123 protein-coding genes, 1 tRNA gene and 1 CRISPR repeat array (1 of these 125 running past the window's edge) are annotated in these 107,489 nt (G+C 65.4%); of the genes, 63 read left to right on the top strand and 61 right to left on the bottom strand.

The features are described 5' to 3' along the window. Positions 1-2,255 carry the 3' portion of an oligosaccharyl transferase, archaeosortase A system-associated gene (locus tag EP007_RS00595; RefSeq protein WP_128475803.1) on the top strand. Its footprint begins 934 nt before the window's first position, so 2,255 of the gene's 3,189 nt are visible here — the last part of the coding sequence; its start codon lies off the left edge, out of view; the stop codon is at positions 2,253-2,255. 122 nt (positions 2,256-2,377) lie between these two features. Then, on the top strand, positions 2,378-3,337 hold the full coding sequence (locus tag EP007_RS00590; RefSeq protein ID WP_128475802.1) for a DUF368 domain-containing protein: 960 nt from the start codon (positions 2,378-2,380) through the stop codon (positions 3,335-3,337). Positions 3,338-3,361: 24 nt separating this feature from the next. Here EP007_RS00590 and EP007_RS00585 read toward each other — a convergent pair whose 3' ends face one another. The 3 genes from EP007_RS00585 to glpA are packed head-to-tail and all read right to left on the bottom strand — an operon-like array spanning position 3,362 to position 7,825. After that, positions 3,362-4,744 (bottom strand): anaerobic glycerol-3-phosphate dehydrogenase subunit C, encoded by a 1,383-nt coding sequence (locus tag EP007_RS00585; RefSeq protein WP_128475801.1) that lies wholly within the window; start codon positions 4,742-4,744, stop codon positions 3,362-3,364. Between the two features lie 2 nt (positions 4,745-4,746). Further along, complete coding sequence (gene glpB / locus EP007_RS00580) at positions 4,747-6,114, bottom strand: glycerol-3-phosphate dehydrogenase subunit GlpB (RefSeq protein WP_128475800.1); 1,368 nt, start codon at positions 6,112-6,114, stop codon at positions 4,747-4,749. Next, positions 6,104-7,825 carry an anaerobic glycerol-3-phosphate dehydrogenase subunit GlpA gene (gene glpA, locus EP007_RS00575; RefSeq protein ID WP_128475799.1) on the bottom strand — a complete coding sequence of 574 codons (1,722 nt, stop codon included), beginning with the start codon at positions 7,823-7,825 and terminating at the stop codon, positions 6,104-6,106. Before glpA ends, glpB begins: the two co-directional genes overlap by 11 nt. Before the next feature lie 260 nt (positions 7,826-8,085). On the opposite strand from glpA, the gene glpK reads away from it, so the two are divergent. Genes glpK through EP007_RS00560 form a run of 3 tightly spaced genes read left to right on the top strand, consistent with a single transcriptional unit; the run spans position 8,086 to position 11,556 of the window. Then, on the top strand, positions 8,086-9,630 hold the full coding sequence (gene glpK, locus EP007_RS00570) for a glycerol kinase GlpK (RefSeq protein WP_128475798.1): 1,545 nt from the start codon (positions 8,086-8,088) through the stop codon (positions 9,628-9,630). Then, positions 9,630-10,823, top strand: a complete 1,194-nt coding sequence (locus EP007_RS00565) for a hypothetical protein (protein ID WP_128475797.1) — start codon at positions 9,630-9,632, stop codon at positions 10,821-10,823. The genes glpK and EP007_RS00565 overlap by 1 nt, the downstream gene beginning before the upstream one ends. A 58-nt stretch (positions 10,824-10,881) precedes the next feature. Beyond that, positions 10,882-11,556 (top strand): HAD-IIB family hydrolase, encoded by a 675-nt coding sequence (locus EP007_RS00560; protein WP_128475796.1) that lies wholly within the window; start codon positions 10,882-10,884, stop codon positions 11,554-11,556. 73 nt (positions 11,557-11,629) lie between these two features. Next, positions 11,630-12,466: direct repeats of the CRISPR family, unit length 30 nt; unit sequence GCTTCAAACCCACAAGGGTTCTGCTGAAAC. Between the two features lie 186 nt (positions 12,467-12,652). Here the strand turns inward: EP007_RS00560 and EP007_RS17245 are convergent. Continuing rightward, positions 12,653-12,820 (bottom strand): hypothetical protein, encoded by a 168-nt coding sequence (locus EP007_RS17245; RefSeq protein WP_166035392.1) that lies wholly within the window; start codon positions 12,818-12,820, stop codon positions 12,653-12,655. A gap of 368 nt (positions 12,821-13,188) precedes the next feature. Between EP007_RS17245 and EP007_RS00555 the strand changes: the two genes are divergently transcribed. The 3 genes from EP007_RS00555 (at position 13,189) to EP007_RS00545 (ending at position 15,394) form a co-directional block, all read left to right on the top strand. Next, positions 13,189-13,659 carry a MaoC/PaaZ C-terminal domain-containing protein gene (locus EP007_RS00555; RefSeq protein ID WP_128475795.1) on the top strand — a complete coding sequence of 157 codons (471 nt, stop codon included), beginning with the start codon at positions 13,189-13,191 and terminating at the stop codon, positions 13,657-13,659. A gap of 66 nt (positions 13,660-13,725) precedes the next feature. Continuing rightward, positions 13,726-14,442, top strand: a complete 717-nt coding sequence (locus tag EP007_RS00550; protein WP_128475794.1) for a CPBP family intramembrane glutamic endopeptidase — start codon at positions 13,726-13,728, stop codon at positions 14,440-14,442. A 70-nt stretch (positions 14,443-14,512) separates the two neighbouring features. Next, positions 14,513-15,394: an amidohydrolase family protein gene (locus tag EP007_RS00545; RefSeq protein WP_128475793.1), complete on the top strand. Its 882-nt coding sequence runs from the start codon at positions 14,513-14,515 to the stop codon at positions 15,392-15,394. 216 nt (positions 15,395-15,610) lie between these two features. On the opposite strand, the gene EP007_RS00540 is transcribed toward EP007_RS00545, so the two are convergent. Further along, positions 15,611-15,967, bottom strand: coding sequence for a hypothetical protein (locus tag EP007_RS00540; protein WP_128475792.1), 357 nt, complete (start codon positions 15,965-15,967; stop codon positions 15,611-15,613). Positions 15,968-16,066: 99 nt separating this feature from the next. Between EP007_RS00540 and EP007_RS00535 the strand changes: the two genes are divergently transcribed. Further along, complete coding sequence (locus EP007_RS00535) at positions 16,067-16,432, top strand: phosphatidate cytidylyltransferase (RefSeq protein ID WP_128475791.1); 366 nt, start codon at positions 16,067-16,069, stop codon at positions 16,430-16,432. Positions 16,433-16,462: 30 nt separating this feature from the next. Here EP007_RS00535 and EP007_RS00530 read toward each other — a convergent pair whose 3' ends face one another. Further along, positions 16,463-17,227 (bottom strand): enoyl-CoA hydratase/isomerase family protein, encoded by a 765-nt coding sequence (locus EP007_RS00530; RefSeq protein WP_128475790.1) that lies wholly within the window; start codon positions 17,225-17,227, stop codon positions 16,463-16,465. 127 nt (positions 17,228-17,354) lie between these two features. On the opposite strand from EP007_RS00530, the gene EP007_RS00525 reads away from it, so the two are divergent. Beyond that, the gene (locus tag EP007_RS00525; protein ID WP_128475789.1) at positions 17,355-17,741 is read left to right on the top strand and encodes a PaaI family thioesterase; all 387 of its coding nucleotides are present in this window, start codon (positions 17,355-17,357) and stop codon (positions 17,739-17,741) included. A 106-nt stretch (positions 17,742-17,847) separates the two neighbouring features. Here EP007_RS00525 and EP007_RS17240 read toward each other — a convergent pair whose 3' ends face one another. Continuing rightward, complete coding sequence (locus tag EP007_RS17240) at positions 17,848-18,015, bottom strand: hypothetical protein (RefSeq protein WP_166035390.1); 168 nt, start codon at positions 18,013-18,015, stop codon at positions 17,848-17,850. Positions 18,016-18,117: 102 nt separating this feature from the next. Between EP007_RS17240 and EP007_RS00520 the strand changes: the two genes are divergently transcribed. Continuing rightward, the gene (locus tag EP007_RS00520) at positions 18,118-18,345 is read left to right on the top strand and encodes a hypothetical protein (protein ID WP_128475788.1); all 228 of its coding nucleotides are present in this window, start codon (positions 18,118-18,120) and stop codon (positions 18,343-18,345) included. 21 nt (positions 18,346-18,366) lie between these two features. Here the strand turns inward: EP007_RS00520 and EP007_RS00515 are convergent, their stop codons facing one another. Next, a complete protein-coding gene (locus tag EP007_RS00515) occupies positions 18,367-19,008 on the bottom strand; it encodes a helix-turn-helix domain-containing protein (RefSeq protein WP_128475787.1) in 642 nt (213 codons plus the stop codon). Positions 19,009-19,512: 504 nt separating this feature from the next. Here EP007_RS00515 and paaA point away from each other — a divergent pair. The 5 genes from paaA to paaE are packed head-to-tail and all read left to right on the top strand — an operon-like array spanning position 19,513 to position 22,383. Further along, positions 19,513-20,454: a 1,2-phenylacetyl-CoA epoxidase subunit PaaA gene (paaA, locus tag EP007_RS00510; RefSeq protein WP_128475786.1), complete on the top strand. Its 942-nt coding sequence runs from the start codon at positions 19,513-19,515 to the stop codon at positions 20,452-20,454. Positions 20,455-20,456: 2 nt separating this feature from the next. Then, positions 20,457-20,777 (top strand): 1,2-phenylacetyl-CoA epoxidase subunit PaaB, encoded by a 321-nt coding sequence (gene paaB, locus EP007_RS00505; RefSeq protein ID WP_128475785.1) that lies wholly within the window; start codon positions 20,457-20,459, stop codon positions 20,775-20,777. Next, positions 20,777-21,652: a 1,2-phenylacetyl-CoA epoxidase subunit PaaC gene (gene paaC / locus EP007_RS00500; RefSeq protein WP_128475784.1), complete on the top strand. Its 876-nt coding sequence runs from the start codon at positions 20,777-20,779 to the stop codon at positions 21,650-21,652. Before paaB ends, paaC begins: the two co-directional genes overlap by 1 nt. A 9-nt stretch (positions 21,653-21,661) precedes the next feature. Further along, positions 21,662-22,213 carry a 1,2-phenylacetyl-CoA epoxidase subunit PaaD gene (gene paaD / locus EP007_RS00495; protein ID WP_128475783.1) on the top strand — a complete coding sequence of 184 codons (552 nt, stop codon included), beginning with the start codon at positions 21,662-21,664 and terminating at the stop codon, positions 22,211-22,213. Positions 22,214-22,215: 2 nt separating this feature from the next. After that, entirely contained in the window at positions 22,216-22,383 is a 168-nt protein-coding gene (gene paaE / locus EP007_RS17235) for a 1,2-phenylacetyl-CoA epoxidase subunit PaaE (protein WP_166035388.1), read from the top strand. A 263-nt stretch (positions 22,384-22,646) separates the two neighbouring features. Here the strand turns inward: paaE and EP007_RS00490 are convergent, their stop codons facing one another. Beyond that, entirely contained in the window at positions 22,647-23,036 is a 390-nt protein-coding gene (locus EP007_RS00490; protein ID WP_128475782.1) for a methylated-DNA--[protein]-cysteine S-methyltransferase, read from the bottom strand. A gap of 85 nt (positions 23,037-23,121) precedes the next feature. Beyond that, on the bottom strand, positions 23,122-23,472 hold the full coding sequence (locus tag EP007_RS00485) for an Hsp20/alpha crystallin family protein (protein ID WP_128475781.1): 351 nt from the start codon (positions 23,470-23,472) through the stop codon (positions 23,122-23,124). Between the two features lie 402 nt (positions 23,473-23,874). Between EP007_RS00485 and EP007_RS00480 the strand changes: the two genes are divergently transcribed. The 5 genes from EP007_RS00480 to EP007_RS00460 all read left to right on the top strand — a co-directional run bounded on the left by EP007_RS00480 (position 23,875) and on the right by EP007_RS00460 (position 28,028). Continuing rightward, a complete protein-coding gene (locus EP007_RS00480) occupies positions 23,875-24,762 on the top strand; it encodes an NOP5/NOP56 family protein (RefSeq protein WP_128475780.1) in 888 nt (295 codons plus the stop codon). Next, positions 24,759-25,391 (top strand): fibrillarin-like rRNA/tRNA 2'-O-methyltransferase, encoded by a 633-nt coding sequence (locus EP007_RS00475; RefSeq protein ID WP_128475779.1) that lies wholly within the window; start codon positions 24,759-24,761, stop codon positions 25,389-25,391. Before EP007_RS00480 ends, EP007_RS00475 begins: the two co-directional genes overlap by 4 nt. 120 nt (positions 25,392-25,511) lie before the next feature. Beyond that, entirely contained in the window at positions 25,512-26,642 is a 1,131-nt protein-coding gene (locus EP007_RS00470) for a glutamate--cysteine ligase (RefSeq protein ID WP_128475778.1), read from the top strand. Positions 26,643-26,827: 185 nt separating this feature from the next. Further along, a complete protein-coding gene (locus EP007_RS00465) occupies positions 26,828-27,478 on the top strand; it encodes a helix-turn-helix domain-containing protein (protein ID WP_394346051.1) in 651 nt (216 codons plus the stop codon). A 61-nt stretch (positions 27,479-27,539) separates the two neighbouring features. Next, entirely contained in the window at positions 27,540-28,028 is a 489-nt protein-coding gene (locus EP007_RS00460; protein ID WP_128475776.1) for a phosphopantetheine adenylyltransferase, read from the top strand. Between the two features lie 12 nt (positions 28,029-28,040). Here the strand turns inward: EP007_RS00460 and EP007_RS00455 are convergent, their stop codons facing one another. Beyond that, the gene (locus EP007_RS00455) at positions 28,041-28,370 is read right to left on the bottom strand and encodes a transcription initiation factor IIB family protein (protein ID WP_128475775.1); all 330 of its coding nucleotides are present in this window, start codon (positions 28,368-28,370) and stop codon (positions 28,041-28,043) included. Between the two features lie 116 nt (positions 28,371-28,486). Here EP007_RS00455 and EP007_RS00450 point away from each other — a divergent pair. The 5 genes from EP007_RS00450 (at position 28,487) to EP007_RS00430 (ending at position 31,773) form a co-directional block, all read left to right on the top strand. Continuing rightward, positions 28,487-28,571: transfer RNA gene (locus EP007_RS00450), tRNA-Leu, on the top strand. A gap of 433 nt (positions 28,572-29,004) precedes the next feature. Then, entirely contained in the window at positions 29,005-29,526 is a 522-nt protein-coding gene (locus EP007_RS00445) for a DUF7139 domain-containing protein (RefSeq protein WP_128475774.1), read from the top strand. A 138-nt stretch (positions 29,527-29,664) separates the two neighbouring features. Further along, complete coding sequence (dacZ, locus tag EP007_RS00440; protein WP_128475773.1) at positions 29,665-30,480, top strand: diadenylate cyclase DacZ; 816 nt, start codon at positions 29,665-29,667, stop codon at positions 30,478-30,480. Continuing rightward, complete coding sequence (locus tag EP007_RS00435; RefSeq protein ID WP_128475772.1) at positions 30,480-31,265, top strand: mechanosensitive ion channel domain-containing protein; 786 nt, start codon at positions 30,480-30,482, stop codon at positions 31,263-31,265. Before dacZ ends, EP007_RS00435 begins: the two co-directional genes overlap by 1 nt. A gap of 4 nt (positions 31,266-31,269) precedes the next feature. Then, positions 31,270-31,773, top strand: a complete 504-nt coding sequence (locus EP007_RS00430) for a hypothetical protein (protein ID WP_128475771.1) — start codon at positions 31,270-31,272, stop codon at positions 31,771-31,773. Positions 31,774-31,776: 3 nt separating this feature from the next. On the opposite strand, the gene EP007_RS00425 is transcribed toward EP007_RS00430, so the two are convergent. The 3 genes from EP007_RS00425 to purD form a co-directional block, all read right to left on the bottom strand. After that, entirely contained in the window at positions 31,777-32,316 is a 540-nt protein-coding gene (locus EP007_RS00425) for an acyltransferase (RefSeq protein WP_128475770.1), read from the bottom strand. A 35-nt stretch (positions 32,317-32,351) separates the two neighbouring features. Continuing rightward, positions 32,352-32,717: a DUF7344 domain-containing protein gene (locus EP007_RS00420; protein ID WP_128475769.1), complete on the bottom strand. Its 366-nt coding sequence runs from the start codon at positions 32,715-32,717 to the stop codon at positions 32,352-32,354. A gap of 82 nt (positions 32,718-32,799) precedes the next feature. Further along, positions 32,800-34,092 (bottom strand): phosphoribosylamine--glycine ligase, encoded by a 1,293-nt coding sequence (gene purD, locus EP007_RS00415; RefSeq protein ID WP_128475768.1) that lies wholly within the window; start codon positions 34,090-34,092, stop codon positions 32,800-32,802. 216 nt (positions 34,093-34,308) lie between these two features. Between purD and EP007_RS00410 the strand changes: the two genes are divergently transcribed. Continuing rightward, positions 34,309-35,472 carry a thiolase C-terminal domain-containing protein gene (locus EP007_RS00410; protein ID WP_128475767.1) on the top strand — a complete coding sequence of 388 codons (1,164 nt, stop codon included), beginning with the start codon at positions 34,309-34,311 and terminating at the stop codon, positions 35,470-35,472. Then, positions 35,469-35,867 carry a Zn-ribbon domain-containing OB-fold protein gene (locus EP007_RS00405; RefSeq protein WP_128475766.1) on the top strand — a complete coding sequence of 133 codons (399 nt, stop codon included), beginning with the start codon at positions 35,469-35,471 and terminating at the stop codon, positions 35,865-35,867. Before EP007_RS00410 ends, EP007_RS00405 begins: the two co-directional genes overlap by 4 nt. A 39-nt stretch (positions 35,868-35,906) precedes the next feature. On the opposite strand, the gene EP007_RS00400 is transcribed toward EP007_RS00405, so the two are convergent. Further along, complete coding sequence (locus EP007_RS00400) at positions 35,907-36,869, bottom strand: alpha/beta fold hydrolase (protein ID WP_128475765.1); 963 nt, start codon at positions 36,867-36,869, stop codon at positions 35,907-35,909. A 149-nt stretch (positions 36,870-37,018) separates the two neighbouring features. Between EP007_RS00400 and mvk the strand changes: the two genes are divergently transcribed. Further along, a complete protein-coding gene (gene mvk, locus EP007_RS00395) occupies positions 37,019-38,008 on the top strand; it encodes a mevalonate kinase (RefSeq protein WP_128475764.1) in 990 nt (329 codons plus the stop codon). Further along, a complete protein-coding gene (locus EP007_RS00390; RefSeq protein ID WP_128475763.1) occupies positions 38,005-38,775 on the top strand; it encodes an isopentenyl phosphate kinase in 771 nt (256 codons plus the stop codon). Before mvk ends, EP007_RS00390 begins: the two co-directional genes overlap by 4 nt. Before the next feature lie 330 nt (positions 38,776-39,105). Here EP007_RS00390 and EP007_RS00385 read toward each other — a convergent pair whose 3' ends face one another. Both EP007_RS00385 and EP007_RS00380 read right to left on the bottom strand, forming a co-directional pair. Next, entirely contained in the window at positions 39,106-40,737 is a 1,632-nt protein-coding gene (locus EP007_RS00385; RefSeq protein ID WP_128475762.1) for a GMC family oxidoreductase, read from the bottom strand. Continuing rightward, positions 40,734-41,273, bottom strand: coding sequence for a gluconate 2-dehydrogenase subunit 3 family protein (locus EP007_RS00380; protein ID WP_128475761.1), 540 nt, complete (start codon positions 41,271-41,273; stop codon positions 40,734-40,736). Before EP007_RS00380 ends, EP007_RS00385 begins: the two co-directional genes overlap by 4 nt. Before the next feature lie 169 nt (positions 41,274-41,442). Here EP007_RS00380 and EP007_RS00375 point away from each other — a divergent pair, with 169 nt between their 5' ends. From EP007_RS00375 to EP007_RS00350, 6 genes are all read left to right on the top strand, one after another. Continuing rightward, positions 41,443-41,694: a hypothetical protein gene (locus EP007_RS00375; RefSeq protein WP_128475760.1), complete on the top strand. Its 252-nt coding sequence runs from the start codon at positions 41,443-41,445 to the stop codon at positions 41,692-41,694. Between the two features lie 50 nt (positions 41,695-41,744). Then, positions 41,745-42,479, top strand: a complete 735-nt coding sequence (locus EP007_RS00370) for a metal-dependent hydrolase (RefSeq protein WP_128475759.1) — start codon at positions 41,745-41,747, stop codon at positions 42,477-42,479. Between the two features lie 144 nt (positions 42,480-42,623). Further along, positions 42,624-42,809, top strand: coding sequence for a hypothetical protein (locus EP007_RS00365; protein ID WP_208023511.1), 186 nt, complete (start codon positions 42,624-42,626; stop codon positions 42,807-42,809). A 64-nt stretch (positions 42,810-42,873) separates the two neighbouring features. Next, a complete protein-coding gene (locus EP007_RS00360) occupies positions 42,874-43,269 on the top strand; it encodes an OsmC family protein (protein WP_128475758.1) in 396 nt (131 codons plus the stop codon). Between the two features lie 127 nt (positions 43,270-43,396). Further along, complete coding sequence (locus tag EP007_RS00355; RefSeq protein ID WP_128475757.1) at positions 43,397-43,846, top strand: DUF5799 family protein; 450 nt, start codon at positions 43,397-43,399, stop codon at positions 43,844-43,846. Then, positions 43,843-44,559, top strand: a complete 717-nt coding sequence (locus EP007_RS00350) for a protein sorting system archaetidylserine decarboxylase (protein ID WP_128475756.1) — start codon at positions 43,843-43,845, stop codon at positions 44,557-44,559. Before EP007_RS00355 ends, EP007_RS00350 begins: the two co-directional genes overlap by 4 nt. 22 nt (positions 44,560-44,581) lie before the next feature. Here EP007_RS00350 and EP007_RS17230 read toward each other — a convergent pair whose 3' ends face one another. After that, positions 44,582-44,737 carry a DUF7557 family protein gene (locus EP007_RS17230; RefSeq protein ID WP_166035386.1) on the bottom strand — a complete coding sequence of 52 codons (156 nt, stop codon included), beginning with the start codon at positions 44,735-44,737 and terminating at the stop codon, positions 44,582-44,584. Positions 44,738-44,959: 222 nt separating this feature from the next. Between EP007_RS17230 and EP007_RS00345 the strand changes: the two genes are divergently transcribed. Then, positions 44,960-45,193 carry a DUF7563 family protein gene (locus EP007_RS00345; protein ID WP_238398193.1) on the top strand — a complete coding sequence of 78 codons (234 nt, stop codon included), beginning with the start codon at positions 44,960-44,962 and terminating at the stop codon, positions 45,191-45,193. Positions 45,194-45,321: 128 nt separating this feature from the next. On the opposite strand, the gene EP007_RS00340 is transcribed toward EP007_RS00345, so the two are convergent. The 8 genes from EP007_RS00340 to EP007_RS00305 form a co-directional block, all read right to left on the bottom strand. Next, positions 45,322-46,335, bottom strand: a complete 1,014-nt coding sequence (locus tag EP007_RS00340) for an isocitrate/isopropylmalate dehydrogenase family protein (RefSeq protein ID WP_128475755.1) — start codon at positions 46,333-46,335, stop codon at positions 45,322-45,324. Further along, complete coding sequence (leuD, locus tag EP007_RS00335; protein ID WP_128475754.1) at positions 46,332-46,943, bottom strand: 3-isopropylmalate dehydratase small subunit; 612 nt, start codon at positions 46,941-46,943, stop codon at positions 46,332-46,334. Before leuD ends, EP007_RS00340 begins: the two co-directional genes overlap by 4 nt. Next, positions 46,940-48,373, bottom strand: a complete 1,434-nt coding sequence (gene leuC, locus EP007_RS00330; RefSeq protein ID WP_128475753.1) for a 3-isopropylmalate dehydratase large subunit — start codon at positions 48,371-48,373, stop codon at positions 46,940-46,942. The genes leuD and leuC overlap by 4 nt, the downstream gene beginning before the upstream one ends. 60 nt (positions 48,374-48,433) lie before the next feature. Further along, entirely contained in the window at positions 48,434-48,787 is a 354-nt protein-coding gene (locus EP007_RS00325) for a hypothetical protein (RefSeq protein ID WP_368408083.1), read from the bottom strand. Between the two features lie 2 nt (positions 48,788-48,789). Next, positions 48,790-49,845, bottom strand: a complete 1,056-nt coding sequence (ilvC, locus tag EP007_RS00320) for a ketol-acid reductoisomerase (protein WP_128475752.1) — start codon at positions 49,843-49,845, stop codon at positions 48,790-48,792. Then, complete coding sequence (gene ilvN, locus EP007_RS00315; protein ID WP_128475751.1) at positions 49,838-50,548, bottom strand: acetolactate synthase small subunit; 711 nt, start codon at positions 50,546-50,548, stop codon at positions 49,838-49,840. The genes ilvC and ilvN overlap by 8 nt, the downstream gene beginning before the upstream one ends. Then, positions 50,545-52,371, bottom strand: coding sequence for a biosynthetic-type acetolactate synthase large subunit (gene ilvB, locus EP007_RS00310; RefSeq protein WP_128475750.1), 1,827 nt, complete (start codon positions 52,369-52,371; stop codon positions 50,545-50,547). Before ilvB ends, ilvN begins: the two co-directional genes overlap by 4 nt. Positions 52,372-52,893: 522 nt before the next feature. Beyond that, positions 52,894-54,117: a LeuA family protein gene (locus tag EP007_RS00305; RefSeq protein WP_208023581.1), complete on the bottom strand. Its 1,224-nt coding sequence runs from the start codon at positions 54,115-54,117 to the stop codon at positions 52,894-52,896. Positions 54,118-54,552: 435 nt separating this feature from the next. On the opposite strand from EP007_RS00305, the gene EP007_RS00300 reads away from it, so the two are divergent. The 4 genes from EP007_RS00300 (at position 54,553) to EP007_RS00285 (ending at position 56,953) form a co-directional block, all read left to right on the top strand. Beyond that, positions 54,553-55,005: a ferritin-like domain-containing protein gene (locus EP007_RS00300; protein ID WP_128475748.1), complete on the top strand. Its 453-nt coding sequence runs from the start codon at positions 54,553-54,555 to the stop codon at positions 55,003-55,005. 141 nt (positions 55,006-55,146) lie between these two features. Next, entirely contained in the window at positions 55,147-55,845 is a 699-nt protein-coding gene (locus EP007_RS00295; protein ID WP_128475747.1) for a DUF7504 family protein, read from the top strand. Between the two features lie 199 nt (positions 55,846-56,044). Next, positions 56,045-56,350, top strand: coding sequence for a DUF5779 family protein (locus EP007_RS00290; protein WP_128475746.1), 306 nt, complete (start codon positions 56,045-56,047; stop codon positions 56,348-56,350). A gap of 153 nt (positions 56,351-56,503) precedes the next feature. Further along, positions 56,504-56,953, top strand: a complete 450-nt coding sequence (locus EP007_RS00285) for a universal stress protein (RefSeq protein ID WP_128475745.1) — start codon at positions 56,504-56,506, stop codon at positions 56,951-56,953. 71 nt (positions 56,954-57,024) lie between these two features. On the opposite strand, the gene EP007_RS00280 is transcribed toward EP007_RS00285, so the two are convergent. Further along, entirely contained in the window at positions 57,025-57,702 is a 678-nt protein-coding gene (locus EP007_RS00280; protein WP_128475744.1) for a VOC family protein, read from the bottom strand. A 116-nt stretch (positions 57,703-57,818) separates the two neighbouring features. Here EP007_RS00280 and EP007_RS00275 point away from each other — a divergent pair, with 116 nt between their 5' ends. Both EP007_RS00275 and EP007_RS00270 read left to right on the top strand, forming a co-directional pair. Continuing rightward, a complete protein-coding gene (locus tag EP007_RS00275; RefSeq protein WP_128475743.1) occupies positions 57,819-58,496 on the top strand; it encodes a hypothetical protein in 678 nt (225 codons plus the stop codon). Between the two features lie 119 nt (positions 58,497-58,615). Beyond that, the gene (locus EP007_RS00270; RefSeq protein ID WP_128475742.1) at positions 58,616-60,685 is read left to right on the top strand and encodes a hypothetical protein; all 2,070 of its coding nucleotides are present in this window, start codon (positions 58,616-58,618) and stop codon (positions 60,683-60,685) included. A gap of 1 nt (position 60,686) precedes the next feature. Here EP007_RS00270 and EP007_RS18075 read toward each other — a convergent pair whose 3' ends face one another. Beyond that, positions 60,687-60,821 (bottom strand): DUF7503 family protein, encoded by a 135-nt coding sequence (locus EP007_RS18075; protein WP_281062927.1) that lies wholly within the window; start codon positions 60,819-60,821, stop codon positions 60,687-60,689. Positions 60,822-61,000: 179 nt separating this feature from the next. On the opposite strand from EP007_RS18075, the gene EP007_RS00265 reads away from it, so the two are divergent. Next, entirely contained in the window at positions 61,001-61,414 is a 414-nt protein-coding gene (locus tag EP007_RS00265) for an MPN domain-containing protein (RefSeq protein WP_128475741.1), read from the top strand. On the opposite strand, the gene EP007_RS00260 is transcribed toward EP007_RS00265, so the two are convergent. Next, positions 61,415-61,624 carry a ribbon-helix-helix domain-containing protein gene (locus EP007_RS00260; RefSeq protein WP_128475740.1) on the bottom strand — a complete coding sequence of 70 codons (210 nt, stop codon included), beginning with the start codon at positions 61,622-61,624 and terminating at the stop codon, positions 61,415-61,417. Positions 61,625-61,755: 131 nt separating this feature from the next. Beyond that, complete coding sequence (locus tag EP007_RS00255; RefSeq protein WP_243700409.1) at positions 61,756-62,085, bottom strand: DUF7111 family protein; 330 nt, start codon at positions 62,083-62,085, stop codon at positions 61,756-61,758. Between the two features lie 184 nt (positions 62,086-62,269). Between EP007_RS00255 and EP007_RS00250 the strand changes: the two genes are divergently transcribed. Both EP007_RS00250 and EP007_RS00245 read left to right on the top strand, forming a co-directional pair. Next, complete coding sequence (locus EP007_RS00250) at positions 62,270-62,401, top strand: DUF1059 domain-containing protein (RefSeq protein ID WP_208023510.1); 132 nt, start codon at positions 62,270-62,272, stop codon at positions 62,399-62,401. A gap of 80 nt (positions 62,402-62,481) precedes the next feature. After that, positions 62,482-62,760: a PadR family transcriptional regulator gene (locus EP007_RS00245; RefSeq protein ID WP_128475738.1), complete on the top strand. Its 279-nt coding sequence runs from the start codon at positions 62,482-62,484 to the stop codon at positions 62,758-62,760. Here EP007_RS00245 and EP007_RS00240 read toward each other — a convergent pair whose 3' ends face one another. Together EP007_RS00240 and EP007_RS00235 are read right to left on the bottom strand one after the other, a co-directional pair. Continuing rightward, positions 62,761-63,909, bottom strand: a complete 1,149-nt coding sequence (locus EP007_RS00240; RefSeq protein ID WP_128475737.1) for an acyl-CoA dehydrogenase — start codon at positions 63,907-63,909, stop codon at positions 62,761-62,763. A gap of 72 nt (positions 63,910-63,981) precedes the next feature. Then, positions 63,982-64,221, bottom strand: coding sequence for a hypothetical protein (locus EP007_RS00235; protein WP_128475736.1), 240 nt, complete (start codon positions 64,219-64,221; stop codon positions 63,982-63,984). A 151-nt stretch (positions 64,222-64,372) separates the two neighbouring features. On the opposite strand from EP007_RS00235, the gene EP007_RS00230 reads away from it, so the two are divergent. Continuing rightward, entirely contained in the window at positions 64,373-65,458 is a 1,086-nt protein-coding gene (locus EP007_RS00230; RefSeq protein ID WP_128475735.1) for a phytoene/squalene synthase family protein, read from the top strand. 378 nt (positions 65,459-65,836) lie between these two features. Here the strand turns inward: EP007_RS00230 and EP007_RS00225 are convergent, their stop codons facing one another. After that, entirely contained in the window at positions 65,837-66,049 is a 213-nt protein-coding gene (locus EP007_RS00225) for a hypothetical protein (RefSeq protein WP_128475734.1), read from the bottom strand. Positions 66,050-66,161: 112 nt separating this feature from the next. Between EP007_RS00225 and EP007_RS00220 the strand changes: the two genes are divergently transcribed. After that, complete coding sequence (locus EP007_RS00220) at positions 66,162-66,698, top strand: LamG domain-containing protein (RefSeq protein WP_128475733.1); 537 nt, start codon at positions 66,162-66,164, stop codon at positions 66,696-66,698. An 81-nt stretch (positions 66,699-66,779) separates the two neighbouring features. Here the strand turns inward: EP007_RS00220 and EP007_RS00215 are convergent, their stop codons facing one another. After that, the gene (locus EP007_RS00215; RefSeq protein ID WP_128475732.1) at positions 66,780-67,640 is read right to left on the bottom strand and encodes a 3-hydroxyacyl-CoA dehydrogenase family protein; all 861 of its coding nucleotides are present in this window, start codon (positions 67,638-67,640) and stop codon (positions 66,780-66,782) included. A gap of 185 nt (positions 67,641-67,825) precedes the next feature. Here EP007_RS00215 and EP007_RS00210 point away from each other — a divergent pair, with 185 nt between their 5' ends. Beyond that, positions 67,826-69,904 carry a PAS domain S-box protein gene (locus EP007_RS00210; protein WP_128475731.1) on the top strand — a complete coding sequence of 693 codons (2,079 nt, stop codon included), beginning with the start codon at positions 67,826-67,828 and terminating at the stop codon, positions 69,902-69,904. Here EP007_RS00210 and EP007_RS00205 read toward each other — a convergent pair. Together EP007_RS00205 and EP007_RS00200 are read right to left on the bottom strand one after the other, a co-directional pair. Then, the gene (locus EP007_RS00205) at positions 69,901-70,473 is read right to left on the bottom strand and encodes a cysteine hydrolase family protein (protein ID WP_128475730.1); all 573 of its coding nucleotides are present in this window, start codon (positions 70,471-70,473) and stop codon (positions 69,901-69,903) included. The genes EP007_RS00210 and EP007_RS00205 overlap by 4 nt on opposite strands. Next, positions 70,470-71,270 (bottom strand): YqcI/YcgG family protein, encoded by an 801-nt coding sequence (locus tag EP007_RS00200; protein WP_128475729.1) that lies wholly within the window; start codon positions 71,268-71,270, stop codon positions 70,470-70,472. Before EP007_RS00200 ends, EP007_RS00205 begins: the two co-directional genes overlap by 4 nt. 148 nt (positions 71,271-71,418) lie before the next feature. On the opposite strand from EP007_RS00200, the gene EP007_RS00195 reads away from it, so the two are divergent. The 3 genes from EP007_RS00195 (at position 71,419) to EP007_RS00185 (ending at position 73,900) form a co-directional block, all read left to right on the top strand. Continuing rightward, positions 71,419-72,069, top strand: a complete 651-nt coding sequence (locus EP007_RS00195; protein ID WP_128475728.1) for a helix-hairpin-helix domain-containing protein — start codon at positions 71,419-71,421, stop codon at positions 72,067-72,069. Positions 72,070-72,215: 146 nt separating this feature from the next. Next, positions 72,216-73,010: a class I fructose-bisphosphate aldolase gene (locus EP007_RS00190; RefSeq protein ID WP_128475727.1), complete on the top strand. Its 795-nt coding sequence runs from the start codon at positions 72,216-72,218 to the stop codon at positions 73,008-73,010. Positions 73,011-73,033: 23 nt separating this feature from the next. Next, positions 73,034-73,900 (top strand): class 1 fructose-bisphosphatase, encoded by an 867-nt coding sequence (locus EP007_RS00185; protein ID WP_128478458.1) that lies wholly within the window; start codon positions 73,034-73,036, stop codon positions 73,898-73,900. On the opposite strand, the gene EP007_RS00180 is transcribed toward EP007_RS00185, so the two are convergent. Beyond that, a complete protein-coding gene (locus EP007_RS00180) occupies positions 73,872-74,147 on the bottom strand; it encodes a hypothetical protein (protein WP_128475726.1) in 276 nt (91 codons plus the stop codon). The two genes, EP007_RS00185 and EP007_RS00180, sit on opposite strands and share 29 nt — an antisense overlap. A gap of 154 nt (positions 74,148-74,301) precedes the next feature. Here EP007_RS00180 and EP007_RS00175 point away from each other — a divergent pair, with 154 nt between their 5' ends. After that, positions 74,302-76,080 (top strand): acyl-CoA carboxylase subunit beta, encoded by a 1,779-nt coding sequence (locus tag EP007_RS00175; RefSeq protein WP_128475725.1) that lies wholly within the window; start codon positions 74,302-74,304, stop codon positions 76,078-76,080. Positions 76,081-76,132: 52 nt separating this feature from the next. Here the strand turns inward: EP007_RS00175 and EP007_RS00170 are convergent, their stop codons facing one another. Together EP007_RS00170 and EP007_RS00165 are read right to left on the bottom strand one after the other, a co-directional pair. Further along, positions 76,133-76,513 carry a hypothetical protein gene (locus EP007_RS00170; protein WP_128475724.1) on the bottom strand — a complete coding sequence of 127 codons (381 nt, stop codon included), beginning with the start codon at positions 76,511-76,513 and terminating at the stop codon, positions 76,133-76,135. 130 nt (positions 76,514-76,643) lie between these two features. Beyond that, complete coding sequence (locus EP007_RS00165; RefSeq protein WP_128475723.1) at positions 76,644-77,975, bottom strand: phospholipase C/P1 nuclease family protein; 1,332 nt, start codon at positions 77,973-77,975, stop codon at positions 76,644-76,646. Positions 77,976-78,079: 104 nt separating this feature from the next. Between EP007_RS00165 and EP007_RS00160 the strand changes: the two genes are divergently transcribed. Then, positions 78,080-79,093, top strand: a complete 1,014-nt coding sequence (locus EP007_RS00160) for a hypothetical protein (protein WP_128475722.1) — start codon at positions 78,080-78,082, stop codon at positions 79,091-79,093. Positions 79,094-79,103: 10 nt separating this feature from the next. On the opposite strand, the gene EP007_RS00155 is transcribed toward EP007_RS00160, so the two are convergent. Continuing rightward, positions 79,104-79,550, bottom strand: coding sequence for a DoxX family membrane protein (locus EP007_RS00155; RefSeq protein WP_243700408.1), 447 nt, complete (start codon positions 79,548-79,550; stop codon positions 79,104-79,106). Between the two features lie 302 nt (positions 79,551-79,852). Here EP007_RS00155 and EP007_RS00150 point away from each other — a divergent pair, with 302 nt between their 5' ends. Continuing rightward, positions 79,853-80,230: a DUF5658 family protein gene (locus EP007_RS00150; RefSeq protein WP_243700407.1), complete on the top strand. Its 378-nt coding sequence runs from the start codon at positions 79,853-79,855 to the stop codon at positions 80,228-80,230. Between the two features lie 66 nt (positions 80,231-80,296). Here EP007_RS00150 and EP007_RS00145 read toward each other — a convergent pair whose 3' ends face one another. The 3 genes from EP007_RS00145 to EP007_RS00135 all read right to left on the bottom strand — a co-directional run bounded on the left by EP007_RS00145 (position 80,297) and on the right by EP007_RS00135 (position 82,180). Beyond that, positions 80,297-80,605, bottom strand: a complete 309-nt coding sequence (locus EP007_RS00145; protein ID WP_128475720.1) for a twin-arginine translocation signal domain-containing protein — start codon at positions 80,603-80,605, stop codon at positions 80,297-80,299. A 79-nt stretch (positions 80,606-80,684) separates the two neighbouring features. Further along, positions 80,685-81,158: a MaoC family dehydratase gene (locus EP007_RS00140; protein WP_128475719.1), complete on the bottom strand. Its 474-nt coding sequence runs from the start codon at positions 81,156-81,158 to the stop codon at positions 80,685-80,687. Positions 81,159-81,922: 764 nt separating this feature from the next. Continuing rightward, positions 81,923-82,180, bottom strand: coding sequence for a hypothetical protein (locus tag EP007_RS00135; RefSeq protein ID WP_128475718.1), 258 nt, complete (start codon positions 82,178-82,180; stop codon positions 81,923-81,925). A 140-nt stretch (positions 82,181-82,320) separates the two neighbouring features. Between EP007_RS00135 and EP007_RS00130 the strand changes: the two genes are divergently transcribed. After that, the gene (locus EP007_RS00130) at positions 82,321-83,217 is read left to right on the top strand and encodes an HpcH/HpaI aldolase/citrate lyase family protein (protein ID WP_128475717.1); all 897 of its coding nucleotides are present in this window, start codon (positions 82,321-82,323) and stop codon (positions 83,215-83,217) included. A gap of 48 nt (positions 83,218-83,265) precedes the next feature. Here EP007_RS00130 and gdhB read toward each other — a convergent pair whose 3' ends face one another. After that, complete coding sequence (gene gdhB, locus EP007_RS00125; RefSeq protein ID WP_128475716.1) at positions 83,266-84,567, bottom strand: glutamate dehydrogenase GdhB; 1,302 nt, start codon at positions 84,565-84,567, stop codon at positions 83,266-83,268. A 292-nt stretch (positions 84,568-84,859) separates the two neighbouring features. Here gdhB and EP007_RS00120 point away from each other — a divergent pair, with 292 nt between their 5' ends. Together EP007_RS00120 and EP007_RS00115 are read left to right on the top strand one after the other, a co-directional pair. Beyond that, positions 84,860-86,116 carry a Glu/Leu/Phe/Val family dehydrogenase gene (locus tag EP007_RS00120; protein WP_128475715.1) on the top strand — a complete coding sequence of 419 codons (1,257 nt, stop codon included), beginning with the start codon at positions 84,860-84,862 and terminating at the stop codon, positions 86,114-86,116. Positions 86,117-86,316: 200 nt separating this feature from the next. Next, a complete protein-coding gene (locus EP007_RS00115) occupies positions 86,317-86,904 on the top strand; it encodes an archaellin/type IV pilin N-terminal domain-containing protein (protein WP_128475714.1) in 588 nt (195 codons plus the stop codon). Positions 86,905-87,036: 132 nt separating this feature from the next. On the opposite strand, the gene EP007_RS00110 is transcribed toward EP007_RS00115, so the two are convergent. Further along, complete coding sequence (locus EP007_RS00110) at positions 87,037-88,179, bottom strand: acyl-CoA dehydrogenase family protein (protein WP_128475713.1); 1,143 nt, start codon at positions 88,177-88,179, stop codon at positions 87,037-87,039. 150 nt (positions 88,180-88,329) lie between these two features. Here EP007_RS00110 and EP007_RS00105 point away from each other — a divergent pair, with 150 nt between their 5' ends. From EP007_RS00105 to EP007_RS00095, 3 genes are all read left to right on the top strand, one after another. Further along, entirely contained in the window at positions 88,330-89,790 is a 1,461-nt protein-coding gene (locus EP007_RS00105) for an arylsulfotransferase family protein (protein WP_243700406.1), read from the top strand. Positions 89,791-89,879: 89 nt separating this feature from the next. Continuing rightward, positions 89,880-90,677: an RIO1 family regulatory kinase/ATPase domain-containing protein gene (locus EP007_RS00100; RefSeq protein ID WP_128475712.1), complete on the top strand. Its 798-nt coding sequence runs from the start codon at positions 89,880-89,882 to the stop codon at positions 90,675-90,677. 190 nt (positions 90,678-90,867) lie between these two features. Then, a complete protein-coding gene (locus EP007_RS00095) occupies positions 90,868-92,406 on the top strand; it encodes an aldehyde dehydrogenase family protein (protein ID WP_128475711.1) in 1,539 nt (512 codons plus the stop codon). A 450-nt stretch (positions 92,407-92,856) separates the two neighbouring features. On the opposite strand, the gene EP007_RS00090 is transcribed toward EP007_RS00095, so the two are convergent. From EP007_RS00090 to EP007_RS00070, 5 genes are all read right to left on the bottom strand, one after another. Then, positions 92,857-93,363 carry a DUF7344 domain-containing protein gene (locus EP007_RS00090; RefSeq protein WP_128475710.1) on the bottom strand — a complete coding sequence of 169 codons (507 nt, stop codon included), beginning with the start codon at positions 93,361-93,363 and terminating at the stop codon, positions 92,857-92,859. Positions 93,364-93,792: 429 nt separating this feature from the next. After that, positions 93,793-94,596: a nitrilase-related carbon-nitrogen hydrolase gene (locus EP007_RS00085; RefSeq protein ID WP_128475709.1), complete on the bottom strand. Its 804-nt coding sequence runs from the start codon at positions 94,594-94,596 to the stop codon at positions 93,793-93,795. Further along, on the bottom strand, positions 94,593-95,015 hold the full coding sequence (locus EP007_RS00080; RefSeq protein WP_128475708.1) for a CoxG family protein: 423 nt from the start codon (positions 95,013-95,015) through the stop codon (positions 94,593-94,595). The genes EP007_RS00085 and EP007_RS00080 overlap by 4 nt, the downstream gene beginning before the upstream one ends. Positions 95,016-95,092: 77 nt before the next feature. Then, positions 95,093-95,317 carry a DUF7123 family protein gene (locus EP007_RS00075; RefSeq protein ID WP_128475707.1) on the bottom strand — a complete coding sequence of 75 codons (225 nt, stop codon included), beginning with the start codon at positions 95,315-95,317 and terminating at the stop codon, positions 95,093-95,095. 70 nt (positions 95,318-95,387) lie between these two features. Then, a complete protein-coding gene (locus EP007_RS00070; RefSeq protein ID WP_128475706.1) occupies positions 95,388-95,573 on the bottom strand; it encodes a DUF7525 family protein in 186 nt (61 codons plus the stop codon). A gap of 296 nt (positions 95,574-95,869) precedes the next feature. Here EP007_RS00070 and EP007_RS00065 point away from each other — a divergent pair, with 296 nt between their 5' ends. Continuing rightward, positions 95,870-96,295 carry a DUF7528 family protein gene (locus tag EP007_RS00065; RefSeq protein ID WP_394346050.1) on the top strand — a complete coding sequence of 142 codons (426 nt, stop codon included), beginning with the start codon at positions 95,870-95,872 and terminating at the stop codon, positions 96,293-96,295. Positions 96,296-96,319: 24 nt separating this feature from the next. Here EP007_RS00065 and EP007_RS00060 read toward each other — a convergent pair whose 3' ends face one another. From EP007_RS00060 to EP007_RS00030, 7 genes are all read right to left on the bottom strand, one after another. Further along, positions 96,320-97,348, bottom strand: a complete 1,029-nt coding sequence (locus EP007_RS00060) for a phosphate uptake regulator PhoU (protein ID WP_128475705.1) — start codon at positions 97,346-97,348, stop codon at positions 96,320-96,322. An 88-nt stretch (positions 97,349-97,436) separates the two neighbouring features. Beyond that, on the bottom strand, positions 97,437-98,534 hold the full coding sequence (locus tag EP007_RS00055; protein WP_128475704.1) for an ATP-NAD kinase family protein: 1,098 nt from the start codon (positions 98,532-98,534) through the stop codon (positions 97,437-97,439). Positions 98,535-98,661: 127 nt separating this feature from the next. Then, positions 98,662-99,342: a hypothetical protein gene (locus EP007_RS00050; RefSeq protein WP_128475703.1), complete on the bottom strand. Its 681-nt coding sequence runs from the start codon at positions 99,340-99,342 to the stop codon at positions 98,662-98,664. Between the two features lie 398 nt (positions 99,343-99,740). Next, positions 99,741-100,433 carry a competence/damage-inducible protein A gene (locus EP007_RS00045; RefSeq protein WP_128475702.1) on the bottom strand — a complete coding sequence of 231 codons (693 nt, stop codon included), beginning with the start codon at positions 100,431-100,433 and terminating at the stop codon, positions 99,741-99,743. A 52-nt stretch (positions 100,434-100,485) separates the two neighbouring features. Then, positions 100,486-101,256 carry a DUF5803 family protein gene (locus EP007_RS00040; protein WP_128475701.1) on the bottom strand — a complete coding sequence of 257 codons (771 nt, stop codon included), beginning with the start codon at positions 101,254-101,256 and terminating at the stop codon, positions 100,486-100,488. 6 nt (positions 101,257-101,262) lie between these two features. Then, positions 101,263-101,940: a DUF2110 family protein gene (locus EP007_RS00035; RefSeq protein WP_128475700.1), complete on the bottom strand. Its 678-nt coding sequence runs from the start codon at positions 101,938-101,940 to the stop codon at positions 101,263-101,265. After that, positions 101,941-102,477 carry a transcription factor gene (locus tag EP007_RS00030; protein ID WP_128475699.1) on the bottom strand — a complete coding sequence of 179 codons (537 nt, stop codon included), beginning with the start codon at positions 102,475-102,477 and terminating at the stop codon, positions 101,941-101,943. Positions 102,478-102,586: 109 nt separating this feature from the next. Between EP007_RS00030 and EP007_RS00025 the strand changes: the two genes are divergently transcribed. Further along, positions 102,587-103,930, top strand: coding sequence for a bifunctional metallophosphatase/5'-nucleotidase (locus EP007_RS00025; protein ID WP_128475698.1), 1,344 nt, complete (start codon positions 102,587-102,589; stop codon positions 103,928-103,930). Between the two features lie 236 nt (positions 103,931-104,166). On the opposite strand, the gene EP007_RS00020 is transcribed toward EP007_RS00025, so the two are convergent. The 4 genes from EP007_RS00020 to EP007_RS00005 all read right to left on the bottom strand — a co-directional run bounded on the left by EP007_RS00020 (position 104,167) and on the right by EP007_RS00005 (position 107,426). Continuing rightward, complete coding sequence (locus EP007_RS00020) at positions 104,167-104,712, bottom strand: tRNA (cytidine(56)-2'-O)-methyltransferase (protein ID WP_128475697.1); 546 nt, start codon at positions 104,710-104,712, stop codon at positions 104,167-104,169. 57 nt (positions 104,713-104,769) lie between these two features. Further along, complete coding sequence (locus EP007_RS00015) at positions 104,770-105,102, bottom strand: BsuPI-related putative proteinase inhibitor (RefSeq protein WP_128475696.1); 333 nt, start codon at positions 105,100-105,102, stop codon at positions 104,770-104,772. 48 nt (positions 105,103-105,150) lie between these two features. Then, on the bottom strand, positions 105,151-106,287 hold the full coding sequence (locus EP007_RS00010) for a S8 family peptidase (RefSeq protein ID WP_243700404.1): 1,137 nt from the start codon (positions 106,285-106,287) through the stop codon (positions 105,151-105,153). 302 nt (positions 106,288-106,589) lie between these two features. Continuing rightward, positions 106,590-107,426, bottom strand: a complete 837-nt coding sequence (locus EP007_RS00005) for a S8 family peptidase (RefSeq protein WP_243700403.1) — start codon at positions 107,424-107,426, stop codon at positions 106,590-106,592. Positions 107,427-107,489 lie beyond the last annotated feature (63 nt).

The following is a 107,489-nucleotide window of genomic DNA, read 5'->3' as shown; positions in this document are numbered from 1 at the left end:
CAGTCGGCTGCGTCTTCATGGCGTGGCTCGCCCGCGAGTGGGACGCTCGTGATCTCTCAACCGCGCTGTACCCCGCGACGGTCGGCGGTCTCATTCTCGGAATCGTCGGGTTCGTCTACGTCGCGCTCCCGTCGGTGTTCAGTCTCGTCAGGACCAACCTCATCCGGGTCGTCGGGTTCAGCACGAACGCCGAGACTGGGACCATCGGTGAGGCCCAACCCTACCTCTCGAACGTCCAACCACGACTCGGTATCGAGTGGTACGACCTCATCCTCCGAGATTACGGCCTGATGCTGTTTACGGCCGTCATCGCCGCGGTCTGGATGGTCTGGCGAACGTATCGGACCGACGACCACCGCGCCGAGTATCTCCTCGTGCTCGTTTGGGCCGCGTTCATCACCGCTGCGGCGTTCACGCAGATTCGGTTCAACTACTATCTGGCGGTGCCGGTCGCCGTGCTGAACGCCTACCTTGTCAAGCAGGTCCTCTCGCTGGCGAACGTCACGAGCCGCGAGTCGCTGACCGACATCGAGGGATACCAGGTTCTCGCGCTCGTGTTCGTTGTCCTGCTCATCGTGCCCGTGCTGGTCACACCGGCCAGCATCGGGTCGTCGGGATACGCGAGCGTCGATAACACCCAGACCGCGGTGCAGGCCGGAGAGACCCAGCCCGGCGACATCAGCAAGTGGGACGGGTCGCTCGACTGGATGGCCAACAGCACGCCCGCCGAGGGCGATTACGGCGACGCGAACAACGAAGACCAACTGGACTACTACGGCACCTTCGACCAGAGCAACAGCGACTACGACTACCCCGAAGGGGCCTACGGTGTGATGTCGTGGTGGGACTACGGCCACTGGATTACGGTCGAAGGCGAGCGCATTCCGAACGCCAACCCCTTCCAAGAGGGTGCGAAAACAGCGGCCAACTACCTACTCGCGCCGAACGAGTCCGAGGCCAACGAGGTCATCGAGGCCCTTGGCGGGCCGACCGAGGAGACTCGGTACGTGATGGTCGACTGGAAGATGGCCTCGGTGTACGACAACGCTGGCGGGAAGTTCTTCGCACCGGCGACGTTCAAGGAGAACGTCTCCCGGTCGGACTACTACGAACGTGTCTACCGACAGGGCCAGAACGGTCTCCAGACCGCGTTCAACCTGCGCTCACAGGACTACTACGAGAGCCAGATGGCTCGGCTCTACCTCTATCACGGTAGTCGGATGGAGTCCCAACCCATCGTCGTGGACTGGCGCGCCCGGCAGTACGAGACGCCGAGCGGACAGGTCGCCTCGCTCAAGATGAACGAACAGGGACCGAACGCGACGCTTGTCCGCCGGTTCCAGACGATGGAGCAGGCCCGCTCGTTCGTCGCTAACGACTCGACCGCGCAGGTCGGGGGCATCAGCCAGTTCCCGAGCGAAACCGTCGAGGCGCTGAACCACTACCGCGTCGTCAACCAGAGCCAAGCCTCGGGCACGAATAACGCCCGGTGGGCACAGCAACTCCGCGCAGAGATGCAACTGCTTCAGCAGGGCGGAGCGATTCGGAGTCCCAACCAGATGTTCCAGACCCAGCCCTCGTGGGTCAAGACGTTCGAGCGCGTGCCCGGCGCGACGGTGACGGGCAGCGGCCCGGCCAACACCACGGTCACGGCGGCGGTTCGGATGTCGCCGGTCGGCCAGAACGGCACGTTCACCTACAGCCAGCAGGCCGAAACTGGTCCGAACGGCGAGTTCACGATGACGCTGCCGTACTCCTCGACCGGGTACCAGAACTGGGGACCGGAGAACGGCTACACCAACGTCAGCGTCCGCGCGACTGGTCAGTACCAGTTCTACACGCCCCAGAACTTCGAGAACGGAAACGTTAGCTTCCACAACGCTTCCGCGGACGTGACCGAGGCGCAGGTCATCGGCGAGAGCGACGAGACCACCTCGGTCGAACTGACCGAGGAGTCGGTCTCGCTCCAGCAGAACGACCAGTCGGGTAACAACACGGCGGCGTCCGGCAATCAGACCGCCGACGGCAACCAGACCGCGCCCGCCAACGGCACCGACGGCGGCGACGAGACGGCCGCGAACGGGACGACCGGCGACTCCTCGTCGCTGGCCGCCCCGGCCGACGCCGCGAGCGCGGACAGTCAATCGCAGATGACGCCCGAGGACGCGCTCCCTGAGCGTGAGGACACCGCTCCTGCGCGCGCCGGACTCGTCGGCGCGTGGGGCGGTGCGCTCGTGATTGCGGGTCGGGACTGAACCGCGGCCTCTATTTTCGGAACCGGAGTTGCATTTTCGAGTCGGCGGCGTTCAGTTGCTTCACGCGACCGAGTCCCGAGAAAGCAAACCGTTTTCCGGCCGGTCGTCGTATCTCACTCCTAATGCGACAGTGGCTCTCCATCTACCTGAAAGGTCTCTTCATGGGTGCTGCCGACGCCGTACCGGGTGTCTCGGGCGGCACCATCGCGCTGATAACCGGCATCTACGAGCGACTGGTCGGAGGCATCGCCGCCTTCCACCCGTCCGTGCTGGCCGACCTGCCGAGAGCGTACGAACCGGACGCTCGCGGGCGAATCGCGGAGATGCTCCGGGAGATGGACGTGGCGTTCCTGTTGGTCCTCGGCGCGGGTATCGCCACTGCCGTCGTCGCGGTCACGGGGCTTATCGAGACTGCACTGGAGGTCGCGCCCGGTCTGGTGTTCGCGTTCTTTGGCGGTCTCATCGCCGCCTCCGCGGTGGTTCTCTGGAGCGAGGTCGGTCTCGACACGCGCGGCGAAGTAGCGGCCGCCGTCGTCGGGTTCGCCGTCGCGTTTCTCGTCGCGGGCATCTCCGCCGAAGGCGGATTGCCCCACGCGGTACCCCTGCTGTTCGTCGCCGGTGCGGTCGCCATCTGTGCGATGATACTCCCCGGCGTCTCGGGGTCGTTTCTGCTCATCCTGCTGGGTCAGTACGAATTCATGGTGAACCAACTGCAAGGGTTCATCGACGCCCTCCTGGCGGGGAACATCGACACCGCGCTTGACCTGCTGGTGAACATCGTCTCGTTCGTCGCTGGCGGGGCGGTCGGTATCCTCACGTTCGCCCGCGTCGTGAAATGGGCGCTCTCGAACTACCGCCAGATTACGCTAACCTTCCTCGTCGCACTGATGGTTGGGGCGCTCCGCTACCCAGTCGTCAAGGTGTTCGAGGAGACGACGGCGTGGACGCCCGCCAGCGCCGCCGCCGTTCTCACCGCCGCGCTGGTGGGCGTGTTCGCGGTCCTACTCGCGGATTACTACACAGACGATTTGGAGTACGTCGAGGACGACCCGGCGGCGACGCCGACGCCTCGGAACGACTAAGCGTCGCGCGTCAATCGAGGCCGTTCAGCGTTCGCGCTCGACCAGCGCCTCGTCTAACACTTCCAGCGGGTGGCGAATCTCGTAGCCCGTGCCGTGTTCCATCTGCATCGCGCAGGTCGGACACTCGGTCATCCCGGTCTCGGCGTCGGTGTCTTCCATGTGGTCGAACATCTCCGCGCCGATTTCCATCGAGGTGTCGTACTTCTCCTCTTTCCACCCGTAGGTGCCCGAAATGCCCGAACACGAGTCGCCCACGTCCTCGGCGTTCGCCCCCGTGAGGTTGTCGAGGACTTCGACCGCCTGTCCGGCGAGACCCTGATTCCGGGCGTGACAGGGCGCGTGATACGCGAACTCCGCGTCTTCGACCTTGGCGTCCGCCAGTTCGGCGTCGAGGTCCTCATGGAGTCGCAGGTATTCGAGGGCCTCGTAGGTCCGGGCCGCGACGCTGGCGGTCCCCTCGAAACTGAACAGTTCGGGGTACTCTTGGCGGAGCGACATCGAACAGGAGGTACAGGAGGCGATGATGTCCGCGCCGTCCTCGATTGCGGCGGCGAGTTCCCGGACGTTCGTCTCGGCCGCGCGCTCGGCGTCGGCCAGCATTCCGTTTGCGAACATCGGCGTGCCCGAACACTGCTGGGGCGGCACCATGACCTCGTAGCCGAAGTGCTCGAAGGTACGGACCATCGACTTGCCGACCTCCGGGGTGTTGTAGTTAGAGTAACAGCCGTGGAAGTAGGCGACGCGCTTGTCGTCGGCGTCGGCGCTCGCGTCGTCTCGCTTCGCTCGCGCCTCTCGCGCTCGCTTTTCCGAGGTGGCGTTGCCGCCTCGCTCGTGCCACCACTCTCGGAACGTCTGGTCGGCGAACTCGGGGAACTCGCGCTCGCTGGTGATGCCCAGCAGTTTCTCGTTGATCGACTGAACGAACGAGTTGCCCATCACGAAGTTGGCGAGGCGGGGCACCTTGCTGGCGAACCCGGCGAGGGTGCCGTAGTTGGCCAGAATCCGGTTCCGGACGTACTCCCGCGAGAGCTTCTCCATCTGCTCTTCGACGAACTGCCCGCGAGCGGTGTTGTGCATCTGGCTGAGGGGCACGTCGGAGGGACACGCCGAGTCACAGCGCATGCAGTTCGAGCACGACATCACCGAGTCGTCGATGTCGTGGTCGTCCTTGCGCTTGACCCGCCACTGCTCGGGACCCTGAAACTTCGGGCCGGGGAACTCGTCGTCCACCTCCGCGACCGGACAGGCCGAGTCGCAGGTCGAACACTTATAACAGTCGTCGCTCCCCGGCCGGAGGTCCATCTCCTCGCTCTCGGGGAACACTTGGACCGGTTCGAACTCCTCGTCCGAAACCGCCTGTTCGTCTCGCGCGTCGCTCGGGTCGGTTGGGGTTTCTGCGTCACTCATGGTTACCTCGTTACCTCCCGCGCCGCACTCCGTCCGGCCGCGACTCCGGTGGCGAGCGAGACGCCGGACCCGGACTTCTCGGCCGCGAAGTCCGACCCGCCGAGGACCGCCCCGGCGGCGCGCAGGTTCGAAAACGCCGGTTCGCCCTCCCGGTCGAGGGGTCGCAGGTCGTCGTCGGTCTCCACGCCGAACCGCGCGAAGGGGTGGTCGCCGAACGCCTCGTCGGCGAACCAGTCGTAGCGGTCGCTCGGCGCGGGGACGTGGCAGTCGAAAATCGGCTCGCGGACGCCCTCGCGGTCCGAATCGACGCCCTTCCCGACCAGTCCGCCGGTCGCCAGCACGAACTGGTCGGCGTGGAACGGAATCGCCGCGCCGTTGCGGTTGACGCGGACCGCCGCGACGCCCCCGTCGTGGCGGTCCGCGTCACGCTCCTCGTAGCCGACCACGGGGTTCCCGGTGGTGAACCGGACGCCAGCGTCCCGGCAGGCGCGCTGGAACGCGCCTTCGAGTCGCATGCCGGGGAGACTCGGCGACCCCATCGGCACCTCGAAGACGGCCGCGCCGAGTTCGGCTTCGAGGTCGGCCCGAATCTCGTCGGTCTCGTGCTGGCCCAGTAGCGCCGGGAAGCCGACGCGCTCGGTCCCGTCGAGGTGGTCTTTCACGGTCTCGGCGAGTGCTTTTCGGGCCGGGAGCGACGTGGTGTAGCCGCTCTCGCCTCCACCAGCTCCGCCGCCACTTCTCCCGCTCCTGCCACTGCCTCCGCTTCCGGCCGCCCCGACTTCGAGGCGCTCGTTCGCGTCGAGCGCGTCCGCGAGACGCGTTCGGGCGGCATCGGCCCGGAAGTCGCCGGGGAACTGGACCGTCGCGCCCTCGACTTCGAAGGGGACGCCCGCGGCCCGGAGATGGTCGGCCGCCAGCGGCGCGTCGAAGTCCGTGACGGTCTCGAAGCCGACCAGCAGGACCGAGCGCTCGTCGCTGGCGAGGCCGGGCGCGGCGCTCGCCGGGTATCTCGCGGTCGGCTTGACGCTCCCGCCGTGGGTCGCAACGAGCGCGTTCCGGTCGGTGTGGTCGCCCCGGTAGCGGTCGCCGACAACCGCGTCGAAGAGCGCGAGACCCTCTCGAACTCCCTCGACGCCGACCGTGCGGTAGGGGTGAGAGTCGGGCAGGTCCGCGATTGCCTCGAAGGGGTCGGCCAGCAGGGTTCCGTCGGCGTCGTAGCCGAGTACGTCCACCAGTCCGCTCGCGCTCCGGAGCGTCGAGTCCTTGTGCGAGAGCAGGCGCACGTCCGCGCCCTCGCGGGCGGCCGCCAGCGCCGCGGTCATGCCCGCGAGACCGCCGCCGACGACTGTCACGTCGTCCTCAATCGCCATGGTGGGCCTCCTCGGTCGCTCCGGCGTCGAACTCCGCGAACGCGATTTCGCACTCCCGGTCGGCGGGGTCGCGGTCCCGGTTCATCGTCGTCGCGTGGAGCGCATACGTCAGCGCGGCCTGCGAGAGCTGTTCGCCCCAGAGGGCGTGGCGCTCGCCCTTCCAGCGCTCCTGAAACAGTTCGTCGAGCGCGGCGCGGGCCTGCGGTTCGTCGTACTCGGGGTGGAGTTCGGCGGCCATCCGGTGACAGCAGAACCCGCCCTGACAGTTGCCCATCGAGGCGCGGGTCCGGAGGCGGACCGCGTTGAGGTCGGTGCCCGACTGCTCGATGGCGTCCTGCACCTCCGCGCGCGTGACCGCCTCGCAGTCACAGAGGACCGGGTTCGGCCCGTCGGTCGTCAGTACGTCGTCGGCGCGAGAGCCGAGTCGCTGGACGCTTCGCCGACCGATGGGCGAGCGCAGGCCGAACTCGTCCATGTACTCGCGGAGGACCGAGAAGTCCTCGCTCCCCGGCAGGGGCACGTCGGCGGTCCGACAGTCGGCCGAGACGCCGAGGCGGTCGCAGACGTGGTCGGAAATCTCCTCCGCCATCATCCGGTAAGTCGTGAACTTCCCGCCGACGATGCTGGTGAACCCCGCGAGTCCGTCGCGGTCGGCGTGGTCGAGCAGGAAGTAGTCGCGGGTGATGTCAGTCGAGTCGGTCGTTCCCGTTCCGGGCGGTTCGTAGAGCGGGCGGACGCCCCAGAACGACCGGACGGTCCGGGCCTCCTGCAGAATCGGGACGAGGCGCGAGAGTTCGTCTATCATCAGGTCCACCTCCCACTGCTCTTCGGGATAGTCCTCGGGGTCCTCGACCTCTTCGTCGGTCGTGCCAAGAATCGCGGTCGTCTCGTGGGGCACCACGATGTCGGCGTCGCCCTTGGGCCGACAACGGTTGATGACGGTGTCTACCTGCCGACAGTTCATCACGACCATCGCGCCCTTCGACGGGCGGACTTCCACGTCAACGCCCGCGAAATCGCCGATTTGTCCGGCCCACGCGCCCGTGGCGTTGACGACGTGGTCGGCGGTAATCTCCTCGACTTCGCCCGATTTTCCGTGTTGGCGCGTCCCCGGCCCGGAGTCGTGGCGGACCTCGACGCCCCGTACTCGCCCGCCTTCGCTTCCGTCACCGTCCGCGCTTTCACCCTCGACCAGCACGTCCGTGACTTCGGCGTGGGTCTCGATACGCGCGCCGTGGTTTTGCGCGCTCGCGGCGTTCGCCACGCAGAGTCGGAAGGGGTCGATTGCGCCGTCGGGCACCCGAATCGCGCGCTTCACGTCCTCGGTCAGATACGGTTCCTCCTCGCGGGCCTCCTCCCCGGTCAGCACCTCGGCCGGGATACCGCACTCGCGGCATCCGTCTAGTTTCTCCTTGAAATACTCGTCGGGGTCGCCCTCCAACTGGACGAACTGGCCGCCGGTCATCTCGACGCAGTGACCGGCGATATCCCGGAGAACGCGGTTCTCCTCGATACACTCTTTCGCGCTCGCTTGGTCGGAGACGGCGTAGCGACCCCCGCTGTGGAGCAGGCCGTGCATTCGGCCGGTGGTTCCGTTCGTCAGGTTCCCCTTCTCGACGAGGGTCACGTCCACCCCGCGCATGGCGAGGTCGCGGGCCACGCCACACCCGGTCGAACCGCCCCCGACGACAAGGACCTCGGTGTCGGTCATCTGGTCGCAAGTTGGTCGGAAACTACTTGAGAGCATCGCTGTTTCGGGTCTTTCGGATTTGACTGGTCTCCCGTTCGCTCGTAGTTACTCGTCGTTGAGCTACTCTCGCCGCCGTTTCTACCACCCATTTACCAGTAACTCGGTGAAAACTTATGACGCTGTGGCCCGTGTTCGTTAGCAACACGCCTTCCCGGAGGAGCGACGCCGTGACGGTGGCAGGAGCGAAACCGGCGGAGCGAAGCGACAATATACTCAACACAATGTCAGGAAACACCTACGTCGGAGCCATCGACCAAGGGACCACGGGAACCCGATTCATGGTCTTCGACCACGACGGAACGGTCGTAACGGACGCCTACGAAACGCACGAACAGATTTACCCGGAACCCGGTTGGGTCGAACACGACCCGCTCGAAATCTGGGACAACACCAAACTGGTCGTCCGCCGGGCGCTCGACGACGCCGGTCTCTCAGCCGACCAACTCGCCGCCATCGGCGTCACAAACCAGCGCGAGACGACCCTGCTCTGGGACCGCGACACCGGCAAACCGGTCCACAACGCCATCGTCTGGCAGGACCGACGAACGACCGACCGTGTCGAGCGGTTGGAGACCGAAGACAAGGTCGAGGATATCCGGTCCAAGACCGGTCTGGAAGCCGACGCCTACTTCTCGGCGACCAAGGCCGAGTGGTTGCTGGACAACGCCGACCCCATCAAGACCCAGCGCGCCCGCCCCGCGGACCTGAAAGAGCGGGCCGCCGACGGGGAAATCCTCTTCGGGACCATCGACTCGTGGCTCGTCTACAACCTGACCGGGAACCACGTCACCGACGTGACCAACGCCTCCCGGACGATGCTGTTCGACATCCACGAGATGGCGTGGGACGACGACCTCCTCGACGAGTTCGGCGTTCCGGCGGCCTGCCTCCCCGAGGTTCGACCCTCCAGCGACGAGGACTACTACGGCACGACCGACCCCGAGGGGTTCCTCAACGCCGAGGTTCCGGTCGCGGGCGCGCTGGGCGACCAGCAGGCCGCGCTCTTCGGCCAGACCTGCTTCGACGCGGGCGACGCGAAGAATACCTACGGAACGGGGAGCTTCTTCCTGATGAACACGGGCAACGAGGCGGTGGACAGCGACCACGGTCTGCTGACGACGGTCGGGTTCCAGCGCTCGGGCGAACCCGTCCAGTACGCCCTCGAAGGGTCCATCTTCGTCACCGGCGCGGCTATCGAGTGGCTCGAAGACATGACGCTCATCGAGGACGCCGCCGAAACCGAGACGCTGGCCCGGAGCGTCGATTCGACCGACGGCGTCTACGTCGTCCCGGCGTTCACGGGTCTCGGGGCACCCCACTGGGACCAGCGCGCTCGGGGGACCATCGTCGGGATGACCCGCGGCACGCGCCGCGAACACGTCGTGCGCGCGACGCTCGAATCCATCGCCTACCAGACCCGTGACGTGGCCGAGGCGATGGTCGCCGACAGCGGCATCGAGATGGAGAGCCTGAAAGTTGACGGCGGCGCGGTCAAGAACAACTTCCTCTGTCAGCTACAGGCCGACATTATCGGCTCCGAAATCGCCCGCCCCGAAGTGGACGAGACGACCGCGCTCGGGTCCGCCTACGCGGCGGGTCTCGCGGTCGGCTACTGGGACGGTCCCGAAGAACTCCGGGACAACTGGCGGGTTGACCGCGAGTTCGAACCGGAGATGAACCGCGAGGCGGCCGACGAGATGTACGACCGGTGGGCCGACGCTGTCGAGCGTTCGACCGACTGGGCGCGCGACGGCGGTGAGACCTGATGGCTTGGGCCGACTTGTGGGCGGTCGAGATGTTACTGGCGGCGTTCGCGGGCGGCGCGTTCGGCGCGGCGCTCGGGGCGCTCCCAGCGTTCATCTTCACCGGCTTCATGGTCATCGCGGGCGAGGCGGCCAACGTCATCGGCAAAACCATCGCTGGCGCGTCCGAGGCGGGCGCGGCGGGCGAACTCGCGGCGGTCGGTATCACCGGTTCCATCGCGTTCGGTCCGGTGTTCTCTCCGGCCATCAGCTTCGCTGGCGGCGCGGCCGCGGCCGCCTACGCCGCCAAAAGGGGGTACATGGAGTCGGGCTTCGACTTTCACAACGCCAAGCACATCGCGTTCGCGCAGGGCACCAAGCCCGACGTACTCGCGGTCGGCGGCGCGTTCGGTATTCTGGGCTACTGGCTGACCACCGTCTCTTCGACCATCGGGATGCCCTACGACCCCATCGCAATGGGTGTCGTGCTGTCGGCAGTCGCCCACCGACTCGTTTTCGGCTACGACCTCATCGGCGACACCAGCGGCGGCATCCTCGACATGTCGCCGTTCGAGGACGGTGACCGACGCATCATCGGCGAGGCTGCGACGGCCGACGACGGGAGCGGCGAACCGGCCGCGGACGGCGGCGCGCCCGGCGACGACGGTGACGCTCGTGCCGACAGCGACGAACCGCGCTCTGACGGCGGAACCGCCGAAGGCCGGTTCGTCGTCGAACCGTGGCTTCCTCACCAGTACAAGTGGGCCAACGTGGCGATGCTCGGTCTCGTCGTGGGCATCCTTGCGGCGTTCACCGCGTACAAGACCGGCAGTCCGTTCCTCGCGTTCGGCATCAGCGCCGCGAGTCTGGTCTTCCTCAACTGCGGCGTCGAGAAGATTCCGGTGACTCACCACATCAGCCTGCCCTCCAGCACCGCGGCGCTGGCGCTTGCTCCGGCCGGGATGCCGGTTACGACGGTCTCGCCCGCGGAGGTCGCGGCCGCGATTCCGCTCTCCTCGGCGCTCGTGGTCGGCGGCGTCTTTGGCGTCATCTGCGCGCTCGCTGGCGAACTCGTCCAGCGCGTCTTCTACGCGCACGCCGACACGCACTTCGACCCGCCCGCCGCGGCCATCGTCGTCGGCACGTTCCTCGTCACGGTGCTGGCCGCCGTCGGCGTCTTCTCCCAGAGCGTCTGGGTGCCGTCGCTCGGCCTCTGAATCGGCGTCCGCGGCTTCGAACGACCACTTTTTGTGCCTCACGCTCCGACGCTACCGCATGGTTCCGCCGCTCGTCCTCGATATCGACGGCACGATGACCCGCCCCGACGACTCCGTAGACCCGCGATTCTTCGACGTGCTTCCCCAGTGGGACGCGCCGGTCGTCATCGCCACCGGGAAGTCGTTCCCCTATCCGGTCTCGCTCTGTCACTTCATGCACATCGAACAGAACGTCATCGCCGAGAACGGCGGCGTCGTCCTCTCGGGCGAGCAAGTGACGACGAACGGCGACGGCGAGGCCGCGCGTCGCGTCGCCGAGGAGTACGTCGCGGCGGGACACGACATCGGGTGGGGTCAGACCGACCTCACGAACCGCTGGCGCGAGACCGAAATCGCGGTCGCTCGGGACCAACCGCTCGGCCCGCTCGAAGAACTCGCGGCCGAACACGGACTGGAGGTCGTAGACACCGGATTCGCCTACCACGTCAAATCGCCCCGCATCGAGAAGGGACTCGGCCTGAAGTCGCTCGCGCCGCTCCTCGACCGCACTCCCGAGGAGTTCGCCGCCGTCGGCGACTCGGAGAACGACGTGTCAACGTTCGGCGTCGCTGGCGAGTCCTACGCGGTCGCCAACGCCGACGCCAAGGCCCAACGCGCCGCCGACGTGGTGCTAGAGGAGTCGTACTCCGAGGGCACGCTCTCGGTGCTGGAAGACCTCCGCGAGCGTGCGTGAGGCGTCGCTTTCGGTGCGTTCGAGTGAGTGTTGTGAAACGTTCCGCCATGCTGGGCGAGTGGTCCCGCGACGTGTTTCAAACGCATCGGGGTTCTGCTGGAACAACTCCGGTTGGCGGTTGACACCCCCGTTGTTCCAGTGCTTTCGGGCAGCTTCAAACCCACAAGGGTTCTGCTGAAACTTTGAGCGTCCGCAGCTTGTTGCTCGGGCGACGAGAGCTTCAAACCCACAAGGGTTCTGCTGAAACGTGGACGCCGTAGGACGTGTTGCGTTGCTGGCGAATGCTTCAAACCCACAAGGGTTCTGCTGAAACCGTCCTCTAGCTCTCGCAAGTCTTCTATCGCGTCGGTGCTTCAAACCCACAAGGGTTCTGCTGAAACAGTTCTGCGATGTCGTCTTCGCAGTATCGGTTGTAGCTTCAAACCCACAAGGGTTCTGCTGAAACATAGTCGGATAGGCCTACATACTACAATACTCAGCTTCAAACCCACAAGGGTTCTGCTGAAACCACTCCGTGTCCCGTATCTCCTCGTCTATCTTCTCGTAGCTTCAAACCCACAAGGGTTCTGCTGAAACGCTCGCGCCGAAGGGTCTCTCGGACCGCGTAGCGCATGCTTCAAACCCACAAGGGTTCTGCTGAAACAAGGGCCATCCGCCAGGTCTGTCGCTTCCGAGGTCGTGCTTCAAACCCACAAGGGTTCTGCTGAAACGGGTCAACGTGCCCGTCCTCTTCGAGAGCGTCTTTCGGCTTCAAACCCACAAGGGTTCTGCTGAAACCAGGTCGAGGTGCCGGAGGACCGAGAGTGTGCCCGCGAGCTTCAAACCCACAAGGGTTCTGCTGAAACCATAGCGAATACCGGCCCGCTCCCCGGCTACGAGGGCTTCAAACCCACAAGGGTTCTGCTGAAACCATGCCGGATTTCCCGGCCATACGCCCACTGGCGGCCGAACCCACATCAACATTTCCGTCGACCCGCAATAGGCCTCGAACCCCACGGGGGTCGACGAAAACTACGGAAATCGACCGCCGGGGTCCTCGGCGTCCGATACGTCGTCTGTTCCGCTCGCCGCGTGGACACCGACGATGTTCGGGCGACTACGACGGCGGCGTCCCCGACCGAGGGTCGAACCGCTGGCGCTCGTTCGACTGCCCGGTGAACAGCGCCAGTACCTTCTGGATGGCGACGTACGCCAGCAGGAACGGAAGAATTGGCAACAGCAATAGGAGGTAGGACGCCGCCATCAGTTCTCCGATTCGTGCCATGACCAGTTCCGCCTTGGACTTACCGAGAACTGCTCTCCTGTCCATGCTAACACCCGTGTGCGGTCGGTCGTAAGGTCGGAAAGGACAAATAAATTACTTCCCGTCGGGGAGATACACCCGGCCACGGAACGCCGCGATTTCGTCGTCGCACTCGTCGGGGATGTCAGTCACGGGCGTAGTTCGGAGGAGAGACACTTAGTTCTCGGTTCGCCTCGACTCATCCTCGGCGTCGAACTCTCCCGGAATCGGACTCTCTCGGTGTCCAACTCTCGGCATCAAACCTTCTCGGCGGCGGACACTCCCGACGCCGCGCTCATCTTCACGGAAAATACCATAGAATTTTGTCGCCACCGTGCGAACCCGGAGGTATGCCTTACAGCTACACGCCCCACCACTTCGGGGACTTCGAGGAGGGCCAGACCTTCGAGAGCGTCGGCCGGACAGTCACCGAGTACGACTTCGTGATGCACTCGGCGTTCGCGGGCGACTGGACGGAACTGCACACCAACAAGGAGTACGCCGAAGACGAAAACTTCGGCGAGCGCGTGGCCCACGGCCCGATGACGTTCGTGCTGGCGACCGGGTTCGTCTACCGGACCGGAATCTTGGAGCGGACCGTCCTCGCGTTCCTCGGGATGAACTACATGGATATCCCGAATCCGGTCCACATGGACGACACCATCAGCCTCGACATGGAGGTCGTCGAGACCAAGGACATTTCGAGTCGGGACGACGCCGGGTTGGTCGTCATCGACACGACGATGACGAACCAAGAGGACACCGTGGTCTTCGAGGGCGACATGAAGTTCCTGATCAAGAAAGAAGCGGAAGGCGAGTAGGGCGATTCGGTTCGCTCCGTAGAGACGAGTAGCAATATTTTTGTAACGTATCTGTTACTGTTGCCCATGAGCCACTCGTCTGCACGGCGCGGCGACCCTCCCGACGCGGCGGCACTTGAAGATCGGTCGTTGTTCGCGGTCGGGACTGCCGTCGCGGCGATGCCCGTCGCGCTCGTCGCGTTCGCTGTCGTCGGCGGACTCACCGGCACCGGACCGAGCGAGTTCGACCTGCCGACCGCGTTCCTGCTCTACGGTCTCGCCAACGCGGTCGTCCTCGGCGGCGCGTACGCGGTCCTCTCGTCTGCCGAGCGCCGAGCGGCGTTCCCGTTCCGGCGACCGACCGGTCGGGAATTGCTTGTCGTCGCCGCGGCGTTCGTTCTCGGTCTCGGCGTCTACGAGGCGACAACGGCCGTCACGTCGGCGTTCGGCTACGAGATGGGCGGTCTCGCGTACTCGCTGTCGGACCCCGCGACCCTCGCAGTCGTCCTCGCCGGTCCGGTCCTGCTCGGGCCGTGGGCCGAGGAGATGCTGTACCGCGGTCTCCTGCTCGGCGGGCTGCTCGCTCGCGGGTGGTCACCGCTCGCGGCCGCCGCGGGGATGATTCTGGTCTTCGGCGCGATTCACGTTCCCTTTTTCGGCGTGGCGGGCGGTGTCTTCGTTACGGTCTGGAGCGTCTTCCCGACCGCGCTCCGACTCCGGCAGGGCGACCTCACCGGCGCGAGTCTGTTGCACGCCGCCAACAACGCCTTCTCGTATTTGGTCGTCGTCGCGCTCGGGACGTAGCGTCCTCGCGTCACGCGACTGAACAGTTCGATTCGCACTATTTTTCACCACACTCCCCGAACACTGTCGCATGCCCAAACTTGACGTAGTGGCCGACCACCCCGACGACAACCCCATCATCGACACGCACTGCCACCAACCGACCGAGGAGTTCCTGCACGACGCTGGCGGCCTGATGATGGAGGACGCCGCGAACAAGTTCGGCACCTCCATCGAGACCGACACCTACGACTCGCTCATCGAGGAGTACCACGAGGTCGGCATCGGGCGGACCGTCCTGTTGGGGTGGGACGCCGAGACCAACACCGGCAACCCGCCGGTGCCCAACGACTACGTCGCGGAGGTGCGCGACGAATACGACGACTTCTTCGTCGGGTTCGCCAGCGTAGACCCGCTGAAAGACGACTGCGTGCAGGAGGCCGAGCGCGCGGTGAAGGACCTCGACCTCTCGGGGTTCAAGTTCCAACAGATAGCGCAGGGCTTCGACCCGAGCGACCCCGAACACGAGGAGCTGTTCGCCACCATCGAAGACCTCGGTGTCCCCGTCGTGTTCCACGGCGGCAACTCCACGCTCGGCGCTGGCGCTCCCGGCGGCCGCGGCCTGAAGATAAAACACGGGAACCCGATGTTGATAGACGACGTGGCCGCCGAGCATCCCGACCTGCAAATCCTCATCGCTCATCCCGCGTTCCCGTGGGAGAAAGAGCAGTTGGCCATCTGCCAGCAGAAGGGCAACGTCTACATGGACCTCTCGGGGTGGATGCCACGGTACATCGACGACCAAGTGCTACACTACGCGAAGAGCCTCCTGAAGGACAAGGTGATGTTCGGGACGGACTACCCGATGATAGAACCAGCGCCGTGGCTAGAGCAGTTCGACGAACTCGACTTCCCTGAGGAAGTCCAACGCAAGATTCTCTGGGAGAACGCCGAGCAGTTCCTCGGCCTGTAGCCCGCGACCGCACTTCGAAGGTCGTTTGCGAGCGATACGACTCCTCGACGGGACTCAACAGTCCAGCGTCGGGAACTCTTTGCACGTACAGAACGGCACCGCGCTAATGTCGAACATCATCTTTGTCACCTCCTACCACATGTTGGCCTGCCCCACGGTTAAATTATTTTCTATTATAATTAATTAGATTGTTTTTAACATGGCGGCTAAAGAGATTCATTCGGCGTCGTCCGCTTCGACCAGCGTCGTCTCGTCGCTCCTCGCGTGGCGAATCTCGACCGCGTGGCGGGTGTGCCGGGCATGGGTCTCGGCCCACCGCGTCGCGGCATCGCTGGCGAGTCGTTCGGTCTCCTCCGGGCAGTGGCGACACACCGCGCGCCACGTCGCAATCTCGTCGGGGAAGTGGCCGGTGTGTCGCCGGTGGTCGAGCGCGAACTGCTCGACGGCGTGGTTGCCGACGCCCAAGTCCGCGAACTCCTCGGCGAGGTCCCACTCGCGGTCACAGCGCTCGCAGGTTACGATTGGTGCGTCGAAGTCTTCGCCGGTCGGCCCGTCGCTGTTTCGCTCTGTCACGTCCCACCGTAGCGAGGCCAGCCATTTCAGTGTCGCCCCCGAGACAAATCGGACGGAGAGAACGAAAGCACATTTGTTCTCCGACAAACACGTTCCGGTATGGTAATCGACGCGTTCCGCTCTCGGGGCCTCTCTGTCGGTCGCTTGTCGGTGACGGTCATCCTGCTGGCACTGGTAGTGGCCGCCGCGGTGTACGACGACCCCGGACTGCCATCGCTGGTACTCGTCGGCACGGGAATCGCCTTCTTCGCCGCGAGCGCCGTCCGTCGCGTCCGAGAACACGCCGCGTGGAACGTCGCCTCGAACGCCGCCCTCGTCGTCTGGGGTCTCGCACTCTTTGTCGCCGGTAGCGACCCGACCGCCCTCGCGTCACTCCTCGTCGTCGTCGGACTGGTCGGCGTCGTCATCGAGTCGTACAACTACCGCCACGGGACCTCCTACGGTCGGATTTCGTGGTCGGAGTGACGAGGTTCGGTCCCGACCGTCGCCCCCGTCTCACTCGAACTCGGGGTCCCGACCCTCCAAGAACGCCGCGACGCCTTCCTCGTGTTCGGGCGTGTCGTACGCCAGCGACTGGACGTGATTCTCGTAGTCGATGGCGTCCTGCCAGCCCCGACCCAGATTCTCGTGGATGGCGCGCTTGGCGAGTCCGATAGTCTTCGTCGGGCGCTCGCAGAGCGTGTCCAACAGGCCCGCGACCGCCTCGTCTAGTTCGTCGTCGGGGACCGCCTCGTTGATTAGTCCCAGCTGTGCGGCCTCCGCCGCGTCGAAGAACTCCCCGGTGAACGCGAGGCGCTTGGCGGTCCGGAGTCCGACGAGGCGCGGCAGGAGGAACGACCCGCCGGTGTCCGGAATCAGGCCGACGCGGACGAACGCGCAACTGAACGTCGCCGACTCGGCGGCGTAGGCGAAGTCGCTGACCGCGGTCATCGCCAGTCCCGCGCCCACGGCGTCGCCGTTGACCTTCGCCACGATGGGTACCTTCGCGGAGAGAGCTTCCTCGACCACGCGGCCGAACGTCTCCGTGACGCGCTCGTAGGCCTCCTCGGTGGTCTCCTCGCGCTCGGCCATCGACTGGATATCCCCGCCCGCGCTGAACGCGCCGCCCTCGCCGGTCAGCACCAGCGCGTCGTACTCCTCGGGGTCGGTGTCGGCGATGACCTCGGCCAACTCCTCGGCGGTCTCGGTGGTGAAGGCGTTCATGACTTCGGGGCGGTCGAACGTGACGGTGCGGACGCCGTCGTTCTCAGTGATTTCCATACGCCACCGTCCGGCGCGACCGAAATAAGGCTATCTCACTGCTCGGAGGTCTCGGGCCGCGCTCCGGGACGCGTCCGAACTCGGACGACGAGTATTTTTAAGCGTCTCGCCGGTGAAACGGATTCGCATGGACGTAGAGAGTTTCTTCGAGGAGATGCTGTTCGCCGACCTGCTCGGCGTCGAAGTGACCGAAGTCGAGGAGGGCCACGCCGAGGGCCGCATCGAGATGCGCGAAGAGTTGTCGTGGAACGCCGACCGCCAGATGGCCCACGGCGGCGTCACCTTCACGCTCGCGGACACGGTGGGCGGCGCGGCGCTGGTCTCGCTGGTGGACCAGCCAGTGCCGACCATCGACATGCGCATCGACTACCTCGAAGCGGGGACCGGCGACCTGCGCGCCGAGGCCGACGTGGTGCGCTGTGGAAGCGACGTGGGCGTCGTAGATGTCGAGGTGTACGCAGTCGAGAGCGGCGCGCAAGTCGCCGACGCGCGCGGAGTTTATAAGACCGGATAACTTCGGAGCCGAGGATTCGCTCGAACCGACGAAAACGTTCGAATCGCGGTCGCGGTGTCGTTGCTCGCGGGCAGGCCCGCGAGCGACGACTGCGTTTCGAGAGGTGTCAGAGCGCCCGAGAAACGGTATTCCCGACCAACAGGAGTATTGCGGTGCCCCCAACGACGAAGCCGACGGTCCCTTGTCCGAGCGCGATTACCGCCAGTAGGAACGCTATCAGTTCGAGCGTCTGGTGGATGTCCGTGAGTCGATGGGCGATTTCGGCGTCGGTCACGGTCGATACGTTTCGGCCGACTCACAAATTCGGTGCGGTTCGACGCGACGCGCTGAGACCGGTTCCGAAATCTACTTTCCATCGCTCCGACAGGACTCGCGCATGGACGACGCCCTCCGGAAGCGCCTCGACGCCATCATCGGACTGCTCGCGGTGATCGCGTGTCTCCTCGTGGTCGTCGTCGCCGCCGTCGGCGGTGGCCCGTTGCTGGCCAAGACGTTGCTGTTCGGGTCCGTGTTCGCGCTGTTCGGATGGATAGCGTGGGAGGACTACGAGGACCGAAACGGCGAGAACGAGTCGGTAAGTAACGAACCGGCGAGCGACGAGTAGGCGGACGAAAACCGCGGCGGCTCACCCGAACACCTGCGCGAACAGCGTCGCCTGCCCTCGTCGCAGTCGCTCCAGAAACGCCGACTTACTGATTGCCAACTCGTCGGCGACCTCCGTCGCGGTCGCGCCCCGCGGCACGGTGAAATAGCCCATCTCCATCGCGGCCCGGAGCGCGGCCTCTTGGGCGGGCGTCACGTCCCACCGCTGGGCGACCGCCTCGTCGTCCGCGCTCCCGAGGGGAAAGACCCGTTCGAGCGAGACGCCGACCGTCTCGGCGGCCGCCGCGAGGACGCCCTGTAGCACGTCGTGGCCCACGACCGCGCCGGTGTAGCGTTCGGTGCCCTCCCGGTACTGCAACGTCTCGGCCATGAATCCGGCGTCGGTCAACTCGTGGACGGCGCAGGGGTGTTTCGACAGACACCGGAAGTTCGTCCGACTGTCGGTCCGGGAGGCGTGGAGATAGCGAATCCGGTCGTCGGCATCGAGCGTCGCGGCGAGTTCGTCGGTCTCCTCGCCCGCCGAGAACCGCAAGAGCGCGTTCTCGTCGCGGCGGAGTTGCGGCGGCCGAGCGTCGATGGTCGTTCCCGTCTCGCGGGTGGCCTCCGCCAGCGGGCAGTCGTCGCCCGTGACCGAGAACTCGACGACGAGACATTCGTCTATCAATTTCGGACGCCTCCTGAATCGACGCTTCGCCAAGAGACGAGAGAACTCCGGTAACGAAGGTCCAGAAAGCCCCCGGTCGCTCGCCGCCGGAAGACGGTCCTGCTCGCTGCGCTGTCTCCAAAAATCGGAGATTTTTGGGATGACGAGAGCGACGCTCTCGAACCACGCGGGCTGCGACTTCCGAGGTCACGCTCGCTTCGCTCGCGTGACGGTCGCTGGCCGACATATCGGCGCTCTCGGCACTGCCCGCGCCGATAGGGGTCGGCCAGACGACCACGGCCTTCGGCCGCGAGCGACCGGCCCCTTTCAGTCCACCCAAACGGGGTTGTCGTTCGGCAGGGCTTCTGCGGTGGTCCGGTCGGTACTCGCGCTACTGCTCGACGGTCGGCCGGGCGTCGGCGTGTCGGCCGGTCGGTCATGCCGAAAACGTGTTCGGCGTCGTATTTAAACCCGCCACATGGACGGGTGAATCGGTATGTCGGTCGGGTTCGTAGATGATTATATATGGATATCGAACAGCTCAAGGAGCGCGCCGGGCCGCGCGAGTTCAGTCCGAAAGACGACCTCCCGGAGAAGTACCGGAAGGCCGCGACACGGATGATTCAGTTCCACGCGAACAGCGAGATAATGGGGGCGTACCTCGAACGACCCTTCATCCGGGAGGCTCCGAGCCTCGACCGAAAGCTGGCGTGTAGCGCGAAGGTGCAGGACGAAATCGGCCACGGGCAACTGCTCTACCGGGCCGCCGAGTCGTTGGGTATCAAGTCCCGCGAGCAGATGCTCGACGAGTTGGCCGAGGGCGAAGGGAAGTTCCTCAACTGCTTCCACTACCCGATGGAGTCGTGGGTCGAGACGCCGATGATCGCCTTCTTCGTGGACGGCGCGGCGATGCGCCGACAGGCGACGCTCAAGCAGTCCAGTTGGGAACCCTACGCCCACGCGATGGACAAGGTGTGCTTCGAGGAGGGGTTCCACGTCAAGCACGGCGAGGCCATCCTCTACGAACTCATGACCGGGTCGAAGGCCGAACAGGAGAAGACTCAGGAGGCCTTCGAGACGTGGTGGCCCCGCATCATCCAGTTCTTCGGACCGACCGACGACAAGTCCACTCACCACGACTTCTCGGCCGACGTGGGCCTGAAGACGATGAGCAACGACGAACTGCGCAACGCCTTCCTCAACGCCTACATCCCGAAGGCCAAGAAGTACGGTCTCGAAATTCCCGAGGAACCGCGCATCCGCGAGAACGGCGACGGCACCTACGAAGTCGAGGAGGACGACCTCGACTGGGAGGAGTTTTTCACCATCGCCAAGAACGATTCGCCGGGAAGCCACGAGCAGATTGGCAAGCGCAGTCGGACCCAAGAGGCCGTCGAGTGGGTCCGCAATAGCTTGGACGACTGGGAGACCAAGGGCGCGGGCCAGACCCCGCAGGCGGCCGACTAACCATGATTTGGGAAGTGTTCCGACAGGACCAAGCGGGCGAGTATCACACCCACTGCGGAAACGTCCACGCGCCCGACCGCGAGATGGCGCTCATGTTTGCCGAGGTCCAGCACGGGCGGCGCAAGCCGACCAACAGCCTCTGGGTTGTCCCCCAGAAGGAAATCGGCGAGGTAGACACCGAGGACGCGAAGTTCGGCGGCACGACCGACAAGTCCTACCGGTGGGCACAGTCCTATAGCTTCGAGGCCGCCGCCTCGGAGGTCGCCGAGTCCGAGAGCGAGCAGGTGCAGGCCGAGACCGAGCGAAAGCGAGGTGACGACTGATGGCGAGCGCCGAGCAACTGCCCGGTCCCGACGACCTCTCCGCGGAAGAGCGCGAAGCGGTCGAGACGCTACTCTTCCGCCTCGCGGACGACGAGTTCGTCACCGCCGAGCGATACACCGAGTGGCAGGTCCGCGCGCCGACGCTCGAATCCGACCTCGCGCTGGCCAACATCACGCAGGACGAACTCGGGCACGCGCGTCTCTGGTTCGACCTGCTACAGGATTTCGGCCCGGACGAACCCGACCTCATCTGGGAGCGACCCGCCGACGAGTGGCACCACGCCACCCTTGCGGAACTCCCCTACGAGGAGGGCGACTGGGCCGACCCGATTCTGCGGTCGTACCTCTACGACGTGGCCGAGGAACTTCGTCTCGAAGCCCTCGTGGACTCGTCGTACGCTCGCATCCGCGACCGCGTGGGCAAGATTCGGGGCGAAGAGGACTACCACCGCGAACACGCCGAGAACTGGCTCGAACGACTCACCGACGACGACGAAGGGAGACGACGCGTCCAGCAGGCGCTCGACCGCCTCCTGCCCTATGCCCTCACGCTCTTCGCGCCCGTAGACGACGAGATAGAGACCCGCATCGACGAGTTGGGTCTCCGGACCGAGACGCTGGCCGACATGCGCGAGGAGTGGCTCGACACCGTGGTCCCGTACCTCGAAGGTCTCGGTCTCACCGTGGACGAGGTCGAACTGCCAGAGCAGTACGACACCCACCACGAGGATTTGGACCTGCCCGAAGATATCGGGCGCGACACGTCCCACACCGACGACTGGGACGACCTCTGGAGCGAGTTCACCAACACGTACCGCGAACTCGACCGCCACGAGGCGACCCGCATCATGAACGACCCCGACGACGAGGAGTGATTCACCCCCATGTCCAGTGACCTACCGTACGACCCCGAGATTCCGGACCTCCGTGAGGAGGACCCCGCGGACCTCGACGCCGACGAGATTCCCGGCACGGGCGGCGTCTCCGGTTCCGGAGACGCCGCCGTGCCGGGTCTGGGCGACGACTGCACTGACCCCGCGCTCTGTGCCTACACCGAGTACGTCGAGGGCGAGGAAGTCGAGGACCTGCCCGCGACGGGCGAGGGCGCGGCGGGAATCGAGGCCGAGGTGTGGGACGCGCTCTACGGCGTCGAGGACCCCGAGATGCCCGTCTCCATCGTGGACCTCGGACTCGTCTACGGTCTCGACGTGATGGAGCGCGAAGACGAGGGCCACCACGCCGAGGTCCTGATGACCTTGACCTACTCGGGGTGTCCGGCCCGCGACATGCTGACCGACGAGGTCGAACGCGCCGTCGCGGGCGTCTCCAGTATCGAGTCGGTGGACCTGCGACTCGTTTGGAGTCCCGAGTGGTCCATCGAGATGGTGACCGAACGCGGGAAGGCCGACCTCAACGAGTTCGGCCTGAGCGTCTGACCATGCGACGACCCGACCCCAGCGTCGAGACCTCCGGCGAGGACAGCGGCGCGGAGTGCCCCTACTGCCAATCGACCGACACCGAGCGCGAGCATCCGAAAGGCCCGTCGCTGTGTCGGTCGATGCACTACTGCAACGACTGCGAACAGCCCTTCGAGAAGTTCGAGTAGTTCGATTCACTCGACTAAGCGAGTATCCGGATTCGGCACGAAAGTGGAGGGCGGGAACTCACGACAGCGGGACCGGCGGACGGCGAGTGCGCGGGTTGGATGACAGACCGGACCGCTGGACAGCATGACCGTGGCGTCGCGGCGCAACCGGGACGCAACTGCAGTTTACTCATTCGGGAGTACCCGCTTAGTTGTTACGGCCAAAATTGTTGGAATATAAACCTAACTTCGAGACCGTTCTTTGCTGTCCGAATCGGGTGAAACTACTCGCGGGCACCTTCGAGTTCGAGCAGTCGCCGCTTGAGCGCGGGACCGTCGCCCGCCGAGTAACCGCCCAGCGAGTCCACACCGACGACGCGGTGGCAGGGCACCACCAGCGGTACCGGATTCGCTCCGCAGGCCCGGCCCACCGCGACCGGCGCGGAGTCGAGCGCGTCGGCGATCTCGCCGTAGGTCCGAGTCTCGCCGTACGGAATCGCGCGCATCTTGGCCATGACTTCGCCCGCGAATCCGTCTGCGAGCGCCACCGACAGGTCGAACTCCCGGCGCTCGCCCGCGGCGTACTCGGCGACCTGCGCCCGGATTTCGTCTTCGGAGGCCGCGACACTGTCGGCGTCGAGTTCGACGGTTCGACCGAACAGTTCGGCGTGCATCGGTCGGAGAACGGAGCGCGAGGGCTTTGGGATTTCGGTTCACGGCTCTCTTTCTTTTGCTCGCTTGGCCTCGGGACCGGACGACCTACTCCACGTCCACTGACTGCTGCCGTTCGCGCTTCGGGAGCGTAATCGTGAGGCGGCCATTCAGGTACTCGGCGGTCGTTCGCTTCTCGCTCACTCGCTCGGACAGGCGAATCGTCCGACTGACTTGCCCCTGTTCGCGCGCCCGGTCGGCGAACGCGCCGCCGCCCTCGTCGTCGGTTTCGGGGTCGGCGAGTATCTGGACGCGGTCGTTCCGGACGCGCACGTCGATGTTCTGCTTGCGAATGCCCGGCAGGTCGGCGGTCACGACGAACTCGTCGCCGCGTTCGGCTACGTCCACGGCGATTTCTGGGTCCGGGTCACTCGGTCGGCGTCGGTTGCTGCGTGACATCTCTCTGGGTTCTGTTTGCGACCGCTCGGGGCTTAACGTTGGTGCGGCGAGGTGTTGGAAGTGTGTTCGTTCGTCGTCAGAAGTTCGACCGATTCGTCGGAGCTAGCTTCAGGCTTGAGCCAATCATACCGCCACCGCTCCGCATCAGCCTCATGCCTCCCCAACCGCTTGCGTTGTCTGCGAACCACGTTCGCAGATCAGCGAGACGCGTCACGTCTCGCAAGCCTCACTCCGTTGCGCTACTCAGCCCTCGCGCGGATGGGCGCGACGCCTGCAGGCGTCGCGCCCCCACGCGCCGACCGCAAGGTGGAACGCGAATCGTGCTCAAACTTTCTAAAAATCCATTGCGCGTCACGCTCCGAGTAACGTAGGTTTAAACCCGAAGACGCGCAAGCCTCGGGCATGACCGAAGATGGAACTCGCCCCGAGACCGACGGCGGCGGGTGGTTCGAGGGGGTCGCGCCGGACGACACCGCGGCGGGCGCGGCCCGGATACGCGAGGGTCGGGCCGACGCGCCCGCCGACTGGCCCGCGCGGGCCGTCGAGTCCGGGTTCGCCGACACCGAGGAGGACTACTACGACGCGCTCCGAGAGGCGACGCTCCGGGCCGCCCGCGAGGGGGCGGCAGAGCGCGAGCGCGCCGACGACCAACAACTGGTCCACGCGGTCCGCGCGATGGACGACGCCGCGGCCGAGGCCAACGAACTCGCCGAGCGCGTCGCCGAGTGGGCGGGCAGTCGCTACCCCGACGCCGGGACCGGCGTCGAGTACGCCCGCGAGTTGGCCGACCGGGACCCCGAGTCGGCGACCGACGAGCGCCTGATTTCGCTTGCCCGCAGAGTCGCCGAGTTGGACGACGAATCCGACGAACTGCGCGAATTCATCGAACGCGAGACGCCCGAGGTGTCGCCGAACCTCGCCGCGCTGGCCGGGCCGGTGCTGGCCGCGCGACTCATCTCGCTCGCTGGCGGACTGGAATCGCTGGCCAAGAAACCCTCCGGGACCGTGCAGGTCCTCGGCGCGGAGGACTCGCTGTTCGCGCATCTCCGGGGCCACGCGCCCTCGCCCAAGCACGGCGTCATCTTCACCCACGAGTTCGTCCGCGGGACCCGTCCGGACAAGCGCGGGTCGGCCGCGCGGACGCTGGCCGGAAAACTCACCATCGCGGCCCGCATCGACCACTACTCCGGCGAGCGCAAGCCGGAACTCGACGCGGAGCTACAGCGCCGGATGGACCAGATTCGCGGCGAGAACGACGGCGAACCCGAACAGCAGGGAGGCGACGCATGACCGACCTCCCCGAGGGCGTCGAACGCCGCGCGTTCGACGGCCGACAGCGACTGGCGACCCGCGGCGAACCGGTCTACGGCGAACCGACCGACGAGGGGTGGCGCTGTTGGGACGCCGGGCGCTCGAAACTCGCGGCGATGTTCGAATCGGGGATGGACATCGGTCTCGCGGGCGGCGAGACGGTCCTCTATCTCGGCGCGGCCAGCGGGACGACGGTGAGCCACGTCGCGGACTTTGCGGGACCGACCTACGCCGTCGAGTTCGCGCCCCGGCCCGTCCGGGACTTGGTGGGCGTCGCCGAGGACCGCCGGAACCTCTTTCCCCTGCTGAAAGACGCGCGAAAGCCAGAGAGCTACGCCCACGTCGTGGAGACCGACGTAGACGCCATCGTGCAGGACGTGGCAACCCGCGGGCAGGCCCGCGTCGCGGTCGAGAATCGCCGATTCCTCAGCGAGGACGGCCGCCTGCTGGCGGCCATCAAGGCCCGGAGCGAGGACGTTGCCAGCGACCCTGAAGACGTGTTCGACGAGGCGCTAGCCGACCTCCGTAAGGGCTACGAGGTGCTGGAGACGGCTCGACTCGAACCGTACCACGACGACCACCTCGGCGTCGTCGCCCGGCCGAGGTAGCGCGCAGGGGGTTCTCAGCGAGGGTTGGGCGGCCAGCATCCGCCCGTCCGACCTCGCTATCTCCGCCCGACCCTGCCGGGTTCGGAACTATTTACACCTCGGATTACGAAACTCCGAGAAATGGACTCGGGTTCGGCTGAGAGTTTTGCAGAGATGGGGACGCTGGGTATCGAGGAGGAGTTCTACGTCGTCGATGAGCGCGGACGCCCGACCTCGGGCACCGACGAACTCGTCTACCAGCGCGACCCGCCCGAACTGCTCGACGGACGACTCGACCACGAACTATTCAAGTGCGTCATCGAGACCCAGACGCCGAAGATAGAGCGACTGGCGAACGCCCGCGAACATCTCATCTCGGTCCGGAACGCGCTCGTGGACCACGCCGAGGCTGGCGGATTCCGAATCGCGGCGGCGGGTCTCCACCCCGGCGCGAAGTGGCGCGAACTCGAACACGCAGAGAAGGAACGCTACCGCGCCCAACTCGACAGGATTCGGTATCCCCAACACCGGAACACGACCGCGGGCCTGCACGTCCACGTCGGCGTGGACGACGCGGACAAGGCGGTCTGGATAGCCAACGAGATTCGGTGGTACATCCCGGTGATGCTCGCGCTGTCGGCGAACTCGCCGTACTGGAACGGCTTCGACACCGGTCTCCGGTCGGCCCGCGCGAAGATTTTCGAGGCGCTCCCGAACACCGGAATGCCGACCTGTTTCGACTCCTACGAGGATTTCGCCGCCTTCGAGAAGACGATGTTGCGCTCGGAGTCCATCGCCGACCGGGGCGAACTCTGGTACGACGTGCGACCTCACACCGGTCTCGGCACCGTCGAGGTCCGGACGCCCGACGGGCAGGCCGACCCCGACCGCGTGATGGCCTTCGTGGAGTACACCCACGCGCTCGTCGAGGACTTGGCGGCGCGCTACGAGGACAGCGCGGACCCGTGGTCGGCCCACCGGAGCGGGCGACGCCCCGAAGATGGCGACCCGGCGTATCGCCATCGGCGGGAACTGCTGGACGAGAACAAGTGGCGCGCGATGCGCTACGGTCACGACGCGGAGTTCATCCGGCGGGACCGCGACGGCGTCGTCTCCCTCGGCGAAGTGGTTGACCGGGAGTGTGAGCGATTGGGCGTCTCGGGCATTCGGGACATCTACGACGGCGAGAGCGGCGCGACCCGCCAGCGCCGGATTCACGACGAGGAGGGCGTCGCCGCCCTCTACGAGTCGCTGGTTCTCCGGCGAGAGTGACGACGGCGTCCGGACCGAGACCGCCGAAGACGGAAGCGCCGCCGCTCTAAGCAAGGTTTTTACTCGCCCGCGGCTTGTGTCCTCGTAGAGAGGACATGTCCGGAGAAAATACAGACGACGATATCGACGTGAACGTCGAGGACGACACCGTCGAAGAGACAGAAACCGACGACGTGGACGACGACGTGTCTGCCGAGGAAGAACTCGACGTGGACGAGGAGGGCGACCTCACCGAGGAGGTCAACGTCGAGGTCGCGGATGAGGAAGAGCTATCGGTCGAGACCGACCAGGACCGACTCTCGAAGGGCCGCGAGCGCCTCGAAGAGGAGGCCGACCGCGCGGTTGACCAGTTCGACCAAGGTATCGTGGACCTGCTCTCGTGGGTGCTGGACACCGAGACGCGGGCGCGAATCTACGTCTACCTCCGACAGCACCCCCACAGCACCAGCGAAGAAATCGCCGAGGGGACCGGTCTCTACCCCTCGACGGTCCGCGAATCGCTGGCCGAACTCCACGACGAGGAGAAAGTCGAGCGCCGCAAGCGCGAGAGCGAGGGCGCGGGCAACAACCCCTACGAGTACACCGCCATCGCGCCGAGCGACCTCGTGGGCGGCATCGCCGGACAGATTCAGGACGAACTGAACACGGTGTTCAACCTTGACGACCACCTCGACACCGAGTCCGAGACCCGCGTGGAGACCGAGCCGAGCGAACCGGTAAGCATCCGCGTCGAGGACGAAGAGAGCGCAGACGGCGACGACGAGGCCGAACACGGGCGAGAAGCGGATAGCAACGAAACGAGCGACGACGAATCGGACGACACCAACGACGAGTGAGAACCCACCGTCCGGTCGCTATTCCGAAGGCACTAAGCCGCGGGGTGCCCTTCGCGGGGGTATGAGGGTTGCCTTGGGCGGGACCTTCGACCCGGTCCACGACGGCCACCGCGCGCTGTTCGAGCGCGCGTTCGAACTCGGCGACGTGACGGTCGGTCTGACTACCGACCATCTCGCGCCGAAGACGCGCCACGAAGACCGGTACGTCCGCCCGTTCGACGAGCGGAAGGCCGACTTGGAGACCGTGCTGGCCGAGTTCGCCGACGAACACGACCGAGAGTTCGAGGTCCGCGAACTGACCGAACCGACGGGTATCGCCACCGAGGAGCAGTTCGACGCGCTGGTGGTCTCGCCCGAGACGACCGACGGCGCGGAGCGAATCAACGAGATTCGCCGAGAGCGTGGGTTCGACCCGCTGGAAGTCGAAGTCGTCCCGCACGTCACGGCCGCGGACGGCGACATCATCTCCAGCACCCGCATCGTGAAGGGCGAAATCGACGCGGAAGGGAATCTCACGCCCGAGCGCGAGGGGCGCAACGCGGAGCGATAAGCAGTTTCTCACCTACCACGACGGCGGTTGCAGACCGGCCTCCTCCAACAATGCCTTCCAACGTTGCTGAATCGTCAGTCGCGCGACACCCACGGCATCGGCCACCTCGCCCTGCGAACGCTGGTCGCCCTCGATGAGCGACCCGGCGTAGAGGCTGGCGGCGACGACGGCGCGCCGCGAGTCGGCGTCTCGCTCGTCGGGTGCGTCCCACTCCGAGACCGTCGAGAGAAAGAGGTCGGTCGCCCGCGAGCGCGCGTCGGTGTCGAGGTCGAGTCGGTCGGCGCACTGCTCGATTTCGGCGAGCCAGCGCTCGTTTTCGACGTGGTCGCGTGCCCGATACACGACCGCTGATTGCGACCGAGTTCACATAAGCGTCTCGCAGTCGGAGTCGTCGCGCGACGAATCGCGCTCCGCGAGAACGACAGGTTCTTGTCGCCCTCGCGGAAACGTGGAACTGCGCGCGGGTTGCCAAGCCTGGCCAACGGCGTAGCGCTTAGGACGCTATCCCGTAGGGGTCCGCCGGTTCGAATCCGGTCCCGCGCATGAGCGAACGAAGTGAGCAGAGCAGAACCGATTCGAACCCTGCGAGTCGCACGCCCGGACCGGCCCGCAGGGCCGCACGCCCGGAACGTCTCGCTCCGGTTCGAATCCGGTCCCGCATATTTTCAGAAACCACCGTACCGCGAGCAGTTCGTCTGCTCGCATCGTACTGACTGCTGAGAATCGCTTCGGTGAGGATTCGAGCCTTGCAAGTCGCACGCCCGCGCAGCGAAGCGAGCAGGAACGTCTTGCTCCGGTTCGAATCCGCTCCCGCGCATTTTCACCAGTAATCGACGTTCGTGAGAGAGCCGACCGACCTCGGTCCACGACGACCTGAGCTTGATAACCGTAACCAATACCCACTCATCACGACGAAAATATCAGTAGTGAGACTCCCCGACATTCTTTTGCCGCATCTATACGTATAGAGCCACACATGTCTGATACCGGGAACGACCGGGCGGCCCGCTGGCGAGCGGTCGGTCGGGCCACGCTCTTGCTCGCCGGGAGTCTGGTGGCCGTCGTCGGGTTCGTCGCGGCGACCGCTAGCCTCGTCGCGGGGTTCGGCGTCGGGAAGGCGAGCGCGCTCAGACTCGGCGTCCTCTTCGGTTCCGTCTCCCTGCTCGCTGGCTTTCTCGCGCTGTTCGGTCGGACGCCCGACGCCGACAGGTCTCGGTCGCTCGCGGGCGCTGGCACCGCGACCGCGGTGGCGGGTGTCACACTCTTCTGGACGGCGGGGTGGAACGGTCGCCTCGGCGAACTCCCGGCAGTCGCCGCGGGAGCGTACGCACTCGGACTGCTCGCGGTGTTCGGCGCGGGGGCACCGACCAACTCGGGCGACGGGTCCGACCGCCGGGAGACCGACACGTTCGGCGGCGTCGAGTCAGTCGTGACCGGTGTGGACGGCAAGCAGGAGTTCGACGCCGACCGCGCGGACGACGGCAAAGGGCAGTCGTAGTGCGGTCGTCCGTCGAGGTTTCCGGGGTCGGCCGCGCCGACTCCGAGTGCCAGTCGGGTCGCGCTGAGACGAGACGTTACAACTCTGCTACGTATCTCCCCATAAACCTTTTCTCCGGTCGCTGAGTCGTTTCGGGTAATGGCTGACCTGACCGAACTCTTGGGGGATGTAACGGAGGACGCCGACGCCGTCTTCCTCTTCTCGCCGAGCGGTTCTTACTACGACCGGTACGCTGACCTCGGCGACGATGTGGAACTGGTGGTCGTCGCTTCCGAGAACTCCGTCGGTGCAGACTCGTTCGTGGAACTGCCACTGGAGTTCGACGACGTGCGCGACCGCATCCGGTTCGGCATCGAGGGCGGGATGGAACAAGGACTGGTCGAGGACGGCGACGTCGTCGTCTGCGCGGTCAGCATGTTCGAGGAGGGGAGCGACAGCGTCGTCCGAGCGCGGGCCAGCGACTCGATTCACTCGGGCGTCTACGACCTGTTCGCCAACTCGCGGGGCGACCCCGGCGTCATCCGCGACGTGTTCGAAGTCGCCATCGAACTCGGGAATAAAGGTCAGAAGGGCAAGCCCGTCGGCGCGCTGTTCGTCGTCGGCGACGCCGGGAAGGTGATGAACAAGTCCCGGCCGCTCAGCTACAACCCCTTCGAGAAGTCCCACGTCCACGTCGGCGACCCCATCGTGAACGTGATGCTCAAGGAGTTCTCCCGGCTCGACGGCGCATTCGTCATCAGCGACGCGGGCAAAATCGTCTCCGCCTACCGCTATCTCGAACCCTCGGCAGAGGGGGTCGATATCCCCAAGGGTCTCGGCGCGCGCCACATGGCGGCCGGTGCCGTCACCCGCGAAACCAACGCGACGGCCATCGTTCTCTCGGAAAGCGACGGATTGGTCCGGGCGTTCAAGGGTGGTGAACTGGTCCTCGAACTCGACCCGGAGGAGTATTGATGCCGGTCTTGCAGGTCCAGTGGGACGCGCTCCTCCGAAATGACTTTCAGTACGTCTTGGCCCTGCTCATCCTCGTGGTCGGTCTCGCGGCGGGCAACCTTATCGGCCGACTCAACCAGCGTCTACTGACTGCCGCGGGGGTCCCCGAAGCGGTCGAACGAACGCCCTTCGAGCGCACCGCCCAGAGCCTCGGGACCGACACCGTCGCGCTGGTCTCGCGGCTGAGTTCGTGGTTCATCTACGGCGTGGTCGTGCTCATCGCGCTGAACGTCGCCGACCTCCTGAGCGCCCAGTTGTTCTGGAGCGGCGTCCTCTCGTTCATCCCTGACCTGTTCATCGCCATCCTCGTGTTCATCGTCGGGTTCGTCGTGGCCGACAAGGCCGAACTCGTCGTCGGCGAGCGCCTGCGGTCGGTCAAACTCCCGGAGGTCGGCGTCATCCCGCGACTGGTCAAATACACCATCGTCTATCTGGCCGCCCTCATCGCGCTCGGACAGGTCGGGGTCGCAATCGAGGCCCTATACATCCTGTTGGCGGCCTACGTCTTCGCGGTCATTCTCCTCGGCGCGGTCGCGTTCTGGGACCTCCTGCGGTCGTCGGCGGCGGGCGTCTACCTCCTGCTCAATCAACCGTACGGCATCGGCGACGAGGTGCAAGTCGGCGACGACCGAGGGATAGTACAGGAGGTAGACGTGTTCGTCACGCGCATCGAGAACGACGGCGAGGAGTACATCGTCCCGAACAGTCGCGTCTTCGAGCAGGGCGTCGTCCGGATACGGGACTGATTCGATGCCCGGCACGCCCGACCCCGTGTTGGGAAGCGACGCGCTGACGTTCGCGGTCGCGTGCGCCGTCGGTGCGCTCGTCGCCGCCGCGCCCTACGGCTTTCGGGAGTTGCTTCCCCGGTCCCGCGTCGTCGCAGTCGGCGGCGGACTCGCCTACGCCGTCGTCTGTCTCGGGGCGTGGGTCGGCGCTCGACTGGCGACCGACGCCTTCGTCGCCGGAATGACCGCGGACCCGCTGACCGCCCTCGGGTGGGTGCTGGCCGGAGCCATCATCCTCGGCGCGCAGGCCGCGATTCCGTACTACGGCTACGCTCGCTGGCGACTCGTCGTCCCGCTCGCGGCGCTGTTCGCCGTCACCGCGTTGATTCTCCCGCCGTTTCTCAGCGTCCGGGGCGAGTCCGACCCGCTCAGTCTCTACGTGATTCTGTTCGGACCGCTGTCGGTCGCGGCGACGGCGCTGGTCGGAGTCACGGAGTTGGCCGTCCGGCGGTTCGTCTTTTCGAGGTGAGAATCAGTCGGGCGACTCGTCGCTTCCCATCCGTTCGGCGGGGACTCCGGCAACGGTTTCGCCGGGCGGCACGTCCTCGGTCACCAGCGAGTTCGCCGCGACGCTCGCGCCCGCGCCGATTTCGACGCCGGGCAAGATGACGGCCCCCGCGCCGACCATGGCGCGCTCGCCGATTCGGACCTCGCCGGTCCGGTACTCGTCTTGGAGGAACTCGTGGCAGAGAATCGTCGCGTCGTAGCCGATTATGGCGTCGTCCTCGACCGTGACGAGTTCGGGCCAGAACACGTCCGGCGTCGATTCCAGCCCCCACGAGACGCCCTCGCCCACGGTTACGCCGATGGAGCGCAGGAGGTAGCTCTTGAGTTTGAGACTCGGCGAGATGCGCGCGAGGACGATGACGACGTAGTTCAGCGCGACCCGGAGCGGACTCTTGGCGCGGGTCCACGACCGGAGGGAGTTGCCCGGTCCCGGCGTGGCGTGGCGGGCGATTCGGTCGTGGCGGCGCGTCGCGTCGGCGTCTCGCTCGTCGGTGTCGTCGGGCACGGACTGGATTTGGTGGGGTTCGGTCTTGAAAGTAGCTAGTCGAACCGGTCGGAGTCCCGGTAGTTCTCCAACACTCCAAAATACGGCTCTAACGCCTCGGCAGTCTCGGTCAGTTCGACCTCGCCAGCCATCGGGTCGTAGGACACCACGTCGGCGTCTTCCAGTTTCGGGAGGTGGGCGTGGTGGAGCATCGCCGCGGTTCGCTCGCGCCGGTCGGCCGTCACGTCCTCGGGGGCCGCGTCTTCGAGTCGGGCCGCGGTTGCCCCCGCGAGTCGGTCGAGACTCACCGCGTCCTCGAACTCCCGGAGAGCCGCCAGCGCGCGCCGTCGCTTCCCGTCGGCGAGCAGGTCGAACGCTTGGTCGGGCGTCAGTCGGGGGTCGCCGTCGCTGGATGGAGGCATGGTCACCGAGACGGCCAGAAGGGCGTTTGTTATGGGTCGCCTGTCGGGAATCAAGCGGGAGTTGACCGAGCGAACTCGGCGTCTACTCGCCGCGCAGGTCTGCTACGTGGTCGATACGCCGTTGCACGAGGTCGGATTTCCCGATGTCGTGGCGCACGTCGAGACCCTCCTCGCCAGCGACACCGAGGGCGTCCTCGGCGATTTCCTCCGCCTCGGCGATGGTGTCGGCCACGCCGACGACGGCGAATGCTCGGGAGGTCGTCGTGTAGATGCCGTCCTCGCGCTCGTCCACGCTGGCGTAGAAGAGCAGGGCGTCTCCTGCGCTCTCTTCGTCCACCGCGACTTTCGCGCCCGCTTTCGGGTCTTCGGGGTATCCTTCCGGCACGGCGTACTTGCAGACCGTCGCCTTCGGCGCGAACGAGAGTTCGGGCAGGTCCTCGCCCTCGCGGGCGGCGACCAGCACGTCGAGGAAGTCGGTGTTGAGGACGGGCAGGGTGTTCATCGCCTCGGGGTCGCCGAAGCGCGCGTTGAACTCCACGACCTTCACGCCCTCCGCGGTGAGCATGAACTGACCGTAGAGGACGCCCTTGTAGTCGTCCAGCGCCTCGACGGTGGCTTCCAACACCGCGACGGCCTCGCGGTAGTCCTCTTCGTCCATGAAGGGGAGTTCGAGTCCCGCGTCGCTGTAGCTTCCCATCCCGCCGGTGTTCGGTCCCTCGTCGCCCTCGTAGGCGCGCTTGTGGTCCTGTACGGCGGGGGTCACGCGAAGGTCGCCGTTGGCTACGAACGCTTGGACGGTGAACTCCTCGCCGACCAGTCGCTCTTCGAGGACCACGCGGTCGTAGTCGGCGCTCCGCAGGTACTCTTTGGCCTCCTCGGCGGTCACTTGGTCGCCGATGACGCGGACGCCCTTCCCGCCGGTGAGTCCCGCCGGTTTCACGGCGAGGTCGCCGTCGTACTCGTCGATGTACTCACAAGCCGCCTCCATGTCGTCGAACGTCTCGAAGTCCGGACAGCCCGGTACGTCGCGTTCGCGCATGAACCGGCGCTGATAGGCCTTGTCGGTCTCGATGCGGGCCTCGGTCTCGTTCGGGCCGAAGGCGTACACTCCGGCGTCGTCCAGCGCGTCGGCCACGCCCGCCGCGAGCGGTCCCTCGGGACCGACGACAGCGAGCGTCGCGCCGACTTCCTCAGCGTAGGCGACGACCGCGCTCGGGTTGGTCGTCTCCAGCGTCTCGAACTCCTCGGCGAGCGCCGCGATGCCGGGGTTGCGGTTGCCAGCGCAGGCGTAGAGGTCTGTGTCACTGTCGCCGAGCGCGCGGGCGATTGCGTGCTCGCGCCCGCCGCCACCGACCAGCAGGACTGTTTCGCTCATACCCGGAAGATGTAGACAAGGGAGTGTAAAGGTTGCTCTTAGAGGTGGCTAAATTATGCACGAATGTGGGATTCAACTCGCGGGTGCGTCGGCCGCTTCGTCCCGCGGCCCACCGCTCGAAATCGGGGCGCTCGGCGTCGTCGGGGTTTTCTTTCGACGGACGCACGAGACGCAAGACCGAAGCCTTTCTTAACAGTCCATCACGAAGATAGATGTATGACAGGCGTACGAGTCGCAGGGGTCGGTCTCACCCACTTCGGCAAGCATCCCGAGCGGACCGGCCGGGACCTCTTCGCCGAGGCGAGCGAGCGCGCGCTCGCCGACGCGGGCGTGGACCGGACCGACGTGGCGCAGCTGAACTACGGCAACTTCATGGGGGAGTTAAGCGAGCATCAGGGCCACCAAGGCCCGCTGATGGCCGAGGCCGCGGGACTGACCGCTCCGGCGACCCGCTACGAGAGCGCGTGTGCTTCTTCTGGCGTGGCGGTCCGAGAAGCCGTCAAGGACGTGCGCAACGGCGAGGTAGACGTACTGCTCGTCGGCGGGACCGAGCGCATGAACAACCTCGGGACCGCGGGGACGACCGAAGCACTCGCAATCGCCGCCGACGACCTCTACGAGGTTCGGGCGGGGATGACGTTCCCGGCGGCCTACGCGCTGATGGCGCAGGCCTACTTCGAGCAGTACGGCGGAAGCAAAGAGGACCTCGCGGAGATTGCGGTGAAGAACCACGATAACGCGCTGGACAACGAGTACGCGCAGTTCCAGAGCGCCATTTCCGTCGAGGACGCGCTGGACGCGCCGCGGATAGCCGACCCTCTCGGTCTCTACGACGCCTGCCCCATCACCGACGGGGCGAGCGCGGTGGTCCTCGTCAGCGACGAGTACGCCGACGAACACGACCTCGACGCGCCGGTCTCGATTACGGGCACCGGACAGGGCGGCGACAAGATGGCGCTACAGGACCGCCAGTTCCTCGCCCGGACCCCTGCGGCCGAGCGCGCCGCCGAGGAGGCCTACGACGACGCCGGAATCGGGCCACAGGACGTGTCGGTCGCCGAGGTTCACGACTGTTTCACCATCGCGGAAGTGCTGGCGCTCGAAGCCTTGGACTTCTACGCGCCCGGCGAGGGAATCGGCGCGGCGGCCCGCGGGGAGACGACCCGCGACGGCGACCGACCGGTCAACCTCTCGGGCGGCCTGAAGGCCAAGGGCCACCCGGTCGGCGCGACGGGGACCAGCCAAGTGGTCGAGATGACCCGACTGCTCCGGGGCGACCACCCCAACAGCGACGCCGTGCCCGGCGACGTGGGCGTGACCCACAACGCGGGCGGCACGGTGGCGAGTACCACGGTTCACGTTTTGGAGGTGGACCGATGAGCGAGAACGAGAGCGAACCGGTCCGCGACGAGGGCTTCGACGACTTCCTCGACGCTATCGAGGCGGGCGAGGGGTTCTATCTGGAGTGCCCCGAGGGTCACGGCTCGCTTCCGCCCCGCCGGGTCTGCCCGCACTGCGGGGCGACCGACCTCGAAGAGACGCCGCTCCCCGAGACCGGCGAAATTGAGACGTACACCGAGGTCCACGTTCCCGCGCCGTCGTTCGCCGACGACGCGCCCTACGTCACCGCGGTTGTCGATTTCGGCGCGGTTCGGTTGACGGGTCAACTTCGCGGTGGCGAGACCGCGGAAATCGAGGTCGGCACCGAGGTTTCGGTCGGAATCGGCGAGAACGAGACGGCGGGCGAGCGCGTGGTCGTCTTCCGAGTCGCCTGAATCGCGTATTGGCTCGGTCGAATCCTGTTTTCTGGCGCGCTACTGCGTCGTGACGCTACTTCCGGTTTCGCGCTCTTCTTCGGTCAGTTCGTCCAACAGCACTTCGAGGAAGGGACCGGGATGCTCGGCGTGGGGCAGAAGTTTCGCGGCGTCGAAGACGACGAGTTTCGCGTCGGCCTGCTCGGCCAACTCTTCGCCTTTCTCCAGCGGCGAGACCGTCGCATTGCGGCCCCAAACGATGGTGACCGGCACGTCCACTGCGGCCAACTCCTCGCCCAGTTCCACGTCGGGGTCGAGATAGCCCGAGACGAACGAGGCGGGCGCGAAGCGCGCGCCGGGTTGGTGGGCGGTCTGCCACTGGTAGTTCACGTCGCGCTCGGTGTAGGACGCCTCCGTCGAGTACGCCTCACGGTTGTCGAAGAAGTCGAGCGAGCGCTTGCTCGTCAGGAGGTTGAACAGCCCCTGTCCGACCAGCGGCGACCGGAACAGCGACCGGAGCCACGTCCGGCGCGGGCTGGTGTCGCCGGTCGGCGCGACCAGCACGAGCCGCGAGAACGGTCGGGACTGGTGCTGTGCCAAGGTCGCGTAGGCTCCCGACAGCGAGGTGGCCACGCAGGCGGCGTCCTCGGTCAGGTCCTCGGCGAAGTCCGTGACGAAGGCGGTGTAGAGCGCCGCGGAGTAGGTCAGCGGCGGGCGGTCCGAGCGCCCGAATCCGGGCAGGTCGGGCGCGACGACGTGGTGAGTCTTGGCGAGTTGGTCGCATATCTGGTCGAACTCCTTGTTCGAGGCCGCGGCGTGGACCCCGTGCAGGAGGAGTACGTCGGGGTTCTCGGGGTCTCCGGCCTCGGTGTAGGCCACGTCGAACCCGCGCCAGCGGTAGGTGCGCTGGTCGCCCTCCAGCGCGGGGTCGAGGTCGCCGGACTTCCACGAGAGCAATCGGTTGCCGAGCGCGGTGGCTCCGAGACCACCGACGATTCCGGCCGCGAGGTTTCGTAGCTTCATACCCGAATGTTTGCCACCCGGTAAGTTAGCCGTTGTGCCGAGAGTCGCAGGGGTGCGACGGGTTCTCACTCGTCTTCCAAGCGTTCGATTTCGTTTCTCGACCGGCCGCCTTCGCAAACGAATTAACCTCCCGTCCGAAACTGCCCGACATGGTCGTTTCGAGCGCTCCGGGCAAGGTCTACCTGTTCGGAGAACACGCGGTCGTCTACGGCGAACCGGCGGTTCCCTGCGCCATCGAGCGCCGAGCGCGGGTGTCCGTCCAAGCGCGCGACGACGACCGCATCCGAGTTCACGCCGAGGACCTGAGTCTCAACGGGTTCACGGTCGAGTACAGCGACGGAACCGAGGGCGGTCCCGACGTGGACGTAGCGCAGTCGCTGGTGCAGGCCGGAATCGGCTACATCGACGCCGCGGTCGAGCAGGCCCGCGACGCCGCGGGCGAACCCGACGCCGGATTCGACATCACCGTCGAGAGCGAGATTCCGCTCGGCGCGGGGTTGGGGTCCTCCGCCGCGGTCACGACGGCGGGCATCGACGCCGGGGCGCGCGAGTTGGGCGTCGAACTCTCCACCGAAGAAATCGCCGAGCGCGCCTATCGCGCGGAACTCGAAGTGCAGGACGGCGAGGCGTCGCGCGCCGACACCTTCTGCTCGGCGACGGGCGGCGCGGTCCGCGTGGAGGGCGACGACTGCCGGGCCATCGAGGCCCCGGACCTGCCGTTCGTCATCGGGTTCGACGGCGGCGCGGGCGACACCGGACAGCTCGTCGCGGGCGTCCGGGCGCTCCGCGAGGAGTACGACTTCGCGGCCGACACCGTCGAGAGCATCGGCGACATCGTGCGCCGCGGCGAGGAGGCCCTCGTCGCGGGCGACATAGCGGAACTCGGCGAACTCATGAACTTCAACCACGGCCTGCTGGAGGCGCTGGGGGTCTCCTCGCGGTCGCTCGACCAGATGGTCTGGGCCGCGAGGGACGCTGGCGCGCACGGAGCCAAACTGACCGGCGCGGGCGGCGGCGGGTGTATCGTTGCGCTTGACCCCACGGACAGCACCGAGACCGCGCTCCGGTACACGCCCGGTTGCGAGGACGCCTTTCGGGCGGAACTGGACACCGACGGCGTTCGCGCGGAGGAACCATGACGGCGAGCGACTCCCCGACGACCGTCCTCAAACTCGGCGGGAGCGTCATCACGGATAAGGACCGCCGGGAGGCGCTGGACGGTCCGGCGCTGGACCGCGCGGCCGACGCCGTCGCCGACGCGCTCGCGTCGGGCGAGATTTCGGACCTCGTCGTCGTTCACGGCGGCGGAAGCTTCGGCCACCACCACGCCAGCGAACACGGCGTCTCGAAGACCGAGGGGTCGGGCGACGCTCGGGCGGCGGTCGAAATCCACGGCGCGATGAAGACGCTCGACGACTTCGTGCTGGCGCGCCTCCACGACCGCGACGTGCCCGCGGTGCCGGTCCATCCGTTCTCGGCGGCCCGCCGCGACGAGTCGGCCGCCCTCTCGCTGATGACCGAGCAGGTCGAGACGATGCTCGGCGAGGGGTTCGTGCCGGTTCTCCACGGCGACGTGGTAGCCCACGCGTGCGAGGGCGTGACGATTCTCAGCGGCGACGAGGTGGTCACGGCCGTCGCCGAGGGAATCGCGGCCGACTGCGTGGGGTTCTGCTCGACGGTCCCCGGCGTGTTGGACGACGAGGACGCCGTAATTCCGGAAATCGCCTCCTACGACGAGGTGGCCCGGTTCCTCGGTGAGAGCGACGCGACCGACGTGACCGGCGGGATGGCCGGGAAGGTTCGGGCCTTGCTGGACCTCGGCGCGCCCGCGACGATTTTCGGTCCCGACGACCTCCGGGCGTTCCTCGCAGGCGAGACCCCCGGCACGCGAATCGACGGGCGCTGAAGCGGCGAAAGGTCTGCAAGAGCGATAGTTCGATTTCTGACCGGCGCGTGCGGGCGCGGCGCGAACGCGCCGCGCCGTTCCGCGCGAGGGATGAGTAGCGCAACGTAGTGAGGCTTGCGAGACGTGACGCGTCTCGCTGATCTGTGAACGTGGTTCGCAGACAACGCAATCGGTTGGGGAGGTGTGAGGTCGTTGCGGTGGCTCCTCGGCGTCGGCAGTAGCTAGCTTCTCTCGAACGTTCAGTCCGTATCGCTCGGCGTCGGCAACTGCTAACTTTGACGGCTTGCCTACAACTCCATCACCGAATCGAACACGACACCAAACCCCGTCTCACAGTCGTTCGTCGATGTGGTCCGCCGCCTTCAGCGAGAGCGCCGCGATGGTCAGCGTCGGGTTCAGCGCCCCGCTGGTCCGGAAGACGCTCGAAGACGCCACCGACAGATTCCGCAGGTCGTGGGTCCGCAGTTGCGGGTTCACCACGCTCTCGCTGGCGTCTTCACCCATCCGGGTCGTACCCATGTGGTGGAACGCCGGGCCGGTGTCCGCCGGGCCGACCGTCCACGAGATATCGACGCCCAACTCGTCCAGAATCGCGCGCTGAATCCGGTTGGCGCGCCGGAGACTCGCCTCCGTCCGGTCGTCCACGCGCCAGTGGATTTTCGGCACCGGGTTCCCGTGGTCGTCGGTGGTCGAGGGGTCGAGTTCGATGCGGTTCTCCTTCTGGGGGCGCTGGCCGACAAGTCCGCCCATAGCGATGGAGTTGCCGTACCCCTCCCGCAGAGTTTCGAGCAGGTCGTCGCCCCACTCCTCGCCCGAGAGGGCCATCTCGACCGGCGACGGTCCGGCGTAGTTCAAAAACTCCAGTTTGATGCTGTCTGGCTTCGGTTCACCGCGTTCTCTCGACCACTCGGGCACGCCGCCCGCTCTCCCCTCCGTCCCGCGGGTCGGGGCGTCGTAGAACTGGTGGCACTCGCTGGTGATGAACCCGACGTGGTTCTGGCGAGTCTCGCGGTCCAGCGTGCCGCCCATCCCGGCGAACAGGTGGTCCATGAAGTACCGGCCGACCGCGCCCGAGGAGTTGGCTAGTCCGTCAGGGTACTGCTCGGAGTTCGACAGCAACAGCAGGCGCGGGATCTCGACGCCGCCCGCCGCGAGAACGAACTCGCGGGCCTCCTGTCGGTGGGTCTCGCCGTCCGGCGTGGCGTAGACGGCCGCGGTCACGCGCTCGCCCGCATCGTCGTGTTCTAGTCGCTGGACCGGCGCACGAGTGACGACCCGGACGCCTTCCTCCTCGGCTTTCTCGACGTGGTGGTCCGCCGAATACTTCGCCCCGGAGGGACAGACCGGCTTGCAGGTGCCGTATCCGACGCACGCGCTCCGGCCGTCGTAGCCCTCGGAGTTGCGCGCGTTGGGCACCGAGTGCATCGTCACTCCCAGTCGCTCGCAGGCCTCCGCGAAGATGGAGTCGCTGTGGGAGGGCGCGAACGCAGGCAGGGGAAACGGCTCCTCGCGGGGCGGCGCGTAGGGGTTATCGTCCGCGCCCGCGACGCCGAGCGCTTGCTCGGCCTCGGCGTAGTAGGGCCGGAGGTCGTCGTAGTCGATAGGCCACGCCTCGAAGTCCGACTCGTGAAAGCGCATGACCATCCCCTGCCAGTGGAGCGTCGTGCCGCCGACGCCCTTTACGCGGGCGGCGTTCAGCGGGTAGAACCGCCCGTCGCCAGCGGTGAATCGGTCGCGCTCGCCGCCCATCTCCCAGACCGACAGCGGACCGTGACCGGGCCGAATCGCGCGCTCCATCCGGCGCTGGCGGTCCTCGAAGTCGAAGCGCTCGCCCGCCTCCAGCATAACTACGTCGCGGCCGCGCTCGGCGAGGCGGTGGGCCGCGAGCGCGCCCGCGGGACCCGCGCCGACGACGCAAACGTCGGCGCGCTCCGACGGAGCGCGTCGCTCGCGCTCGGTCATTTCCGGGACCCTCGCTGGTAGCTCGCGGTGCCGCCGGGGTGGCCCTGCGGGTTCTCGGTGCCGACCAACTCCCCGCCGGTCGGCGAGGTGTAGAGCGCGTACAGCAGTTCGTTGACGAGGTAGTAACGCACCCGGTCGGGGTCCGAGCCATCGGGGTTCGGTCTCGCGGTGTCCACGCCCATCTGGTCGAGCAGCGTCTCGCGCGTCTCGGCGTCGAGTCCGAGGAAGTCGTCGCCGAACCACGACTCGGCGTACTCGTCGAGCGTCGAAAGCGCCTCGACCATCCCCTCGCGGTAGTCGGGGCGGTCCTCGACTCGGCCGAGCGCGTAGGTCCGGACGAACTCCTCGACGCCCGAGAGTTCGGCCGGGTAGACGATATCGGCGACCGCGAGGAGGGCGTCCATCCGGTCTTCCGGCGCGGGGTCGTCGGCGAAGGGGGTCGCGCCCTCGAACTCTCCGGAAAGGACCGCGCCCGTGCCGACCGCCGCCCCGCCGCCAGCGAGCGCGACCAGCGCATCCCGACGAGTCAGTTCCATTCGGGCTGAGTTAGGTCGGCCTAAAACTTAGGGGTTGCCATGTCCAAGTGTCGGGGGAAACGGTGGCGACTCAAGGACTCGCGTCGGAGACTGGCGGTTCCGCGAGCTAACTGTGAGAGTGAATCCATTTACAACGCGCGACGACGAAATATCAATCTAGTGAAAACTCATGAGTGACCTACTCCGTCGCGCGAGTTGCTATCTGGACGACCACTGGGTCGTCAAGTGGTTCGTCCTCCCGATTCTGTTCATGGCCTCGATGCTGTTCGCTCTCGGGTTCGTGTTGACCCCGACCGCTGGCGAGAACGCGCAGTTGGTCGGCCTGTTCGTCGTCTTTTCGATGGCCGTCGTCGCGGTCGGACTCACCCTCGACTGGTTGCTCCGGAACGCGGTCGGGTGGGAACTGCTCGAATCGTCGTAGCGACTCCTCACCACTCTTTAAGTGCCAACCGGGTGTAGATTCGCCCGCACATGAAGCTCACTTGGTACGGCCATTCGACGTGGCACGTCGAGGTAGGCGACACGGAGTTGCTCATCGACCCGTTCTTCGACAACCCGAAGACGAACGCCGACCCCGAGGAACTCGACCCCGACTACCTGCTTCTCACCCACGGCCACGCCGACCATATCGGCGACGTGGACCGCTACGAGGGCACGGAACTGGTCGCTACCCCCGAAGTCGTGAGCTACTGCCGCGACGAGTTCGGCGACTTCGAGGCCGTCGGCGGGATGGGGATGAACCTCGGCGGGACCGTCGAGTGCGACGACGCCTTCGTCACGATGGTTCGGGCCGACCACACCAACGGCATGGATACCAGCTACGGCGCGACCGGCGGGATGCCCGCTGGCTTCGTCGTCAGCGACACCAAGCCGACCCAAGTCAGCGACGCCGAGAGCCAGACGTTCTACCACGCGGGCGACACCTCGCTCCAGACCGAGATGCGCGAGGTCATCGGCCCGTATCTCGAACCGGACGCCGCCGCGGTGCCCATCGGCGACCACTTCACGATGGGACCGATGCAGGCCGCCATCGCGGTCGATTGGGTAGACGCCGACTACGCCTTCCCGATGCACTACGACACCTTCCCGCCCATCGAGCAGGACCCCGAGGACTTCCGCAAGGAGGTCACGGGCACCGGGAGCGACGCCGACGTGAAGAATCTCGACGGCGAGGAGACGTTCGACCTCGGCGAAGAACTCTACTGACGACTGTAGGGTCTGCGGTGCGGAACCGCCGCCGCTCTCGTCCGACCGCGATTCGTTTCCGCTCCGAGAGTATATGTAGGAGTATATAGAAATCATAGAAACCGTAAACCGGCCGTCGCGTTGCCTCTCGGGCATGAAACAACGATGCGTCGAGTAGCCAGGTTTCTCGTTGGGAGCGCGCTCGGCGGCGCGGTCGCCGTGGTCACTGGTGCGCCTGCCGCGGCGACCGCCGCCGCCGTGCTGGTCGTCCGAACCGTCAGCATCCCCTTCGGTCTCTCGGTCGGCGGGCTTTCGGTCGCATTCCTGCGTGGCTGGCGACCCCGAGCGTGAGCGACGTACGGACTCCTCGCCCATGAGCAAACCTTAGGAGTCTGGCGGCCGAACGTCCGGCCGCATGACGAAAGAAGTCACAACTGTCTCCGAAGAGGGGTACACCGCCGAGAACCAGATTCGAGATTTCGAGGTCACTCTCGACGCGACGGGCGAGTCGGCACCCGACACGCTCGAATCTCTGCTTGCGGCCTACGGTTCCTGCTACGTCCCCGCGCTCCGCGTCGGCGGCGAACAGCGCGACGTTGGCGACCTCGGCCGCATCGAAATCGACGTATCCGGAGACCTCAACGACGACGATAAACTCTCGGCGGTCCAGTTCACGGTCCGGACCGAGACCGAGATGGACGACGACGAGGCCGAACAGGTCGTCGAACGCGCCGACGAACTCTGTAAGGTCCACGACGCGCTGAAGGCCGACCTCGCGGCGGACGTGACCGTCGAGAGCGGCGCGTTCTGAGGCCGGGCGTCGAAGCGCGAACTCGGCGTTTTTCTTGAAAAGGACCGCTCGCGGAGCCGCGGATTTTCGCTCGAACCAACGCCGAGTAGGAAAACCCTCATACTTCCTGCAACCTAACTGCTCGGACATGACCGAACGCGCGTGGCAGGACCTCATCGTCGGCGACCGGATGGCCGTCGATCAGGAGTTCGCACAGCAAGTCACGGACTCGCAGTTTTCTCGCCAGGAGTGGGGTCTCATCATGACCGCCGTCGAGTTCGAGATAGAGAACCCCGGCGACGACGACCGGGCGCGCCTCGTCGCCGACAGTTCGAAAGTCGAGCAGGTGATGCCCGAACTCGACAACATCCGCGACCAGATGAACTCCGTCGCGGGCGGCGGCGGTGGCGGTGGTGGCACCGGAGGCGGCGTCTTCGACTCCGTGAAGGACGCGCTGGGTCTCGGGGGCGACGACGGCGTGGACCAAGAACGCCTCGAAGCGGCCGACCGACTCACACAGGAGTACGCGAGCGAACTGCAAGAGCGCCTCGAAGCGCAGGGCAAGTGGAAACGCGTCCGAGAGGCGGCCGCCGAATGACGGGCGGAGAAGAGATCGAGGAGTCCGGCGACTCCGGCGGCCAGCGACCGCCGAACGCCTCGAACCGGTTCGCGCCGGGCGCGTGGCGCTACGCCTTGTTGGCGCTCGCGCTAGCGATTCCGGCCGCGCTCCGCTCGCGGTCGAAGCGGTGGACGCGCCGGTGGACGCTCGCGGGACCGCTCCTGAGTGCGGGTGCCCTGCTGTTCCACCGGGACCCCGACCGGACCTCGCCCGAATCCGGCGTCCTCGCGCCCGCGGACGGCCGGGTGTCGGTGATTCGGGACGAAGAACACGAGTCGGAGGACGGAAACGGAGAAGACGGGAGCGAAACCGACACCCGCGTCCGGGTCGGCGTCTTCATGAACGTCACCGACGTTCACGTCAATCGAGCGCCCCTCGGCGGCCGCGTCGAGTCGGTCGAACACGAACCCGGCAAGCACCGGCCCGCGTTCTCGAAGGAGTCGGACAACAACGAGAAACTGCACGTCCGGTTCGCCGACCACGACGTGACGCTTATCGCGGGCGCGTTCGCCCGGCGCATCCACCCCTACGTCGAACCCGGCGACGAACTCGAACGCGGCGAGCGACTCGGCCATATCTCGTTCGGCAGTCGCGTAGACCTTCTCCTGCCGCCCGAGGTGGACCTCGCGGACGTGGCCGTCGAGCGCGGCCAGACGGTCCGAGCGGGCGAGACGAAACTGGTCGAGCGGTAGGCGCGCGCGACGCCGGACGAGGTCAGTCGCCGCTGTAGTCGCCGCCGTGGAACAGCGTGCGCTCCTCGGCCTCGTAGATGTTGACGAGTTCGACGATGATCTCGTCGTAGGACTCGTCTTCCACCTGAAGACTGTCCAGACGCTCGATGGTCTCCTCGTCGAGTTCGATTGTGGGCATCACCACGAGGTATGTCACCAATCCTCTTAAGCCACCGGGCAGGGTCGGTGTGTCTCGGGGGCTTCGACGCGCCGACGACTTAAACCAGCGGTACGTTTTCCGAATCACCTGGATTCGATACCCCGCGTAACAGCCGGTTACCGGGGGCGCTAAGCGTTGGTTACGGGGGTGTAGGTACTGGATAACAAAGTGGATAGGATTGTGTGTATCTATCGCGCAATCATGACCACCACCGACAACAGACTCACCAACGGCGACGACACGATGGCCGAGAACCGCTGCCAGTCCTGTGGCTCGTTCGTCACGCGGGACTTCGCTCGCGTCTTCGGAAACAACCACAACGAGGTCTTTGGCTGTCTAGAGTGCATGACTGCGACAGAGGTCAAGAAAGGCGGCGCACGAGCGGACGAGGTAGATACGACGAACCTCATCGGCGGGCGTGACCCGCTCCGGTAACCGTTCGGGACAAATCCTGAATCATTGAGTGCTGCGAACACAGTACCGCCACAGCACCGCCACAGCACCGTCACAGCACCGTTACAGCGCCGCGTCGGTTCGATTCTCGATAGGTCGAAAGCCGCCAGCTAGAGCCTCGACAGCACCGCGTCGGTCACGTCTCTCGTCGTCGCGTCGCCGCCGAGGTCGGGCGTGTGTGGACCGGACGCCAACGTCCCCGTGACCGCGGCGCGCACGCGCTCGCCCGACTCGTCGTAGCCAAGATACTCCAACAGCATCGCGGCCGACAGCATCGTCGCGCTCGGGTTGGCGACGCCCTCGCCAGCGATGTCGGGCGCGGTGCCGTGGACCGGTTCGAAGAGCGCGCGCTCGTCGCCGACGTTCGCGCTCGGGAGGAGACCGAGACCGCCGACCAGTCCGGCCGCGAGGTCCGACAGCACGTCGCCAGCGAGATTCGGGCAGACGACCACGTCGTACTCCTCGGGGCGGGCGACGAGGTGCATCGCCAGCGCGTCCATCAGCGCGTCGTCGTAGGCCACGTCGAACTCCTCGGCGACCGACCGGGCAGTCTCCAAGAAGAGACCGTCTGTGGTCCGCATCACGTTCGCTTTGTGGGCGATAGTCACCGAGAGGTCGCGCTCGGCGGCGTACTCGAAGCCGTAACGGGCGATTTCTGCGGAAGCATCCTCGGTAACGACCCGTGTCAGAGTGGTCACGCCGGGCGCGATTTCGGACTCGTGGCCCGCGTAGACGCCTTCGGTGTTCTCGCGGACGAACACGAGGTCGGTCTCGGGATTCGGCGCGTCCACGCCGGGGTAGGCCCGGACCGGCCGGACGTTGGCGAACGAGTCCACCGCGCGCCGGAGTGGAATGATAACGTCGGCCGCGGTCTCGCCCGCCGCGCCGAACAGCGTCGCGTCGGCGGTCGCCGCGAGTTGCCGAGTCTCCTCGGGGAGCGCCGCGCCGGTTTTGTCTTTCACCGCGTCACCGGCCTCGGCTTCCACGAACTCGAAGTCGGGTTCGACGGCGTCCAGCACTTCGCGGGCCGCCGGAACGACTTCTCGACCGATGCCGTCGCCGGGAATCACGACGATTCGCTCGGGGTCGGCGGCGGTCGCGTCCGCCGAGTCGTTGTCGGTCATTCCGCACCCTCCACGTAGGGCAGGTCGCTCGCGGTCCGAGCGACCGCCTCGGCGTTCGATTTGAGGAGCGCCGTGGTGTCCCAGACGCCCTCGACCAGCGCCTTGCGCTGGGCGTCGTCGACCGTGGCGTCGATTTCCGTCTCGCCGTACCGGACAGTCTCGGCCGCCACGTCCACCTCGATTTCGGCGTCAGGATTCTCCTCGGCGTAGTTCTGAAGCGCCTCTATATCGTCCGCACTCGCGGTGACGGTCGGCACGCCGAGCGCGAGGCAGTTCCCCGCGAAGATTTCGGCGAAGCTCTCGCCGACGATGGCGTCGATGCCCCAGCGCACGAGCGCCTGCGGGGCGTGTTCGCGCGAGGAGCCACAGCCGAAGTTCGCGTTGACGACCATGACCGAGGCGTCCCGGAACCGGTCCTCGTTGAACGGGTGGTCCTTCGGTTCGTCTTTGTCGGTGAATCGCTGGTCGTGGAACGCGAACTGGCCGAGACCGTCGAAGGTCACGACCTTCATGAACCGGGCGGGGATTATCTGGTCGGTGTCGATGTCGTTGCCCCGGACCGGAATCCCGGTGCCAGAGGCGCGCTCGACCGTCTCGATGTCGGTCACGCTCGCACCTCCTCGGCCACGGCGGTCTCGTCGAGTTGCCGTGCGTCGGTCACTTCGCCGCGAATCGCGGCGGCCGCGACCATCCGGGGGTTCATCAGCACGGTCTTGCCGTCCTTGCTCCCCTGTCTCCCGACGAAGTTCCGATTCGAGGAGGAGGCGCTGGCCTCGTCGCCCTCCAGTTGGTCGTCGTTCATCCCGAGACACATCGAGCATCCGGCCCCGCGCCAGTCGAAACCCGCGTCCTCGAAGATTTCGTCCAGTCCTTCCGCCTCGGCGGCGGCCTTGACGCGCTGACTTCCCGGAACGACCAACGCCTTCACGTCGTCGTGGACCTCCCGACCCGCGACGAGACGGGCCGCGCGCCGGAGGTCCGGCAGGCGCGCGTTGGTGCAGGACCCGAGGAAGGCAACGTCGATGGGGTAGCCGTCCATCGTCTCGCCCGGTTCGACGCCCATGTGTTCTTGGGCGCGCCGGGCGGTGTCGCGCTTGTCCGCGGGCAGGTCCTCTGGTTCGGGAATCGGTTCGGTGACGCCGACGCCCTGTCCGGGCGTGGTGCCCCACGTCACCATCGGTTCGAGGTCGTCGCCGTCGATGACGACCTCGTCGTCGTACTCGGCGTCGTCGTCCGACGCGATAGACTCCCAGTAGGGTTTCAACTCCTCGAACGTCTCGGGGTCGTCCGCGAACGCGTCGGTCTCGGCCAACCACTCGAAGGTGGTCTCGTCGGGGTTGACGTAGCCCGCGCGAGCGCCGCCCTCGATGGACATGTTACAGATGCTCATTCGACCCTCCACGTCGAGGTTTTCGATGGCCTCGCCAGCGTACTCGTAGACGTAGCCGACGCCGCCGTCGGTGCCGAGTCGCCGGATTATCTGGAGAATCACGTCTTTGGCCTCGACGCAGTCGCCGAGTTCGCCCGTGACCCGAATCCGGCGCACGTCCTTCTTCTCCATCGCCACGGTGCCGGTCGCCAGCACGTCCCGAATCTGGGAGGTGCCGATGCCGAACGCCAGCGCGCCGAAGGCTCCGTGCGTCGAGGTGTGGCTGTCGCCACAGACCACGGTCATGCCGGGTTGGGTGAGTCCCTGCTCCGGGCCGATGACGTGCACGATGCCCTGATTTCCGGTGTCGGGGCTGGAGAACTCGATGCCCGCCTCGCGGACGTTCTCCTCCAGTTCGGCCATCATTTCCTCGGCCGCGCCCTCGTACGGTCGGTCGCGTCCCTCTGTCGGGACGATGTGGTCCACGGTGGCGTGGGTGCGCTCCGGATAGGCGACTTCGAGGTCTCGCTCGCGGAGCATCCCGAACGCCTGCGGACTCGTCACCTCGTGGATGAGGTGAAGACCCACGAACAACTGGTCCTGCCCGGTCGGGAGTTCCGTCACCTTGTGGCGCTCCCATACCTTGTCGTACAGGGTGGCGTCGCTCACGCGGACCACCCGCTCTGCGTCGTCGCGTCGGAAAAATCGGTTCCTACGTGCATCGATGGGTTACTCTTCGGATTCGACGGCTTCGGTCTCGCTGCCGCGCTCGAACACTCGGTCCACGCCCTCGCCGTGGGGCGGCGTGTGTTCCACGTCCTTCATCCGGTCGTCTCCGCTCGCCTCGCGGGACTCGTCGTCCTCCTCGCGGGCGTCCGCCTCGGAAGCGTCGTCGCGCGCTTCCCGGCGTCCGCCGTCGGCGGCCACTATCGGCCCGCGCTGAAACGGTCGGTTGACGGTGCCGCGGTCGGCGTGGGGATGAGTGTGGCTCACCGCGCCCATCGGGGTCGATTCGTCGTTGGTTCGGCTTTCGGCGTTCGAGTCGTCGGTTCGGGTCTGGGTGTGTCGGTCGTATCGGGTCATGGTCAGTCGTCTGCTGGGACTTTCTCGGAGTCGTTCTCGCTCGATTCTTCCTGCGCGTCCTCGGCCCACGCGAAGAGGTCACGCAGGCGCTCACCCACGTCCTCGATGTCGTGGTTCTTCTCGGCGATGCGGCGCTGGCGGTAGGACGGGCGTCCGGCCTGATTCTCGGTTATCCACTCGCGGGCGAACTCGCCGTTCTGGACCTCTTCGAGGACTTCCTCCATGTTCTCGCGGGCGCTCTCGTCAACGACTCGCTCGCCGCGAGTCAGACCGCCGTACTCGGCGGTGTCCGAGACCGAATCCCACATCTCGCCCATCCCGCCCTCGTACATGAGGTCCACGATGAGTTTCATCTCGTTCAGGCACTCGAAGTAGGCCATCTCGGGGCTGTATCCCGCGTCCACGAGCGTCTCGTAGCCCATCTTGATGAGTTCGGTGACGCCGCCACAGAGGACCGCCTGCTCGCCGAACAGGTCGGTCTCGGTCTCCTCGCGGAACGTGGTCTCGACCACGCCCGCGCGCGTACAGCCGATTGCCTTCCCGTAGGCGAGCGCCTGCTCCTTGGCATCGCCCGTGGCGTCCTGGTACACCGCCAGCAGGCCGGGCGTCCCCTCGCCGCTCTCGTAGTTGCGCCGGACGAGGTGGCCCGGCGACTTGGGCGCGATCATCGTCACGTCCACGTCGTCGGCCGGTTCGATTTGGCCGTAGTGGACGTTGAACCCGTGGGCGAACTGGAGGGTGTCGCCCGCGTCGAGTTCGTCCTCGATGTCGGCGTACACCGCTGGCTGAACCGTGTCGGGGACGAGGACCGAGACGACGGAGGCCTCACTTGCGGCCTCCGTCGGGGTCGCTACTCGCAGGCCGTCGGCCTCGGCGGCGCTCCGCGACGCCGAATCCTCGCGCAGGCCCACGATTACGTCCACCCCGCTGTCCGCGAGGTTCTGGGCGTGAGCGTGGCCCTGACTCCCGTAGCCGAGGACCGCGACGGTCTCGTCGTCGATGTGCGAACTGTCCGCGTCGTCGTCGTAGTAAACCGTGGTGTCGAATTCGTCAGTCATCGTTGGTGTCGGTAGGTGCGTTGGTCGTATCGTCTGCTGTACTCTCGGCGGACGCCGCGGGCGACTCGCCCGGCGTCGTCGGCGTGTCGCCCCGTGCCAAGGCGGTCTGGCCCGTCCGGGCGATTTCGATGATGCCGAACTGCCGGAAGGCGTCCACCGCGTCGTCTATCTTCTGTTGGTCGCCGGTGATCTGGACCGTGATGGTCCGGGGTCCGGCGTCGAGCGTCTGGCCCTCGTACATTTGGGTGATGGCGTGGACCTTGTCGGGTTCCTCGCCGCGGACCTTCAGCAGGACCAGTTCGGCGCGGACCGCGTCGTCGTCCAGTTCGCCCACCGCGATGACGGGCACCAGCTTCTCGACCTGTTTTTTGACCTGCTCGATGCCTGCGTCGGTCTCCTCGACGACCAGCGTGATGCGGGCGTGGCCCTCGACGGTCGTCGGCCCGACGGTCAGACTCTCGATGTTGAACTGCCGCCGGGAGAACAGCCCCGAAACCTTGGCCAGCACGCCGGGTTCGTGTTCGACCAGCGCGGAGACCACCGCGGTCCGAGGCTCCTGCTCGGCGTCGGTCGCGGTGTCGATGCGCTCGCCGTGGCGATTCCGCTGGCCGTCCGGCCGGGGTCGCTCCTCGGGATTCGGTCCTCGCAGTCCGGCGGTCTCGCTCTCGTTGCCCGTCTCGCTGGCGTTCTCGCTGTCGCTCATAGCTGGTCCTCCGAGAGCGCGAACTGTCCGTTTGCGCCGCCCGAGGGAACCATCGGATAGACGTTCTCCGCCGGGTCGATGCGGAAGTCCACGACCGAGGGACCGTCGTACTCCATCGCGGTCTCGACGGTGTCGGCCACCTCGTCGTACTCCGAGACGGCGAACCCGCGCGCGCCGAACGCCTCGGCCAGTTTGTCGAACTCGGGGCACCACGAATACTCGGAGGCCGCCCGCCGCCCGTCGAAGAAAGCGTCCTGCCACTGGCGGACCATCCCGATGTACTCGTTGTTCAGGACCGCGACCGTAATGTCTAGATTCTCGCGGACCGCGACGGCCAACTCCTGAATCGTCATCAACAACGAGCCGTCGCCCTCGAAGCTGACGACTTCCGTGTCCGGGGCGGCCATCTTCGCGCCGATTGCGGCGGGCAGGCCGTAGCCCATCGTGCCGAGTCCGTGACTCGACACCCACGTCCGTGGTTCGCGGTAGGTCCAATACTGGACGGCCCACATCTGGTGCTGGCCGACGCCGGTGGTGACGATGGCGTCGTCGTCGGTGGCCTCGTCCAGCGCCTCCACGACGAACTGGGGCTTGAGCGGTTCGTCCTCGGGGGTGGCGTAGTCCATCGGATAGTCGTCTGTCCACCGCTGGCACTGGTCGCGCCACTCCGCGCAGTCGGGCGCGCGCTCCATCTCGGCGTCCAACTGCGAGAGAACCGTCGCGGCGTCGCCGACGAGGGGCACGTCCGCGTAGACGTTCTTCGAGACCTCCGCCGGGTCGATGTCCACATGCAGGACCTCGGCCTCGGGTGCGAACGTCTCGACGCCGCCGGTCAGCCTGTCGTCGAATCGACAGCCGACCGCGAGCAACACGTCGCAGTGGGTCGTCGCCATGTTGGCGTAGCCCGTGCCGTGCATCCCGACCATCTCCATCGCCAGTTCGTCGTCCTCGGGGAACGCGCCGACCGCGGGCATCGAGGTGGCGACCGGAATCTCGTAATTGCGGGCGAACTCGCGGAGTTCGTCGCTGGCTTCGCCCTTGATCACGCCGCCGCCAGCGAGGATGACGGGTTTCTCGGCGCGTTCGAGCGTTCGCGCCCCCTCGCGCACGGCCGCGCCGTCGGCGACCGTCTGGGGATTGTACGTCTCGGGCGTCGTCGCTTCGCCCGGCTCGGCGTCGGTCTCGGCCTGTGTCACGTCCTTCGGGAGGTCAACCACGGTCGGGCCGGGTCGGCCTGCCCCGGCCAGCGCGAACGCCTCGCCGACCGTGTTGCCCACGTCGTCGGCGCGCTGGGCGAAGTAGTTCGTCTTCGTGATGGGGGCGGTCAGACCGGTGGTGTCGGTCTCCTGAAAGGCGTCGTTGCCCACGAAGTCGGTCGGGACCTGTCCGGTTAGCGCGACCATCGGGTCCGAGTCCATGTCGGCGTCCGCGATGCCGGTGGTCAGGTTGGTCGCGCCCGGCCCGGAAGTCGCCAGACAGACGCCCGGCGTGCCCGAGACGATGCCGTAGGCGTCGGCGGCGTGGGCCGCGGCCTGTTCGTGGGCCATCGTGACGTGGCGGAGGTCCGAATCGTACAGCGCGTCGTAGACGGGCATGATGGCCCCGCCCTGCACGCCGAACAGCGTCTCGGCCCCGGCGCGTTCGAGCGCGGTGACGACCGCGTTTGCCCCAGTCCGTGGCTTTTCGTCGCTCTGCTCGACTCCATCCGACTCGACGCTCGGTTCGGCCGCGTCGGCTTTCCGCTCGGTGTCGGTTTCCCTCCCGGTGTCGGTCTCCTCCTCGGCGTCGCCCTCGGAGAAGGCGGGGCGGGCGCGTTCACTCACGCCAACCGACCTCCGGCGCGGTTCGTCTGGAGCGGTTCGCTGGCGGTGCCTCTCGTGTTCTCGGTGTCGTTGGATTTGTCGTCACTGGTGGTCGAGCGCGTGCTAGTCGGTCGGAAAACGATTCGGAGTGCCGGGTCGGAGAAATGGTATTGTAGGGGCTCAAGCCCCTACGATAATCACGCGCTCGACAGTCTCGCCGCTGGTGGCCGGTGCGCTCGCGGCGGACGCCGCGAGCGCGCGTCGGGACGCGAAGCGTCCCGTGGCGCACGCAGTTGGTGACTGTCGCATCGTTACTGGAAACATACCGACCCGGACGCTGATAACCCTTTCCCGTGGCGCAACCATTGCGCGAACTTCGAGGTCCTGTCACACCGGGGGTTCGAGGTCGTCGCGCACGCGACGACCTCGACGCTCGCGGGCGTCTCGCACCGCGAGACGCCCGTTTCATCTGTGGCTCACGAGACGCCCGCATCGAACCCGCCGGGCGCGGCTGGCGAGGCGGAGCGAATCCGGAGGGAGTCATCAGGCGCGGACCTCCGGTTCTTCCTCGGCGACGCCGACCTCGCGGGCGAACCGTTCGAGGTCGGCGACCGTGACGCGGTTCTTTTCCGCGCCGTAGTCTTTGACCCGGCGGGTCACCTGTCGGACCTCGGCGTCGGTCGGCGCGAAGCCGCGGTCCGCCAGTCGCTTGCGGACCGAGTTCGCGCCGGTGTGTTTGCCGAGTACGAACTCGCGCTCGGCACCTACCATCTCGGGCGTCATGACTCCCGGCTCGAAAGTGTCGGAGTTCTCGATGACGCCCGCGGCGTGGATGCCCGACTCGTGGGCGAAGGCGTTGTCGCCCGTGACGGGCTTGTTCGCAGGAACCGGGACCTCGCTGAACTCCTCGACCATCCGGGAAATCTCCGTGATACCGGTCGTGTCGATGCCGGTATCGACCCCGTAGACCGACTCGACGGACATCACGACCTCCTCGTAGGCCGCGTTTCCGGCGCGCTCGCCGATACCGTTGATGGAAACCTGCGCTTGGTCCGCGCCCGCCTCGAATCCCGCGACTGCGTTGGCCGAGGCCATCCCGAAGTCGTCGTGGGTGTGAACGTCGATGCGCGCGTCGGTCCAGCTATCGACCTTGCCCACGAGGTCCGCGAACCGAGTGGGGGTCGCAACCCCGCAGGTGTCCGGGATGTTTATCCAATCGACGCCGACCGCCGAGACCGCTTCGACTACCTCCCGCAGGTAGTCCTCGTCGGTCCGGGTGGCGTCCATCGGGGAGAACATCGCCGTCGCGCCCGCCTCGGTCACGCGTTCGACCGCGTTCACCGAGCGCTCGACGACTTCCTCGCGGGTGGCGTGCATCGAATCCTCTATCTGCACGTCGCTGGTCGAGGCGAAGACGTGGACCATCTCGACGCCGGAGTCGAGCGCGGCCTCCACGTCCTTCTCGACCACGCGGGCCAACCCGCAGGTCGTCGCCGAGGTGTTCGCGGCGATGTCGCTGACCGCCTCGAACTCGGCGTCGGAGTTGACCGGGAACCCCGCCTCGATGACGTGGGTGCCCATCTCGTCCAAGGCGGCCGCGATGGTTCGTTTCTCGTCCCCGGAGAACGACGTTCGGGGGGCCTGTTCGCCGTCGCGCAGGGTCGTGTCGAAGACCCGCGCGGACTCGAACTCGCCGTTAGTTTTCAACGTGCCGTCGAAGAACTCGACCCGCCCGACTGGTATCGGACGAGTGCATGTCGTTGTCAGACATCGTACTCGGTGATGGAGCCGCTCTCCTATTTAAACGTACCGCTGTAACAGATTATTCACTCCGACTGACACACCGTCTCGGAGGGGTTGTTCACCGAAATCGCCCGACTAAAACGTCCTGTAATCGTCGGGTATTCCTTAGTTATCCTTATACTCGTCTCGTCAACCATATTTTTATCCCGGCTCTAAAACAGTTGATTTTCCAAATTTAACCTCAAATAGCTCTCGGGCGCGTCGAGACGACGCGCCCGTTGCTCTCGGTGAATCGTTCGAGACCACGGACCACGTTGGAGAATACTGTCGGAAGAATGACTTATTGTTGTCATCGGTGAACGACGCCGAAGGACGCTGACGGGGACGAGCCGCGAGACGGGTTCGCACGGACTGTCACCGCCGGAACAGTAAGAAGGCTGGCGGACGTAGTTCCGGTCGATGACGAACCAAGAGGTCACGGACCTGCTCAAGAAGGCGTACAGCGACGAAATCGAGACCGTAATGAACTACCTCACTAACTCCATCGTCCTCGAGGGCGTGAGCGCCGAAGAGGTCAAGGAGAGCCTCGAAACCGACATTCAGGAGGAACTCAACCACGCCGAGATGCTCGGCCAGCGACTCAAGCAACTCGACGAGCGACCGCCAGCCTCCTACGACTTCGAGGCCCGACAGGAGAGCCTCCAACCGCCCGAGAGCAGCACCGACGTACTGTCGGTCATCGAGGGCGTCCTCGACGCCGAGGAGGACGCCATCGAGACCTACCGGTCGCTCATCGCTGCCGCTGGCGACGAGGACCCCGTGACCGAAGACATCGCGGTCACCATCCTCGCCGACGAGGAGGCCCACCGGACCGAGTTCCGCGGCTTCAAGCGCGAGTACGACGAGAACTGATACTGTGCCGTCGCGGGTGATTCTGTTCCTCACTCGGCAAACCCTCGATAATATTTCGCGTACGGAACCCGGAAGAGACATCTATTCTCGCCCGACCGAATACAAAATTTTATTTTGACCCCGTTTGTGGTATGAGATGAGATGTCACTCCAGCGGGCACGCTTTCGCGGGGACTGTTCGACCAACGAGTTTCAGGAGGTGTTGAAACGGCTCAAACGCGACGGCTGTAACCTTCTCGTCACGGGTGCCGTATCTGAAGACGTGACCATCGAGGCGACGCGGACGCTGCTCGGCGCGCCGACCGCCGAGCGCAAGCGCATCCTCGCGCTGGCCGACTCCCAATCGGAGAACGTCCGCGAACGACTCCCGTCAGGCGTCGAGTCCGAGGACCCCGACGTGTGGCTCGTCGATCAGGAGACCTGCCAGCGGTCGGTGCCGAAAGCCGCCGAGAGTGCCGCCACGCACCTTCCGGCCGACGAGTCGGACCGGAGTCCGCTCGGGCGTCTGCGCGAGGAGATCATCCTCGCTATCGACTTCTTTGCCGACGCCGGACTGGACCCCTCTGAACTCCGGCTTTCGGTCTCGTCGCTCGGTCGCTTGACCCACGAACACGGTCCCGACCGCGTCGCCCGGTTCGTGCGCTCGGTCTCGGCGATGGTTCGCGGCGTCCACGGCATGGCCCACTACCACCTGCCGACGCCGGACGACGACGAGATGGTCGAACGACTCTCGGGGTTGTTCGACGCGCGCGTCGAACTCCGGAAGCGCGACGGCGTTCCCACCGAACAGCGCTGGCACGTCCCCGAACACGACCAGACGACCGAGTGGTTGCGTCTGTAGCCGATTTCCCGTCTCGAACGGTCTCGGACGGTCGTGGGACGGACCTCCTGTAACGGCGTCGATACCGGTCTCAACCGAGAACGCCCGCGTCGATTTCTACGCCTCGTCGGCCGAGCCTTCTGCCACCTTGGTAAAATATCCGATTAGCGAACGGACTCCGGGGGCAAGGATTTTGCCGGGGGAGTGCGAGCGAGGGCGTATGACCAGTGGGTTCGAGCTCGACCTCCAGATGGTCGAGCAGGAGATAACGAACGACGACGACGAGTCCGAGGACGCCGACCGGCGCATCGTCCTCGGGGAACTGGACGGGACGACCGACGAGCGCGAGTGGTTCGAGGTCATCGACCGCGGCAACGTCCTCGTGCTGGCGGTCGAGGGCGACCTGCCGGAACTGGCGGCCGACCTCGCGCCGCGAGTCAAAGAGCGGGGTGGGAACCTGATTCACTTCCGGAAGTTCCTCATCGTGACGCCCGACGACGTGAGCGTGGACACCGGGCGACTGTAGAACCGAGCGAGTTCCCGAACGGATTCGAGTGGTCCGGCACGACGAAGATACCGCCCGGTCCCGTAGCCCCAAAGGTATCAAGAATCTTTCTGTCGTTCTCCGCGTGGGGGAATCAGAATCAGTTCTTTGTCCGTCCTCTCGGAATGACTAGGTATGTACGACAAGATTTTGCTACCGACAGACATGAGCGCCGGTGTCGATTCGGCAATAGAACACGCGGTCGATGCGGCCGAGCGTTACGACGCCGAACTCCACATTCTCTACGTCGTGGATGCCGAGGCGTACAGTTCCTACCCCAGCGACGAGTACGTCCACGAGTTCGAGGGTCTCGAAAGCGCCCTCGAAAAAGCCGGTCGGGACGCTATCGAAGATATCGCGGAAAGCGCCACCGAGGGCGGCGTCGAAACGCGGACCGTCGTCCGCCACGGCGTCCCCCACGAGGAGATTCTGGCGTACATGGACGAGGCCGCCGTCGGCCTTGCAATTCTCGGGTCGAAGAACCGCTCGGGCGAGTACCGTCGGTTACTCGGAAGCGTCGCCGAGCGAGTCGCCCGCATGGCCGAACGACCAGTGACTATCGTCAAAACGCCGGTTGACGAGTAGGATTCTCTAAAGACGGCCGCCATCTGACTCACGGAACCCTCGACCCGGCGAAATCCCCGACCGCCTTCGAATTATAGAACAGTCAGGTAGTGGCCGTCAGGGTCGCGGACGCGCACGCCGTCGTCTACCGCAGTGACAGCGCAGGCCTCGTCGCGGACCGCCTCGGCCGCGGCCGCCGGGTCCTCGGCCGCGAACCCCACATCGACGTGGAGTCCGCCGCGAGCGTCGGCGATGCCGAGGTGGGGTTCCCAGAGTTCGAGGTCCACCGGGCCGCCGAGTCGGAGGCGACGGCGCTGGTCGCCGCGGTCCACGACCTCGAAGCCGAGCGACCGGTAGAACGACTCGGCGCGCGCGAGGTCTTCGACCTCCAGCACGATTTCGAAGACATCGGTGATGGCCGACTCGCCCTCGCCGACGCCGCCGATTTCGACGCAGTTGCCGTCCGGGTCGTAGAAGTACAGCGACTTCGCGCCGCCGAAGTCGAACTCCGTGAGGTCGAACGACCGCGCGAGGCGGTCGTACCACTCGTCGTACCGGTCCGGCGGCGCGGCGAAGGCGAAGTGGGTGTGGACCCCGCCGCGGAGCACCGCGCCGGGTTCTCGGAGGACGAGATTCGCCCCGCCAGCGTCGAAGACGACTTCGTCGTCGCCCTCCCGGACCACCGAGAGGTCAAGATGGGTCGCGTAGAACTCGCGGGCGCGGTCGAGATATTTCGCTTCGAGCGCCAGCCAGCGTAACCCCGAGAGCATGGGTGCGTGGTACGCGCGCCCGCCGCTTAAACCCCTGCAGGCGAGGCGCGCGAGGGAACACAGCATATACGACCGGGTACAGGAGGGTTTTGTGGGTTCGGTCCGTACATCCGTACATGCCGATAAAGAAATCAGAGCCTGCGAGGGAGTACGAGGAGATAGACCGGTGGGACGAGGGCGTCGGGTGGATAGCCTACCCCAACGAGACGATGCTGCGCGCCAGCCACGCACTCGCCACCGACGCGGGCGTCTGGGTCGTTGACCCCGTGGACGCCTCCGGCGTGGACGACCTGCTCGCGGAGTTCGGCGACGTGGCGGGCGTCGTCGTCCTTCTGAACCGCCACTACCGGGACGCCGACGAAATCGCGCGCCGTCACGACGTGCCGGTCTACGTCCCCGAGTGGTTCGACCGCGTGCCCGAGATGGAGGCTACGCTCCGGCGGTTCGACGGAGGGCTTCCGGGCACCGACTACCGGCTATTCTCGGTGGCCGACGCCTTGGGGTGGGAGGAGGCGGCGCTCTACGACGAGTCCAGCGGCACGCTCATGGTCTCCGAGAGCGTCGGCAACGCGCCGTATTTCACCACGCCCGGCGAGCGGATCGGCGTCCATCCGATGATGCGACTCACGCCGCCGTCGGCCCTGCGCGGTCTCCGACCCGAGCGCGTGCTGGTCGGTCACGGACGAGGCGCACTCGACGACGCCGCACGCGCGCTCGAAGACGCACTCGACGGCGCGCGACGCCACACGCCGAAACTCCTCGCCGAAAACCTCCGCATGCTGTTACAGGGATAATCAATAGGTCGGTCGAATAGCGCCCCTGCCGGTAATTTTTTGCGCATCAACTTCTAATATGAAGATATGCGTTCTCTCCGAGGGGTACAAAGACGCGGGAAGAGACAGGGGGTGTGGCCGTGACGCTGTCGTTCAAGGCCACGTCGGAGCTATCCGGGTTCGAAGTCCGGGACCGAATCGAGCGCCGCAGATACGCCATCGAAACGTCCGCGCCGGTATCGCCGACACCGGCCGACGCCGACGAGTTCCGGTTTCCGGTGGACGCGGCGTTCGCCGTCACGACCGAGAGCGTTGCGCTCCCGACGCTCGTGGCGGCGTACGTTCGAGACGAGGACGGGCGGATGCGACTCGAAGTCGGCGACGAGACCGACCGGCGACTCCCGCCGGGACGCTACAGCATCGAACTGTGCGCGCCGATGAAGGTGTATCTCGCCGTCGAGGGACCAGTGAAGGTGACCGCGACCGGCGACGGGATTCGGTTCGCGTTCGAGTCGGCGACGACGGTGCGGGTCGGCGCGCGGTCCCACCACGAGCGCCCGGCCGCGACCGTCACGACGACCGAGGACCCCTGCGATGTGATGGCCGCGCTCTCGACGCTCGGGTCGGCGCTCAAGACGACGAGTCCCGAGCGGAGTTTCCCGACGCTTCGGGGCCATCCGCCGCTCGTCGAACTCGGCGACGAGTTGGCGATTCCCGACGAACTCGACACCCCGGAGACGGGCGTCCGAATCGAGTTGCCGCCCGACCGAGACCACGCCTACGTCGCCGCACCGCTGGCGTTCTACCTCGGGGCGCAACTCGTGGTCGGCGACGCGAGCGCGCCCCGACTCGTCACCGACGAGGGGTTCGCGTACGACCTTGACGGCCCGAAGGGATTCGAGGAGGAGGTCGCCCGAACGCTAAAACAGACGTTTTTCCTCGACTGCGTCACCAGAACGGAGGGCTACTACCCGGTGACGCTCCACGAACGCGAGATGGTCGAACCGCTCGTGGACCTCGACTTCGCGGCCCTCTACGAGCGGTCGCTGGCCGAGCGACTGGAGGCGTACCTCTCGGTTCCCTTCGAGGTAATCGAAGAGCAGATTCCGACGTGGAAGCTCTCGACTCGCGTCGATCCCGCGCCCGAGAACGTCGCATCGGTGCCGTTTCTGGTGGACGACCTCGCCGTCGTCCGGACGCCCGCGGCCCGGCGGACGGCGACCCACCGCGCGGCCGCGTCGTCCGGCGGTCTCGCGCGCGACGGCGACTTCACTCGGAGTTCTTCGGAACCGAGCGGGACGCGCCCGGTCGTCGAACCGGAACCCACCGACTCGGTCGAACAGGCGTGGATCGGCGACCACGCCCCCGTGGACGCCACCAAGGCGACGGCGACCGCGTTCCGGAACCGCCTCGGCCGAGAAACCGGCGACGACATCGACATCGCGGTGGTCTGCAACGACACCGCGATGGACGAGGAGCGCGACATCGCCGCCGAGGTGTACGGTTCTCGGGAGAACTTACCCTTCGACGTGACCGTCCACCACGACCTGCGGACCGACGAACTCCGCGCGGTGCTGGCCGAAGAGACGGCGTTCCTCCATTACATCGGGCACATCGACGAGTTCGGGTTCGAGTGTGCCGACGGCCACCTCGACGCGGCCGACCTCGACTCGGTCGGTGCCGAGGCGTTCGTGTTGAACGCCTGCCGGTCGTACGCCCAAGGGATGGCGCTCATCGACGGGGGGAGCGTCGGCGGCGTCGTCACGCTCAGCGACGTAATAAACAGCTGTGCGGTCCGAGTCGGCAAGACGATGGTTCGCCTGCTGAATCGCGGGTTCCCGCTCCGGGCCGCGCTCTCGCTCGCGCGGAGTCGGAGCATCGTCGGCGACCAGTACATCGTGGTCGGCGACGGGAACCTCGACATCGTTCAGACCGAGAGTAAGATGGCTATCGTTTGCGTCGTCGAAACCGACGGGGAAGACGAGTTCGAAGTGACGCTCGAAAGTTACGTCTCCGGGGAGGGTGGTATGGGCGGATTCTTCAATCCTCGGTTCGGAAGCGCCGAGCGCTGTTATCTCACCTCGGGAGAACACGGTCCCTTCTCGATGACGAGGGGGGAACTACGGACGACGTTGGCGATGGAAAACGTTCCGATGAAAGTGGACGGGCAATTTACGTGGAGTAGCGCGCTGGACGTAGGCGAACTCTGAGTTACGGGCCGTAACACGCCGGTGCCATTCCGGCGGCGGCGTTTCCGGCCTGCGTGAGCAGGAGTAGCATGGTGAACAGGACGCCCATCTTTCGGGGATTCTCTGCGAGGTACGTGGTAACGTCGGTTTCTGACATTGCAATAAATGGTAATAGCTATGTCATCATAAGGTATTCTATATTTTTCGGCACAGATACGTATCCGATTCAAATCATGTCGGGAGGAATCGCACGGTTTCGACCCCAGCCACACGAACCGACGACTCCGGCGACGACTGGGGCAGTATCGTTATACGCGGACGGCCGAAAAAGGAGGTGTGGTCTACGTAACTCGGGGACTGATAGACGTACTCCTCGACTTCGCGGCGGACGCCGAACCCGAGGAACTGACCGTCTCTATCGCCGTCACCCCCGCCGCCGAACTGGAGAGTACCGACGACCTTCCACCGGACGCGCCGGTGTTCACGCACTTCTACCCGCCCGACGCCGGAAAGTCGATTACGGCGGTGTTCGGCGTGGACCTATCGGTTCCGGCCGGACAGACGCAGGGCCGATTTATCTCTCACCCGCGGGGGAATCTCGAAGTGAACAAGACCGACGACCTCCACGAGGCGATTCTGGTCGCGGTGCCGCCGTGGGAGGAGTCGTCGCTCGCGGCGTTCGACCGGTCGGGCCGCCAGCAACCGCTGGAGGTCGTGGACGCCCACCCGCCGACCGAGTCGCTGTCGTAGCTACTCCAGATAACCCAGTTCTCGAAGTTGTCCGGTGATTTCCTCGAACTCCGCCTCCGTCAGTTCGCCCTCCTTCTGGTGCTGGATGACGATGCTCCGGAGCAGAAATCGCACGAGGTCGCTCGTGCTGGAGAAACTGGTCCCCTCGATGGTCTCGTCCACGCGGTCGGCGAGGTCCTTCGGAATCGAGACCGTGGTGTACTCGGTCATAGCGCCAACTGGGGCCGCGCGTGGGATAGATGTTGTCCTCCGTCCGGTCCGGTATGAGTTGTTCAAGCCTGAAGCTAGCGCCTCGCTGTTTCGGTTCCGCTCTTACTGACGTACGTCCACCAACTATCGAGTCACATCCCCATATCCTGCGCGTCCTCGGGCACCGGCAGGTCGTGGGGCGAGACGCCGAGCAGTTCCGCGGCGTGGTCCAGCGCCATGTCGAACCCGTAGTAGCGTTCGAGTTCGTCGCCGTCGGCGCTCGGCCGGACTTTCAGCATGGCGTAACCCTCGACGTTCTGCGCGACGGCGGCGGTCGCGCGGTCGCTCTCGAACTCAAGCACGCGCTCGTCGGCGGTCTCGCGGTAGCGCGCGGTGATGCCGTTCTCGGTGGTTTCGGCGGTCTCGGCGGGGGTGTCGTCGCCGGGAGTAGCGTCGTCGGGAGTGGATTCCTCCTCGGTCATGCCCGGCAATTAGGACCGGCGACAGTCGAAGGTACCGGTTCATCGCTCGGGAGTGACCGACCCGGCGGGTGCGTCCGGTCCGGCGCTCCCCGCCGCGACCACCGTAGATTTATGCATTCGGCCGTTGCACCTCTGCCGGGGTTGCTAACAGATGTCAAAGCACATGGCCTGCCGAGAGCACGGAATGGACTGCGAGTTCGAGATCACCGGGGAGAACGAAGAAGAGTTGGTCGATTTCGTCCAGATTCACGCCCGGTCCCAACACGACATGTCCGTGTCGGAGGACGACGCGCGCGACATGATGAAGAACACCTGAGAGTCCGAGCGTCGGCGATGCGATTCTTTTTCCGCGCCCGAAGCGCAAACGTCGTAGTCGCTCGGCCGGTTTGCTCGACCATGACCAGATGGCTCCAGAGCGGGCGACGCCGCGACCTCTGTGCCCTGCTGTACGACGCCGATGAACTCCGTGGCCAAAGTCTGAAGACGCGCATCGAAGCCCATTACGACACCCACATCGACTCCCAGTCGTTCTACGCCGCGCTGCGGTCGCTCGAAGAGAACGGATTCGTGGAGAAACGGACGGAGGGCATCCACGAGGCCTACGCGCTGACCGACGCCGGTGAGAGGCGCGTCGAAGACCACTTCGAGTGGATGGCCGAGAAGATGGCGGAGTAGTCAGTCCAAAAGCTCGTTCGCAATCGTGTTCCGCAGGACCTCGCTGGTCCCCTCGTAGATTTCGTTGAGCTTCGAATCTCGGTAGTAGCGTTCGGCCGGGAAGTCCTTCGTGTAGCCGTAGCCGCCGTGAATCTGGATGCCCTCGTTGGCGACCTCGCGGGAGATTTCCGAGGCGTAGAGCTTCGCTTGGGCGGCCTGCTTGATGTAGTCCTCGCCGCGAATCTTGCGGTCGGCCGCGCGGTGCATCAGCATCTTCGCGGACTGCACCTTGGTGTCCATGTCGGCCAGTTTGTGCTGGATGGTCTGGAACTCCGAGATGGGTTGGTCGAACTGCTCGCGGTCCTGCGAGTAGTCGAGGGCGTCTTCGAGCGCGGCGCGCGCGATGCCGATGGACCGCGCCGCGATGGTGATGCGGCCACCGTTGAGCGTCTTGAGCGCGTGGACGAATCCGCGGCCCTCCTCGGCCAGCAGGCGGTCTTCCGGGATTCGCATGTCGTCGAAGCGCAGTTCGGCGGTCGGACAGCCCTTGTCGCCGAGTTTATCCTCGGTGCCCTCGACGTGGAAGCCGTCGTCCTCCTCCGGTCGGACGATGAACGACGAGATGCCCTTGTTGCCCGCCTCGGGGTCGGTCTTGGCGAACAGCGTCACGGTGTCGGCGACCGAGCCGTTGGAAATCCAGAGCTTACCGCCGTTGACGACGTACTCGCCCGCGTCGGCGTCGTACTCCGCGGTGGTGTCCATCGCGGGCACGTCCGAGCCAGCACCGGCCTCCGAGAGCGCGAACGCGCCGATGTCCTCACCGCGGTTGAGCGGGGTGAGGTACTCCTGTTTCTGCTCTTCGTCGCCGAACTCGTAGAGCATGTTGCCCGCGAGGCTGGTGTGGGCCGCGACGACGGTGCCCAGACCGCCCGACCCGCGCGAAATCTCTTCGAGACCGATGGCGTAGGAGTGGTAGTCGAGACCCGCCCCGCCGTACTCCTCGGGGAACGGCATCCCCATCAGGCCCAACTCGGCCATCTCGTCCACGAGGTCCTGCGGGAACTCGTCGTTTTTGTCGATTTCGTCGGCGCGAGGTTTGATTTCCTCGTCGGTGAACTCCGCGACCATGTCGCGTATCTGGGACTGCTCGGCGGAGAGGCTGAAGTCCATGCCTAAAAGTTGCGACTACGCCGACCTTTAGCTTTCCCTTCGGAGTGGGAAGTCCCAGCTGAGACGTGGTGGTCAGAACAGCTTCCGCCGAATGTCGTCGGCCGTAATCGCGCCCTGCAACAGCCACGCCGCCGCGGGGTGTTTCGGCGCGACGCTGGCCGCCCCGATCAGGACGAAGGCTCGCTTGGGCTTGCCGTTCCGGAGCGCGAGCGCGGCCTGCGCGACGAACGACGCGACGTTCAGCTTGTTCGTCTGCACGTCGAGGGGCTTGCCGACCAGCACGTTCGCGGCGTCTTTCGGGGTCGGAATCACGGTTCGACCGACGTGACGAGCGAGAATAAGCGTTGGGTCGCCCGATTTTCCGGTCGTCAGCGACGCCTCTCGGCGTCGCGCCGAAGCGATGGTAAATCCTAAGGCATTTGCTCAAGCTTTTCAATCTCGCGTTCTTAGAACCCAAAAGTCAATGGACACGGAGCCGCCCACCGAACGCTCTGCGGACGAGAACATCGAGTGGTGTTTCGACGCCGTGCAGGGCGTTTCGAGAACGTTCGCCATCACTATCGACGTGCTGGAGGAGCCGATGGCCTCCTACATCTGCGTCGGGTACTTGCTCTGTCGCGTCGCCGATACGGTCGAGGACGCCGGTCATATCCCTCCCGAAGAGCAGTCGCATTTACTCACGCTCTACGACCGCTCGCTCGACCCCGAGGACGCGACCGACATCGAGGAGTTCCGGCGCGAAGTCGAGCCGTGGCTCCCGGAAAACGCCGACGAGGTGGACGCCGAGGAAGTCGGCGACGAGGCCGACTGGACCGTGGTCGCCCGGTCGCCCCGCGTCGTCGCCACCTTCCGGTCGCTCGGCGAGGACGCCCAGTCGGCCATCTACCCGCCGGTCAGCGAACTCGTCACCGGGATGGCCGAGTTCGTGGACCGCTACGCCGACGACGGCGGCCTCCGAATCGGCACCATCGACGAGTTGGAGGAATACTGTTGGTACGCCGCCGGAACGGTCGGCGAACTCATCACCAACCTACTCGCCCAAGACGTGGACGACCGGCGCGCGGAGGTCATGCGGGCCAACGCCCGCGGATTCGCGCTGGTGCTCCAACTGATCAACGTCGCCAAGGACGTGTCTGACGACTTCCGCGAGGAGAACAACGTCTACCTCCCTGCCGCGTGGCTCCGCGAACACGGCGTCAGCCCCGCGAACGTCACCGACCCGGAGAACCACACCGCGGTCGCCGGGGTCATCCAGCGCGTGACTCGCCACGCGCGAGGGTACATGGACGACGCCCAGCGCTACCTCGAAGCGCTCCCCGAGTCGCAGGGCAACACCCTCGAAGCGTGGGCCATCCCCTTCCTGCTCGCGGTCGGAACGAGTCGGGAATTGTTGGAGCGCCCCGAGGACGTGGTCGAGGAGGGCGGCGTGAAAGTCTCGCGCGCCGAAGTCATGGGCCTGATTCAACTGTTCAAGTCCGGGAACGTCGAGCGCGAGCGAATCGGCGAACTGCGGTCGCAGTTGGAAGACGAGCCGTTCTCGCCGTCGTGAACGCCGGACACAGTAGACTGTTCGTGCGTCGGTAATCGGTCGCCGTTCCAGTGGCTCGTCCGACATCGAGTCCGAGACCGATAATTTAAATTTTCTATCTATATGGATTTAATTCTTTAGAATGAGCGCCCATCTGCGGATAGAAATTACCAAAAGAAGTAAATAACCCGCGTGTAGCAAATCAGATACAATGGCCGACCGAGAACGGAGACGGTTCTTGCGACGAGTGGGTTCGATATCTAGCGTCGGTATTCTCACAACGCTGTCGGGATGCACAGTTGATATTCCGTCGGTGAATGTCGAAGTCGGCGAGTCGGACGATTCCGAATCTCCGACCCGAACGACGACACCGCCGGAGACGGCGACTCCGCGGCCGTCTCAAGTGGAGACCGAGACGACGACACGCTCCACGACAAAGACGACCGATACAACGGAAACCACTGTTGTAACGCCTACTGAGACAACTACCACCGAGACGACCGCTACGACCACCACCGAGACGACCGCTACGACCACCACCGAGACGACCGCGACGACCACTACCGCGACGACCACGGCGACCGAAACGACGACCACCACGCCGACCGACACGACTACTTCGACACCGACTACGACGGCTACTACGTCTTCTTCTGAAGACGAAGCGCTCTTAGTTCGGTACGAGTTCGAAGGGAATCTGGACGACTCCACCGGGGAGTTCGACTTGTCCGGGAGCGGTGTGCAGTACACCGACGGACAGCAGGGGTCGAACGCGGCGGCTTGGCCGGGGTTCGTTTCGGCCGATTTTGTCCCGCTAGAGAACGACGAACCGCTCACGTTCTGTTACTGGATGCGCGACGACGGGACGGAATCGACGTGGGACGATGACCTCATCTGGAAAATTACCTCCGAGGACGGTGGCGGGGTCGGGTCCTTCTGTACCACCGACGGCGATGCCTTCCTCTGGTCGTCGGGCGACAACACGCTGAATCAGAGTACCACGAACGTACTCGACGGGCGGTGGCATCACGTCGCGTTCGTCTACGAGCAGAGCAGGAACCGACTACAGTTGTTCATCGACGGAAACCGGGAGTACGACATCGAGTACACGGACAACCTGACCGGGATGGACAGGACTGCGATCATGTTCGGAAACAACGGCTCCGACGGTTGGAAAGAGTACGACGGCGGAGTAGACGACTTCCGAATCTACCGCCGGGCGCTGAGCGCCTCGGAAATCCGCGAACTCACGAGAGCGTAACTGACCGCACCGACCGGTTTTGACGGCGAGTGATTTGGTGACGCCGGTCGAGTTGAGCGAAGACGGTATCGACTCTGCCCGTCAGTATTCGTAGAAGCCCTGTCCCGTCTTCTTGCCCAAGTCACCCGCGTCAACCTTGCGTTTGAGCAGGTAGGCGGGCTTGTACCGGTCGCCCAACTCCTCGTGAAGTGTCTCGCTGGCGTCGAGACAGATGTCGAGACCGATGTGGTCGGCGAGTTCGAGCGGACCCATCGGGACGTTCGTACCGAGTTTCATCCCCTTGTCGATGTCTTCCTTGGTGGCGACGCCCTCGTCGTAGGCACGGATGCCCTCGTTCAGCCACGGCATCAGGATGCGGTTGGTGACGAAACCGGGCTTGTCGTCAGACTCCCACGTCTCCTTGCCGAGGTCTTCCGCGAGGTCGTGGGCGAACGCCGCGACTTCCTCGTCGGTCTTCTCGCCGACGACGACTTCGACGCCCGTCATGACCGGCACGGGGTTCATGAAGTGCAGGCCGACGATTCGGTCCTCGCGGTCGGTCACCGAGGCGATGGTCGTGATGGAGAGGGTGGAGGTGTTCGTGGCGAGAATCACGTCTTCGGGAATCTCCTCGTCCAAGTCCTCGAAGATGTCCTGCTTGATGTCCATGTCCTCGACCGCGGCCTCGATGACGAGGTCGCAGTCCGCGAGCGCCGCCAGTTCCGTGGTACCCGAGATGCGGTCGAGGGTCGCCTCGGCCTCCTCCTCGTCAATTTTCTCCTTGCTCACGAATCGGTCGAGACTGCTCTCGATGGAGTCGAAGCCGTTCTGGACGAACTCCTCTTTGATGTCGCGCATCACCACGTCGTAGCCCGATTGGGCCGCGACCTGCGCGATACCGCTTCCCATCGTTCCCGCGCCGACGACGCCGATACTCTCGATGCTGTCGAGCGTGCGTACCATGCACGGCAATTCTTGCGGTCGGGCCGTAAGCCTACCGAAGTCCCCGGTCGAGCGCCGGGGAGTCGGGACCGGGGTTGGCGACCGGCGAGGACGACGAACGCGGCGAAGTCGGCCAGCAATCCGGGAGTCACGCCGATGACGGTTGCCACGAGAGAATTTAGTGGTCTCGCGTGGAACGTCGATACATGGGACCGTCGGGGAGTGGGCCGAGCGTCACGCTAGAGGAGACTCATCGAGTGTTCGAGGACTTTCCTCCCGGAACCCCGCTGACGGTCGGCGAAGTCGCTGACGAACTCGACTGCCCTCGGCGAAGCGCCGAGCGCCACCTGACCGAATTGGCGACGCGCGGCGAACTCGAAACGAAACGTATCGGCGAGGACGAACGCATCTGGTGGCGGCCCGCGTCGGCCGCCGACGATGAATCGGCCGACGACACAGAGACGGCCGACGGAGAAGCAGCCAAACACACGGCGACGGTCGCCGAAGAACCGGCCGACGGCCAAGCGACTATCGACGCAGACGGGGACGCCGAGCGCGAGACCGACCGCTGGGACGAGGTGGTCGAGCGCATCACCGACGCCTTCTACGCGCTGGACGACGAGTGGCGGTTCACCCACCTCAACGAGCGGGCCGAGGAGATTCTCCAGCGCTCAGAAGAGGACCTGCTCGGCGAGCGCATCTGGGACGAGTTCCCCGAGATGGCCGACGGTGTCATCTGGGAGAAGTACCACGAGGCGATGGACTCGCAGTCGTCGGTGAATTTCGACCTCTACTACGACCCCCTCGACCTGTGGGCCGAAATCAACGCCTACCCCTCCGAGACCGGACTCTCGGTCTACTTCGTGGACATCTCCGAGCGCGTCGAGACCGAGCGAGAACTCAGTCGCTACCGGCGCATCATCGAGACCATCAACGACGGCGTGTACACGGTGAACCCGGAGGGCCGGTTCACGCTGGTCAACGAGGCCTACACCGAGATGCTGGGTTACGACCGAGAGGAACTGCTCGGCGCCCCCGTCTCGAAGGTCGTCAACGAGGACGTGGCGGCCACGGCCCGAGATATCGAGGCCGAACAAGTCGCTGGCGAACGCGACGCGCCAACGCTCGAAGCCGAACTCCGGACCGCGGACGGCGACACCGTCGTCGCCGAGGCGACGTTCGCCCTGCTCTCGCTCGAAAACGGCGACTACGAGCGCATCGGCGTCGTCCGCGACGTGACCGAGCGCCGCGAGTACGAGCGCAGAATCGAGGACCAGCGCGAGCGCTACCGGCGGCTCGTGGAGGCCGCGCCCGTGGCGATTCTCACCTGCGACGCCAACGCGCGCATCGCCCTCGCCAACGACGCGGCGGCCACGTTGTTTGAATCCGAGGGGAATCTCGTCGGTAAGTCGGTCTTGCAGTTCGTCCACGACGACGACAGGGCCGAGACCGACGACCGACTCCACAGCGTCCTCGAATCGCGGGAGGCAGTCTCCTCGACGGAAATAAAACTCCGAACCGCCGAGGGGACGACTCGCCACGCGATAACTACGTGCGTCCCCATCTCTCACGAGGACGACCCCGCCGTGCAGGTCGTCCTGACCGACATCACCGCGCGGAAACGCTACGAACAGCGCCTCAACGAGACCGTCGCGGAGTTAGAGCGGTCGAACGAGCGACTCGACCGATTCGCCAGCATGCTCGCCCACGAACTGCGGAATCCGCTGAACGTCGCGCAACTCTACGTCCGCCGGATAGCGTCCGAGGACGCGAACGCGGTTCGGCAGGTCGCAGACGCGCTCGACCGAATCGAGGAGATGATAGACGTGTTACTGGTGCTGGCGAAGGGGCGCGACGTGGCCGAGTGTCAACAGACAGTCGCGCTCGACGAGGTGGCGACGGAGGCGTGGAACCGACTCGACATCGAGCGAGCGATGCTCGATGTTAACCTCGCTCGGAGCGTCCGCGGTGACCGCAACCCCATCCAGCACCTCTTCGAGAACCTGTTCCGTAATGCACTAGAACACGCCGGAGACGACGTTACGGTTCGAGTCGGCGGCTTCGAGGGCGGATTCTTCGTCGCGGACGACGGACCGGGCATCCCGGAGACCGAGCGCGAGTCGGTCTTCGACGCGGGCCACTCGTCGGCGGACGGACTGGGACTCGGCCTGACCTACGTCAAGCGACTCGCCGAGACCTACGACTGGGACTGCGCCGTCACCGAGAGCGAGTCGGGCGGCGCGCGCTTCGAGTTCACCGGCGTCGAGTTCGCGGACGGAGACTAATCGAGGGCGGCCAGCAGGTCGTCGGTGTCGGCGATTCGGGCGAACTCCCCGCGCAACTGCGCGAGCGCGACCCGATGATTCTGCGCAGCCGGAATTTCGGTCCCGTCGGACGCTTCGCGCCCGAACGTGGCGGTCGCGTCCGCGGCGACCACCGGCCGGAAGCCGCGGTTCTCCGCCATCCGGGTCGTGGTCGAGACGCAGTGGTCGGTCGTCAGTCCCGCGACGACGAGGGTCTCGCAGTCGCGCTCGCGGAGCCACGGTTCGAGGTCGGTGCCGAGGAACGCACCGTTGACTTGCTTGACGACTTCGAGTTCGTTCTCGGAGTCGTCGGGTTCGAGACCGGGTTTGAACGCGAACCCCTCGCCGTCGCGCCGGAGCGGGGAGTCAGGTTCCGTTGAGGCGTGGCGGGCGTGGACCACCGGGCGGTCGGCGGCCCGCCACGCGTCGAGGAGGTCGCGCGCGCGGTCCTCGGCCTCGGGATTGTTTCGCTCGCCCCATCCGGGCGCGTCGAACCCGCGCTGGAAGTCCACGAGCAGGAGGACGGCGTCCGGCGGCAGGTCGAGGCTCATGCGCCGACCAGTCGCTCCGGGTCGGCCTTCGGGTGTTCGCGCGTGACCCGAATCGGGCACTCCTCGGGGGCCTGCTCGTCGTCGGCCGAGAAGAGGTACTGCTTCCACTCGCGGTCGCCCTCGACGCCCCAGTCGCCGAGGTCCGCGTGGGGACAGACGCCGTCGTACTCCTCCATGCGGCCCTGAATCACGTCGCGGGCGCGCTGGCCCGCCTCGGTGTCGGCGGTCAGGCCCTCGAACAGCGCCCGAGGTTGGAACGTGATTTCGAGACCGACCGGCGAGTAGCGACTCTTTCGGTCGTCGTAGAACGGCGCTCGACACGTCGGAAACATCGCTTCGCCGCCGAAGCAGAACTCCCAGTAGGGGTCGTCGGGGTCGGTCGGCACGTCTTCGGGCCACGGTTCGGGGTCGTGGACGTGGAGGAACTGGAGGACGTGCCAGAGCCGTTCGTGGTACTCCGCCTCCGAGAGGTCGTCGTCGGGCGGCCGGAAGAAGACCGACAGCGGCGCGCGGTCGGCGTGGTCGTCGTACGTGTCGAGATACTCCAACAGCGTCTCGCCAAGTGCGAACAGCGATTCGGGGTCGGTCGCCGAGTCGCAGAACGCGTACAACCCCTCGCCCTCGCGCTCCATCTCGACGCCGAAGTGACAGGGAAACGGAGTGTCGTTTCGCTCGCCGAGCAGGCCGTCGCGGAAGCTCTCGTAGTGGGCGACCGCCCACTCCGGAAGCGCCCCCGACTCGACCCGGCGGCGGACGGTTCGCTGGTCCATTAGCGCGCGAAGTCCGGGTTCGTTCACGCTGGTAATTCGGGAGCCGAGAACGGTATACGTTTCGCTGTCGGCGGGTGTGACCGCGCTACTGTTGGCGTTCGGTTAGCGTCAGATACGCTATGCAAAACATTCAAGCCCTGTCGGTGTGAGTCGGAAATAAATCGGTGACGCCCCCGTGAACAAGGACGACGCCCCCGACGACGAAGACGCGAACTCTGTCGAGAGACTTACCGACATCCACTTCGTCGGTCCGGCGACCGCGGAGGTGTTGGCGCGCGCGGAGTTCGACGCCACCGGCATCGCCGACAAGTCGGTCTCCTACGAGATGCTGATGGAGGCGGGCGTGAACCCCGGCGTCGCCACCCGCCTGCGCAAGAAACACTCCCTCCACTGGTCGTTCGGCGGCGAGGAAGAGAGCGACGATTCGCTCGAACAGCGCTCCGAGAAGATTCGGGGCCTACAGGACGGCGAACGCGAGTGGGTCGCCGCCAGCAACGGCGACTGGGAGGACGCCGAGTCCGAGTCCACCGCGACGACCGGCGGCGACTGGACGCCGACTGGCGAGGAGTCCGCGAGCGTGCAGGCCTCCACCGACGGGAGCGGCGCGGCAGAGGCCGCCGAGGCGGCGTGGCGCGAACGGAGCAAACCCGACCCCGTGACCGACGTGCCCGGCGTGGACGAGCGAATCGCCAAGATTCTGGCGAACGGCGGTATCACCTCGGTCCGAAGTCTCGCCACCGCCGACCCCGAACACGTCGCTGACTCGCTGGAACTCAACCACGAACTGGTCGCCGAGTGGCGCGACGCCGCCCGCGACCTCGCCTGAGTTTTTACTATTCGAGTAGTAAGTACTTTCGAGAGTAAATGCCTTTTTGAGCGCTTCTCGCGTCCGCTCCGCTGCTCTGGGAAACCGTGGCAGGGGAGCGACCTGACCATTAGACTCTTATGTGATGTTACCGGAGGTTGAAACGGATGATACCACTCGAAGACTCCCCGGTAACGCGCGACGGCAAGGCGCTCATCCTCGCTTACGACCACGGTCTCGAACACGGACCCTCCGCGGACTTCAGTTCGGTGCCCGACACCCTCGACCCCGAGAAGATTTTCGACATTGGCACCCACGACGCGGTCACGTCGCTGGCGGTCCAGAAGGGGGTCGCCGAGACGTACTACCCCTCCTACGACGACAGTGTGAACCTGCTGGCGAAACTCAATGGTACCAGTAACCTCTGGACGGGCGAACCCTACTCGCCCCAGAACTGGACCGTCGAGTACGCCGCCGAAATCGGTGCCGACGCGGTCGGCTACACCGTCTATTCGGGGTCGAACCACGAGACGGAGATGTACGAGGACTTCCGTCGAGTGCAGGAGGAGGCCCACAGCGAGTACGACCTGCCGGTCGTCATGTGGTCGTACCCGCGCGGACAGGGACTGAAAAACGACACCAAAGAGAGCGTCATCGCCTACGCGACCCGCATCGCCTTGGAAATCGGCGCGGACATGGCGAAGGTCAAGTACCCCGGCTCTCGGGAGTCGATGGAGTGGGCGGTCCAGTCGGCTGGCGACGTGCCGGTCGTGATGTCGGGCGGCTCGAAGGTCAGCGACTACGAGTTCCTCTCCAGCGTCGAGGCCGTGATGGACGCCGGTGGCTCCGGTCTCGCGGTCGGACGCAACGTCTGGCAGCGAGAGGACCCCGAGGCCATCCTCGACGCGCTCGAACAGGTCATCTTCGAGGACGCCACCGCGGACGAAGCGCTCGACGAGTGACGATGCGCGACGCCGAATCGCCGATGGCGGAGTCCGACGACGCGGTTGCGGAGACCTTCGAGGTCGTCGCCGATGCCGCGCCCGAAATCCGGGACGGACTGGCGGGCCGCCGCACGAAGACCGACGAGCAGAACGCTTCGGGAGAGACGCAACTAGCGGCCGACGTGTGGGCCGACGAACTGCTCGCCGAGCGACTGACCGCCATCGAGGGCGTCGGCCAGTTCGCCAGCGAGGAGCGCGACGAAGTGGTCGATGCGGGCGACGGCGCGCTCTCGGTCACCGTTGACCCCCTCGACGGTTCTTCGAACCTCCGGTCGAACAACTCGATGGGGACCATCCTCGGAGTTTACGACGCCGACCTCCCGGCGTCGGGCCGGGACCTCGTGGCCGCGGCGTACGTCCTCTACGGTCCCATCACGACGATGGTGACTGCCCGCGACGGCGATGTGACGGAGTACGTCATCGAACGGGACGACGATGGCGAGGTCGCTCGCCGCGCGGTCCGCGAGGACCTAACCCTGCCCGCGGACCCGACCGTCTACGGGTTCGGCGGTCGGGTCCCCGACTGGACCGACCGGTTCGCCGACTACGCCAGCGACATCGAGGACGAACTCAAACTGCGCTACGGCGGCGCGATGATCGGCGACGTGAATCAGGTCGTCACCTACGGCGGCGTGTTCGCCTACCCTGAGTTGGAGTCCCGACCCGAGGGCAAACTGCGACTCCAGTTCGAGGGCAACCCAATCGCGTACATCGTGGAGTCGGCGGACGGCGCGTCCTCGAACGGCGAGGGGTCGCTGTTGGACGCCGACGTTGAGCGACTCCACCAGCGCACGCCCGTCTACGTCGGGACTGCGGACCTCATCGACCGACTGGAAGCGACGTTTTGAGCGGTCGCTCGCGGCGATTTCTTTTCCGGTCTCCGGTAGCCCCCGAGAACGACCGACGACGACCCCTGAGTAGCTGATTCGCGGGACCGCGCTCGCGTCGCTCGCGCTGGCCCTTCCGCTGGCGCTGGTCGCGGCGGGCGTCCTGCCGAACCCCATCGCGGCCGACGACCACCTCGGGACCGTCGCGCTCGTCGCGCTGACAGGGTGCGGTCTCCCGAGTCCGGCCGACTGGTCGGTCGTCTGGCACGGGTCGGCCCTCGCGGAGAGCGAGTAGTGGGTCCCGGACCGTTCTCTCCGGCGCTCCGCTAGTCGCGGGCCGACGTCCCCGAAGTCCGACCGCGGCAAGATTCCGGCGAATCCAAAGGGAAAACTGTTTGAAATCGCTGGCCGGAGTCCACTGTATGAAAGTCCGCGTCAGCGACGGTGCGACCGACGAGGAAGCGTCCGCCATCGCGGAGGCGCTTGCCCAACACGTCCGCGACGAAGTAGAAGTATACGTTGGCGACGCCGACGCGCCAGCGGTCGTCCGCGAGGCACCCACCGGGGCCGCGCAAGCGGCCGCCGAAGCGACCGCCGAGGCCATCGCCGAGTCCGACGACCTCGGGCCGACCGAGCGCGAGGAAGCCCTCTGGGACGAAATCGAGGACATCGAACTGGGCGGTCCCGAGAAGTACAAACAGCGACTCGAAGAACAGGGCAAACTGTTCGTCCGCGACAGACTGGACCTCTGGTTCGGCGACGACGGTCTCCTCTTCGAGGACGGCAAGTTCGCCAACTTCGACGGGTGGCACCCCGACAGCCCCGAGGTCGAGGAGGGCAACGACGACCGACTGCCCGGCGACGGCCTGCTCACGGGGGCGGCCGAGTTTGAAGGCCGCGAGTTGCACTTCATGGCCAACGACTTCACGGTCAAAGCCGGGTCGATGGCCGAGAAGGGCGTCGAGAAGTTCCTCCGGATGCAACAGCGCGCGCTGAAGAACGGCAAACCGGTCCTCTACCTGATGGACTCTTCGGGGGGTCGCATCGACCAGCAGACCGGGTTCTTCGCCAACCGCGAGGGCATCGGGAAATACTACTACAACCACTCGATGCTCTCGGGCAGAGTGCCCCAAATCTGTGTCCTCTACGGACCCTGTATCGCCGGAGCGGCCTACACGCCCGTCTTCGCCGACTTCACCATCATGGTCCGGGACATGTCTGCGATGGCCATCGCCTCCCCGCGGATGGTCCAGATGGTCACGGGCGAAGACATCGAACTCGAAGAGTTGGGCGGCCCGGACGTTCACGCCCAGCAGTCGGGGAGCGCCGACCTCGTTGCCGACGACGAGGAACACGCCCGACAACTCGTCGCCGACCTCGTGGGCTACCTGCCCGACAGCGCCGACGAGAAGCCGCCACAGACCGAGGGCAAGCCCCCCGTCAAGTCCCCGTCGGGAATCGACTCCGTGGTCCCCCAAGAGCCGAACAAGGGCTACGACATGACGGATGTCATCGACCGCGTGGTTGACGAGGACTCCTTTTTCGAACTCAAGCCCGAGTACGGCGAAGAGATAATCACCGCGTTCGCCCGCATCGACGGCCGACCGGTCGGTATCGTCGCCAACCAGCCTGCGCACCGCGCGGGGGCCATCTTCCCCGACGCCGCCGAGAAGGCCGCGGAGTTCATCTGGACCTGCGACGCCTACGACATTCCCCTGCTGTACCTGTGTGACACACCCGGATTCATGGCCGGGTCGCAGGTCGAGAAAGACGCCATCTTGGAGAAGGGCAAGAAGTTCATCTACGCCACCTCCTCGGCCACGGTTCCGAAACAGACCGTCGTCGTCCGGAAGGCGTACGGCGCGGGCATCTACGCGATGGGCGGCCCGGCCTACGACCCCGAGAGCGTTCTCGGGCTTCCCTCCGGAGAAATCGCCATCATGGGACCGGAAGCGGCGATAAACGCGGTCTACGCGCGAAAGCTCTCGGAGGTAGACGACGAGGACGAGCGCGCCCAGATGGAACAGGAACTCCGCGAGGAGTACCGCGAGGACATCGACGTACATCGGATGGCCAGCGAAGTCGTCATCGACGAAATCGTGCCGCCCAGCACGCTCCGGACCGAACTGGAGAACCGGTTCGCGTTCTACGAGGGCATCGAGAAGGACCTGCCGGACAAGAAACACGGAACTATCCTTTAACGAGGCGAACGCTCGGCGACGTGCCGCCGAGCATTCGTCGTTCGGGTACGTTTCAACAGCCTTCGCAACACCGAACTTCGTCCGGATTGTCGAACTCGCTGCAACAGTCGCACTTGCTCTCCTCGACGTTACAGCAGTTGAAACATCCGACGAGACAGGGTTTGCACGGGCAGTTGGCTTCACACAGCGCCACGCAGTCCTCGTCGGGCGTGACGAGTCGCTGGTCGTCGTCCAGACTGGCTTCGACCTCTTGGACCGTCTCCCACGTCGGACTCTCGACGGTATCGACCGTTCCACCGTCGCCAACGATTCGGAGTCGGTCGTACGCTTCGACTGCGCCGAGTTTCACGCCCGGTTCGACGTTCGCACTGGCCGCGCCGGTACCGATGACGCTACTCGCCGCGATGCCTTTCAGTAGGTTTCTTCGCTTCATACCCAAGTCTATATACACGACACCGAAATATAAATATTTTCTAGCCAACTAGATATGTAAATAAGTCGGGCATCGCATCGAGGGGTCGTCGAAAGAATGCCGAAAATCGGGGAGACTCCGACCTGCGCAGTTAGGAGTCGAACTTCTCGATCATGCCGCGACCGAGATAGCCGAGTTCGGAGTAACAGTTGGCCAGGTCCTTGTACACGTTATACTTCGTTGACCAATCCCACGTTCCGTAGTCGCGCTCGTCCTCGTTTTCGAGGATTTCGTAGTAGATGTCGCTGGCGTACTGGGTCGAGGTTTCGGCCATATTCTCGGCGGCGCTCTTGGGGTAGACGTAGTCCGCAGTGTCGCTGTCGCGCATGATCTGTTCCATCGACTTCGTCTCGCTGGAGAAGCTGGGGTCGCTGTTCCAGAAGTCACGAAGCAGGTCCTCGAAGCCGTAGTGGAGCCATCTTTTGGGGTTCTTCTCGGGACCGGTCCACGTCATCTCGAAGCCAGCCTGCTCGATGCCCATTCCGGTGTGAAGCGGCTGAGACATGTCCTGCAGGTAGTGGAGCGACCAGCCGAACTTTTCGCTGTCGTCCGCCGAGGCGGCGGCGTAGTAGAAGGTGTTGGTTGCCTCCGGGGCCTTACCGAGTCCTGCCGGAACGTCGATGGAGCCGAGCGGGCCGAACGAAATCGACGCGATGCTCGGGTCGTAGTATTGGGCGTAGTTCGTGTGGAACACGTCCAGCGCGCTGGCAACGATGTCACACGCCTTGTCCTTGTAGCCGTCGAGCGCTCCCAGATCGATCTGGTCGCAGATGTCGTTGACCTCGCCACGGGCTTCCTCGCCGAATTCGTCGGGGTCGTCGGACGCCTGAATAATCGGGTAATCGTACAGATTCGCGTCCGCACTGTCGAGAAGGACTTCCGTGATGTCCTTGTGGTGGTTCTGGTCCCACTGGGGCGAGACCTCACCGCTCGTCTCGGCGCTGTGCTTCCCCGAAGCGCCACCGGCGAACACTTGCACCGCGTTCCGGTGGTGGCGCTGTGCCTCCGTGTCGTTTTTCGCCGGATAGAGCGGTTCGGTCTTCGCCTCGGGCGCGAGTCGAATCACCGTGTCGCCGCCGTCCGAGACGTGTTCTACCGGGTAGTCCTTCCGGGCTTCTAGGACATACTGGAGCGCCTGTCCGTACTCTTTCCCGGAGAGGTCCGAGGCCTTGAAATGGCGCTTGACGGCCTTCTTCGAGAGCGCCAGCATCTCGGGGTGAGCGGTGACACCGCGGAGCGACGACCCGAACCGGGTCGTCGTCTTGTCCGGATACGGCCGCTCGAAGTCGTCGTACGGAATCTCCTTGTCCGGTTGCGCGACGCCGGTCCCCGTCACCCCGACGGCGAGACCGAGACCGACCGCCGACATTCGTTTGAGTGCGCTTCTGCGACTGATACTGTCAATTCGTGAGTTGTCGGACACGGGCGAATATTAACCACTTTTCGTAAATAAAACTTTTTATTAAAATATATTTAATTTATGTAGTAACGCAAGTGATTTGAGTTCGCACCCGGTTCGATAATTTAATGCCCCCGACTCCCTCGCGTCGAACCGTCCTCGCCGGGTTCGCAACCGCAATCGGAACGAGCCTCGCTGGCTGTTCCGGTGGCGGCGGTCCCACGTACCGATTTCGAACGTTTCCCGTCGGCGACAGTCTCGACGCGGTGGCCGACAACTACCTATTGGACGACCCCACGGACGCGACGGCGCAGTACGCCGTCGATTACCCCGACGAGTACAAGCGGTCGGTCGTCGAGACGCTGTTCGAGTCGGGGAGTGTCACGGTCGAGGGATTGCAGTTCACCGACCGAGCTGAGTTCGGAACGACGACCAGAGTGTTCCCGCGGTTCGCGTCCCACGAGGGAACCACCTATCAGATCGTCCCGACCGGCCAGTCGGAGACGACGGCGACGCGGTGGGTGTTCTATCTCGACCTGACCGAAGGGGAACCGGAATCGTCGGCGACGGTCGTCTCCGAACCGCCGTCGTCGCTCTCGGAGACCGACCGGCGGATAGTCGAGAGCGCGATGGAACGCACCTACGCCTCGCGGTCCAACCCGCTGGACGCCGACGATTACGAGTTCCCGTATCGCGGCGTCCAGTTTCACGAGCGACTGGACGCGTCGGCCAGCGACCTCGTGCCCGACCCGCCGTTCGATTACGTCGAGCGGGACGGCAACTACTTCGCCGCGAACGCCGAGCGCGGGACCCTGACGGTGACGAACTACTCTTTCGAGGTGCGCTCGGTGGGAACCTCGCGCGAGGAGTTGACCTCGTATCTCGACGCGGAGTTCGTGGACGCGCGCTTCGACCGCGAGAACCTGTCGTCGGAGACCGTCGGGGTACTCGACGCCGCGACGGCGGTCGATAACGGCCGCCTCTACACCGACGAGGGGTCGATGTCCGAGGGCCTGACGGCGGTTACGGACCGACTCGGAATGGGCGAACACATGCCCGACGACCCGTCGTCGGCGTCGTTCGACCAGTCGCTCTGTCGGTACGACGGGCAGTGGTACGAGGCGAGACTTACCGTCCGCTAACCGCGGTCAGTCACTCGCCGCCCGACTCGACGCCGCGAACCGCGTCCGAAAAGACCGCGAACGCCAGCGCCGCCAATCCAACGTCTCGCGCGAGTACGTCGCCGAACTGACCCTTCGTCGCCCAGACGACGGCGAGATAGCCAATCGTTGCGGTGAGTGACACCGCGGCGACGGCCGCCGAGAGGGCGGTGTAGCGGTCGGCCAGCAGCGCGAGACCGAACCCGATTTCGAGCCACCCGTTTAGCAGCATGAAGACGACCGGCGAGACGACGAGCAGGGGCGCGAGCCAGTCGGTGACGTAGATGGCCCACGCGGCCGGGTCGAGCAGTTTGTGGACGCCCGCCGCGACCAGCATCGCACCGAGACCGGTCCGCGTCAGCGTCGCCGACGGGGGAAGCAGAGCGGCCGCTCGACCGAACGCCGATTCGACGAACTGGCGCGGACCACTTTGTGACACGTCCGGGCGTAGGGACCCGACCGCCAAAAATTCCGTCGTTCGCGTCGAACGTCGCGGAGACATTCGGTGTCGCTCTCGTCACGGCGATAGCGAACCATCGACACGACGAACCGACCGCGTAATCTCGCGTTTCGCGTTCTCCGGCGGGTGAGCCGCCGTTTCTGTTCCGTGGAACTGTTTCCGGCGTACCGAGTCACTGGTCGAGTTACTCCCGCGTGTCAGCACCGCAAGAGCCGTATAACAATTGGCGCGTTCGCCGTTCGACCAGTCGTGACGGGGCGTACTTCACGCCGGGACCAACCATGAGTTCGGACCGACTCCGCTGGCCGACCGCCGCCCGCGATACTCCGAGACGCCTGAACGCTCCGCTCGCGGGAATCGGCGGCTGGGAGCGGGCGCTCTGGCTACTCGTCGGCGTCGCGCTCGTCGGCGACCTGCTCACGACGTACTACGGTCTCAAAATCGGTCTCACCGAGTCGAATCCGGTTGCTCGGACCGCAATGGAGCGGTTCGGCTTCGGGGCGCTGGTTGGCCTGAAACTGTTCGCGGTCGGCATCGGCGTCTGCTGTCGGTGGATTGTGCCCGACGAACACGGCCTGCTCGTGCCCGCGGGGTTGGCGGTGCCGTGGACGGGTGCGGTCGTCGTCAACCTCGCGCTGTACGCGACAGTTCTCGGGTAGTCGTCCGCGCCACTCCGAGACGCCGAAAAAGTGGTTCGCGGCGTCCGACGCCGCTTCGTTTCTCGCTCAACAGTTGCCGCCGGTGAGACAGCACCGATACGGACAGCAGTCGGACTCGCACTCCGCGATACAGCAGTCGTCCTGATTGATTAGTTGCTCCTCATCGGCGACCTGTGCGTGAATGCTGTCTAAGTCCTCGACCGAGGGATTCTCGAACGTCCGAACGACATCGCCGTCGCGGACGACGCGCAGAACGTCGAGGTCGTCGTCGGTCACTTGAAGGTCAGTTCGCCGTCGCCCGGCCGCGGCGGTTCCGACGGCCAGACTCGCCGCTCCGCTCGCTCCGATGCCTTTGAGTAGTTGTCTGCGGTTCATGGCGCATCTATGCTATTTATTTACAACCACGATAAATGTTATCTAGCAATCTAGAAATAAAATTAAGGAATCGAGTGCGCTACTGATTTTCCTTCTTCAGTGACAGCACGGTCCGGTCGAATTCGCAGACGAGCAGGTCCTCCCCGTCCTCGTCCTCGCGGTTCACCGCGAACGCTTCGACGTGCATCGTCACGACGCCGCGCTCGCCGTCGCTGGTTTCGCGCTTGTCGGTCACGGTCGATTGAGCGCGAATGGTGTCGCCGTGGAACACCGGGTTCGGATGCTCGACCTCGTCGTACGAGAGGTTGGCGACGATTGTGCCGTCGGTGGTCTCGGGGATTGAGACCCCGACCGCGAGACTCATCGTGTAGAGACCGTTGACCAACCGCTCGCCGAACTGGGTGTCCTCGGCGAAGTCGGCGTCGAGGTGAAGCGGTTGCTGGTTCATCGTCATGTCGCAGAACTGCTGGTTGTCGGACTCGCTCACGGTCCGTCGCTTCTCGTGTTCGATGGTCTGGCCGACCTCGAACTCCTCGTAGTAGCGTCCAGTCACATGCGAGCAGTTGGCGTGAACCGGCAAAAATCCCGCCGATTCGGGCCGACCGAGCGCCTGTCAACGGTTTCAGGCACCGCTTACGCGTCGGTAATCGGCCCATAACAAAGGACAAGCCTCGACTAAATCGAGTCGCAGTCAGTCACAGTCGAGACCTACCCACGTCCGAGGACGCAAGTCGGTTCGAGTGATACGACCGCGAACAGGGGAACGGAACCGAGTCGGTTCGACCGCCGGACGCGAAGCGGCGCGAGGGACGCCGCGGGGCACGACGCCCTCGCCCGGCGGGTCGGACGCGCGCGAGTCGCCAAGCAAGCGAACGCGCGGGCGTCCGACATCGACCGACTCGAACGAGCGTGTGAGGAATTCGCTTGACCGACGCACGACGCCGGACGACTCGCGGGTGCGATTCCGGTTCCGGGCCGATGGCCCGGCCGCGACCGCTCCCGCGAGGACGGTCTCGCTCGCCTGTGAAAACGGCTGTGTGCGCGTTCGACGGCGCGACGGTCGCCGACGACGCCCTCCTCGCGGCGACCGACGCGGGGGAGGTGTGGGTGCTAAACAGGGAGGATGGAGCGGTACTGTGGTGGTACCGGGCGGCGGACACCGTGGTGGTCCCGGTCGTCGTCGCCGACGCGACGGCGTACGTGGCCGACTACGGGGGACCGTCACTGCGCTTTCGCTTTCTGACGGGTCTCGCTGACGCTCTCTCGGTCGGTTCTCGCCGAGCGCGCAAAGAAAAAATCGGCACTCGCGCAACGACCTCAACAGATACAACAGTAACACGGGCAGGCGCATCCGTCTTCCACGACACAACAGTCCGAGAGCGTTTGGTCGGTCTCGGAGAGGGGTTTCTGGACGCGCTCGCCGGTCTCCTCGTTGAGAACGGAGACCGTCGGGTCGTCCGGAAGGTCCTCGGGGTCGAGGTCTCCTTCGCCGTTCGCGGCCGCGGCGACGCTCGTCGCGCCGAGTGCCAGCAGGCCGGTCGATGCGGTGTTACGGAGTATGGTACGTCGTTTCATGACTGCATCATATATAGCGAATTTTTATTACTAAGTTCTTTTTTCTAGTTTTATATAGAAATAATCTCTCTGCGGTGGACTCCGCGCCCACAGCGCGCGTTTCCGCGGGGTTGAAAGTCCGGGCCGCCCTTGCTCCGGGTATGCCACGACGAAGCGTCATGTTCACGCCGGGCGACCGACCGGAGATGCTACGCAAAGCGCCGAGCGCGGGGGCCGACGTTATCGTGTTCGACTTGGAGGACGCGGTGGCTCCCGACAGCAAGGCCGGGGCGCGCGAGGCCGTCCGAGAGGTGCTTTCGGACCCCGATTTCGACCCCGACTGCGAGGTCTGCGTGCGGGTCAATCCCACCGGAATCGCGGCCGACGACGACCTGCGTGGCGTCCTCGGCGGGTCGAGAGATGGAGCGGCCGACGATGAGTCGTCGGCCGCGAACGCCGCGGAAACGCTCGATTCCGTCATGCTCCCGAAGGTCGAGAGCGCCGACGACGCCGAGACGCTGGCGGACCTACTGGACGAGCGAGACGCCGAGGTCCCGATTCTCGCGCTCGTCGAGACCGCCGCCGGAATCCTGTCGGCCGAGTCCATTGCCGGGGTGCCCGAGGTAGACGCGCTGGTCTTCGGCGCGGAGGACCTCGCGGCGGACATCGGCGCGACTCGGACCGACGAGGGAACCGAAGTCCTCCACGCGCGCGAACACGTCGTCCTCGCGGCCAGCGCGGCCGATGTGGACGCTATCGACACAGTGTACACCGACATCGAGGACATCGAGGGCCTGCGCGCGGAGACCGAGTTTGCTATCGAACTGGGCTACGACGGCAAGATGGCGATTCACCCCGCGCAGGTCGCGCCTGTCAACGAGGCGTTCACGCCCGACCCCGAGCGCGTCGAGTGGGCCGAGCGCGTGCTGGCGGCCAAGCGCGAGGCCGATGCCGAGGACAGGGGCGTCTTCCGGGTGGACGGCGAGATGGTAGACGCGCCGCTAGTCACACAGGCCGAGCGCGTGCTGGCGTACGCCGAGGCGGCCGACCAGAAGTAGACGAAAACTGCGCGTAGAAACGGAAACGGCGAGCGGAGCGTCCGACGTTCAGGGCCAGAGACCGCGGGTACTCTTCGCTTCCGCGATGCGCGAGAGCGCGACTATGTAGGCGGCGTCGCGCCAGCTCACGTCGCGGGCCTCAACTTCGGTCCGCACGTCGTCCCACGCCGAGAGCATGTGGGATTCGAGTTCCTCGTTGACGCGTTCGAGCGACCACTGACGGCGGTTGATGTCCTGCAACCACTCGAAGTACGAGACGGTGACCCCGCCCGCGTTGGCGAGGATGTCCGGGATGACCTCGACGCCGTTCGATTCGAGGATTTCGGCCGCGCCGAAGGTCGTGGGACCGTTCGCGCCCTCAACCACGATGTCGGCCTGCACGTCGTCGGCGTTGTCCGCGGTGATGACGTTTCCGATGGCTGCCGGAACCAGCACGTCCACGTCGAGTTCCAGAATCTTCTCGTTCGAGAGTTTCTCGGGCGCGTCGTGGGTCATCACGGCCTCGGGTTCCTCCTCGTGGGAGGGGACTGCGTGGGTGTCCAGACCGTCGGGGTCGTAGATGGCCCCGTTCACGTCGCTGACGGCGACGACGTTCGCACCCCAGTCGTCGAGCAGTCGGGCGGCGTTCGCGCCGACCGCGCCGAAGCCCTGCACCGCGACGGTGGTGTCTTCGAGGTCGTAGTCGTAGTAGTCGGCGGCCTCTCGCGTGATGATCGCCACCGAGCGACCGGGCGCTTCCTGACGCCCCTCGCTCCCGCCGACGACCGGCGGTTTGCCCGTGACGACGCCGGGGATGGTCTCGCCCTCTTGCATCGAGTAGGCGTCCATGAACCACGCCATCGTCTGGGCGTCGGTGCCCATGTCGGGCGCGGGGATGTCTTTTTTCGGACCGACGAACTTGCGCAGTTCCTCGGCGAAGCGCCGCGTCAGTCGCTCCTTCTCGTCGCCGGTCAGGTCCTTGGGGTCCACGACGATGCCGCCCTTCCCGCCGCCGAAGGGCAGGTCCATCACGGCGCACTTCCACGTCATCCACATCGAGAGACCGACACACTCCTGCTCGCTGACGTGGGGGTGGAAGCGAAGACCGCCCTTGTACGGACCGCGCACGTCGTCGTGCTGAGCGCGATACCCCGTGAACACCTCGACTTCTCCGTCTTCGCGCTTCAGGGGAACCGCGACGCGGTGGACCTTCGTCGGGTGCTTGAGTCGCTCGATGACGCCCTCGTCCACGTCGAGGTGGGCCGCGGCGTGGTCGAGCTGGCGGCGCGCGGTTTCGAGCGCGGTCTCCGGCTCTTCGGTTGTCTCCTCGGTACCTTTCTGCTCCGTTTGTTCGGCAGTTTCTGCAGGCATGATTTGTTCGTCACGTCGGCTGCACGACTCGGCGGTGTGACCGGCCTTCTTCGGACCCCCACCGGCGCGAGTCGTCCCGGCGACGCATCGTAGGCGTAGGTTCCCGCAGACGTACAAAATATTAATGCTATAGTTTTATCTTAGGTCCTTATACACACACTTATTGCAACTCCGAGATTTGGAGATGGTTAGTCAAAAACCGCCTGTATACGCCCCGAGGACTTGTTCGCGTTCCGGAAACTGTATGAGTCGCTATGGAGACGTTGTAACTTGACGGCAGAAATTACCACCCATGTCCGAGCAAGCAAATCCCTTCGAAAGTCTGCAGGAACAGATCGACGACGCGTCGGAGTACATGGAGGTCGGCGAGGACGTGCTGACCCGACTCAAACACCCCGAGCGCGTGTTGGAGACCAACCTCTCGGTCGAGATGGACGACGACTCCGTCGAGGTGTTCAAGGCGTTCCGTTCGGAGTTCAACGGCGACCGCGGTCCCTACAAAGGTGGCATTCGCTACCATCCGGGGGTCAGCCGCGACGAGGTCAAGGCGCTCTCGGGGTGGATGGTCTACAAGTGCGCCGTCGTGGACATCCCCTACGGCGGCGGGAAAGGCGGCATCATCATCGACCCCGACGACTACAGCGAGGACGAACTCGAACGCATCACGCGGTCGTTCGCCAAGGAACTGCGCCCCTTTATCGGCGTGGACAAGGACATCCCCGCGCCCGACGTGAACACGGGCCAGCGCGAGATGAACTGGATCAAAGACACCTACGAGACGCTGGAAAACACGACCGCACCCGGCGTCATCACGGGCAAGTCCCCCAACAGCGGCGGGAGCGCGGGCCGCGTCGAGGCGACGGGTCGCTCGACTATGCTCACCGCCCGCGAGGCGTTCGACTACCTCGACCGGGACATCGAGGGCGCATCCGTCGCGGTGCAGGGCTACGGGAACGCCGGGTGGATCGCGGCGAAACTCATCGACGAACTCGGCGCGAACGTCGTCTCCGTCTCGGACTCCAGCGGTGCTATCTGCAACGAAGGCGGCTTCGACCCGGTGGACGTGAAGAGCCACAAAAACGAGACCGGAAGCGTCGCGGGCTATCCCGAGGCCGACGAGGAGTTCTCCAACGAGGACCTGCTCACGCTCGACGTGGACCTGCTGGTCCCCGCGGCGCTCGAAAACGCAATCGACGGCGACCTCGCCGAGGAAGTCTCGGCCGATGTCGTCGTGGAAGCCGCCAACGGCCCGCTCACGCCCGAGGCCGACGACGTTCTGCGCGGCTCGGACACCTACGTCTTCCCGGACATCCTCGCCAACGCGGGTGGGGTCACCGTCTCGTACTTCGAGTGGGTCCAGAACCGCCAGCGGTTCCACTGGACCGAACAGCGCGTCAACGAGGAACTCGAACGCATTATCACCGACGCCTTCGACAATCTGGTCGAGACCTACGAGGAGACCGGCGCGCCGAACATGCGCACCGCCGCCTACGTTGTCGCCATCCAGCGCGTCGTGGACGCCTACGAAGAGAGCGGTAACTGGCCCTGAAAATCTGATAGGTATATAGGCGCTGTTCGTTTTCTTTCAAGGTAACGTATATTATACGACTCGTTCCGAACCCGTCGGAAAATCGAATGTATATCGCCGCTATCCCCGATTTTCTTCTGTCCTGTCATCTATTTTCACGCGTGATAATGATATCGGGGATTTATGTCCTCGGTGTGAGAATAGTTGGTCAGAAGAGAACCATGTTCGACACCGATAACTGGCGGCCCGACCGGGCACAGGTGGGTATCGGAACACTCATCGTGTTCATCGCCATGGTGCTGGTCGCCGCCATCGCAGCGGGCGTACTCATCAACACCGCAGGCTTTCTCCAGACCAAAGCCGAGCAGACCGGACAGGAGTCGTCGGCCCAAGTGACCAACCGGGTGTCCGTCGTTAGTACGGTCGGCGACGTGGCAAACGACGAGTCTATCCACACCGTGAACCTGACCGTTATGAAGAGTTCCGGGTCGGGAGACGTGAACCTCTCGAAGGCGACGGTCGAGTGGCTCGGTCCCGACGACGGGAAGATTCTGACTATGGCCGAGACCGCCGACGAGTCGAACTTCAGCGTCTCGACGATCAAGGACATCGACGACACCGCGCCGGTGCTGGTCAATCAGGGCGACCGCTTCCGGGTGACGCTGGATACCGCGGCTATCACCGAGGAGTCCCACGGACTGAGAGAGAGCGAGGAGTTCACCATCAAAATCGTCACCTCCGCGGGCGCGGTGACGTACCACCACAGCGTTCCCCAGACGCTGACCGACCAGAAAGCAGTCCAGCTCTAACCTGTCTGCCGCCGTTTCTCTCCCGTTTCTCCGGTCGCGTAGCCCGCGGTGTCGCCGTCCGATTCGACTATCGGTGCCGACGTTTTCAGTTCTCTTACTTCGAAAACGTGCCAATCGCGTATCTGTGCCGATTCAGAGACCGAGTTCGCGCCCGATGACGAGATGCTGAATCTCGCTCGTTCCCTCGCCGATTTCCATCAGTTTCGCGTCGCGGAAGAACCGCTGGGGCGCGAAGTCCTCGGTGTAGCCGTAGCCGCCGAGTGTCTGGACCGCCTCCTCGGCGACCTCGCGGGCGGCCTCGCTGGCGTCGAGTTTGGCGAGCGCGCTCTCGTGGGAGACCGACTCGCCTTGGTCGTACTTCCACGCGGCCTTGTGGGTCAACAGGCGGGCGCGTTCGACTTTCCGGTCCATCGAGACGACCTTGTTCCGGATGGCGTCGAACTTCGAGATGGGTTGGCCGAACTGCTCGCGCTCGGTGCTGTACTCCTTGGCGGCCTCGAAGGCACCCTGCGCGAGACCGGTCGAGAGCGCCGCGATGGAGATGCGACCGCCGTCGAGCGTCTTCTTGGTTTGGTTCCAGCCCTCGCCTTCCTCACCGAGCAGTCGGTCCTCGGGGAGGCGAACGTCGTCAAGCTTGATTTCGCAGGTCGGCGAGGCGTTCAGGCCCATCTTGTCCCAGACGGTCGTGACCTCGAAGCCGTCGTCTTCCTCGGGGTCCACGATGAACGTCGAGATGCCGTCGTAGCCCGCCTCGGGGTCCGTTACCGCCTTGACGAGGACCGACCCGGCGACGGTAGCGTTGGTGATGAACTGCTTGGTGCCGTTCAGTACCCATTCATCACCTTCTTTCTCTGCCATCGTATCCATATCGCTGGCGTCCGAACCGCTACCGGGTTCGGTCAGCGCCCACGAGCCGAGATACTCGCCCTCCGCGAGCGGGCGGAGCCAGCGCTCTTTCTGTTCGTCGGTGCCGAACAGTTCGATTGGCTTGGAGGCCAGCGAGACGTGCGCGGCGTACGAGAGACCGACCGACCCGGACACGCGACCTAACTCCTCGGTGACGAGCGCGTACATGAGTTGGTCGCCGCCGAGTCCGCCGTACTCCTCGCTGACGGGCACGCCCATCATGTCGAGGTCCGCGAGTTGGGAGAAAATCTCCTCGGGGAAGCGGTGTTCGTCCTCTATCTCCTGTGCGATGGGTTCGATCTCTTCGTCGCAGAACCGACGCACCTCGTCCCGAATCATCTGGTGCTCGTCGGGAAGGCTGAAATCCATACGCAATTTTTGCGCGAGCGGTAGTATAAACTCTCCGCAACCGGACTCGCGGACGGTCTACTTGTTGGGATTTGGCCTAGAACTGTACCGCGACCCACGGTCTTACCCGTGCCAAAACGTTGTTATCCCAATCACTCGTAGCACGCGGTCGTGAATCGTCGGACGCCGCTGAGAGCCGTCTTTGCGGCCGTCACGCTCGGTCTCGTCCTCGCGCTCGCGGCCGGATTCGTGATCGCCGGACAGTCACCGAACCAACAGTACGACCGCGCCGCGGACCGCGCTCCCGCCGACCAAGAACAGTTGCTCGACCGGCGCGGCGGCGTCACCGTCGTCGCGGTCCAAAACGACGACATGCGCGACCTCTCGGGCGAACTCGTCGCCGTTCGCGCGAACGGGACCGTCCTCCACCAGACCGAACGTTACAGCACCTACTGGGACGTTGACCCGAGTCCACAGGGCACGCACACCGTCTCGTACGTGGCGACCGAGTGGGTCAACCAGTCGGTCTGTGACGGCGGCCCCCTCGCCGACCACGGCGACTGCCGCCGGAACGTGGTCGAGCGCCTGAACCTGACCACGGGCGAGCGAACCCGACTGTACGCCCACCGGATGTCGGGCGGGCGCTGGCACGACGTGGACGTTATCAACGACAGCCACATTCTGGTCGGCGACATCGGCAACGAGGCCGTTTTCGTCGTGAACACCACCTCGGGCATCCGGGAGTGGACGTGGACCGCCGAGAGCGACTTGCCGATAACCGGCGGTGGGGACTACGAGGAAGACTGGGCCCATCTCAACGACGTGGAGTATCTCGACGACGGTCGCGTCATGGTTGACCTGCGCAATCAGGACCAAGTGGCGTTCGTGGACCCGAACCGAGGCATAGTGGACGACTGGACACTCGGGAGCGAAGACGACTACGAAGTCCTCCGCGAACAGCACAACCCCGACTACTTCGACGAGTCGCAGGGCGGTCCCGCAGTCGTCGTCGCCGACTCCGAGAACGACCGCCTCGTGGAGTACCAGCGCGAGGACGGGTCGTGGAATCGGACGTGGCTCTGGAGCGACGACGAGATGCAGTGGCCCCGTGACGCCGACCGCCTCCCGAACGGCAACACCCTCGTCACCGACACCATCGGCGACCGGGTGTTCGAGGTGAACGAGACCGGCGCAATCGTCTGGGAGATGCCCGTAGATCGGGCGTACGAGGCCGAACGACTCGGCACGGGCGACGAGAGCGCGGGCGGTCAGAGCGCCGCCGCGGCCGACCTCGAATCGAGGCGGGCCAACCCGCCGTCGGGAATCGCCGAGCGCTTCGAGGAGTCGGTCCGCGACGCGGTGCCCATTCAGGTCCAGAACGGGCTTTTGGGCTACTTCTTCCCGTGGTGGATGGGCTTTTACGACCTGCTGGCGACGTTCGCGCTGGCGGCCGTCCTCCCGGTTTGGGGCGTCCTCGAACTGCGGTGGTCGTCGGTTCCGGGCCGGGTCCGGCGGCGAGTCGGCGTCGAGGAGTGGTCGTCCGGCCGGACGGCGCTCGCGGTGGCCCTGCTCGTGGTAACCGCGCTCGGTAGCGTCGGCTATCTTGGGTCGTTCGTCGCGTCGCTGCTCTAACCTGGCGGGCGATTGCCCGAGCAAGTGACGACTCGGAAAATCCGACGAGGCAAGTGGCTTTTTGAAGGCCGGACGCTTAGTCGGTCCCGATGAGCATCCGGCGATTGGTGCGTGGCACCATCGAGTGGGACCGACTCCAAGCGGTCTTCGAGGAGATGGCTCGGCGCTACGACCAGCCGGAACTCCGAGTCGAGTTTCTGAACGCCGACAACTGGCTCTCGACGCCCTGCGTGGTCAACGACGAGTGGTTCGTCAAGATAATCACGCGCCAAAACTCGCTGGTCCACGCGCTGTTCACCGGCGCGCGCAACCTCGGGGCTTTTTCGTCGGGCACCGAGGGCTTTTTCGAGCATTCGGCCGGACCGGTCGAGATGGCCGAGCAGGAACTCGCGGCGACCGAACGGATGGCCGATATCGGCCTGAACGCGCCGGTCCCGCTGGAGGTGTTCGAAGTCGAGGACATGGCGGTCCTCGTGATGGAGTATCTGCCCGAATTCCGAACGTTTGACGAGGTGACGACCGAGGAAGTCGAACGTCTCGCACCCGACGTCTTCGAGTCGCTGGCCGCGATGCACGACCATCGGCTGGCCCACGGCGACCTGCGCGGCGAGAACGTCCTCGTCCAGTACGGCGAGGTGTACTTCATCGACGCGACGACGGTCCGCGAGGACGCCATCGAGGAGGCCCGGTCGTACGATTTGGCGTGCGCGCTCGCCGCGCTCGAACCGCGAATCGGCGCGCGCGACGCGGTGGCGGCCGCCGCGGACCACTACTCGCCCGACGAACTGCTCGCGGCCCGCGACTTTCTGGACTTCGTGAATATCCGCCCCGACCACGACTTCGACGCCGTGCAGGTAAAAGGCGAGATAGAAAAGTTGGCCTCCTGACTATTCCGAATCGAGTCCCCCGCGACGGGCCGAGAGACCAGCGTGGACCGTTCTCTCGAACGGTAGCGTTTTGCACATTGTTCGACGTTGTATGGTTTATCTCACTCGTGGCGCGAAAACGCGTTTCGTGGTTGCATGGAACTACAATGAAGAGGCTTTTTTACCATGCCCGACACACGTTCATCTGAGCATGAGCCAGCAAGCCAGCGAAGAGACCTATCAGCACTACATCGGCGGCGAGTGGACCGACGGACACGGCGACGAGACGTTCGAGAGCGTCGATCCGTCGAATCAGGAAGTCCTCGGGGAGTTCCACCGCGGGACCGAACAGGACGTAGACGACGCCCTCGCGGCCGCGAAAGAAGTCGAAGACGAGTGGGCCGAACTCTCCTACATCGACCGCGCGGAGTACCTCTGGGACGTGTACCACGAGCTAAAGGACCGTACAGACGAACTCGGCGAAGTCGTCACCAAGGAGTGCGGTAAGGAGATTTCCGAGGGGAAGGCCGACGTGGTCGAGGCCGCACACATGGTCGAGTGGGCCGCGGGCAACGCCCGCCACCCCCACGGCGACGTGGTTCCCTCCGAAATCGGCAGTAAGGACGCCTACATGCGCCGCAAGCCCCGCGGCGTCATCGGCTGTATCACGCCGTGGAACTTCCCGGTCGCCATCCCGTTCTGGCACATGGCACTCGCACTGGTCGAGGGCAACACGGTCGTCTGGAAGCCTGCCGAGCAGACGCCGTGGTGTGGCCAAATCATCGCCGAGATGATGGTTGACGCCGGTATTCCCGAGGGCGTGTTCAACATGGTGCAGGGCTTCGGCGACGCCGGAAACGCCATCGTGGAGGACGACCGCGTGGACACCGTGCTGTTCACAGGTTCCTCGGAAGTCGGTCACAAAATCGCCAGCAAGGTCGGCGGCGAACCCGGCAAGCTCGCGGCCTGCGAGATGGGCGGCAAGAACGGTATCGTCGTCACCGAGAACGCGGACCTCGACGTTGCGGTCCACTCGGCCATCATGTCCTCGTTCAAGACGACGGGCCAGCGCTGTGTCTCCAGCGAGCGCCTCATCGTCCACGAGGACGTGTACGACGAGTTCAAGAAGCGCTACGTCGAACTCGCCCAGAACGTCTCGGTCGGTAACCCCCTCAACGAGGACACCTTCATGGGTCCGATGGTCAACGAGGAGCAAGTCGAGAAGTTCGGTAAGTACAACGAACTCGCGCGCGAGGAAGGCGCGAACGTCCTCGTGGACCGCGAGGAACTCGACGACGACGAGATTCCGGAGGGCCACGAGGACGGCTACTGGGTCGGCCCGTTCGTCTACGAGGTCGAGTACGACGAGGACCTGCGCTGCATCCAAGAGGAGGTCTTCGGTCCCCACGTCGCGCTCATCGAGTACAGCGGCGACATGGACCGTGCGATGGAGATTCACAACAACACGCCTTACGGACTCGCTGGCGCGGTCATCTCGGAGGATTACCGCCAAGTCAACCAGTTCCGCGACGAGGCGGAAATCGGTCTCGCCTACGGCAACCTCCCGTGCATCGGCGCGGAGGTCCAACTGCCGTTCGGCGGCGTCAAGAAGTCCGGCAACGGCTACCCGAGCGCCCGCGAGGCCATCGAGGCCGTCACCGAGCGCACGGCGTGGACGCTGAACAACAGCAAGGACATCGAGATGGCGCAGGGTCTGAGTGCGGACATCAAGACCGAGAGTGACGACTGAAACGAAGAAATCGCCGTAGGCGATTTCGGAGCTTCGGTCTCACTCGACCGAGTCCGACGATTAGACTGCTGACGGGTTGATTTTTCATCCCGGCGAGTGGGGGCGCGACGCCGTGTGCGTCGCGCTCATCCGCGCGAGGTCTGCGCGAACGTCCGTTCGCGCAGGCTCGGAAGACGCGGTTTGTCTTCCGGTGGATGACCGAACGACGTGAGGGAAGCGGCTGGGGAGGTGTGAGGCTGATGCGGTGCTGTGCGGGGCGGTTGCGGTGCTGTTTGAGAGGCGTCGGCAACAGCTAGCTCTGACTCGACACAACTACTGTCCTGCTCGGACTCGACACGACTACGGTCCGGTTCGACCTCAATATAGAGACTCACAACTGTCTTGTCCGAACTCGACACCGACGGAACCACGATTCAGTCCGAATCTCGAACCCGAAGAACTCCGACAACCCTAATTCCCCAGTCGCAACAGCTTCGGTCCCTCCACCGCCATCACGAACGAGACGCTGAGCATCATGAACGCCACCGTGAGCAGACCGTACAAACTCTCGGTCGTCACATGGGTCGTCGGAACCGTCCCCAGCCAGTTGCCCGCGATGACCGCACTGCCGACGACTGCGGTCCAGAGAAAGTAGCGACTCCACTGGTGGGAGAACCCGCCGCGCTCGGGACCCTCGACTTCTAGAAACCGCTGGATTCGGTCGGCGTCGCCGGTCAGCGAGACCAGTCGGTCCTCGGCGTCGTACTCGACCAGTCCGTGTTCGCTCAGTCTCGGGACGTGGGTCTGATAGATCGACGAGTACACTTTCTTGCGCTCGCGCGAGGTCAGGTCAGCGACGGTGGTGTCGTTTTCCCACGCCGCGATGCGCGCGCTCAAGTCAGTCAGCGTGATATGACGTTCGTCTAGTAGATAGCGGAGGATTCGGCGGCGACGAGAGTTGCCGAGCAAGTCGAACATCGTGTCTCGGGAAGGTTCCGCTGTGGCCGTCCCACCCCCGGAAGTGCTCAACGTCGTTGTCGATTCGGCCATCTATTAACTATTGTATACTTCGAACTACTTCGTAATTAATGTTGGGGTTTTTATTCTTACGGCCGTCGGACAGTATTCTGATAGGTTTCGGTTCGGGTCACTGGGTGGTTCCGTTCGGGCGTTCGTGAACCCGGAGTCGCTGTGTGGCGTCGTCGTCGCCGAACCACTGGGAGATGTCGGTCGCGTCCACAACCACCGCGTTGTAGACGTACGTTCCGTTCTCGAACTGGCTCTCGGTTCGCTGTTCGCTGGCGACTCAGCGGAAAACGGGGTTTCGTAGCCCCAACGGAGGCTACCGAAACGCCTCACGGAATCGAGATACGTAGCCCAATTGGCGTCGAGACTCCGAATCGCACGTCATATCCGCCGGTTGCGCCACGCCGGGAACTCCTCGCGGACCGCTTCGACGCTGCTCACGTCTACGTCGGCCACGACGAGGTCGGGGTCGTCGCCGGTACTCGCCAGCGTCGTTCCCCACGGGTCGTACGCCGTCGAGCGCCCGAGCAGGGAGGCGTCATCGAAGTCGCCCGCACCGTTGACGGTCGCCACGAAGAACTGGTTCTCCACCGCGCGGGCGCGGGGCAGGAGTTTCCAGTGTTCGACGCGGGGGTAGGGCCACGCGCTCGGCACGAGAACGAGGTCCGCACCTGCCTCGGCGATATCGCGGTAGAGTTCCGGAAACCGCAGGTCGTAGCAGGTCGTCATCCCGACGCTCACACCCTCGAACTCGGCGACGCCGAGGCTCTCGCCGGGGACGAGCATCTGGGCCTCCGCAGACTCGTAGCCGAACAGGTGGTGCTTGCGATAGACCGCGAGGCGTTCGCCGTCGCGGTCGAACAGCACCGAAGTGTTGGCCAACCCCTCGTCGGCCGGGGTCTCGACGCGCTCGGTCTCGGCGAGGTCCTCGACGATGGACCCCGCGAGGACGCCCACGTCGTGTTCGCGGGCGGCGTCCGCAATGCGCGTGAGCGTGGGACCCTCCACCGGTTCGGCGGTGCGCTGGTAGGCGTCGAACGCGAAGTAGCCGACGTTGAAAATTTCGGGGAGCGCGACGAGGTCCGCGCCGCAGTCCGCGGCCTCGGCGATGGCCGCCTCGGCGCGCTGGCGGTTCTCCTCGACCGCGCCGCTCTCGATTTCGAGTTGCGCGAGCGCGACTCTCACGCCGTCGCCTCCTCTCGAAGCGCGGCTTCGAGGGTGTCGAGTTCGTCGTCCAGATTCTTGCTGAAGTAGCGTTCGATGCCGGGAATCTTCCCCTCGACCGTGAACCGATTGACGAGTCGGCTTCCGGTCTCGGTCTCCTGAATCTCGTGTTCGCCCGTCACGCGGAGCGCCGACGACCGGCCGACGAACTTCACGTACCGGGGCGGGTCGCGCTCTACGTCCTCGGTCCGAACCGGCACGGTCTTGTCGAGGAACGGAACCGGAAGCCCGATGTGCCAGATAGACGAATGCTCGCCGGTCTTCTCGTAGTCGTCCACGACGCTGATGACGTTCGCGCGGTTCTCCGGGTCCACGATGAAATTCCACACGTTCTCCGGCGAAACTTCGAGGTCGAAGGTCCGCTCTACCCGGACAGTCATATCCCAATTTCGGGCTACGAAGTCAAAAACCCGCCGGACCTGCGGCGACCACTGCAGGTCCGTCCTCGGCCCGCGTTCTATCCCCGCGTCACCTTCCACGTCGTGGACTTCGCGCGGCCCCACTTCTCGATATCGACCTCTTCGCTCTTCTCGGCGAGTTCCGGGAGTCGCACACCGACCTGCTTCGAGGAGAGGCCGAGCTGCTTGGCGATATTCTTCGACCGGAAGTATCGCTCGCCTTTCGAGACGCTCTCGCGGAGATAGGCGAGGATGCGCCGTTCCTCGTCGCTGTAGTCAGTCATCCTTACGTAGATGTACGGCGTTGTCACTCTTAACGATTTCCCGCGGAAATCGTCCAACTGCGGAGCGCGCTCACCAGTAGAGGTGAACCGCGGCGACCGCGAGGACGCCAGCGATGACGGCACCGGCGAAGCCCCACGCGGCGAGTTCGCTGCCCGGTCGCATGAACATCGCTATCGTCGCCCCGGCCGCAAGCAGCGTGAACAGCGTGGCGAGTCCGATTCCCTTGTCGCTCCCGACAGTCTCGTGTTCGGCCATGTCCGGCGTTTCCGGCGGGCGGAACTTAGTTCATTCTACTCGGTGGTCGCCGCCGGTGGCGGCAGTGCGGTTTCGTCGGCGTCTTCATCTCCCACCGAGTCCGCTGTCGGTTCCCCCAACGCCGAAACAGTTAGAAAAATCGACCACACTCGCAGATATTCGGGGTCGCCGGTAGAGTTTTAACGACCGACGAGAGATACACCAACGCATGACACGGAGTGTAGACGCTCCTGATCGAGTTCTTCTCGTGCGATGAGAGTGACGTTTCGATACGGAGCGACGGCGAGTCGATAGTGCTGGCGGTCGAAGACCGAGCCTACGAACTGTCTAGAGACGAGGCCGCGGACCTACAGGACGCGGTCGGCGACGCCCTCACCGAGCGCCGGGAGTTCTTCCGGACCGCGGGGGTCCACCGCGAGGACGGCACCTACGAAGTCGTCCGCCGGGGCGCGGACTCGTCGGGCAACTCGAAGGTGTTCGAGAGTTTCGCGGCATTGGGTCGGCTGTTCGACCGACTGCCCGAGAAATTCTCGGCCGACGACGTGGGCCGGACGGGAATCACCGGGTCGCGCCGCCACATGCTGGTGCGCCACGTCGCGGAACATCCCGACTTCGACTGCACGATAACGAAACGGAATCCGCTGACCGTCGAGAAGACCGGCGAATCGGCCTGCGAGCGGTCGGCCGGTAGCGACGAGGGCGAGGTGGTCAACGCGGACTGACGACCACCGAGTTCGAGCGCGTTTTCAGTTGATCGTCGTGTGTTCGCTCTCCTCGTTGAGCGCCAGATTCGCCGCGATTTCGGCGTTTCGCATTGCGTACTGGGCGGTCTGCTGGAGGCTGACCAGCACCTCGCGGACCGCCAACAGCGAGTCGTTGTCCATCTCGGGGAGGTCCGAAAGGATGTCGCTCTCGCGGTCGCCGATTTCGTGGAACAGCGCGCGGACTTCGAGCGTCTTGTCGTAGTCGCGCTCGACGGCGGCCTGCACCGCCTTCGCCGTAATCTCGTCCACTTGGTCGGTGAACTCACGGATGCGGCGCATCGTCTGGCCGTCCACGTCGAGGGTGTGGCCGTCTGCTTCGAGCGTGATTTCGGCGATGTCCTCGGCGTTGTCCGCGATGAGTTCGAGGTTCTTGGCGATGGAGCGGTAGCCAATGAGCGGGAACCCGGTGTCTAAATCGACGGCGCGGGCCAGCGTCGGGTTCTGGTAGGCGGTGAAGATGAGCCTGAGCAGGAGGACGAAAATCTTGTTCGCCTGTCGCTCGCGGTTCAACGCGCGCTGTGCGAGGTCCGGGTTGCCGTGCGCCAGCGCCTTGACCGCCTCGCCGCGCATCGTCGAACCCGTGTTCTCCAGTCGTTCGAGCAGGTTGTCGAGGCTGAAGTCCTCGGGGTCAACCGAACACCGGATGGCGATGCTGTTAGGGGTCTCCTCGACCACGCCCAGTCCCATCAGTTGGGTCTCGGCCTTGTAGACCGCGTTGATGTGGGCGCTGTCGAGGGTCTCCTCGCTCTCTACGTGAATGACTCGGCGACCGAGAACGTACTGGGCGACGATGGCGCGCTCGACGGCGTCGGCGTCCAGATTCGCCGCGTGGATGACGGCCTCGGACTCCTCGGTGTGGGCCGATTCGGGCAGGACCGTCAGCGTCCCCTTCCCGCCCATCCGCAGCGAAACCTCGTCGCCCTTCTCGACGTTGTTCTCCTTGGTCCACTCCGCTGGCAGGGTCATCGCCAGCGTCGAGGGACCTAACCGCTGTACCTTTCGCGTTTCCATGTGTGTGCCTTCGGCCCCCGAAGACCTTAAACTTCACTAGGGCGCGATTATTGACCCTTAAACGACCTTCATCACGAATCCGGGGGCGTCAGACCACGTTCATCATTCGTCGCTCGAACCGACCGACCCTCACTTTCCGCCACCCGCGCAGGTCCGCGTCCACTTCCTCGTCGCCGGTATCGACCCGGAGAACGCCCACGTCGTCCAGTTTGTTCTTCGAGGCGACGACTTCGACTTCCGACCGGCGAATCACGCTGGGCGAAATCTGGTCGTTGCCCCGACCGAAGACGAACCCCTGCCCGCCGATGGGCGAGACGACGACTACGTTCCGGTCGCCGAGATGCGCCAGAATCTCGTCGGCGCTCGCGTCCTCGACTAACACTTCCCCATCCCGCCACACGTCCACGCCCAGCGGCGACCCCTCGAAGCCGAGTGCCGATTCGACCGCGCCGACCGTGCTTCCGGGACCGAAGACGTAGGTCGTCTCCTCGTCGTTTCGTGCGTCGGCCGCCACACCGGCCGCGAGGCTCTCGACGGTGCCGCCGCCGACCTGCTTGCTCGATTGTAAGTCCTCGGCGACGGGCACCGCGGCGATACCCTTCAACTCGGCGCGGACCTCGCCCTCTCGGTAGGCGTCCTCGTCGATGTCGTTGACCTCCCGGCGTTCGGTCCGGTCGAACTCCGCGGCGACCCGGCCCGCGGCGTCGGGCGTCACCGCGAACACCGCCGAATAGACCTTCACGCCCGCCGGAACGCCGAGGATGGGAATCTCGGCTCCCGCCTCGTCCAGCGCCTCGGTCACGTCCACGGCGGTCCCGTCGCCCCCGACGAACAGAATGAGGTCCGCGTCCTCGGCAACAAATCGCCGGACGGCCTCGCGGGTGTCCGCGGCGGCGGTGTCCTCGCCCGCGCGCCCGACGACTTGCGGGTCGAATCCGGCCTCGCGGGCCTCGCGCTCGCCCATCTCGCCGCCGTAGGTCAGCAGTTCGATTCCGGCGTCGTCGCTCGCGTCTCGCGCCCTGCCAGCGCGCTCGCCGAGCGCGCGCAGGGCCGCGACCGCTCGTTCGGGTGCCCGCGGTTGCGCGCCGCGCTCGCGGGCCGCCTCGACTTTTCCGTCGGTGCCTTTCAGCCCTACTCGGCCGCCCATCCCCGCGATGGGGTTGACCACGACGCCGATGGTTCGCATGGGCGTGGCTACGCCCGTCGAGCGCAAAAGCGGCCCGATACGTCGAGCCGACGGCTCAGAAATCGGCTCTCGGGAAAAGAAACAGCACCGCGAAGGGCTGACTACCGGTGCAGTCGAGAGACGAGTCTCAGTACGACTGGCTCTGTGGCTGCTGGAACGACTGACTTTGTGGCTGCTGGAACGACCCGCCCATCTGGCCGCTCTGGTGCTGGACCTGCTCGCGGATGCCCGTCACCGGAGTCTGCTGGACGCCGCTGATGGAGTCGAGCAGCTTGTTCGTCGAGTCCAGCGCCTGCTGGACCGCCTGATACGTCTCCTGAACGTGGGGCTGTTGGTGCTGCTGGAGAATCGGCAGGCCCTGCTGGGCGACTCGCAGGAACGCCTCAGCGACCTCCGGGCCGTTGATGGAGTCGCGCGCGATGAGCTTCTCGTTCAGGGCCGCGATGTCCGAGAGGTCCTCGCACAACCGGGCGCACTCGGCCATCTGCGGGCCGCTCTGGATGCACTTGTCGGCGCACCACTCGGCGATTTCGACCACGCGGTCGAACGACTCCAGCGCCTGATTCAGTTCGGGCGTCATCTCGGCCTCGAACTGCTGGCCGACGCGCTGGTGAGTCATCGTGTGACCCTGACCGGACTGCTGGCCGCCCATCTGTACGCTCTGTTGGCCCATCTGGCCGCCAGTCTGCTGTCCGAGACCCTGCCCCTGCGACTGCAGCGGTTGTTGCTGGCCTGTCTGCTGGCCGAGCTGACCGCCGTACGTTTGCTGACCCGTTCTCCCCGCCGACTGTTGGTACTTCTCTGACATAGTTGTTCACTCCGCCCGCGAGGCGTCTCCTCCCGCGAGACGCCGCATCGCAGGCAAACTGGCATTCACCCGATTCCCAAATAAACCGCCGCGACCGTTAGCAATCGTTCAATCGGACAACGGTGTGTTTCCCGCCAATCAGGGTCGAAAAAACCGCCCGTTCCCGAGAAAGAAACGTCAAGTTATGCGAACGTTTCGGGACCGTTCGCCGATTCAACGCCGGGTTTCACCCGATGAAATCGGGACGCTTCGACATGCTTAACAAGCGTTAAGGGACCGGCCACGGAACTATGCAGCATGTTCGTACTCGCAGAATCGGCGTCAGTTCCGGCCAACGCCGCAGGTATCGTCACTACCGTCGTCGGACTCGCCATCACGGCCGCGTGGCTGGTGTACTTCTACCGCTGAACGCTCTGCACGCGCTCGCGGAGCCACGTCGCCGCGCGTTCGAGTTCGTCCTCGTCGGTACTTTGCAACTTGACTCGAACGTGGTCGCCGGGATAGCTCCCGACGGTCACGTCGAAGCGCTCGCGTAGCTCTGCGAATCGCTCGACCAGCGCGCTCTCGGGTTCGTCGGTCTCCACGACGAGGACGTGGCGCTTCTGGCCAGCGAACTCCTCGGCGACCGACTCGAACATGGCCTTCATCTCCTCGGGGACGCCCGGCAGGACGTAGATGCCCTCAATGGCGCAACCGGGCGCGACCCCCTTCTCGTTCGGGAGCATCCGCGAGCCTTTCGGGAGTCGCGTCGTCCCCTCCACGAGGTCCGCACGCTCGTAGTCGGTGTTGTCGGCAATCCACGCCGCGGCGTCGTCGTGTTCCTCGACCGGGACTCCGACCGCGGCCGCGACGCCGTCCATCGTTAGGTCGTCGTGGGTCGGTCCGACCCCGCCCGTGACGATGACGGCCTCGTAGTCGGCGCGCAGTTCGTTGACGACGCGCGCAATGTCGCTCTCTCTGTCCGGCACTACGACCACGCGCTCGACGCTCGCACCGCGTTCGGCGAGGCGTTCGCCCAGCCACGCGGCGTTGGTGTTCACGGTGTCGCCCGCCAGCAGTTCGTCGCCGACGGAGACGAGGGCTACCTGCATGATGAGGGCTTGGTATCGCGCGAGTAAAAAGCAGACGCTCTGGGAGAGTCCGCTACCCCATCCCCGGCGGCGGACCTTGATCGAACTCGTCGCCGTCGGTATCGACGTTCAAGCCCAACTCCTCGCGCTCGCGTTCGAGTTGCCGAATCTGGAGGCGGAAGTAGGCCAACCCGAGGAGCGCGACGAGGACGCCCGCGGCGATGACCGCCGCGAAGATGAGCAGGTCGCGCGCGAGGTAGTACCGGACGACGACGTTATCGGCCGTCACTTCAGCCCACGCGATGTGGACCCGTCCGTCGAGTTGTTCGGTCTGGTCGGCGTCGGGCCGGACCTGACTCAGAATCGGCGTGCCGACGCGCATCCCACGGGGGAGAACGACCTCGTAGGACCCCTCGACGTAGGTCGGCGTACTGAACGACTTCCCGCGGTGGGGCGCGGTGTAGGCGAGTTTCCCCTCTCGGGAGGGAAGCGTGAACACCGTTCGGGAGTTCGTGCGCTTGACCTGCGACTGGTTGAGCGTGACGACGGTGCCGTTGCGGTAGCGGAACCGGACGGTCCCGACGTTGACGGGTGTCTCCTCGCCGAGCGACTCCCGCTCGAATATCTTGAGCTGCGACCGGTTCGAAAAGTCGTACACCGCCTGATACTCGCCGCTCGTGATGTTGAGCGTCACGTCCGCGGTGGTGTTCCAGTCGTAGGTCGCGTTCCCGTCGCCTTCGAGTTGCTTGTCGCTTATCTGGTCGCCGCCGAAGATGCCGGTACATCCGGCGGTCACGGCGAGGACGGACAGCGTGGCAAACGCGAGTAGGAGTCGCCGATTCATGCTGAATTACGGAATCATGCACCGAATCTCCGCGGGCAGGTAGGTGCCGATGGCCGCGAGCAGACCCGGCGGGTCGGTTTCGTCTTTGCAGATGATGCTCTGCTCCAGCAGGCCGAGGCGTTCGACGGTGACGATGTCGCGGGCGTGACCGGCGCGGTTGACCGTCGCGCGGACCTCGCCGCGGGTCGCGCTGTTGACGTTGACTCGGCCGGAACCGCGAGTCCACTCGTAGAGGCGGTCGCGCTCCTCGTCGGCGAGTCGGTGGGTCCCGGAGTCGGGGTCGGCGTAGACGAAGCGAAGCGGCGTGTGCTGGACGAGACCGAACCGCTCGACGATTTGTATCGGCGTCCCTTGTCCGAGTCCGAGTTCGTCAGCGGGCACGCGGATGTCTTCGCCCGCGTCGAGGACGAAGCCGTCTTCGTCCCAGCCTTCGAGCGTGCCGACGTAGGTCTCTCCGTCCTCGAAGTCCGGCGTGACTTCGCCGTACTCCTCGCGGAGGAGGTTCCGGGCGACGACTTCGTCGTTGCCCTCGATGGTGACGACCGCGAAGTCGTCGTGGCGCACGCCCACGGTGTACTCCACGTCGAGGTCTTCGATTTCGTTGGCGACGAGCGACCGGAGGGCGTCGAGCGAGCGCTCACGGGCGTCGCCTTCGACGTACACCTTGGTGGCGAGTACGACCATCTATGCCTCGGCCTCTTCGAGTTGGTCGGCGTTGAGTTCCTCGCGGAGGTCCTCGATTCGCTGCTCCATCGAGTCGATGAGCCGACTGTTCTCCATGGATTCGAGCGGCGAGCCACACTCGGGACACTCAAAGCCGAAGTCCATCGCCTCGCCGAACTCGAACCGAATCGAACAGACCTCACAGAGGTAGAACTCGTGTTGGCGCTCGTAGTCCTCGCGCTGGTCGAGCGCGGTCAGCAGGCGGTGCATCTCCTCTTCGAGGTTGTCCGGGATGTTGTCGTACTGGAACGTCCAGAGGTACGTGAGCCACCCCGAGTCCTCGTCGCGCAGGCGTCGGTACGTGGCGAGGTCGTTCTCGTAGAGGATGAACAGCGCGCGCCGAACGTCGTTGAGTTCGAGGTCCAACTCCTCGGCCAACTCCTCGTCGGTAACTTCGCCGTCCGGCGGGGCCGCAGCGACGGGCATTCCCTTCGGACCGACCAATTCGTGAAGATATTTCTGAATTACTGGGTCCTCCAGTAAGTCCTCAAAAGCCATTATCGTGTACTGGGGCGTTGGAGCGTTTAAAACCATCGGGAACGTGTCCCTCTCGACGCCGGGACCCGCGAGCCGAAGGTACTTACCTGATGGCCGACAATTCCTGGCGATGAGTCTCCGCGTCCTCCACTACTCGGACATCGAGAACGCGTACGACGACGCCGAGCGCGTGGGTCGCCTCGCCGGAACCATCGACGCACTCCGGGACGACCGAACCGTCGTCGTCGGGACGGGCGACGACACCGCCCCCGGCGTCCTCGCGCTCCGGACCGACGGCCGCCAGTCGCTGGAGTTCTTCGATGCAGTCGAACCCGACCTCGAAACGTTCGGCAACCACGACTTCGACTTCGGGACCGACCCGCTCCGGGACATCGTCGCCGACTCGCCCCAGCAGTGGGTGAGCGCGAACGTCTACGCGGCAGACGGGACGGACCGCCAGTTCGCCGACGCCCCCGCCGCGACCGTGGTCGAGCGCGGCGGCGAGCGGGTGGGGTTCGTCGGCGTGACCGACCCGAAAACGCCCGAAATATCGGCCGGTGCGTCCGAACTCACCGTCACCGACCCGGTGGCCGAAGTGCGAGAGGTGCTTCCGGCGCTCCGCGAGCGGGCGGACCACGTCGTCGTTCTCGCCCACCTCCGAGGCGAGACCGAGCGCGCTATCGCCGAGTTCGACGGCGTGGACGCCGTCCTCGGCGGTCACGTCCACACCGAGCGCCACGACCGAGTGAACGGGACCCTGCTCCTGCGGCCGAGTGCGAACGGGCAGATGCTCTGGGAGGTCGAACTGGGCGACCGGGCGACTGCGACCCGCCACGCGGTGCCCGACGGGCCGCGCGACGACGCCGTCGCGGGCGCGCTCCGAGACCGGATGGAGGCGACGGGGTTGACCGAAGTCGTGGGCCACGTCGAAGAGCCAATCGCTCGGAGCGTCCGCCGTCACTACGGCGGGGAGTGTCGCGTCGCTAATCTCGTCACCGACGCCTACCGGTGGGCGACCGGCGCGGACGTGGCCTACACGCAGTCCGGCGGTCTCCGCGACGGCCCGGCGCTGGCGGGCGAGGTGACGGTGGCCGACCTGATAGGCGTCTCGCCGTTCGGCGGCGAACTCCGGACCGCGGTCCTCACGGGCGCGCAACTGCGCGAACTCGCCAGCGAAGTCTACGCGCCAGACGATTCGGACGGTCGAACGTGGTGGGGACACTTCGGCGGAGTCGAAATCGCCTACGACTCCGCGGACGGACGCGTCTGCGAGGTGCGATTCGACGGCGACCCCGTGGACCCCGTCGCGGAGTTCTCGGTCGCCACGAACGCCTACGTCGTGGAGTACGGCACGGAACCCATCTCTCCGGAGTGCGTGGTGGACTCGTTCGGCATCCAGTACGACGCCATCGTCGAGTACGCCCGCGAGGAGGGTCTCGACGTGGACGTAGACGGTCGGCTACTCGAAGTGTAGTCGGTCGCGGTGCAGTAAGAACCGGGTCAGGTGCGGATTAGGGTAATACACGAGTATGCTACGAACAACAGCGAGACGCCCGCGAAGTAGAACGCGGCACTGTCCTGACCCAGAAGCGGGGCCGCCATCACGGCGAACGGGACTGACAGGATCGCCGAACATATTGCTCTCACATGGCCAGTTCTCGTCGGGGAGCGTTCAGTTGTCATAGTAGGCCAAAGTTCATTTACTATACGCTACTCCTCGTCGGACGGAACGACCTTCTTGCCGGTCGCCTTCGGAATCACGGTCTGGTCGGCATCGGTCCACTCGCGGTCCAGTTCCCGGCCCTCGAACAGTCTGTCCAGAAACACGGCCAACCCCGCGACCTCCGAGTGGGGTTGATTCGTCACGCCGACGTTGTAGTCTGCCTCCTCGTACACGTCGAACGACACCTTCTGAGAGCCGACGACCGCCAGAATCGAGTCGCCGTCGCCGTGGGCCTCGCGCACGTCGCCCTCCACGTCTTGGACGCGCTCGCCGTACATCGTCAGATGGACGACCTGCCCCTCCCAGTCGCGGATGACGGCCTTCGGGCTATCGGTCAGTTCCACGTCGAACGGCCCGCCGAAGCGGTCGGTGATGTCCTCGACGGTGCCCTGCGACTTGCTCGCGTCGCCCGCCAGAATCGCGCGGTCGGCCCCCAGCGCCCGCGCGGTCAGGCCGACGTGGGTCGTCATGCGCTCGTCGCGGCCCGGCCGGTGGCCGAGTCTGAGAACCGCGACTTCGGGTTCGTTCTGCATGGGAGTGGGTCGGTGGTCGGCCGGTTAGGGGGTTTCGGAACGGAGACGCCAGTTTGTTCAGACCGAGAAGTCGGTGCGGGCCTCCGCGTCGTCGCCCATCGTGTTCAGCGTGGCGACTACGGTGTAGTCGCCGGGCGCGGGGTCGGCCCACTCCTCGGTGAACGTCTCGGCGTCGCCCGCGTCGAACGTCTCATTCTGTATCATCTGGGCGAACATCTGGCCGTCGCTGGCCCGCCAAACCTCTTCGTCGTCGCCGAGGACGGCGAAGTCCGCCAGCAGGGAACTTCGAAACTGAATCTCCGCCGAGTCGTCGCCGACGTTTTCGACGGTGTACTCGAAGACGACGCGGTCGGACTCGACGGTCGCATCGACGGCGCTCTGAATCGTCATGGTTTCTACTGCGCCGGGGACACCTGAAAACTTTTCGTGCGCCGAGTGTCAGTCGTCGCTGGAATTCAGTCCGACCGCGGCGGCGGCGTCCACGAGACCGTACCCCTGCTCGTCGCTCGACAGGCCAATGTTCTCGGCGGTGTTTTGGAGTCGGGTACGGGCGCCGGTGTTGTCGTACCCTTGGGCCATCACGAGGGCGGCGACGCCGGAAACGTGGGCCGTGGCGAACGACGTGCCCGAGAAGGTCGCGCAGGACCCACCGCTATCGACGGTCGTGAGGTCCCTACCGGGTGCGGCGAGTTCGATTTCCGGACCCCTGCTGGAGAACGACGCGAGTTCGTCGTTGCTGTTCGTCGCGCTGACCGCGACGACTTCCTCGTAGGCCGCGGGGTAGCCCACGCAACTCGAACAGGGACCGCTCCCGCCCGCCGCGCCGACGAGCAGGACGCCGTTGCGCTCGGCATACTCGACGGCGTCTTTCAGCGCCTGCGACCCGGAACTCGCGCCGAGGCTCAGGTTCGCCACGTCCCAGCCTTGGTCGGCGACGTACTCGATACCGGCCGCGATGTCGGAGTACGAACCCGCGCCGTAGTCGTCCAGCACCTTGACGCCGTGGAGCGTCGCGTCGGGCGCGATGCCGGTCGTACAGCTACAGGACTCGCTCGCGCCGATGATGGCTCCGACCTGCGTGCCGTGGCCGTTGTCGTCGTCCCACGGGGCACAGCACCCGCTGGTGCAGTCGGTGAACGCCTTGCCCGCGCCGACGTTCGGCAGGCAGGGGTCGTCGCAGGGAAGCCCCGTGTCGAGGATGGCCACGTCGGTCCCCGCGCCCGTGTAGCCGTTGATGTTCGCCACGTCGGCGTCGATGCGGTCGTAGGCCCACGTCGTCGAGAGGGCGCGCGCGGTGCCGTCGCGTTCGACGTAGCGCACGCCGTCGCGCTCGGCGAGCGCGGTGGCCGCCCGCTTGGGAAGGCGAAGCGTCGCGGCGTCGAAGGCGAACTCCCGAACCACGTCGTCGGCCACATCGAGCGCGGCCGAACGGCCGCGCCCGGACGCGAACCCGACGTTGACCCGGACCGTCTCGCCGGGGTCGGCTCCCGCGAGACCGCCCGCGCCGACGGCGAGAAGCGACCCGCCGGTCGTCTTCAGGACGGTGCGTCGTGAAATCGACTGTTTGTCGAACATCATCACCCAATACATCCTACAAGACGAAAAATTTGTATCTAGAAAGTATGAAATAAATATCTCGTAACAATATTGCTCTCTCTTCGGACGCTCCACAAAAAACGGGGTGGACGGACTCGCCGGGGCGCGGCCCGAAACGGCACCGCGCCCGACTGCCAAAGAGGTGACAAACTGCGGGTCGCAGGTGGGTGACACTGCGGGTGGATGACGCCGCGGGAGCGAGTCGTAGGTGACGAGACCCGCTCGGGGGAGTCGCACTCGATGCGACGGCGGGGAGTGCTCTCTACGCCGGAGCGACCGGTTTAGAGCGCGCCCACGTCGAGCAGACCCGCGCCGGACTCGTTGCTCGACAGGCCGATGTTCTCGGCGGTGTTCCTGAGGCGACTGCGCGTGCCGGACTTGGAGTAGCCCTGCGAGCGCAGGAGACCCGCGGCACCCGAGACGTGCGGACACGCCATCGACGTACCGGAGAGAGTGTCGTAGCCGCCGCCGACGTAGGTCGAGTACACGTCGCTACCGGGCGCGGCGATTTCGACTTCGGGACCGGTTGACGAGAAGTTCGAGAGACCGTCGCTGGAGTTGGTCGAACTGACCGCGATGACCTCGTCGTGGGCGGCGGGGTAGCCGACACAGTCCGAACACGGACCGGAGTTACCCGCGGCACCGACCAGCGTGACGCCGCGACTGTCGGCGTACTGGACGGCGTCGTAGACCGCCGACGAGTAGCCGCCACCGAGGCTCATGGAACCGACATCGTAGCCCTGATTGGCGACCCACTCGATTCCGGCCGCGATGTCGGAGTACGAACCGCCACCCTGACCGCCGAGGACCTTCACGGCGTGAAGGGTGATGTCGGGACCGACGCCAACGACGCCCTCGTAGTTGTCGTCGGCCGCGACGATACCGGCGCAGTGGGTCCCGTGGCCGTTGTCGTCGTCCCAGTCGTACTGACAGTCGCCGTAGTAGGACGAACACGACGTGGCCGCGTACCCCGCGCCGAGGTTGGCCTGCAGGTCAGGATGGTCGCTGTCGATACCCGTGTCGATGATGGCCACGTCAGCACCCGCGCCCGTACTCGACGCGAGGTCCGCGTCCACGCGGTCGATGCCCCACGGCAGAGTCTGGGCGAGCGCTTCCATCTCGCCGTTCTCCTCGACGTAGCGGATGTTCGGACTGCTGTCGAGCGACTCCGCGGCCTTCTT

Origin of the sequence: Halorussus pelagicus (assembly GCF_004087835.1) — an archaeon.
Taxonomy (GTDB): domain Archaea; phylum Halobacteriota; class Halobacteria; order Halobacteriales; family Haladaptataceae; genus Halorussus; species Halorussus pelagicus.
Note: the sequence above shows the minus strand (reverse complement) of the source record. Positions and strands in the feature narration are given on the sequence as shown.

What these genes read in the sequence shown, in the direction of transcription:
- EP007_RS00590 (WP_128475802.1), top strand. Translation starts at nt 2,378, where the DNA reads ATGCGACAGTGGCTCTCCATCTACCTGAAAGGTCTCTTCATGGGTGCT.
- EP007_RS00585 (WP_128475801.1), bottom strand. Translation starts at nt 4,744, where the DNA reads ATGAGTGACGCAGAAACCCCAACCGACCCGAGCGACGCGCGAGACGAA.
- glpB (WP_128475800.1), bottom strand. Translation starts at nt 6,114, where the DNA reads ATGGCGATTGAGGACGACGTGACAGTCGTCGGCGGCGGTCTCGCGGGC.
- glpA (WP_128475799.1), bottom strand. Translation starts at nt 7,825, where the DNA reads ATGACCGACACCGAGGTCCTTGTCGTCGGGGGCGGTTCGACCGGGTGT.
- glpK (WP_128475798.1), top strand. Translation starts at nt 8,086, where the DNA reads ATGTCAGGAAACACCTACGTCGGAGCCATCGACCAAGGGACCACGGGA.
- EP007_RS00565 (WP_128475797.1), top strand. Translation starts at nt 9,630, where the DNA reads ATGGCTTGGGCCGACTTGTGGGCGGTCGAGATGTTACTGGCGGCGTTC.
- EP007_RS00560 (WP_128475796.1), top strand. Translation starts at nt 10,882, where the DNA reads ATGGTTCCGCCGCTCGTCCTCGATATCGACGGCACGATGACCCGCCCC.
- EP007_RS17245 (WP_166035392.1), bottom strand. Translation starts at nt 12,820, where the DNA reads ATGGCACGAATCGGAGAACTGATGGCGGCGTCCTACCTCCTATTGCTG.
- EP007_RS00555 (WP_128475795.1), top strand. Translation starts at nt 13,189, where the DNA reads ATGCCTTACAGCTACACGCCCCACCACTTCGGGGACTTCGAGGAGGGC.
- EP007_RS00550 (WP_128475794.1), top strand. Translation starts at nt 13,726, where the DNA reads ATGAGCCACTCGTCTGCACGGCGCGGCGACCCTCCCGACGCGGCGGCA.
- EP007_RS00545 (WP_128475793.1), top strand. Translation starts at nt 14,513, where the DNA reads ATGCCCAAACTTGACGTAGTGGCCGACCACCCCGACGACAACCCCATC.
- EP007_RS00535 (WP_128475791.1), top strand. Translation starts at nt 16,067, where the DNA reads ATGGTAATCGACGCGTTCCGCTCTCGGGGCCTCTCTGTCGGTCGCTTG.
- EP007_RS00530 (WP_128475790.1), bottom strand. Translation starts at nt 17,227, where the DNA reads ATGGAAATCACTGAGAACGACGGCGTCCGCACCGTCACGTTCGACCGC.
- EP007_RS00525 (WP_128475789.1), top strand. Translation starts at nt 17,355, where the DNA reads ATGGACGTAGAGAGTTTCTTCGAGGAGATGCTGTTCGCCGACCTGCTC.
- EP007_RS00520 (WP_128475788.1), top strand. Translation starts at nt 18,118, where the DNA reads ATGGACGACGCCCTCCGGAAGCGCCTCGACGCCATCATCGGACTGCTC.
- paaA (WP_128475786.1), top strand. Translation starts at nt 19,513, where the DNA reads ATGGATATCGAACAGCTCAAGGAGCGCGCCGGGCCGCGCGAGTTCAGT.
- paaB (WP_128475785.1), top strand. Translation starts at nt 20,457, where the DNA reads ATGATTTGGGAAGTGTTCCGACAGGACCAAGCGGGCGAGTATCACACC.
- paaC (WP_128475784.1), top strand. Translation starts at nt 20,777, where the DNA reads ATGGCGAGCGCCGAGCAACTGCCCGGTCCCGACGACCTCTCCGCGGAA.
- paaD (WP_128475783.1), top strand. Translation starts at nt 21,662, where the DNA reads ATGTCCAGTGACCTACCGTACGACCCCGAGATTCCGGACCTCCGTGAG.
- paaE (WP_166035388.1), top strand. Translation starts at nt 22,216, where the DNA reads ATGCGACGACCCGACCCCAGCGTCGAGACCTCCGGCGAGGACAGCGGC.
- EP007_RS00490 (WP_128475782.1), bottom strand. Translation starts at nt 23,036, where the DNA reads ATGCACGCCGAACTGTTCGGTCGAACCGTCGAACTCGACGCCGACAGT.
- EP007_RS00485 (WP_128475781.1), bottom strand. Translation starts at nt 23,472, where the DNA reads ATGTCACGCAGCAACCGACGCCGACCGAGTGACCCGGACCCAGAAATC.
- EP007_RS00480 (WP_128475780.1), top strand. Translation starts at nt 23,875, where the DNA reads ATGACCGAAGATGGAACTCGCCCCGAGACCGACGGCGGCGGGTGGTTC.
- EP007_RS00475 (WP_128475779.1), top strand. Translation starts at nt 24,759, where the DNA reads ATGACCGACCTCCCCGAGGGCGTCGAACGCCGCGCGTTCGACGGCCGA.
- EP007_RS00470 (WP_128475778.1), top strand. Translation starts at nt 25,512, where the DNA reads ATGGACTCGGGTTCGGCTGAGAGTTTTGCAGAGATGGGGACGCTGGGT.
- EP007_RS00460 (WP_128475776.1), top strand. Translation starts at nt 27,540, where the DNA reads ATGAGGGTTGCCTTGGGCGGGACCTTCGACCCGGTCCACGACGGCCAC.
- EP007_RS00445 (WP_128475774.1), top strand. Translation starts at nt 29,005, where the DNA reads ATGTCTGATACCGGGAACGACCGGGCGGCCCGCTGGCGAGCGGTCGGT.
- dacZ (WP_128475773.1), top strand. Translation starts at nt 29,665, where the DNA reads ATGGCTGACCTGACCGAACTCTTGGGGGATGTAACGGAGGACGCCGAC.
- EP007_RS00435 (WP_128475772.1), top strand. Translation starts at nt 30,480, where the DNA reads ATGCCGGTCTTGCAGGTCCAGTGGGACGCGCTCCTCCGAAATGACTTT.
- EP007_RS00430 (WP_128475771.1), top strand. Translation starts at nt 31,270, where the DNA reads ATGCCCGGCACGCCCGACCCCGTGTTGGGAAGCGACGCGCTGACGTTC.
- EP007_RS00420 (WP_128475769.1), bottom strand. Translation starts at nt 32,717, where the DNA reads ATGCCTCCATCCAGCGACGGCGACCCCCGACTGACGCCCGACCAAGCG.
- purD (WP_128475768.1), bottom strand. Translation starts at nt 34,092, where the DNA reads ATGAGCGAAACAGTCCTGCTGGTCGGTGGCGGCGGGCGCGAGCACGCA.
- EP007_RS00410 (WP_128475767.1), top strand. Translation starts at nt 34,309, where the DNA reads ATGACAGGCGTACGAGTCGCAGGGGTCGGTCTCACCCACTTCGGCAAG.
- EP007_RS00405 (WP_128475766.1), top strand. Translation starts at nt 35,469, where the DNA reads ATGAGCGAGAACGAGAGCGAACCGGTCCGCGACGAGGGCTTCGACGAC.
- EP007_RS00400 (WP_128475765.1), bottom strand. Translation starts at nt 36,869, where the DNA reads ATGAAGCTACGAAACCTCGCGGCCGGAATCGTCGGTGGTCTCGGAGCC.
- mvk (WP_128475764.1), top strand. Translation starts at nt 37,019, where the DNA reads ATGGTCGTTTCGAGCGCTCCGGGCAAGGTCTACCTGTTCGGAGAACAC.
- EP007_RS00390 (WP_128475763.1), top strand. Translation starts at nt 38,005, where the DNA reads ATGACGGCGAGCGACTCCCCGACGACCGTCCTCAAACTCGGCGGGAGC.
- EP007_RS00385 (WP_128475762.1), bottom strand. Translation starts at nt 40,737, where the DNA reads ATGACCGAGCGCGAGCGACGCGCTCCGTCGGAGCGCGCCGACGTTTGC.
- EP007_RS00380 (WP_128475761.1), bottom strand. Translation starts at nt 41,273, where the DNA reads ATGGAACTGACTCGTCGGGATGCGCTGGTCGCGCTCGCTGGCGGCGGG.
- EP007_RS00375 (WP_128475760.1), top strand. Translation starts at nt 41,443, where the DNA reads ATGAGTGACCTACTCCGTCGCGCGAGTTGCTATCTGGACGACCACTGG.
- EP007_RS00370 (WP_128475759.1), top strand. Translation starts at nt 41,745, where the DNA reads ATGAAGCTCACTTGGTACGGCCATTCGACGTGGCACGTCGAGGTAGGC.
- EP007_RS00365 (WP_208023511.1), top strand. Translation starts at nt 42,624, where the DNA reads ATGCGTCGAGTAGCCAGGTTTCTCGTTGGGAGCGCGCTCGGCGGCGCG.
- EP007_RS00360 (WP_128475758.1), top strand. Translation starts at nt 42,874, where the DNA reads ATGACGAAAGAAGTCACAACTGTCTCCGAAGAGGGGTACACCGCCGAG.
- EP007_RS00355 (WP_128475757.1), top strand. Translation starts at nt 43,397, where the DNA reads ATGACCGAACGCGCGTGGCAGGACCTCATCGTCGGCGACCGGATGGCC.
- EP007_RS00350 (WP_128475756.1), top strand. Translation starts at nt 43,843, where the DNA reads ATGACGGGCGGAGAAGAGATCGAGGAGTCCGGCGACTCCGGCGGCCAG.
- EP007_RS17230 (WP_166035386.1), bottom strand. Translation starts at nt 44,737, where the DNA reads ATGCCCACAATCGAACTCGACGAGGAGACCATCGAGCGTCTGGACAGT.
- EP007_RS00345 (WP_238398193.1), top strand. Translation starts at nt 44,960, where the DNA reads ATGACCACCACCGACAACAGACTCACCAACGGCGACGACACGATGGCC.
- EP007_RS00340 (WP_128475755.1), bottom strand. Translation starts at nt 46,335, where the DNA reads ATGACCGACAACGACTCGGCGGACGCGACCGCCGCCGACCCCGAGCGA.
- EP007_RS00325 (WP_368408083.1), bottom strand. Translation starts at nt 48,787, where the DNA reads ATGACCCGATACGACCGACACACCCAGACCCGAACCGACGACTCGAAC.
- ilvC (WP_128475752.1), bottom strand. Translation starts at nt 49,845, where the DNA reads ATGACTGACGAATTCGACACCACGGTTTACTACGACGACGACGCGGAC.
- ilvN (WP_128475751.1), bottom strand. Translation starts at nt 50,548, where the DNA reads ATGAGCGACAGCGAGAACGCCAGCGAGACGGGCAACGAGAGCGAGACC.
- EP007_RS00300 (WP_128475748.1), top strand. Translation starts at nt 54,553, where the DNA reads ATGACGAACCAAGAGGTCACGGACCTGCTCAAGAAGGCGTACAGCGAC.
- EP007_RS00295 (WP_128475747.1), top strand. Translation starts at nt 55,147, where the DNA reads ATGTCACTCCAGCGGGCACGCTTTCGCGGGGACTGTTCGACCAACGAG.
- EP007_RS00290 (WP_128475746.1), top strand. Translation starts at nt 56,045, where the DNA reads ATGACCAGTGGGTTCGAGCTCGACCTCCAGATGGTCGAGCAGGAGATA.
- EP007_RS00285 (WP_128475745.1), top strand. Translation starts at nt 56,504, where the DNA reads ATGTACGACAAGATTTTGCTACCGACAGACATGAGCGCCGGTGTCGAT.
- EP007_RS00280 (WP_128475744.1), bottom strand. Translation starts at nt 57,702, where the DNA reads ATGCTCTCGGGGTTACGCTGGCTGGCGCTCGAAGCGAAATATCTCGAC.
- EP007_RS00275 (WP_128475743.1), top strand. Translation starts at nt 57,819, where the DNA reads ATGCCGATAAAGAAATCAGAGCCTGCGAGGGAGTACGAGGAGATAGAC.
- EP007_RS18075 (WP_281062927.1), bottom strand. Translation starts at nt 60,821, where the DNA reads ATGTCAGAAACCGACGTTACCACGTACCTCGCAGAGAATCCCCGAAAG.
- EP007_RS00260 (WP_128475740.1), bottom strand. Translation starts at nt 61,624, where the DNA reads ATGACCGAGTACACCACGGTCTCGATTCCGAAGGACCTCGCCGACCGC.
- EP007_RS00255 (WP_243700409.1), bottom strand. Translation starts at nt 62,085, where the DNA reads ATGACCGAGGAGGAATCCACTCCCGACGACGCTACTCCCGGCGACGAC.
- EP007_RS00250 (WP_208023510.1), top strand. Translation starts at nt 62,270, where the DNA reads ATGGACTGCGAGTTCGAGATCACCGGGGAGAACGAAGAAGAGTTGGTC.
- EP007_RS00245 (WP_128475738.1), top strand. Translation starts at nt 62,482, where the DNA reads ATGACCAGATGGCTCCAGAGCGGGCGACGCCGCGACCTCTGTGCCCTG.
- EP007_RS00240 (WP_128475737.1), bottom strand. Translation starts at nt 63,909, where the DNA reads ATGGACTTCAGCCTCTCCGCCGAGCAGTCCCAGATACGCGACATGGTC.
- EP007_RS00230 (WP_128475735.1), top strand. Translation starts at nt 64,373, where the DNA reads ATGGACACGGAGCCGCCCACCGAACGCTCTGCGGACGAGAACATCGAG.
- EP007_RS00215 (WP_128475732.1), bottom strand. Translation starts at nt 67,640, where the DNA reads ATGGTACGCACGCTCGACAGCATCGAGAGTATCGGCGTCGTCGGCGCG.
- EP007_RS00210 (WP_128475731.1), top strand. Translation starts at nt 67,826, where the DNA reads ATGGGACCGTCGGGGAGTGGGCCGAGCGTCACGCTAGAGGAGACTCAT.
- EP007_RS00205 (WP_128475730.1), bottom strand. Translation starts at nt 70,473, where the DNA reads ATGAGCCTCGACCTGCCGCCGGACGCCGTCCTCCTGCTCGTGGACTTC.
- EP007_RS00190 (WP_128475727.1), top strand. Translation starts at nt 72,216, where the DNA reads ATGATACCACTCGAAGACTCCCCGGTAACGCGCGACGGCAAGGCGCTC.
- EP007_RS00185 (WP_128478458.1), top strand. Translation starts at nt 73,034, where the DNA reads ATGGCGGAGTCCGACGACGCGGTTGCGGAGACCTTCGAGGTCGTCGCC.
- EP007_RS00175 (WP_128475725.1), top strand. Translation starts at nt 74,302, where the DNA reads ATGAAAGTCCGCGTCAGCGACGGTGCGACCGACGAGGAAGCGTCCGCC.
- EP007_RS00170 (WP_128475724.1), bottom strand. Translation starts at nt 76,513, where the DNA reads ATGAAGCGAAGAAACCTACTGAAAGGCATCGCGGCGAGTAGCGTCATC.
- EP007_RS00160 (WP_128475722.1), top strand. Translation starts at nt 78,080, where the DNA reads ATGCCCCCGACTCCCTCGCGTCGAACCGTCCTCGCCGGGTTCGCAACC.
- EP007_RS00150 (WP_243700407.1), top strand. Translation starts at nt 79,853, where the DNA reads ATGAGTTCGGACCGACTCCGCTGGCCGACCGCCGCCCGCGATACTCCG.
- EP007_RS00145 (WP_128475720.1), bottom strand. Translation starts at nt 80,605, where the DNA reads ATGAACCGCAGACAACTACTCAAAGGCATCGGAGCGAGCGGAGCGGCG.
- EP007_RS00135 (WP_128475718.1), bottom strand. Translation starts at nt 82,180, where the DNA reads ATGAAACGACGTACCATACTCCGTAACACCGCATCGACCGGCCTGCTG.
- EP007_RS00130 (WP_128475717.1), top strand. Translation starts at nt 82,321, where the DNA reads ATGCCACGACGAAGCGTCATGTTCACGCCGGGCGACCGACCGGAGATG.
- gdhB (WP_128475716.1), bottom strand. Translation starts at nt 84,567, where the DNA reads ATGCCTGCAGAAACTGCCGAACAAACGGAGCAGAAAGGTACCGAGGAG.
- EP007_RS00120 (WP_128475715.1), top strand. Translation starts at nt 84,860, where the DNA reads ATGTCCGAGCAAGCAAATCCCTTCGAAAGTCTGCAGGAACAGATCGAC.
- EP007_RS00115 (WP_128475714.1), top strand. Translation starts at nt 86,317, where the DNA reads ATGTTCGACACCGATAACTGGCGGCCCGACCGGGCACAGGTGGGTATC.
- EP007_RS00110 (WP_128475713.1), bottom strand. Translation starts at nt 88,179, where the DNA reads ATGGATTTCAGCCTTCCCGACGAGCACCAGATGATTCGGGACGAGGTG.
- EP007_RS00100 (WP_128475712.1), top strand. Translation starts at nt 89,880, where the DNA reads ATGAGCATCCGGCGATTGGTGCGTGGCACCATCGAGTGGGACCGACTC.
- EP007_RS00095 (WP_128475711.1), top strand. Translation starts at nt 90,868, where the DNA reads ATGAGCCAGCAAGCCAGCGAAGAGACCTATCAGCACTACATCGGCGGC.
- EP007_RS00090 (WP_128475710.1), bottom strand. Translation starts at nt 93,363, where the DNA reads ATGTTCGACTTGCTCGGCAACTCTCGTCGCCGCCGAATCCTCCGCTAT.
- EP007_RS00080 (WP_128475708.1), bottom strand. Translation starts at nt 95,015, where the DNA reads ATGACTGTCCGGGTAGAGCGGACCTTCGACCTCGAAGTTTCGCCGGAG.
- EP007_RS00075 (WP_128475707.1), bottom strand. Translation starts at nt 95,317, where the DNA reads ATGACTGACTACAGCGACGAGGAACGGCGCATCCTCGCCTATCTCCGC.
- EP007_RS00070 (WP_128475706.1), bottom strand. Translation starts at nt 95,573, where the DNA reads ATGGCCGAACACGAGACTGTCGGGAGCGACAAGGGAATCGGACTCGCC.
- EP007_RS00060 (WP_128475705.1), bottom strand. Translation starts at nt 97,348, where the DNA reads ATGGAAACGCGAAAGGTACAGCGGTTAGGTCCCTCGACGCTGGCGATG.
- EP007_RS00055 (WP_128475704.1), bottom strand. Translation starts at nt 98,534, where the DNA reads ATGCGAACCATCGGCGTCGTGGTCAACCCCATCGCGGGGATGGGCGGC.
- EP007_RS00050 (WP_128475703.1), bottom strand. Translation starts at nt 99,342, where the DNA reads ATGTCAGAGAAGTACCAACAGTCGGCGGGGAGAACGGGTCAGCAAACG.
- EP007_RS00045 (WP_128475702.1), bottom strand. Translation starts at nt 100,433, where the DNA reads ATGCAGGTAGCCCTCGTCTCCGTCGGCGACGAACTGCTGGCGGGCGAC.
- EP007_RS00040 (WP_128475701.1), bottom strand. Translation starts at nt 101,256, where the DNA reads ATGAATCGGCGACTCCTACTCGCGTTTGCCACGCTGTCCGTCCTCGCC.
- EP007_RS00035 (WP_128475700.1), bottom strand. Translation starts at nt 101,940, where the DNA reads ATGGTCGTACTCGCCACCAAGGTGTACGTCGAAGGCGACGCCCGTGAG.
- EP007_RS00030 (WP_128475699.1), bottom strand. Translation starts at nt 102,477, where the DNA reads ATGGCTTTTGAGGACTTACTGGAGGACCCAGTAATTCAGAAATATCTT.
- EP007_RS00025 (WP_128475698.1), top strand. Translation starts at nt 102,587, where the DNA reads ATGAGTCTCCGCGTCCTCCACTACTCGGACATCGAGAACGCGTACGAC.
- EP007_RS00020 (WP_128475697.1), bottom strand. Translation starts at nt 104,712, where the DNA reads ATGCAGAACGAACCCGAAGTCGCGGTTCTCAGACTCGGCCACCGGCCG.
- EP007_RS00015 (WP_128475696.1), bottom strand. Translation starts at nt 105,102, where the DNA reads ATGACGATTCAGAGCGCCGTCGATGCGACCGTCGAGTCCGACCGCGTC.
- EP007_RS00010 (WP_243700404.1), bottom strand. Translation starts at nt 106,287, where the DNA reads ATGTTCGACAAACAGTCGATTTCACGACGCACCGTCCTGAAGACGACC.
- EP007_RS00005 (WP_243700403.1), bottom strand. Translation starts at nt 107,426, where the DNA reads ATGGAAGCGCTCGCCCAGACTCTGCCGTGGGGCATCGACCGCGTGGAC.